The organism is Caenimonas sp. SL110 (genome assembly GCF_001044395.1).
GTDB lineage: Bacteria > Pseudomonadota > Gammaproteobacteria > Burkholderiales > Burkholderiaceae_C > Ramlibacter.
Window position 1 is genome coordinate 56,853 of sequence record NZ_JANU01000009.1, and the last position, 115,343, is coordinate 172,195.

A 115,343-nucleotide genomic window follows, 5' to 3' on the forward strand; every position below is an offset into this window, starting at 1 on the left:
CGCGGGTTGTCGGCGTTGGCGAACTGGTCGAGCACAACGCCCTTGCCTTCGCGCTGCATGTTTTCTGCGAGGTCGCGCGCGTATTCCATGCCGCCGCTCTTGGGCGTGAGCATGAGTTCGGCGCCGAACGCCTTCATGGTCTGCGCGCGCTCGATGGACAGGTCCTCCGGCATGATGAGCACCATGCGATAGCCCCTGATGGCTGCAGCCATCGCGAGCGCAATGCCGGTGTTGCCCGAGGTCGCCTCGATCAGCGTGTCACCGGGCTTGATCTCACCGCGCTCCTCGGCGCGCTTGATCATCGACAGCGCGGGCCTGTCCTTGACCGAACCTGCGGGGTTGTTGCCTTCGAGCTTGCCGAGAATCACGTTGCCACGCGCGCGGTTTGCGTCGGCTCCGAGTCGCTGCAAGGCGATGAGCGGTGTGTTGCCGATCGCGTCCTCGATCGTGGGGTAGTTGTGGGCCTCGTTCATGGGCACCACTGTGCCATAATTTCAGGCTTCGCTCTCGCGTCGCCGGAGTGGTGAAATTGGTAGACGCAGGGGACTCAAAATCCCCCGGGGTAAAACCCGTGCCGGTTCGATTCCGGCCTCCGGCACCAGCTTTGAAGCTATCAAAGCTGCAGCATTTTCCGCATCCCGCTATTCACGCCCCCGTGCGGCCCACGAACGCCTCGAACAGGACCCCGCGCACCCAGCGATGCGCCGGGTCGCTGTTCACGCTCTTGCTCCAGTGCAGGTGCGCGTCGAAGACCGGCGAGCGAATGGGAAGCGGCAGGCGGACAAGGCGGGCATTCCCGGTAAACGCATCGGCGATGGCATCAGGCACGGTCGCAATCAGGCTGGTGCTGGAAATAATCTCCGGCAAACTCATGAAGTGAGGCGTGGTCAGCGCCGCATTGCGGTGGATGCCGCGCTTTTGCAGATACGTTTCCAGCAGGCCATGCGTGCGTGTAGGCGCCTCCACGATCACGTGCCGCGCCTCTACATACCTCTTCAGGCTGAAGTCGCGGATCAGGTCGCGGTTGCCTGCGCTGCAGATGCACACGAAGCCGTGTTGCCCGATGCGCCTGCGCACAAACTCGGCTGACATCAGGTCAGGAAAATAACCCAGCGCCAGATCGACCAGGCCTTCTGACAGCGCGCGGTGCAGCTGCGGCTGCGCCGTTGCCATCACGCGAAGCCGCACCCGAGGTGCAGTCCGGGTCAGGACATCGAGCGCGCGTGGCATGTACATGGCTTCAGCCGTATCCGACGCGGCAACGCGAAACTCGCGCTCATCGACCGCCGGATCGAACGTCGCCTTCTTCATGATGCGCTGCTCGATGCACTGCACCGCCTCGCGCATGGGCACCGCCAGCTCCTTGGCACGGGTCGTCGGCTGCATGCCGGCAGCAGTGCCGATGAAAAGCGCATCCCCCAGGGTCTCGCGCAATCGGGCCAGCGCCGTGCTCACCCCGGACTGGCTCATGCCGAGCGCCGCGGCTGCCGTGCCGACCGCGCGGTGGTCGAACACCGCCAGGAATATCTTCATCGACTGCAGGTTTAAGTTGTCTGCCATGGGGGCGGTCCCTGAATGTTGCCGTGCAGCATCGCAAAGTGCGATTCTATTGATCTGGATCAAAGATTAGATCTCATCCTAGACTTGACGCAACGCTGAAAGACTGCCAGATGCTTAGCCACGAGAAAAATGCCCTCCTTACGCAATGCGGCCCCGGCACGCCCATGGGCAAGCTCATGCGGTCGTTCTGGATTCCCGCCATGACTGCGCCGGAGGTCCCTGCTGCCGACGAAGCACCGGTGCGCCTCACCCTGCTGGGCGAACGACTGGTCGTCTTTCGCGATTCCGAAGGCCGGGTGGGCGTGCTCGAAGAAAACTGCCCGCATCGCGGCGCGAGCCTGTTCTTCGGCCGCAATGAAGAAGGCGGCATTCGCTGCGTGTATCACGGCTGGAAGTTCGACGTGGCCGGCAACTGCATGCAGATGCCCACCGAGCCTGCGACCAGCCGCATGTGCCAGAACGTCAAGGCGCGCGCCTACCCCGCGCGCATCGCCGGCTCGGTGCTGTGGGTCTACATGGGCGATGCGCAGCCGGTGCCCGAGCTGCCGGCGTTCGGCTTCATCGGCATGCCCGATGACCACCTGTACGCCTCGCGCTGGCACCAGGAGTGCAACTATGCGCAGGCGATGGAAGGCGAGCTCGACAGCGCCCACGTGGGTTTTCTTCACCAGATGGTCAACAAGACGGACCCGGACCACCAGGCCCTGACCGGCAAGTACTTCCAGGAAGACACCGCGCCTGCCTGGAAAATCCTTGGCGGAGAAGCCGGGTTCATGGCCTGCAACGGCCGGCGTGTGGACGGCGACAAGCGCTACTGGCGGCTTAACCAGTTCCTGCTGCCGTTCTTCACCATGATCCCGCCGCGCCCTGGCGATGCGCAGCTCGTGCGCATGTGGGTTCCGATGACCGACGAACGTTGCTGGGTGATTTGCGTGAGCTGGCGCCCCGACGGCGCGCTGAACGAACAGGAGCTGCAGGCGTGGCGCAACGGCGAGAACTCGCACCGCAAGGTGATCGCGGGCACCACCACACCGGTGGAGCGACTGGACAACGACTACCTGATTGACCGGCAGGAGCAAAAGACCGTCTCGTTCACCGGCATCAAGGGCATCCGTGCGCAGGACGCAATGGTGACCGAGACCGCCGGCCCGATCGCGGATCGCTCGCGCGAGCACCTGGGCTCCAGCGACATGGCGGTAGTGGCGATGCGTCGCACGCTGATGGAAGGCGCGACCCAATGCGCCGCCACGGGCCAGCCGCATCCAGCCGCCGCCAACCCGTGGCTCTATTCTGTGCGTGCAGTGCAGGCGGTGCTGCCAGGAGACCAGGACCCGGCGACAGCCGACGAATTCCTGGCGCCCGCACGGGCCACGCCGCCGGTCGCCACCGCTTAAGGATCACGCCATGCTGTCTTCATTCGATGCGCACCCGGTGCTGGTGCACCCCCGCCCCTACCGCCACATCGACGTGCGCCCGCTCACCGGTGTGCTCGGCGCCGACATCCTCGGCGTGGACCTGCGCGAGCCGCTTTCGCAAGAGGTCTGGACCGAGATACGTGATGCGTTCGCCGACCACCAGGTGATCCTGTTCCCGGACCAGAAGCTATCGCACGAACAGCACGCGGCTTTCGCACGAGGCCTGGGCGAGGTGATCCGGCTGCCGCAGCTGCACAGCGTGGAGGGCCATCCCGATGTGCAGATCATCCGCCGCCTGGCCACCGACACCGGCCGCGTGGTCGGTGAAAACTGGCATGCAGACAGCACCTACCTCGACGAGCCGCCCGGGGCGGTCGTGATGCGTGCGGTGGACGTGCCGCCCTATGGCGGCGACACCGGTTTCCTGAGCATGTACGCGGCATACGAGGCGCTGTCGCCCGCCTACAAGGCGCTCATCGCGCCGCTGAACGTGGTGCACAGCGCCACCCGCATCTTCGGCTCGGCGTACCTCGCGCAGGGCCGGCGGTTCAACGACTCGTGCGCCCGGTCCGACCTCGACGTCGCGCTGGGAGACCGCGAAGTGGCGCATCCGCTGGTCTGCACCCATGAGGTCAGCGGGCGCAAGTTCCTGTACGTCAACAAGACCTACTCGCAGCGCATCGAGGGGCTCACCAACGAAGAGAGCGCCCCTATCCTTGCCTTCCTGTACGAGCACTGCTCGCGGTTCGACTTCACCTGCCGCGCGCGCTGGCGCAATGACCAGATCCTGGTCTGGGACAACCGCTGCACCATGCACCGGGCCATCCCCGACTACACGGGGCAAAACCGTTTCATGACCCGCGTCACGATCGCCGGCAAGCGGCCGGCGCGATGACAACTACAACCACTGGAGACAACGCAATGCAGCAGACCCGACGATCCACATGCCGCCAGCTCGCCCACGGGCTGATGGCCGGCCTGATCGCCACCTTCGCAGGCCTGCCGGCCTTCGCCGCCGATTTCCCGACCAAGCCGGTGACGCTGGTGGTGCCGTTCGCTGCAGGCGGCGGGCTCGACGTGACGGCCCGGATCATCGCCGAGCGGCTCAAGGACGAACTCGGCCAGCCCGTCGTCATCCTGAACCGGCCGGGCGCGGGCAGTTCGGTCGGTGCGCGTGTCGTTGCGTCTGCGCCGGCGGACGGCCACACGCTGTTCTTCACCTCGGGTTCGGCTTACGCCTTTGTGAACCAGCTGGTGCCCAACATGGAGCTGAAGCTGCAGGACTTCGCGCCCGTGGCCGCCGTCGCATCCAATCCGGCCGTGATCGTGGCCAGCACCAAGGTCCCGGTGAAGACGCTGGCCGAACTGGCTGGCTACGCCAACCCGGCGGACATCAGCTTTTGCAGTACCGGCGCAGGCGGCCTCAATCACCTGCAGCTGGAGATGTTCCGCAATGTCGTCAAGACCCGCACCGGCAAGAACTATGGCGTGGTCCATGTGCCGTACAACGGCCTGGCACCGGCCCTGACCGGCATCCGCGACGGCAGTGTGCAGGCCTGCATGCTGCCCTACACCGCACTCGTGAAGAACCTCAATGGCAAGGACCTGCGTGTGCTGGCGGTGCAGAGCAAGGCACGCCTGCCGTGGCTGCCCGATGTGCCCACCACAGGCCAGCAAGGCTACCCCGAGATGGACGGCAACGACTCGTTCATCAACATCGCCGCGCCCAAGGGCACGCCAGAAGCGGTGATCGCCAGGCTGGAAGGCGCGCTGCAAAAGACGATGGCGGACGCCACGGTTCGCAAGAAGCTGGAAGAGCTGGAAGTCCAGTCCCTGTTCATGGGCAGCCGCGAGACACAGAAGTGGCTGGAAGACGAGGTCCGCAAGTTCACCACCATCATCCGCGACGCCGGGCTGACGACGAAGTGAGCGTGGCGCCGACCCGGCAGGTTCGCATCCGTGCGATGCGATACGAGGCGCAGGGCGTCATCTCGGTCGAGCTTGCACCGCTGGGGCCTGATGCGCCGCTGGCACCGTTCACGGCCGGCGCCCACATCGATCTCCACCTACCCAACGGCCTGATCCGCAGTTACTCGCTGCTCAATCACCAGGGTGACGCATCGCGCTACCTGATCGGCGTTCACCTGCATCCGGCCAGCCGCGGTGGCTCCGGCCATGTGCACGCGGCGATGCGGCCGGGTGACGTGATCACCATCGCAGGACCGCGCAATCACTTCGAACTGGCAGAGGACGCGCAGCACTGCGTCTTCATCGCAGGCGGGATCGGCATCACGCCGCTGCTGTCGATGATGCGCAGGCTGAACGAATTGCAGCGGCCCTGGGAGCTGCACTATGCGGCGCGCACCCGCGCGCAGGCGGCGTTTCTGGACGAGGTGCGCGAACTGTCGGCGCAGGGCCGGGGCCAGGTGACGATTGCGCTGGATGGTGAACCCGGCGGCACCAGCCTGGACCTCGCGCAGATCGCATCCCGGGCACCGGCGCATGCACACCTTTACTGCTGCGGTCCGGTGGGCATGCTCGAAGCATTCGAGGCCGCCACGGCGGGTTTGCCGCCAGCGCATGTCCACACGGAATACTTTGCGCCACGACACAAACCGCAGACAAGCGGCGGCTTCGAGGTGCGCTGCGCCCGGTCTGCCAAAAGCGTGCAGGTGCGTGCCGGGCAGACCATCCTTCATGCCCTGCTGGACGAAGGCGTGCAAGTCCCCTATGCCTGCGAGGAAGGCATCTGCGGCACCTGCGAAGTCCCCGTGCTGCAAGGCAGCCCGGACCATCGCGATTCGGTGCTGACCCAGCAGGAGAAGGACGCCGGCAAGACCATGATGGTCTGCTGTTCCGGCGCAAAGTCAGAAGTACTCGTGCTCGATATCTGAACAGGGCGCAGTGACTCGATCGGCGCCCTAGATGATCCGCGAGAACCGCGCGCGATGCTTGTCCATCTGCAGGAAGCGGTCGAACACCATCGCAATGGCGCGAACGACGTACCAGCCGCTCGGCGTGACCTGCAGGCAGGTGTCGTCCATGGTCACCAGGCCCTGCGCCTGGAGATCTTCCAGCTGGGCCAGTTCGGCGGCGAAGTACTTGCGAAAGTCCAGCAGCCACGCGAGTTCAATCGACTCGAACACGACCTGCCCCTGGCACATGATGGCCATGATCACGGCGCGGCGCGCCAGGTCGTCCCGGCCCAACGCCAGTCCGCGGTTCACCGGCAGCCTGCCCTGGTCGAGGTGGTCGCAATATTCTTCCAGCGTCTTGGCGTTCTGGCTGTAGGTCGGCCCGATGCGTCCGATCGCGGACACGCCCAGGGCGATCAGGTCGCAATCGGGTTGCGTGCTGTAGCCCTGGAAGTTGCGGTGCAGTCGCCCCTGGCGTTTGGCCACCGCCAGCGAATCGTTGGGCAATGCGAAGTGGTCCATGCCGATGTAGTCGTAGCCTGCGCCAGTCAATGCATCCAGCGATTGCGTGAGCAGGCCCAGCTTCGCACTGCCGGTTGGCAGGTCGGCGGCGGCGATGCGCCGCTGCGGCTTGAAGCGCTCGGGCAAGTGCGCGTAGCCATAGAGCGCGATCCGGTCGGGCCGCAATTGGCAGACCTGCTCCAGCGTCCGTGCGAATGTGCTGGCGCTCTGTTTCGGCAGTCCGTAGATCAGGTCCACGTTGACCGATTCGAAACCGACGTCACGCGCATCGCGCATCAACCCGAACACCTGTTCTGCAGGCTGTACGCGGTGAACGGCTTTCTGCACGTCGGGGTCGAAGTCCTGCACGCCGAAGCTGAGCCGGTTGAAGCCAAGTTGTGCCAGCACCGCAAGGCGCCCACGATCGACCGTGCGCGGATCGATCTCGATGGAGAACTCGCCGCCCGGCGCGAGCGTGAAGCTTCGCCTGAGCATGGCCATGAGTTGCCGCAACTCGTCGTCCGACAGGAACGTGGGCGTGCCACCGCCCAGGTGCAGCTGGCTCACCGTCTGTCCCACGCCGATCTGCAGCGTGTGCAGTTCCACTTCGCGTGCCAGGTAACGCAGGTAGCTCGCCGATCGCTCGTGGTGCTTCGTCACGATCTTGTTGCATGCGCAGTAGTAGCAGACAGATTCGCAAAACGGGATATGGACGTACAGCGATAGCGGCGCCAATGCGCCGGGGCCCGATGTGCGCTGGCCCAGGGCCTGGCGGTAGTCGGCTTCGGTGAAGGCTTCGACGAAACGGTCGGCCGTGGGATAAGAGGTGTAACGCGGGCCGGGCACGTCGAAACGATGGAGCAATTCGGTGGCTTGCGCGGTCATGGGCTCGTGCTCGTTTGATTGAACACACACTGTGATGCCGCAGCCCGCAGCTTTCCATGACATAGATCAATCGTGCTGTCGCCAACATCACGACAATTTCCACAAGGCAAGGGCGCGGCATGAGCGCGCCCGGAAAGCACCGTGCACACAGAACGCTTCAACCGGATCAGGCAACCCATCCCCGGCGGGGATCACGAGGCCATGAAAGTGGCATGCTCGAAGTGCAACCTGCGCGAGCTGTGCATGCCCGTCGGCTTGAGCCCGGACGAACTCGACAAGATCGACGAGGTGGTGACGCTGCGGCGCAAGGTCAAGCGCGGCAGCGCGCTGTTTCGCACCGGCGATCCGTTCCAGGCGCTCTACGCCATCCGGTCTGGGTTTTTCAAGACCCGCATCGGCACCGAAGATGGCCGCGACCAGGTCACCGGCTTCCAGATGGCCGGCGAGATCATGGGGCTGGACGGCATCGTGAGCGACCACCACAGCTGCGACGCGATTGCGCTGGAAGACTCCGAGGTCTGCGTCATGCCGTACGAACGCATTTCAGAGCTGTCACGCGAGATCAGCGCATTGCAGCGCCACGTCCATCGCATCCTGAGCCGCGAGATCGTGCGCGAGCACGGCGTGATGCTTTTGCTGGGCAGCATGCGCGCAGAAGAAAGACTGGCAGCATGCCTGCTCAACCTGGTGCAGCGGCTGCACGCGCGCGGGTTCTCGGGCTCTGAGCTGCGCCTGCGCATGACGCGCGAAGAAATCGGCAGCTACCTGGGCATGAAGCTCGAAACCGTCAGCCGCACCTTCTCGAAATTCGCCGACGACGGCATCTTGCAGGTGCACCAGCGGCACCTGCGCATCCTGGACATCGACGCGCTGCAGCGGCTCATCAACCAGCAGCCCTAGACACCTTCAAACCGTACAAAGGAAATCCTGTGTACAAACGCATCCTGGTACCCATTGACGGAAGTACGACAGCCGACGGCGGCCTGCGAGAAGCGATCGGCCTGGCGGCCGCCATGAAGGCGCAACTCGTGCTCCTTCACGTGATCGATGACTTCTCGATGCTTGTCGAAGTCTCGTCCGTGACGAGCTATTCAAAGATGATGGATCGCCTGCGCCAGCGCGGCCAGGACATCCTGGAGAGCGCGCGTCTCCTGGCGGCAGACAGCGACGTCCAGGCACAGACCTGCCTGCGTGAGGTCGCGCAGGCCCGCATCGCAGGCGTCGTGGTGAACGAAGCGGTCAGGCAATCGTGCGACCTGATCGTGATGGGCACGCACGGCCGCCACGGTTTCAACCGGCTGACCATGGGAAGCAATGCGGAATCGGTGGTGCGCAGCAGCACCATTCCCGCCCTGCTGGTCAAGCGAGCCGAGGCGGCGTTCGTCTGACTGCCGGGTCAGACGACCACGCCAATCGTTGCTCAGATATACCCGACCGGCTGCGGTATGTGCCGCAAGTGCAGGGCAAGGCCCAACGCGGCCAGGTGGTTGTCGTTGCGCTCCAGGATCTGCTGGGCCAGCGGCAGGAAATGCTCTTCCTCGAATCGCGCGTGGGCCGTGTACAGCTGCACCAGTTCATGCACCTCGGCCGGTGAAAGATTCGCCTCGCGTCCGGCCGCAGCTGACTTGACCGAACCCTTCAGGTGGCGCCACCACTCTTCCACCGCCCGGTGTTCGGCTGTGAGCCGCTCGACCATGCGCAACACCCGGTCGCGCTCTTCGGTATCACGCGCGCTGGCAATCACGGCGGGAAACAAATCCTTTTCTTCTTCGGTGTGATGGTCCAGCACGCCGGGCTCGAACAAGGCAAGCGTGGTCCGCGCCACCTCACGGGCCTTCGCGGCCGCGTCCAGCAGTTCGGGCAGGTGCGAAAACGCATCGAGCCGCGAGAGGATTCCGCTGTGCGCATGTGAAAAGGTATCGACAGGCGACTGCGCGCCGGGCCTGTCGGCCTGGGTGTTTTTCTCCGTCATGGAACGCCTCACTTTTTCAGGTACCTGATCAATTTAGGTCTTCCACGGCCCCCGGCCTTGACGAATGTCAAGGGTGGGACTGATGCATGGCCCGCCTTGATCTTTATCAAGTCCCTACTGATAGCTCACCCATACATTGGCCTTGGCGCACCAAACCGGTTCGCGACGCACCTGGCAGGAGCATCGAAGTGGCGACACAACAAGCAACAACAAATTCCACCGGCAGCGTGCCAATCGACCGCAAGGCGTGGTCGGTGCTGATTGTCAGCACGATGGCATTCACCGTCTGCTTCATGGTCTGGATGATGTTCGGCGTGATCGGCATCCCGATCAAGAAGATGCTGAACCTCAATTCGACGCAGTTCGGCCTGCTCACTGCAGTGCCCGTGCTGACCGGTTCGCTGATCCGCGTGCCACTGGGCATCTGGACCGATCGCTACGGTGGCCGCATCGTCATGACGGTGCTGATGGCATCGACCGTGCCCGCCATCTTTCTCATGGGCTACGCCACCGAGTACTGGCACTTCCTGACCATCGGCCTGTTCGTCGGTCTTGCAGGCGGCTCTTTCTCGGTGGGCACGCCCTATGTCGCACGCTGGTTCCCACGCGCACGACAAGGCATGGCGATGGGTGTGTACGGCGCCGGTAATTCCGGTGCGGCCGTCAACAAGTTCGTCGCGCCGGTGCTGCTTGTCGCATTCGGCTGGGCAATGGTTCCGCAGGTGTACGCCGCCATCATGCTCGGCGCCGTGATCCTGTTCTGGCTCTTCAGCCACAGCGATCCGTCGCACCTGGTCACGGGCAGCACGAGTTTTTCAGAGCAGATGAAATGCCTGAAGGACCCCAAGGTGCTGCGCTACTGCCAGTACTACAGCATCGTGTTCGGCGGCTACGTGGCGCTGTCGCTTTGGATGGTGCAGTACTACGTCGGCGAGTTCGGCCTGGACATCCGCGTCGCCGCGCTGCTGGCTGCGTGCTTCTCCCTGCCCGGCGGTGTGCTGCGAGCCATCGGTGGTGTGCTGTCGGACAAGTATGGCGCGCACAGCGTGACCTGGTGGGTGATGTGGGTGAGCTGGATCTGCCTGTTCCTGCTGTCTTACCCGCAGACCGAGTTCACCATCCTGACGGCCAACGGACCACGCAGCTTTCACATCGGCCTGAACGTCTACGCATTCACCGCGCTCATGTTCATCCTCGGCATCGCATGGGCGTTCGGCAAGGCCAGCGTCTTCAAGTACATCAGCGACGACTACCCCACCAACATCGGCGCGATCTCGGGTGTGGTCGGCCTGGCCGGCGGCCTGGGCGGCTTCGTGCTCCCCATCCTGTTCGGCATGTTGATGGACCTCACAGGCATCCGCTCCAGCGCCTTCATGTTCATGTACGGCGTGGTGTGGGTGTCTCTCATCTGGATGTACTGGACCGAGGTGCGCCGCACACCGCTGATGGGTCAAGAAGGCACGCAATCACCACTGGCTGCCGCACGGTGATTTCACACCGATGCATTGAAGAAAAGAGAACAAAATGAATCCCACACTGGACCTGAAGACACCTGTCCGCGAGAGCGGCGCCACCATCACCGACTGGCGTCCCGAAGACCCGGTGTTCTGGGAAACGACCGGCAGCAAGATCGCCTATCGCAACCTCTGGATCTCGGTGCCGGCGCTGCTGTGCGGCTTCGCGGTATGGGGCATGTGGGGAATCATCACCGTGCAGATGATGAACCTGGGCTTTCCGTTCACGCAGGCCGAACTGTTCACGCTCACCGCCATCGCAGGCATCGCGGGCGCGACGATGCGAATCCCCGCTTCCTTCCTGATCCGGCTGGCGGGTGGGCGCAACACCATCTTTCTCACCACCGCGATGCTGCTCGCGCCTGCACTGGGCACCGGCATCGTACTGCAGCACCCCGAGTGGCCGCTGTGGACGTTCCAGTTGATGGCCCTTTGGTGCGGCGTGGGTGGCGGCAACTTCGCCAGTTCCATGTCCAACATCAGCACCTTCTTCCCCAAGCGCCTGCAGGGCACGGCGCTGGGCCTCAATGCAGGCCTGGGCAACTTCGGCGTGACGACGATGCAGATCGTCATCCCGCTGGTGATGACGCTGTCGATCTTCGGCTCGATGGGCGGCGCGTCCACCATCCTGATGAAAGACAGCGGCTGGATCTTCGGCAAGATCGCTGCGGGCACGCCCACATGGATCCAGAACGCGGGCTTTGCGTGGGTGCTGACGCTGGTTCCGCTGTCTGTCCTGTGCTGGTTCGGCATGAACAACCTCAAGACGGTGACGCCCGATTCGGGCAACCCGCTCGTCGCATTCGCCAAGATCACCTGGCTCTACACGCTGGCCTTCATTCCCTCCATCCTGGGCCTGTACCTGTACCTGCCCAAGCCCACCGGCCTGGGGCTCATCAGCATGTGGGTCGCAATTCCGCTGGACATCGTGAGCGCGCTCATCATCATGAAGCTCGCGGCCTTCGGCCCGATGAAGGAAAACGTCACCAAGCAGTTCGCGATCTTCAAGGACAAGCACACCTGGTCGCTCACGGCCCTGTACATCGTCACCTTCGGCTCGTTCATCGGCTTTTCGATGGCGCTGCCGCTGGCCATGAAGGTGATCTTCGGCATCAGCCACGTGCCCAACGCGGCCGGCGTGATGCAGCACACGCTCAACAATCCCAACGCGCCCACCATCCTGGCCTACGCCTGGATCGGCCCCTTCGTCGGCGCGGCCGTGCGCCCCATCGGCGGCTGGATCTCCGACAAGGTCGGCGGCTCCATCGTCACCCAGATCATCTCGGCCATCATGGTCGTGGCATCGGTTGCCGTGGGCTACGTGATGATGCAGGCCTACGCCTCGGCCACGCCTGAACAGCACTTCCCCGCATTCCTGGGCCTGTTCATCGTGCTGTTCGCAGCCAGCGGCATCGGCAACGGCTCGACCTTCCGCACCATCGGCGTGATCTTCGACCGCACGCAAGCCGGCCCCGTGCTGGGCTGGACATCGGCGGTCGCCGCTTACGGCGCCTTCGTCGCACCCATCGTCATCGGCGACCAGATCAAGGCCGGCACGCCGCAATACGCGATGTACGGATTCGCTGTGTTCTATGCCATCTGCCTGGTGCTGAACTGGTGGTTCTACCTGCGCAAGAACGCTTACGTCAAAAACCCCTGAAGTCCCTGAATCCCCCGGCCGCAGTCCAACCCAAGGAAGAAGAAAAAAACCATGAGCCACTTTCTCGATCGTCTCACCTACTTCCAGCAGCCACGCGAGCCCTTCTCGGGCGGCCACGGCCAGACCACCGGTGAAGACCGGACCTGGGAAGACGCCTACCGCAATCGATGGGCGCACGACAAGATCGTGCGCAGCACGCACGGCGTGAACTGCACCGGTTCGTGTTCCTGGAAGATCTACGTCAAGGGCGGCATCGTCACCTGGGAAACCCAGCAGACCGACTACCCTCGCACACGCTGGGACCTGCCCAATCACGAACCACGCGGCTGCGCACGCGGCGCGAGCTACAGCTGGTACCTCTACAGCGCCAATCGCGTGAAGTACCCGATGGTGCGCGGACGCCTGCTCAAGTACTGGCGCGAAGCCCGGCTCACGCTCGGCCCGGTCGAGGCCTGGGCCAGCATCGTGGCCGACGACGCCAAGCGGCGCGACTACCAGTCGATCCGGGGTCTGGGCGGCTTTGTGCGCTCCAGCTGGGACGAGGTCAACGAGATCGTCGCAGCCGCCAACGTGCACACCATCAAGCGCCACGGCCCGGACCGTGTGATCGGCTTTTCTCCCATCCCTGCGATGTCGATGGTGAGCTACGCCGCAGGTTCACGCTACCTGAGCCTGATCGGCGGGGTGTGCATGAGCTTCTACGACTGGTACTGCGACCTGCCGCCGGCCAGCCCGCAGATCTGGGGCGAACAGACCGACGTGCCTGAATCGGCCGACTGGTACAACTCCAGCTACATCATCGCCTGGGGCTCCAACGTGCCGCAGACGCGCACACCCGACGCGCACTTCTTCACCGAGGTCCGCTACAAGGGCACCAAGACCGTCGCCGTCACGCCCGACTATTCAGAAGTGGCCAAGCTCGCCGACATCTGGATGAACCCGAAACAGGGCACCGATGCGGCTGTCGCGATGGCGATGGGCCACGTGATCCTGAAGAACTTCTACTTCCCCGATGCAGGCGGCGAGCGCAGCGCGTACTTTGACGACTATGTGCGCCGCTACACCGACATGCCCATGCTGGTGATGCTGAAGGAACACACCCTGCCGTCCGGCGAAGTCATCACGGTGCCGGACCGCTATGTGCGCGCCAGCGACTTCAACGGCAAGCTGGGGCAGGACAACAACCCCGAGTGGAAGACCGTTGCCTTCGACGAATCCGGCAAGGTCGTGCTGCCCAATGGCGCGATTGGCTTCCGCTGGGGTCCTGACGGCCGCGCCGACCAGGGCAAGTGGAACCTCGAATCGAAAGAGGCGCGCAATGCCAATGAGGTGAAGCTCAAGCTGTCCGTCATGGAAGGCGAGCAAGCCGCTTACGAAACAGCGCAGGTCGGCTTCCCGTACTTCGGCGGCATCGTGAGCGAACACTTCCCGAACAACAAGCAGACCGATGTGCTCGTTCGCACCGTGCCGTGCCAGCGCATTTCGCTGGGCAAGGCCGGTGAAGAGCGCTCGGCACTCGTGGCCACGGTGTTCGATCTGCAGGTCGCCAACTACGGCATCGCACGCGGCTTGAAGGGCGAGTTCGCTGCATCGAGCTTCGACGACGACACGCCGTACACACCCGCATGGCAAGAGCGCATCACCGGCACGCCGCGCGCCCAACTCATCACCGTGGCACACCAGTTCGCCGAGAACGCGCACAAGACGCAGGGCCGCTCGATGGTCATCATCGGCGCCGCGATGAACCACTGGTACCACAGCGACATGAACTATCGCGGCGTCATCAACATGCTGATGATGTGCGGCTGTATCGGAAAGAGCGGTGGCGGCTGGGCCCACTACGTCGGCCAGGAAAAACTGCGGCCGCAGACCGGCTGGACCGCGCTGGCCTTTGCGCTCGACTGGATTCGCCCACCGCGCCAGATGAACAGCACCAGCTTCTTCTATGCCCACACCGACCAGTGGCGCTACGAGAAGCTCGGCATGGACGAAGTGGTCTCGCCGCTGGCCGACAAGAAGCTCTATGGCGGCAGCATGATCGACTACAACGTGCGCGCCGAGCGCATGGGCTGGTTGCCCAGCGCGCCGCAGTTGCAGACCAATCCGCTGCAGGTCGTTCGCGATGCGACGGCTGCGGGCGTGGACCCGAAAGACTACGCCGTGAGCGGCCTGAAGGACGGCTCGCTCAAGATGAGCTGCACCGACCCCGATCACCCGGACAACTGGCCGCGCAACATGTTCGTGTGGCGCTCCAACATCCTGGGTTCTTCCGGCAAGGGCCACGAGTACTTCCTCAAGCACCTGCTGGGCACCAGCAACGGCGTGCAGGGCAAGGACCTGGGTGCTGAAGAAGCTCGCCCCACCGAAGTGACATGGCACGACAAGGCGCCCGAAGGCAAGCTCGACCTGCTGGTCACGCTCGACTTCCGCATGAGCACCACCTGCCTCTACTCGGACATCGTGTTGCCCACTGCCACCTGGTATGAGAAGAACGACCTCAACACCAGCGACATGCACCCCTTCATCCACCCGCTGTCGACAGCGGTGGACCCGGCCTGGCAATCGCGCAGCGACTGGGACATCTACAAGGGCTTCGCCGAGAAATTCAGCGAAGTGTGCGTGGGACACCTGGGCGTCGAAAAAGAACTCGTGCTCACCCCGCTGATGCACGACAGCCCTGCCGAACTCGCGCAGCCATTCGACGTGAAAGAGTGGGCGCGCGGCGAATGCGAGCTGGTGCCCGGCAAGACCGCGCCCAACATGCAGGTGGTCGAGCGCAACTACCCCGACGTGTTCCGCCGCTTCACCGCACTCGGGCCGCTCATGGCCAAGGCGGGCAACGGCGGCAAGGGCATCGGCTGGAACACGCAGGATGAAGTGCGGCAGCTCGGCGAACTCAACGGCCTGGTCAAGAAAGACGGACCCACCAAGGGCATGCCGAAGATCGAGACCGACATCGACGCCTGCGAAGTCATTCTGCAGCTCGCGCCGGAAACCAACGGCCACGTTGCCGTGAAGGCATGGGAAGCGCTGAGCAAGCAGACCGGCCGCGAGCACGCTCACCTGGCCCTGCACCGCGAAGACGAGAAGATCCGCTTTCGCGATGTGCAGGCGCAACCGCGCAAGATCATCAGCTCGCCCACCTGGAGCGGCATCGAGAGCGAGACGGTTTCGTACAACGCCGGCTACACCAACGTGCATGAACTGATCCCATGGCGCACCCTCACCGGGCGCCAGCAGTTCTACATGGATCACCCGTGGATGATTGCTTTCGGTGAAGGCTTCACCTCCTACCGGCCGCCGGTGGACCTGAAGACAACCTCGGCCATGCAGGGCGTCAAGCCCAACGGCAATCCCGAGATTGCGCTGAACTTCATCACGCCGCACCAGAAGTGGGGCATTCACTCGACGTACACCGACAACCTGATGATGCTCACGCTCAGTCGCGGCGGCCCGTGCGTGTGGATCAGCGAAGACGACGCCAAGCTCGTCGGTATCGTGGACAACGACTGGATCGAACTGTTCAACGTCAACGGCGCGATTGCAGCGCGGGCGGTGGTCAGCCAGCGCGTTCCGGCAGGCATGGTGATGATGTATCACGCACAGGAAAAGATCATCAACACACCCGGCTCGGAAATCACCGGCGTACGCGGCGGCATCCACAACTCGGTGACGCGCATCGTGCTGAAACCGACACACATGATCGGCGGCTATGCGCAGTTCAGCTACGGCTTCAACTACTACGGAACCATTGGCACCAACCGCGACGAGTTCGTGCTGGTGCGCAAGATGAACCGCATCGACTGGCTGGATACGCCGGTGGCCGAACAGCTCATCAAGCCGACGCTCGAGCAAGGGGAAACAGCATGAAGATCCGCGCTCAAATCGGCATGGTCCTGAACCTGGACAAGTGCATCGGCTGCCACACCTGTTCCGTGACCTGCAAGAACGTCTGGACCAGCCGTCCCGGCATGGAGTACGCGTGGTTCAACAACGTGGAGACCAAGCCTGGTATCGGCTACCCCAAGGAGTGGGAGAACCAGGACAAGTGGAATGGCGGCTGGGTGCGCCGCGCAGACGGCTCCATACAGCCGCGCCAGGGCGCGAAGTGGAAGCTGCTGATGCGCATCTTCGCCAACCCCAACCTGCCCGAGATCGACGACTACTACGAGCCCTTCACCTTCGACTACGCGCACCTGCAATCCGCGCCGGAGATGAAGGCGTCGCCCACCGCACGTCCGCGCAGCCTGATCACCGGCAAGCAGATGGACAAGATCGTCTGGGGTCCCAACTGGGAAGAAATCCTGGGCGGCGAATTCGCAGGCCGCAGCAAGGACCGCAATTTCGACGACATCCAGAAGGAGATGTACGGGCAGTTCGAAAACACCTTCATGATGTACCTGCCACGGCTGTGCGAGCACTGCCTCAATCCCGCATGCGTTGCATCGTGCCCGTCGGGTTCGATCTACAAGCGCGAAGAAGACGGCATCGTGCTGATCGACCAGGACAAGTGCCGCGGCTGGCGCATGTGCGTCTCGGGTTGCCCCTACAAGAAGATCTACTACAACTGGAAAAGCGGCAAGGCCGAGAAATGCATCTTCTGCTATCCGCGCATCGAAGCCGGCCAGCCGACCGTGTGCTCGGAAACCTGCGTGGGCCGCATCCGCTACCTCGGCGTTCTGCTGTACGACGCAGACCGCATCCAGGAAGCCGCCAGCGTCGAGCGCGACCGCGATCTGTACCCCGCGCAGCTCAGCCTCTTTCTCGACCCGCATGACCCCAAGGTCATCGAGCAGGCGCGCATCGACGGCATCCCCGACAAGTGGATGGAAGCGGCTCGCAACAGCCCGGTCTACAAGATGGCCGTGCAATGGAAGGTGGCCCTGCCACTGCACCCCGAGTACCGCACCTTGCCGATGGTCTGGTATGTGCCGCCGCTCTCGCCCATCAGTGCCGCTGCGAACGCAGGACACCTGGGTGCGAACGGCGAAATCCCCGACGTGAACCAGTTGCGCATCCCGGTGAAGTACCTGGCCAACCTGCTCACCGCCGGTGACACCTTGCCGGTCATCCGTGCGCTCGAACGCATGCTGGCCATGCGTGCCTACCAGCGCGAAAAGCATGTGGACCAGCGCATCAACATGGCGGTGCTGGAGCAGGTCGGCATCACGCAGGACGAGGTCGAGGAGATGTACCACGTCATGGCCATCGCCAACTACGAAGACCGCTTCGTGATCCCGACCACCCATCGTGAATACGCGGAGAACACCTTCAACGTGCGCGGCGGTTGCGGCTTCACATTCGGCAACGGCTGCTCGGACGGAACAACCACCGCAAGCCTCTTCGGCGCGGAAAAGAAACGCACCATCCCTATCAAGGCGGAGATCTGACATGGCGGCCATCACCACCCCAGGCACTGCCTCAAAAGCGGTCCAGCGCGCACCCGGCGCAGTCACGCTGCGCGTCATCGCAGCCTTGCTCGGCTACCCCGACACATGGCAGCGCGACAACCTCACCGAGATGCGCAGCCTGCTGCGTCACGACGATGTGTTGAAGTCGTCCCGGCTGGCAGAGATCGAGGCATTGATCACGACCTTGCAGTCAGGCGACCCGCTGGTGATCGAGGCGGCTTACGTCGAGATGTTCGACCGGGGCCGCGCGACATCGCTGCACCTGTTCGAGCATGTGCACGGCGACTCGCGCGAACGCGGCCCGGCCATGATCGACCTGGGCCAGACCTACCAGAGCGCGGGCCTCGTGCTCAACGAAAACGAATTGCCCGACTACCTGCCGGCGCTGCTCGAATTCGTATCGACACAACCGGCGCGCGAAGCCAGGGCCTTCCTGTCGGAGATTGCGCACATCCTCAAGGCGATCTTCGGCGCGCTGCGTGAACGCGAAAGCGCGTACGCCAGCTTGCTGGGCGCGCTGCTTGAAATGGCGGGCCAGAAAGCCGAGGCCGTTGCAAGCGCCCCCGAGCAACCGCTGGACGAGAGCTGGGCCGAACCGGTCGTCTTTGACGGCTGCTCGACCGAGGGGCAAGCCAAACCCGGCCAGCCACAACCCATCCACATCGTTCGCAAGAACACCAACGCGCAAGGAGCGATGCGATGAAATCCGTGCACGACTTCCTGTTCCAGGTCTATCCCTACGTTTGCTTCACGGTCTTCATCGTGGGCAGCCTGATGCGGTTCGACCAGAACCAGTACAGCTGGAAAAGCGACTCGTCGCAGTTGCTGCGCGCAGGCCTGCTGAAATGGGGCAGCAACCTGTTCCATTTCGGTGTGCTGTTTCTCTTTTTCGGCCACATGGTGGGCCTGTTCACGCCGCATGCGGTGTACGGCATCTTCATGACCGCTGCGACCAAGCAGATGCTCGCCGTGACTGCTGGCGGCATCGCCGGTGCGGTGTGCTTCGTGGGTCTCACCATGCTGATCTGGCGACGGCTGTTCGATCCGCGCATCCGGCACACCAGCCGCGTGAGCGACATCATGGTGCTGGCCGTGTTGTGGGTGCAACTGGTGGTCGGCCTGATCACCCTGCCCTACTCGATCCAGCACACCGACGGCAGCGTGATGCTGATCCTGGCGGACTGGGCGCAACGCATCGTCACGCTCAGGCCGGTGGACGCCAGCGCGCTCGCTGCACTGCCGTGGCCTTACCTGTTCCATGTGGTGTTCGGCATGACGATCTTCCTGCTGTTCCCGTTCACGCGGCTGGTTCACATCTGGAGCGGCTTCGCGGCTATCACCTTCCTGTTTCGCCCCTACCAGGTGGTGCGCAGCCGCCGCCTGAACGTGCCTGCAGGCCGCAACCTGCCCGGCCAGCCCAGCGCGGTTCCCCCACGCGGCGCAGCTGCAGTGGCCCAACCTGGCGATCGCTAAGGAGACACCATGAGCGCAATCCTTCCCATCACTGCACCGGCCGTGGCCGTCGCCAAGGTCGCATCCGTCAACGGGCAGCCGTTGAACACCGCCGATGAAACCCTGACCGACGAGCAGCTTCGCCAACGCGCCTGCACCGAACTTCTACGGCAGGCAGCGATGCGAGCCGGACTGCTGGATGCTTCGGACCCGGTGCCTGTCAACGGCATCACCAGCGACGCGGCCTCGCAGGCGATTGAAGCGTGGCTGGAGCGTGAGCTGCAGATTCCGGAGCCATCCGACGAAGCATGCCGACGCCACTTCGATGCGCACCCCGAACGCTACCGCACGGGCGAACAGGCCCTCGTTCGCCATGTGCTGTTTGCCGTGACACCGGGGGTCGATGTGGTCGCGCTGCGCAATCGGGCCGAGGCTTGCCTGCTCGACGTGCGCTGCCATGACGGCACGGCTTCCGACGACTTCGGCCGCGCCGCGCGTGAGCTGTCGAACTGCCCCAGTGGCGAACACGGCGGCGAGCTCGGCTGGTTGAGTGCTGCCGATTGCGCACCCGAATTCGCGCGTGAAGTGCTGGGGCACGTAGAGATCGGTGTGCTGCCGCGCCTGGTACACAGCCGGTTCGGCCTGCATGTCGTGGAAGTGCTGCAGCGCGAGCCAGGTTCTGCGCAGGCTTTTGAAGATGTGCTGGGCTCCGTGCGCATGGCGCTGCGCCAGCAAAGCTGGGTGACTGCCATGCGCCAGTGCCTGCAAGTTCTGGCGGGCGAAGCGCAAATCGAAGGTGTGGAGCTGGACTCCGCCGACTCGCCGCTGGTGCAATGAACTCCCCCGAATCGGACGAACTGCTGCAGCGACTGCGGCAGTTTCGCTCCGACTATTTCCCGCGTCACCAGCAGCGCTTCCAGGACCTGGTTGCGCAGGGGCAGCACCCCACAACGTTGTTCATCGGTTGCTCCGATTCGCGGCTGGTTCCGTACCTGCTGACCGGCGCAGGACCGGGCGAACTGTTCATCGTGCGCAACGTCGGTGCGTTTGTTCCGCCCTACGACGGCTCGCATGGGCTGCACGGCACCATGGCGGCGATCGAGTTCGCGGTGCTGTCGCTGCATGTCAAGACCATCATCGTGTGCGGGCACAGCCATTGCGGTGCGATACGCGCGGCGTACGACGGCGTTCCCGACGAAGCGATTGCGCTGAAGGAGTGGCTCAAGCTCGCGAGCGAGGCGCTGCTGCCAGTCTCGGGACCCGAAGCCTTGCGTCGCACGGAGCAACGCGCCGTCGTGCTGCAGCTGGAGCGCCTGATGGGCTACCCGATGGTGCGCCGCCAGGTCGAGTGCGGCCAGCTCACCCTGCATGGATGGCACTACGTCATCGAAGACGGCGAGGTGCATGTCTTCGATGTGACAAAGGGTGACTTCGTTTCGGCGTCCAACTCAACACACAGCGGAACCGGACCCTACCAGCCGTATGTGGAACATGACGGCCAGGTGATCGACGCGGAGCCCGCGCCAAGCGATCAATCTGTCAGCTGATTTCCGGGCAAGTGTTGATCGGCGTCAACTTTTCTTGCCACGAGACGCGCACAGTGACAGCCTTGCAAAACTCCCAAGAAAAAGATGTACCAATCAATGAACGACGAGGCGATGGCCGCCCTGCTTGAAGACGCAGCGCGAAGCTCGGGCCTCGCACCCCTGCAGATCGCCGGACGCAGCTTGCTGCCGGTGGTGCAAGGCGGAATGGGAGTGGGCGTTTCTGCAGGCGGTCTTGCAGGCGCGGTTGCCGCATTGGGCGCAATCGGCACGATCTCATCCGTGGACTTGCGCCGTCATCACCCCGACCTGATGGAGCAGACCGCGCACCTGTCGAGTGAGCCCGGCACCCGCGAGCGGATCGACGCCGCCAACCTTGAAGCGCTCAAGCGCGAGATCGCCAGGGCCCGCGCCCTGAGTGGCGGCCGAGGACTCATCGCGGTCAACATCATGCGCGCGGTCAGTGCCTATGAAGCCTATGTGCGCCATTCGCTCGAATGCGGGATCGACGCGGTGATCGTCGGTGCGGGCCTGCCGCTGGACCTGCCCGATCTCGCACGCGATTTTCCGAAGACGGCCCTGATCCCCATCCTGTCCGATGCACGAGGCGTGCAACTGGTCGTTCGCAAGTGGGAGAAGAAGGGGCGCCTGCCCGATGCCATCGTGATCGAGCATCCGAAACTTGCGGGCGGTCACCTGGGCGCGGCGAAAGTGGCAGACCTGCATGACCGCCGCTTCGACTTCGATGTGGTGATACCCGAAGTGCTCGCCTTCTTTCGCGCGTCGGGCATCGAAGGCCGCATTCCACTCATTGCAGCAGGCGGTATTTCGAGCTTGCAAGACATCAAGCAGCTACAAGCGCTGGGCGCATCGGGTGCGCAACTGGGAACAGCTTTTGCTGTGACGAAAGAATGCGATGCGCATCCCGACTTCAAGCGCGTGCTCGCCAACGCCGGTCCCGAGGACATGGTGGAGTTCACCAGCGTCGCCGGGCTGCCGGCACGCGCCGTGCGAACGCCCTGGCTCGACAAATACCTGCGGCTGGAGCCACGCCTGCAGCAGCACGCGCACCAGAAGGCGCACTGCACCATGTGGTTCGACTGCCTGTCGCAATGCGGCCTGCGCGACGGCAAGGCAAGCTGGGGCCAGTTCTGCATCGACAAGTCCCTGGGCCACGCGCTGGAAGGCAGCACCGACAAGGGCCTGTTCTTTCGCGGTGCTGGCCGGCTGCCCTTCGGCTCCCAGATCCGCAGCGTGCGGGAATTGATGCAATGGATGGTGGCGGGCACCATGCCCGCTGACCTGATGACGCAGGGACAATCATGAAACGCGACATGAAGCCCACCGAGACCCTTCCGATGCTGCCCGTGCAACCCATCACACGCGACGTCCTGGCCGAGAAATATCTCAAGGACGACGAGACCAGCGCGCAGGACATCTTCGCCCGCGTCGCGAAAGCGCTCGCCTCGGTCGAGAACGAACCCGACAGGGCGCAGTGGGAGTCGCGCTTCTTTGGCAACCTCAGCGCCGGTGCCATCGGCGCGGGACGGATCATGAGCGCGGCGGGTACTTCGTTGCAGGCCACGCTGATCAACTGCTTCGTGCAGCCGGTGGGCGATTGCATACAGGGCGTGGACGCAGGCGGCTTTCCCGGCATCTATGAAGCGCTGCGCGAAGCGGCCGAAACCATGCGGCGTGGTGGAGGCGTGGGGTACGACTTCTCGCGCATTCGCCCACGCGGCGCCGAAGTGCGCGCGACTGCATCTTTGGCATCCGGCCCCTGCAGCTACATCGACGTGTTCGATCATTCATGCGCGACAGTCGAGAGCGCAGGCGCACGTCGTGGCGCGCAGATGGGCGTGCTGCGCATCGACCACCCGGACGTGCTGGAGTTCATCACCGCCAAGCGCAAACCCGGACGCTGGTCGAACTTCAATGTGTCGATTGCCGTCAGCGATGAATTCATGAAACGGCTTGCGAGCGGCGGCGACTGGGACCTGGTCCACACCGCGCGTCCCGGCGCGGCCATGATCGCGGCTGGCGCACACCAGCGTGATGACGGCATGTGGGTTTACCGCAGCCTCGCAGCCGGTGAGCTGTGGGACACGGTGATGAAGTCGGCATACGACTTCGCAGAGCCAGGCGTCATCTTTCTGGACACCATCAACCGCGACAACAACCTGCACTACTGCGAAGACATCGCTGCGACCAATCCATGCGGCGAGCAGCCATTGCCTTCTTACGGGTGCTGCAACCTGGGACCGGTGATCCTGCCGGGCTTCGTGCGCAATCCGTTCGGCTTTGCAGGCGAACCAGCATTCGACTTCGACGCGTTCGCAGCCGCTGTCGCACTGCAGGTGCGCGCGCTCGACAACGTCCTGGACCTGACCTTCTGGCCCTTGCCCCAGCAGAAGGCCGAAGCCCATGCCAAGCGGCGCATCGGCATCGGGTTCACCGGCATGGGCGACGCGCTCGCAATGCTGCGCCTTCGCTACGACAGCGACGCCGGACGCGAGACAGCCGTGCGAATCGCGCGGACCCTGCGCGACGCGGCCTATGGCGCATCGGTGGAACTCGCACGCGAAAAAGGTGCCTTCCCCGCATTCGATGCGCAGCGTTACCTGGAAGACGGCACCTTCTCGAGCCGCCTGCCCGACACGCTGAAAGACTCGATCCGCCGCTACGGCATCCGCAACAGCCACCTGCTGTCGATTGCGCCGACCGGCACGGTGAGCCTGGCCTTTGCGGACAACGCCTCCAATGGCATCGAGCCCGCGTTCTCGTGGACCTACACGCGCAAGAAGCGCGAGGCCGATGGCAGCACCTTGCAGTACGACGTCCAGGACCACGCGTGGCGCCTGTACCGCAGCCTGGGCGGCGACACCAGCCAGCTGCCCGACTACTTTGTTTCCGCGATGCAGCTGGCCGCTGCCGATCACATCGGCATGATGAAAGCGGTGCAACCCTACATCGACACTGCCATCTCCAAGACAGTGAACGTGCCGGTGGACTACCCGTACGAATCGTTCAAGGACCTGTACACCCAGGCATGGACAGCAGGACTGAAAGGTCTCGCGACCTACCGGCCCAACGACATCGTCGGTTCGGTGCTGCAGCTCGATGCGCCTGCAGCGGCAGCGGTTGCCGCGCCGGTGCCCGCAACCGTCGACCCGATGCGCGAAGTGATCTCGCGCAGGCCTAACGGTTCGCTGCCTGCGGTCGCACAAAAGATCGAATACTGGACGCAACAGGGCAAGCAGCACGTCTACCTGGTCGTGTCGTTCATCACCCTGCCCGACGGTCGCGAGCGGGCCATCGAGTTCTTCATGCCGGTGGGCCAGAGCGGGCAATCGCAGCAGTGGATCACCTCCAGCATGCGCATGTTGTCGCTCGCCGCACGCGGCGGCTTCCTGGAGCGGGCGCTGGCCGACATGCGCAAGGTGGCATGGGACCGTGGACCTGTGCGACTGGGCACTTACGTCAAGGCCGACGGCACGGCGATCCCGCTGTGGCACGACTCGGAGGTGGCGGCCATTGCCTATGCGTTGCAGGGCATCATCGCGGCCCGCAACGGCGTCTCGGCGCAATCGATGGACAGCAGCGAGTCGGCCGCCTCTCATGCAACCGCACCCATGTCGGGCAGCAAGTGCCCCGAGTGCGGCGCGCACGCGATGATCCGCAAGGACGGCTGCGACTTCTGCACCGAGTGCGGCCACATCGGGACATGCGGATGAACGCCCGCATAGACGCCACCCTTGAAGCTGCGGCCATCGCCGAGTTGATAGACCGGCGTCGCACGGTCCTGCCCAAGCATCTGGTGGAACCCGGGCCGGACATGGAGCAGCTCGAGACCATCCTGCGCGCTGCTGCGTCAGCGCCCGATCATGGCGAGTTGCTGCCGTGGCGTTTTGTCATCGTGCCTTTCGAAGCGCGTGAAAGGCTCGCGCAGGTGTTTGCCGACTCGTTGCTGCAACGCGATGCATCGGCCACCGCTGACCAGGTCGAACAGGCCAGGCAGAAGGCTTTCAGGGCGCCGGTGCTGATGCTCGCGATCGTCACCACCTCAGGCTCGGACACAGAGGTGCCGCCCCACGAGCGCCTGATCTCCGCCGGTTGCGCGATCCAGAACATCCTGCTCATGACCACCGCGCTGGGCTTCGCGTCGGCGCTGACCAGCGGCAAAGCGCTGGCCTTCGAGGGCCTTGCCCGATTGTTCTGCCTGTCGCCCGAAGAACGCCCGGTGTGCTTCATCAACATCGGCACCGCATCCCGTACGAAGGCACCGCGCATTCGCCCTGAGCCCGCGCAGTACGTGAGCTTTCTCGGCGAATGAGTGCCGCGGGCTGAATCGCAGTGGACTTCAATCACTCGCACCAAGCCATCGCGTTGCGCAACAGGCTCCAGGCCTTCATGGATCGTTTCGTGTTGCCGTACAACGCGGCGTGGCATCACTCGGTGCGCAGCGGAGTTTTTCCACCGCCTTTCATGGAAGACCTCAAGTCGCTGGCGCGCGAAGAAGGCCTGTGGAACCTGTTCCTGCCGGGCTTGCGCGAAAGTGAACCCGGCACGCGCGTGAGCAACCTCGACTACGCGCCACTGGCTGAAACCATGGGCCGCATTCCCTGGGCGGCCGAAGTCTTCAACTGCAGCGCGCCCGACACGGGCAACATCGAACTGCTGCATCGCTTCGCAACGCCGGACCAAGCTGAACGCTGGCTCACGCCGCTGCTGGAGGGCCGGATTCGATCGGCGTTCGCGATGTCCGAACCCGATGTGGCATCGTCTGACCCGACCAACCTGCAGACCACGGTGCGACGCGTCGATTCGCAACTGGTGCTCAATGGCCGCAAGTGGTTCATCACCGGCGCGGCGCATCCCGACTGCCGCCTGCTGGTGGTGATGGCGCGCAGCGATGACGACGAATTGCCGGACGCTGAATCACATGCGAAGCACAGCATGGTGCTGGTGCCGCTCGATACGCCCGGTGTCCAGGTCGTTCGCAATATCGCAATGCTCCATCACGAGTCGCCTGAGGGTCACTGCGAGATCGTGCTGCGCGATGTCAGGGTTCCCGCAGGCAACCTGCTGGGTGCTTGGGGCGAAGGCTTTCGCATGGCGCAGGCCCGGCTCGGACCAGGGCGCATGCACCACTGCATGCGCACCATCGGCCAGTGCGAACTGGCACTGGAGCTGGCCGGCGAGCGCGTGCTCGAACGCAAGGCCTTTGGCAAATACCTCTCGGACTTTTCCAACATCCAGGAATGGATTGCGCTGTCGCGCATCGAGATCGACCAGGCACGTCTGCTGGTGCTTCACGCCGCGTGGATGCTGGACCAGCCAAACCCTGACACATCACGATTGCGCTCGGAGGTCGCTGCCATCAAGGTGGTCGCGGCGCGGCTGCAGACGCGGGTGGTCGATCGGGCCATGCAGATCTTCGGCGCGATGGGTCTGTCACCCGATACGCCGCTGGCGTGGTTCTGGAGCTGGGGCCGGGCGCTGCAATTGATGGATGGCCCGGACGAGGTTCACCTGCGCACGGTGGCGCGGCACGAACTGGCGCGAGCACGCGAGCGGATGGGCACGGGCTCGGCCTACTTCACGACGCCCGAGCAGCTCGAAGCCGCGCCTCGCTTGCGCTGACCCCTTTCGGCCTGTGCCGATCTACTCGAAAGAGACCGGGTTGCCGTGCGGATCCAGCGCGAGCATTCCCTGCAATCGGCCCACGCGCACGCTCTCGACCATGCTGCCCAGCCCGGCGTCGACCTGCCCGTCCGACGGTCCCTGGTTGCCTGTTCCGCCCAGCGCGGCGATGAACACCACGCGCCACGGCGGGCAGGTCGCCCGCGACTCCTCGACCAGCGCCTCGAACTGCGAAAGCTCTTCGGGATGCTTGTCCACGCAGGCGAGCGGCTGCAGTGCGCCGCCCTCACCCGCCTCGAAACGCGCTCGCTGCGCGGCCGTCGCATCGTCGGGCAACTCGGCCCCCGCAAAAACAAAGAGCAGTCTCTGCGGGGACGGTTGAGCTGCAGCGGCCTGCAACAACTGGTGAAAGTGTGAATTCGAATTCATGTGGGCAAGGATCGCGTGACAGGTCTCGGTCGGGATTGACTCAGATCAAGGGCACGCGAAAGCCCTCAACCTACCATGAGCCATGACCTTGCAGCAGTTCCCCTATGAAGGTCCCCCGGAGTTACGCGGACCCATGACTGCGGCCCTGCGCCGCGTGGTGGACCCGGAACTCTCGATGAGCATCGTCGATGTCGGCCTGGTCTACGGCGTGGTGATCACGCAAGACCTTGCACGTGTCCAGGTGACGATGACATCGGCGGCGTGCCCCGTGGCCGACGTCATCATCGATGAGATAGAAACCGAACTCGATCGCGTGGTGCCGGCGGGCCTGCTGATCCAGGTGGAGCTGGTGTGGGAGCCCGAGTGGACGCCCGAGCGTATGAGCGAGAGCGCAAAGCGCTTCATGGGGTGGTGAGCACTGCGGCTGTTTCCCGGTTACTGCGACTGCTCCTGCTGGCAGCGATTGCCACGATTGTTTTTGGGGGCATCGCGGGTGGATTGCTTCGTGTGGGCATTGCACTGCCGGTCGATCTGGGCGCCGATTGGCCGCTGCATGCGGCGCAGGCCCACGCCGCGCTCATGATCGGCGGCTTCCTCGGCACGGTTATCGGCATCGAGCGGGCCGTCGCCCTGAAGCATCGCGCTGCATTCATTGCGCCTGTGTCGTCAGCGCTGGGTGGGCTGATGCTGCTCGTGGGCCGTCCCGGACTCGGCGCATCGCTGCTGGTCGCTGCGGCTATCTGCTTCATCGCCATCAACATCGAAATCGTGCGCAGGCAGTCGCAGCCGCACACCTGGCTGCTGCTTGCGTCCGCAGTCGCGTGGTTCATCGGCAACCTCATGTTTGCCTTCGGCCTTGATGGCCGCAGTGTCATGCCCTGGTGGTTTGCATTTCTCATCTGGACCATCGCCGCCGAGCGCCTGGAGATGACGCGGCTGATGCGCCGCAGGCCTGCAGCCGGCTGGCTGCTGCTCGCCATCGTTGTGCTGATGGTGCTGGGCTCGGCTACATCCGCACTTCAATCCGGCGTCGGTGGTATCGCCTACGGCATCGCCCTCGTGTGTCTCGGTGCATGGCTGTTCGTCTTTGACATCGCCCGCAGGACCGTGCTTGCCGACGGCCTGACGCGCTACATGGCCGTCTGCCTGCTCGGCGGCTATGCATGGCTTGTCGTTGCCGGTATGGCCTGGGTCGCCACCGCGATCGGTTTTGCAGCGCGCGACGTTGCGCTTCACGCGCTGGGCCTGGGGTTTGTCGTCAGCATGATCATGGGTCACGCCCCGGTCATCCTGCCGGCCGTCGCTCGCGTCAAGCTCCAGTTCGGCGTCTGGTTCTACCTGCCGCTGGCCGTGCTTCATCTCTCGCTGGCGCTTCGTCTGGGTCCCGGTTTTGCGGACCTGGTTCCACGCGCCAACGGAGCCCTTCTCAACGCATTCGCAATCGCGTTTTTTGCAGCGACCGTCGTGGGTTCGGCGCTGGCCTGGCGGTACACACACCGCGCGCCCATTGCACAACGAAAACTCCCATGAGCACCTTCATCCGCATCGAAGAACCGCGCGCACCGGCCCCTGTGCGAAAGTCATTCGCGCTGTGGGAGCTGGGGTTTCGCCCTTTCTACCTGCTGGCCAGCGTCTTCAGTGCCATCTCCATCGGCTTGTGGGCGATGCAGTTCGCAGGATGGTTGGGCCGGCCGTATCTGGAAGGGCCGATCTGGCATGCGCACGAGATGCTGTTCGGCTTCACGCTGGCGGTGGTGGTGGGCTTTCTCTTCACGGCGGGGCGCAACTGGGCCAACCGGCCCACGCCCACGGGTTGGTTGCTGGGGGCACTCGCGCTGTTGTGGGTGGCCGGCCGTGTTCTCGTGCTCACGCCCTGGGGATGGGCTGCGGCCATCGTCAACACCGCATTCCCCGCAGCCGCCGCGATTGCACTGGCGATCCCGTTTGTCGCTGCAGGTGTGCGCCGCAATTACTTTTTCGTGGCGGTGCTGCTGCTGATGTCCGGTGCATCGCTGGCCATCCACCTCCAGCATCTTGGCGTCATCGCACTGCCTGCCCGATTGGGCATCCAGATCGGGCTCGATGCTGTGCTGTTCATCGTGGCGGTGATGGGCGGACGCGTGATCCCGATGTTCACCAACAACGGCGTGCCGCAAGCCGGCGCCACTCGCGTTGCCTGGCTGGAGAAGGTGACGCTCGCGTTGACGCTCATCGTGCTGGCAGCGGATCTGATGGGACTGCAGGGAGCGCCGTTGGCCGTGGTGGCGACTGCATGCGCCGCTTCGCACGCCGCGCGCTGGACGCTATGGCGTCCGTGGAAGACCTTGCGTACGCCGCTGGTGTGGGTGCTGCACCTGGCCTACGCCTGGATTCCGGTTCATCTGGCGCTGCGCGCGCTGGCCGCAATGGGTCTGGTGACGCCATCTGTCGCAGTGCACGCGCTCACCGTCGGCGCCATCGGTGGACTGATCATCGGCATGATGACGCGCACCGCCAAGGGTCACACCGCGCGCCCCCTGCGTGCCGATCGCTGGGACGTGGCCGCCTACGCGCTGGTGAGCCTGGCCGCGCTCGTGCGGGTGGGGCTGCCCCTGGCCGCGCCGCAACTGCTGATCCCATCGATCATCGGCTCGTCTGTGCTCTGGTCGGCAGGGTTCGGGCTCTACGCAATCGTCTATTGGCCGGTGCTCACGCGACCCAGGCTGGACGGCAAGCCGGGCTAGGCCAGGTCACCACTGACCTACGCCACCGGCAATTCCAGCGTGAACGTGGCCCCATGTCCGGGCCCGTCACTGAACACGGTCAGCTTGCCGCCCATCTCCAGCGCGGCCACGGCACTGCTGTGCAGGCCGAAGCCGTGCCCATCCCGGCGTGTGGTGAAACCGTGGGCAAAGATGCGCGTCAGGTGTTCGTGCGCGATGCCGGCTCCGTGGTCTCGCACCGAAATGCACAACCGCCCGCTGCCCGCTTCTGTTTCGGACCGCACCATGCTCACGCCTAGCACCAGCCGGCGAAGCTCCGGCGGCACTTCCTCCATCGCCTGGGTTGCATTGGCGATCAGGTTCACCAGGATCTGCAGCACGCGCTGCCGGTCCAGTGCGATCACCGGCACGCTCTGGTAGTCGCGCGAAATGTTCACGCCGACACGTTCGAGCGCAGAGGCGCACATGTGGATCGCTTCTTCCAGCGGCTCCTCGGGTTGCGTCATCTCCAGCACGCTGGAAGGTCCGGCATGCGATTGCTGGGTGGCAACGACATAGATGATGTGCTCGACGCTGCGTGAGAGCCGATCCAGGTCGCCCAGCGCATCCTGCCGCTCCGTCCGAAGCGCGCTCACCAACTCGTTCAGGTAAGGCCACAGCGCCTTGCCGCGCGGGTCGGTTTCAATGAACTGGGCAAGGTCGTGCTGGTGCTGGTTGATGAGGTCGACCGCGCGCGTGAGCCCGCCTATCCTGGAGTTTGAAATGGTGCCGCGCACGACGCTTGCAGAAACGTTGATGCTGTTGAGGACATTGCCCACGTTGTGCAGCACGTTGTTGGCGATCTCGGCCATGCCGGCTCGTCGCGCGGTCGCCACGAGTTGCGCCTGCATGTCTTCCAGCTCGCGCGTGCGCGCAAGCACCCGCTGCTCCAGGCTTTCGTAGAGCTGCGCATTGCCCAGCGAGACGGCCAGCTGACCCGCAATGAGCATCACCGCGTCCAGGCGTTCGGGGTTGAAGGCGCCACGGCCCTGGCGATTTTCAAGAATGAGTACCGCACGCGCGGCTCCCTGGCCGGCAATGGGCACGACCAGCATCGAACAAAGCGCAACGCCTGCGAAATACGGATCGCGCGCGAAACGGTCGTCACCGGCGACGTCATCCACCACCAGCGTTTCGCCAGTGCGCTCTGCATAGGCAATAGCCGATAGCGGCACCAGGCCCTGCTGCGAAGCCTCGGCCATGGGTATCGACGGCTCGCCCGGCGCGGGCGCGAGCAGCCACCACTGCCCCTCGTTCCACGACAGCACCAGCACCTTGGTCGCCCCGCTCAGGGCGGCCAGCACTTCGGTCACGCGCGTGGTGAGGTGCTCCACGCTGGTCTCGGAACTCAGGGCCTGCGAAGCGCGCAGCAAGCCCACCAGGTCCAGCTCGTCCGACGAGACGCTGTCGCTCCCCCGATTCAACTTGCTGCCCTTGCCTTTGCTGCCTTTGCTGCTCCTGCCGGACTGGCTGGCGGTGACGCCGATTCGCGACTCCAGGTTCTGCGCGGGCGCGCGCAGGAACGCATGCTCGCGCTGCATCTGGTCCACCTTGGCGCTGGCACCCCAGGCCTCGTACCCGTCTCGCGCATCGGCCAGCAATGTGCGGCCCGTCCTCGTGAGTCCATGCGTCAGCTGGAACAATGCAGCGCGTTCGGTGATGAGCGCGCGATGCCAGGGACGCGCACGACTTTCGGCTTCCATCACTGCTGCGTCAAAGGTCACTGCCGCCGTCCACAGGTCACCAAGGGCCCACGCCTGTTCGGCTTGCACCAGTCGCAGCAGGTGCAGGAAATTGCACGGCTGGTCGGCAGCACGGCCCGCCAGCCATTGGCAGCTCGCTTGCAGTTGCGCAACAAGCCGCGCCCTGTCGCCGGGATCACCGCCTGCCTTCTGAAGCTGCCAGGCATCAGCCAGCGCGACGAATACATGGACATGCGAGACCCTGAAGAATCCGGCGGCAGCGCCCCGGGCACGCGACATCAACAAGCGCGCATACCGCTCCAGCGCAACCCCATCGCCCCACAGCACCGCCTGCAGCGCACGAAAGAAATCGAAGTCCACAAACGGCAGATGGCCCACGCTGGCCATGAATGCCTCTTCGGTGAAGTGCTCGTCGTCAAAACTTTCCGGGGCATGGGTCTGTCCGCGCAGCGCACGCAGGAATCGCTGCTCGCAGGTATGCAGCGCAGCAGCATGGATGTTGCCGGTACGCCGGCACAGCGCCAGCCCGCGCTCGATCTCTGCATCGTGAATGTCGATGGTGGGCGCGGTGTCCAGCAACAGGTTGTACGCAAAGATGTGCCCGTAGCACGCAAAGGAAAGATCACCCCTGGCCTGCAGGCCTTCAAAGGCGTGCATCGCGTGGTCGAACGCCGTTTCCAGCGGTTCGAACCAGGCGCACGCATGACCCGCGAACCGGTAGCGCGCCTCCAGTGTCTGGGCCTCGTAGCCCAGCGCCTCCCCCACGGCCAGGACGTGACGCGCAATGCTGTAACCACACCGATAGTCCTGTCGCAGGCCGATCAGCATGCCGTTCATGTGGCTCATGCACGCGACCAGTTCTGCGCAGGGTCCGTGCTCTTCCCACAGACGCTGCGCTTCCAGCAGCATGCAGGCAAACGCATCGAGGTTCGAACCCAGGTAAGCCGACCCCACGACGCGGCCAAGCAGCTTGGCGACGGCCAGCAGGCGCGGGTCCTGCAACTGCGCGCGCGTCGCCTGATCCAGCAGGCTGTCCTGCTGAACCCATTGTGCAAGCGCATCCAGGCGCTGATCCCGGTCGGCGGTGCGGAAGTCGTGCGGCACTTCGAGGCCCAGTTGTGCGAGCAGGTCCAGGCCCAGCGCCAGCGCGTCGTCCATTCGGCCGCGCATGTCCAGGCTTCGGATCTGCAGGCAGGTCGGCTCGACCAGGCTGAGTGGATCGGTCATGCGTTCGCGCATGGCGGCGTAAAGCGGGTCGGATTCGTCGAACCGGCCCAGGCTGTAGAGCGCGACATGGCGCGCGAGGTCGATGGCGTCGCGCCGCGTCCGGTCCGCAGGGTTGGCTATCGCGGCCAGCAGCCCTGCGGCAGCGCACAGATATCGCTCGGCCTGCGAATATTTTGACGCGCTCGCCAGCTTGCGCGCGAAGCGATGAAAGAGGTGGGCCGCGCGGCGCCGCTCTTCGTCAGTGCCGCTTGACTGCAGCACCTCCAGGCAGGCGAGATATTGCTGGGCGGCATCGCTTTCCATCGCCGGCTCGCCGGCCAGGCGGCGCGCCATCGTGAGTCGACGCTGGCTGCGCTGCGCATCGCTCATGGTGCTGATGACTGCATCCTGCACCCGGTCGTGCCTGAAGCTCACGCAGTGCCGGATCTCATTGCACTCACCGACCAGCAGACCGTCCTCGATCGGCGCAGCAAGCAAGGCGCGCAGTTCGTCCCTGCCCAGGCCGGTGGCCGAGGACAGCCGCGCGCATTCCACCGAGTTACCCAGGCAAGCCAGAAACTCCATGACCTCGCGCGAAGCCTGCGGGAGACTGTCAAGCCGCGAGACCAGCAAGTCCACCACATTGGTGCGACTGACAAAGTGGCGCACCGCATCAGCATCCCAGTGCCAGCCCTGTTCGCGCAGGCTCAGCACGCCTTCGCGGCGCAATGCATTGATCATCTCGACGGTGTCGAAGGGATTGCCCCTGGTCATCGGAAACACGGCCTGGCCCAGGTCATGGGCGGCCTGGGGTTCCAGGCGCAACATCCGCCGGGCCAGCTCGTCGGTGCAAGCCTGTGTCAGGCTGCCCAGCTCGATGAGCAGCGGCGGCTCGGACTGCTGCAGCCAGTGCGCGAGCATCGCTTGCAAAGCGGGGTTGCGATGCAGCTCCGGGCCCCTGTAGGCGCCCACGAAAAGCACATTGCGCAAGCGGGCATCGCCCATCAGCTGCCCGAAGACGCGAAACGATTGCTCGGCGGCCCACTGCAGGTCGTCCTGCACGATGACCAGCGGCCGCTGCGGTGATGCAATCGCGCCTAGCAGATCGACGATCGCTTGCTGCAACCGGGTTTCGGCTTGTCGCGGGTCGGCTTCGGGCATGCCGTCCTGTGGGCCGAGCAACAGGGCAAATTCGGGAAGCAACCTGGACACATGGGCCGCATTGCGTCCCAGGCTGTCCAGGATTCGCTGGCGCTGCGCCACCAGTTCGCTGCGCGGCAGCGCGAGCAGCAGCCGGCCGAGCGCACGCAAGGCCTGGGTCATCGCGCCGGCCGCTGCCCCGTCCTTGAGGTACTGGTCCACCTTGCCGTAGACCATCCAGCCGCCTGCGGCGGTCACCGTCGGCCGCAGCGTGTTGATCAGCGCGCCCTTGCCCACGCCTGCCGGGCCTTCGATCAACACCGTGTGGCGCGATGTGTGCATCGCGTCTGTCAACGCCGTGCGCAAAGCTGCAATCTCGGCGTCGCGGCCCACCAGGTCCTGCGGTGCGTCGAGCCGTGCCGGAAAGTCGCGCTCACCCAGCGCGAAGCTGCCACCGCTGTCACTGGCGAATTCCTGCGCCAGGCGCAGCAGGTCGTGAAGCAGGCCCTCAGCGCTCTGGAAGCGTTGCTCCGGCGACTTGGCCAGCAGCTGCAAAATGATGTTGGACAGCCCCGCAGGAACGCGTGCATTGACCTGCGACGGCACCCGCGGCTCACGCACGAGGTGATCGCGAACCAGCTGCAAGGTGTCCTGCTCCTCGAACGGCAATCGCCCGCAAGCCATCTCGTACAGCGTGACCCCGATCGCGTAGAGATCGGCGCGCTGGTCGACGGACCGGCCCGTGCGCCCGCTCTGCTCCGGTGCCAGGTAAGCCAGCGTGCCGACGATGCTCGCGTCCTGCGCGACGACCTGGCTGGGCTGCGCGAGCACGGCCAGGTCAAAGTCGATGAGCATGGGCTCGCCGCTTTCGGACAGCACGATGTTCGACGGGTTGATGTCGCGGTGAATCACGCCGGCGCGATGCATGGCCGCGACGATCTCGACCACGCGCACGGCAAGGGTCAGAAGCTGCGCCAGCTCCAGTGGACCACCACGCAGCAGCTGTGCGAGCGTCGATGAACCGCCATCGCACAGCGCGACAACTTCGCCATCGTGGGTGCCTTCCAGCCCGGCGGCCTCTACCAGCTGACCCACGCCGGCAACGCCAGCGAGCCGAGTCAGCATCTCGCGCTCATGGTTGGCGCGCTGGCTCGCCTGGGCACCCAGGAAGTGTTTGGAGACGACGCCCGCAGGGATGCGCCCGCCGCGGGAAACCCGCGACGTCGCACTTTCATGGATTACGTGCGCAGGCCCATCAAGCCGGGAACCTGCCTTTCCGTGTGTCGAGTCATCCATTGCCGAGACGCCCCCCAATCGGGCATTCTGCGGGGAAAACTTCGCGCGGTCCAATTCTTCAAGCGACGTTCAACAGCTTCCACCCCGTGAAGATCAGGATCGCCGCCAGCGCCCTGCGCAGCCACACCTGCGGCAGCTTGCTCGAAAGCAGGGCCCCCAAAATCACGCCGGGAATCGAGCCGACAAGCAAGTTGAAAAGCAGTGAGAAATTCACATTGCCGATCAGCAGATGGCCCGCACCAGCGAACATCGCCAGTGGGATCGCGTGAACGATGTCAGTCGCAATCAGGCGCGACGGGGTCAGGCGCAGCGGATAAAGATAGGCAAGTATCACGACGCCGATCGCGCCGGCGCCAATTGATGTCAGTGTCACCAGCACGCCGAGCACCGCACCGGCTGCGATGGTCAGCGGTGGCTGCATCGTCTTGAAGCCTGCGACATGCTCCACCCGGAAACGGCGGCCCAGCGCGTGCAGCTGCTTCTGGAACACCATGGCACTGGCCGTCATCAGCACGGCGCACGCAATCAGCACCTTGAGAAAGCTCGCGGTCTCGGGGCCGATGGGCATGAGCGTCATCCACACCAGGGTGAGCGCCGAGGCGGGAAGGCTTCCGGCCCACAGGCGCCGCACGACCTGCCAGTCGATCAGGTTGTTGCTGTGATGGATGCGCGATGCAGCAAGCTTGGTGATGGCAGCGAACCACAAGTCCGTGCCGACGGCGGCCATCGGGGCGATACCGAACACCAGCAGCAAGAGCGGCGTCATGACGGCGCCACCGCCGACGCCGGTCAGCCCGACCAGGAGGCCGGTGCCGGCACCTGCGGCAACCAGCATCCAGTCAAGACCGAACATCGAGCGCCACCGTTTCGGATTTCAGGACGCAGGCTGCGACGCTCTTTGCGTGCACGCGCAACTCGGGAACGGCAGTGGCCTCCCAGTGCTGCGCCTTGAGCAACGGCCCTACATAACGCACGCCCTGCAACGCGCGGCCGTCGCGCCTGAGCACGCGGTACTGGTCATCGACCGCCAGCCCGAGCGCGAGCGGGTCCACGCGCAGCGCGCCCGCATCGCGCAACTGCGCGATCAGCGGATCGCTCACGCGATGCAGGTCGCTCGATGGCCCGGTGCAGTTGATGACGACGCGGTAGTCGCCCGTGCGGTTGTCGGTCGCGCCGCGTGGTCGCCAGGTCACTCGCGCGCCCGGCGCGTCGGTAACGGTCACATCGACCAGCCGGCCCTGCAGCACCGACAGCTGGCCCGCATTCAGTGCGGCCTGGATGCGGCGATAGATGGCAGGCGCCGCGCGGTGCCGATGCGTGTCCCAGTGCGGTCCGAGATGGCGCACGAACTGAGCGCGGCTGCGCTCGCTGAGTTGCTGCCACAGGCGCGGCGTGTGCGCGCGAAGGCCGCCGATGACGTCGCGCCAGTCGTGCCCGGCTGCGGCGCTGTCGCGAATCATTCGGCGAACTTCGCGCATCTGCGCGCGCAGGCTGGTGACGCCTTTGAGTGCATCCGCTGGCACCAACCCGGCCGCTGGAGGCGTTTCCTGTTCGCGGTGCGGTTGCGGCAGCAGCGCGCGGCGCGAGAGCATCGTGATCGATCCACGATGCCCCTGGTCCAGCAGGCGAAGCACCGCGTCATAGGCCGTCAGACCCGTACCCACCAGCAGCACGCTCGCATCCGCGTCGAGCTGGTCCAGCACGCCATGCGACCAGACGTCGTTGACGAGCGGAGCGTGCATCCAGTTTGCAGGCGATTGCGTGGCGGGCGCTCTCGGCGTGAAATTGCCCAGCGCCAGAACGACCTGCGCGGCTTCTATCGTGCGTCCGGTGTTCAGATGCAGCACCGGCGAGCGGCCATCGGCATCCATGTCGATGCGAAGCACTTCGGCTTCGACCAGTTCCAGCTTGACGCCATCGGCTGCTGCGGACTGCGCGCGCAGGAGGCAGCGCTCCAGGTAGTCGCCATACAGGCTGCGCGGAACGAAATCACCGGCATGGAAGTTCAGGCCGCGGCTTCTCACGTAGTCGATGAAGCCGGACTCCTGCGCGGGGTCGATGCTCATTCGACCGGCAGGCACATTGAGCAGGTGGCTGGGCGAGTTGGTTCCATAGGCCATGCCGCGCCCGAAGCTCAGGCTGCGATTGATCAGGCAGACGCGCGCCGGACCTTCCAGGCGCTGCAACAGCTGTACCGCGACGGCCATGCCGGAAAAGCCGGCGCCGACGATGGCAAAGGTGAGGGGGGGCTGGGCGGACATGTTGAAGGGAAGGCCGGAACATTCCAAATATATCTTTTACATGAGCTTATAAATTAAGGTTTAATCCAACAAATTCTGCGAAACCCCAGTGAACGGCAACCAACTGAGCATCGACGACCTGAACGCCAGCCGGCGTCAGGCGGTGCTGCTCCGGTTGCAGGGTGAGAAGCTGTCGGTGGTGTCGGCTTCGACCGGGCTGAGCATCCCCACCATCATTTCAGCCGTCAAGGCGTATCGCGAAAACGGCTGGAACGCAGTGACGGTGAGCCCCCGGCGGGGCCGGCCGGCCAAAGACGACATCGGCGTTGCGCAGAGCGCGACGCAGGCGCTGGTTGCCGCCATGCTGGCCGGCCCGCCCGCCGCATCCGATCTTGCCGACCCCCACTGGACCCGTTCCGCGATGTCCGACTGGCTCAAGGCCAACGGCAGCTCCAAGCACAGTGCAGGTGCAGTGACACGGCTGTCGGCGGTGCTGGGCCTGGACTTCGACGCGCACGCCCTGCCGGAGCCGAACCGCTTGAGCCATTGCCTGCGCATGCACGTGATCGAACGGCAGTTCAGGCACTGGCCGCTCGGCTCGGGCGCAGCGCCCGATACACACATCAACGTGCTGTGCACTCGCGCGCCACGCGGGCAGCTGCGCTGGCTGGCGTTTGCCGGGCCGCTCCAGGCCCAGCACTACCTCGATTTCATCGAACGTCTCGTTCCCGAACGGGGTGTTGTCGAACTGTCCTGGCCCGGGGCAGCGCGGCTGCTTCGCATTGCACAGATCACCAGCCGGCTCGACCGGCACCACGAACACCTGCGCCTGATCGACCCGCAAGTCGGCTCGCCCAGCACCATCATTTCCAGACCGCCCCCCACGGCTGCGCCCCTGAAGGCCAGCCCTGAAAGGAACCCGATGACCCCCATGACATTGACCCACCTCCAGCGCCTCGAAGCCGAAAGCATCCACATCATGCGAGAGGTCGTGTCCGAAGCGGACAACCCCGTGATGCTCTATTCGGTGGGCAAGGACAGCGCCGTGATGCTGCACCTGGCGATGAAGGCGTTCTATCCTTCCAAGCCGCCCTTTCCGCTGATGCACGTGGACACCCGATGGAAGTTCCGCGAGATGTACACATTCCGCGACCGCATGGTCAAGGACCTGGGGATGCAGCTCATCACGCACATCAACCCCGATGGCATCGCCAAGAACATCAACCCGTTCACGCACGGCTCGGCGATCCACACCGACATCATGAAGACCGAGGGCCTGAAGCAGGCGCTGGACAAATACAACTTCGATGCGGCCTTCGGCGGTGCGCGCCGCGACGAAGAAAAATCGCGCGCCAAGGAGCGCATCTTTTCATTCCGTTCGGACCAGCACCGCTGGGACCCGAAGAACCAGCGTCCCGAACTCTGGAAGCTGTACAACACGCGCAAGCACAAGGGCGAGTCGCTGCGGGTGTTTCCGCTGTCGAACTGGACCGAGCTCGATATCTGGCAGTACATCTATTTGCAGAACATTCCCATCGTGCCGCTTTACTACGCCGCCGAGCGGCCGGTGGTCGAGCGCAACGGCACGCTCATCATGGTCGATGACGACCGCATGCCGCTCGCGCCCGGCGAGGTGCCGATGATGCGCAAGGTGCGCTTTCGCACGCTGGGCTGCTACCCGCTCACTGGCGCCATCGAGTCCGAAGCCGCAACCCTGCCGGAGATCATCCAGGAGATGCTGCTCACCAAGACATCCGAGCGACAGGGCCGCGTGATCGACCACGATTCCGCCGCATCCATGGAAAAGAAAAAACAAGAGGGGTACTTCTGATGAGCCACGTCAGCGACCTGATTGCCAGCGACATCGCCGGCTACCTCAAGGCTCACGAGAACAAGAGCCTGCTTCGATTCATCACCTGCGGCAGCGTGGACGACGGCAAGAGCACCCTCATCGGGCGGCTGCTCTACGACAGCAAGATGCTGTTCGAGGACACGCTCGCCACCATCGAAGCCGACTCGCGCAAGTGGGGCACGCAAGGCGACAGCATCGACTTCGCGCTGCTGGTCGACGGACTTGCGGCAGAGCGAGAACAGGGCATCACGATCGACGTGGCCTATCGCTTCTTCTCGACCGAGCGGCGCAAGTTCATCGTGGCCGACACCCCCGGTCATGAGCAGTACACCCGCAACATGGTGACGGGCGCATCGACGGCTGACGCTGCCGTGCTGATGGTCGATGCGCGCAAGGGCGTGCTCACGCAGACGCGCCGGCACAGCTATCTCGTGTCGCTGATCGGCATTCGTCATGTGGTGGTCGCCATCAACAAGATGGACCTGGTCGACTACAGCGAGAAGGTCTTCAACAAGATCGTCGAGGACTACAGCGCATTCGCCAGACAGGTCGGGCTGGAGAACATCACCTTCATTCCGGTGTCGGCCTTCAAGGGCGACAACATCACCGCGCCTAGCGACAAGACGCCCTGGTATCGCGGCACCACGCTCATGGGTTACCTGGAGACAGTAGAAGTGGACGAGGAGCGCATGCAGCGCGCGCCGTTTCGCTTGCCGGTGCAATGGGTCAATCGGCCCGATCTCGATTTCCGGGGCTTCTCGGGGACGATTGCCGGGGGTGTGGTGAAGCCCGGCGATCGCGTGCGTGTGCAGCCGTCCGGCAAGGAGAGCAAGGTCGCGCGCATCGTGACGTTCGATGGCGACCTCGATCAGGCGGTGGCGGGCCAGTCGGTCACGCTGACGCTGGCCGATGAAGTCGATATCTCGCGTGGCGACGTGATCTCCACTGCGGATGCGCCAGCCGGCGTGGCCGACCAGTTTGAAACCACCATCGTCTGGATGCATGAAGAGCCGCTGCTGCCGGGCCGGTTCTTCCTGCTGAAGATGGGCGCGCAGACGGTGACGGCATCGGTCATGGAAGTGAAGTACCAGGTCAACGTGAACACGCTTGAGCACACGGCTGCCAAGACCCTGGGGCTCAACGCGATCGGCGTTTGCACGCTCAACCTCGACAGGCCGCTGGGTTTTGATCCGTACACCGAGAACCGCGACACCGGCGGCTACATCCTGATTGATCGCCTGACCAATGCGACGGTTGGCGCCGGGCTGATTCACTTTGCGCTTCGGCGCAGCCAGAACATCCACGTTCAGCACGTCGATGTGAACAAGGCGGCGCGCAACGCGCTCAATGGGCAGAAATCGTGTGTCGTGTGGTTCACCGGCCTGTCGGGATCGGGCAAATCGACGATTGCGAATCTGCTGGAGAAGCGTCTGCACGCCATGGGTCACCGCACCTACCTGCTCGATGGCGACAACGTGCGCCATGGGCTGAACAAGGATCTGGGCTTTACCGACACCGATCGTGTCGAGAACATCCGCCGCGTTGCGGAGGTGGCCAAGCTGATGGTGGATGCAGGCCTGATCGTGATGACGGCCTTCATCTCGCCTTTCCAGGCCGAGCGTCGCATGGCGCGGTCGTTGATGGAGGAAGGTGAATTCTTCGAGATTCATGTGGACCTGCCGCTGGCGGTCGCGGAAGAGCGCGACGTGAAGGGCCTGTACAAGAAGGCACGCCGCGGCGAGTTGAAGAACTTCACCGGCATCGACTCGCGCTATGAAGCGCCCGAGGCACCCGAACTGCGCCTGGCCACCGAGAACCTGGCGCCCGATGAAGCGGTGGAACAGATCGTGAACCTGCTGCGCTCGCGGGGTTGTTTGCCGTGAAATAGGCTTGTGCAGTCGCGATTTCGGGTGCATTCTTTGCTTGGGGTTTGAGTGATGCCCAAAGGCAAAGGAGTCGATATGCGTGCTTGCACTTTCCTGCGTCATGTTGCTTGCGCGTTGGTGCTGGCGAGCGGCCTGGCCGTCGTCAGCACACTGCACGCTGCGGCACCTGCTGCGACACCGCCTGCGCAGGCCGTGATCGAAGCACTCACCCGCGCCAACGCAGCGGTCGTCGGTGTCAACGTGACTGCCGCAGAGGGCGCGAAATCCGCCTCGACCCTGGGCCGCAATCGCAGCGGCTCGGGCGTGGTGATCGGCCCCGACGGCCTGATCCTCACCATCGGCTATCTCATGCTGGAAGCCGACAACATCCAGATCGTGACGCAGGACGAACGCACCATACCCGCCACTGCTGTCGCCTATGACCTGGCCACGGGCTTTGGGCTCATTCGTCCGCTCTTGCCTTTGCGCGGTATCGCTGCCGTGCCGCTGGGAAGCTATCGCAACACAAACCCCGGCGACACGCTGATGGTGGCAACCGGCGGCGAAGACGGTGATGTCGGCATGACGCGCCTTGTGAGCAAGCGGCCGTTTTCCGGTTACTGGGAATATCACATCGAATCGGCCATCTTCACCAGCCCGCCCGTTGCCAATCACAGCGGCGCGCCGGTGTTCAACCAGCGCGGCGAGCTGCTGGGCATCGGCAGCCTGTTTGTGTCCGACGCGCTGGGCGAGGCACCGCGGATACCCGGCAACATGTTCGTGCCGGTCGACCTGCTCAAGCCCATCCTGGCCGAGCTGACCAGGACCGGCAGCACCACCAAAAGCCGTCGTCCGTGGCTCGGCCTCACGTCGTCTGAGCAATCGGGCCGCGTCCAGGTCGTGCGGGTCACTGCCGACAGTCCCGCTGCCACCAGCGGCATCGAGCCGGGAGACTTCATCCTTGCCGTCGATGGCGCCAAGGTCTCCTCGCTGGAAGAGTTCTACAAGAAGCTGTGGGCGCGTGCGAATCCGCAAGACGAGGTGAAGCTCACGGTGCTGCAAGGCGCGGAAGTCAAGGTCCTGACCGTGAAAGCAGTGGACCGCATGACCACCATGGTCAAGCCGTCAGGAATCTGACGCCAGTCCCTGCGCCACCGTCGGGTAGCGCAGCTTCAACCGCAGCTCGTCTTTCATGCGCGCGTTGCGCAGCCGCCTGGATTCCGACATGAAGCTGAGCAGCATGAGCGGCAGCTCGTCCTGCGCAGTGCTGCGCGGAATGCGTTTGGGCCGCGCAAGCCCGAAGTGATCGGCTGCGAGGTCGAAGTAGTCGCCCATCTTCAACTGCGTGTCATCGCTCACGTTGTAGATGCGCTGCGGACTGCCGCGCCAGATGGCGGCGATGACGGCACGCGCCAGATCGTCGGCATGGATGTGGTTGGTGTACACATCGTCTTTCGCTTCCAGCACCGGCGTGCCGCGCAGCAGGCGCTCGCGCGGTGTGCCACCTTCGCGGTCGAGTGCGTAGATACCGGGGATGCGAAGAATGCTCGCGCGCACCTGCGCCGCGCGGCCGAAGTGGCGCACCGCTGTCTCTGCATCGACACGCCGCTGGGCGCGCGGCGTGCGCGGACGCGCGGGGTTGTCTTCGCTCACCCAGTCGCCCTGGCAGTCGCCGTACACCCCACTGGTCGAGCCATAAACCATCGATGCTGGCGGCGACCGGAGCCGCAGCGCACGCAGCAGGGCCACCGTGCGCAAGTCGCGCCACCAGAGGTCGCCCGGTTCTGAAGACGGCGGGGCCAGATGAACGACGCGGGTCGCGATGCCGGCCAGCCGCGCGAGCGTGGTGCGGTCGTCCAGATTGCCCTGCAACGGTGTGACGCCCCGCGCGCGCAATTGCGCGACGCGATCTGCCGATGAGGTCAGCGCCATCACCCGCAAGCGACCACCCAGGTGTTTCACAACCCGCATTCCCACGTCGCCGCAGCCGACGATCAGCAGGCGCTCGCGGCGAAAGCGCGCTGGCAGCGCGCCGAGGGGGTTCTGGATTGAGGGCAAAATCAGTGGTTCGACTTCTACAGCAGTCCGAGGATAACCAAAACATGACGACCGCCCAGGCCCCCGTGGGGCCGTTCCAGGTAACGGTGCAGCCCAGCGGGCGCGCGTTCACAGTTGATGCCGGCGAGGCCATCCTGCCTGCAGCGATTCGCCAGGGCGTCGGCATGCCCTACGGCTGCAAGGACGGCGCTTGCGGCTCCTGCAAGTGCAAGAAGCTTCAAGGCACCGTCGTGCACGGCCCGCACCAGACCAAGGCCCTGAGCCCCGAAGAAGAAGCCGCTGGTTACATCCTCACCTGCTGCGGCGTGCCGCAAACCGACCTGCTGCTGGAGTCGCGCCAGGTCACCGACGAAAGCGCGTTCCCCATCCGCAAGATGCCGTCGCGGGTGCTCTCGCTGGAGCGCAAGTCGCACGACGTCATGCTGGTGCGATTGCAGCTGCCGGCCAACGACACGATGCGTTATCACGCCGGCCAGTACGTTGAATTCATCCTGCGCGACGGCGCGCGGCGCAGCTACTCGATGGCCAATGCGCCGCACACGATGGTCCGGGCCGATGCGGTTGCCGTGCTGGGCCAGCCCGCCGCCGCACCGTCCATCGAACTGCACATCCGCCACATGCCGGGCGGCAAGTTCACCGATCACGTTTTCAATGCGATGAAAGAAAAGGAAATCCTGCGCGTCGAAGGTCCGTACGGCAGTTTCTACCTGCGCGAAGATTCGGACAAGCCGATGATCCTGCTCGCATCGGGGACCGGCTTCGCGCCGATCAAGGCCGTGATCGAGCAGATGCAATTCAAGGGCGTGACACGGCCCGCCACGCTGTATTGGGGTGGACGCCGCCCTGCCGATCTGTACCTGGACGACTGGGTACAGGGCAAGCTGGCCGAAATGCCGAACCTGAAATACGTGCCGGTGATTTCCAACGCATTGCCCGAAGACAACTGGACCGGCCGCACCGGCTTCGTCCACCGCGCCGTGCTCGAAGATTTCCCGGACCTGTCCGGCCACCAGGTTTATGCCTGCGGAGCGCCCATCGTTGTGGATTCGGCGCGTGCCGAGTACAGCGCGCAGGCAGGCTTGCCATCCGACGAATTCCATGCCGACGCATTCACCACCGAAGCCGACAAGCACGTCGGTTGAATCCCTGTTCAAGGAACACCAGAGCCATGAAACGCAGACCCCTTCTCGCCGCCGGCCTGGCCGCGGCCGCCACGCTCGCATCGCCCTTTGCCGTTGCGCAGGCCCGCCCGATTCGCCTCGTGGTGCCCTATGCGCCCGGCGGCCCGATCGACGTCACGGCGCGGCTGCTGGCTGAGCGCGTGAAGGATTCGCTGGGCCCGGTCATCATCGACAACAAGCCCGGCGGCGGCGGCAACATCGGTGCGGACATCGTTGCCAAGGCGCCGCCCGACGGATTGACGATCGGCATCGCGGCGGTTGCCACGCACGCGATCAACCCCTGGCTCTTCGCGAAAATGCCGTACGACGCTGCGAAAGATTTCGCGCCCATCACCCAGATGGTTCGCGTGCCGAACGTGCTCGTGATGAACGCCGAGACCGCCGCGCGATTGAAGATCAACACGCTCGCCGACCTTGTCGCCTATGCCAAACGCAACCCCGCCAAGCTCAACTATGGCAGCGGCGGCAATGGCAGCGCGGGGCATCTGGCCGGTGAAATGTTCAAGCAGGGCGCAGGCATTTTTGTCGTCCACATTCCGTACAACGGTGGCAATCCGGCGCAGCTTGCATTGCTGTCGGGCCAGGTCGATTTCAACATCGACAACCTCGCCACCGCAGCGCCCAACATCCGCGCGGGCAAGCTCAAGGCGCTGGCGGTGACGACCGCGCAGCGCTCTGCGGCGCTGCCGGATGTGCCGCCCATCGCCGACACGATCAAGGGTTTTGCCATCGACACCTGGTGGGGGCTGGTCGCGCCCGCCGGCACGCCGCGCGACGTGGTCGCACGCCTGAACAGCGCATTCGTGGCCGCCCTGCAAACGCCCGAGGCAAAAACGCGCTTTGCATCCCTCATGGCAGAACCTGTGACGAACTCGCCCGAGGAGTTTGCAGGCTTCATGAAAAGCGAACTGTCCAAGTACGAAAAGGTCGTGAAACTGTCTGGCGCCAAGGTGGACTGAGCCCTTCGGCCTACAGACGAAACGGCCGGTTGCCGCCGCCAGATTCCGGGCGCATAGTGCGATTGATGTGTCTGACACCGCGTGTGCGGAATGTCCGACACCGAGGGCCAGTTACCTCTGGGTACATTGGCTCAACGGCAACCCCGCCCCAGGAGCCTTGGCCATGTATGCGCGAACTCTTTTGTGTATTGCCTCCGGTTTCGCCGCCGCGTTTGCGTTGCCCGCAAGCGCGCAGACTTCGACTTCCACCACAACGGTTGCTGCGCCCTATTCGTGGCTGCAAGGGCAGCGCCCTTATATCGGCTTGTCGCTGGGGCGGATCAGGGGTGGTGCTGAATGCGCAGTCACCTCCATCACCTGCGATGAAACCCGGCCTGCCCAGCTGTATGCGGGCACGATGGTCAACAGTTTCTGGGGCGCCGAAATCGGCTACCTGCAATCGGGACGTCTCTTGCAGGGCGGCACCGAAGGGCGTTCGCAGGGCCTGAACCTCAGCCTGGTGGGCAAGGCGCGCGTCAGCTCGGCTTGGGGCGTTTACGGCAAGCTTGGAACGACCTACAGCCGCACCGAATCGTCGCTGCCAGGCGCGGGCTTTGCGGGCGGCACGGCGCAAGGGTTCGGGCTTTCGTTCGGTGGCGGCGTGAGCTACGACTTCACGCCTCGCCTGTCCGCCCGGCTCGAATTTGAAAGCAATGACTTTCGCTTCGGCGGCGGCCGCGACCCGGTGAGATCGACCAGCCTGGGGTTGCAGTACCGCTACTGAAAGCGCCCGCCGCCAGGCCCGCGCGTTCGCTTTTTACTCGCCGAGATAGGCGGCGCGCACCTTGGGGTCGTTGAGCATCTGCTTGGCATCACCGCTCATGGTGATGAGGCCCGAATCCATGACATAGCCGCGATCGGCCAGCTCAAGCGCGCGACTCGCGTTCTGCTCGACCAGCAAGATCGTGACGCCCTGCGCATAGACCTCGCGCACGACGTCAAAGATCTTGTCCACCATGATGGGTGAAAGGCCCATCGAAGGCTCATCCATCAGCAGCACGCGCGGACGGCTCATGAGTGCACGACCCATCGCGAGCATCTGCTGCTCGCCGCCGGACATGGTGCCGGCCAGCTGGTCCTTGCGCTCGCGCAGGCGCGGGAAGATGGTGAAGACCTTTTCCATGTCCGCAGCGATAGCTGCCGTGTCGGTACGGATGTAGGCGCCCATCTGCAGGTTCTCTGTGATGGTCATTCGGGTGAAGACGCCGCGGCCTTCGGGCACCATTGCCAGCCCCTGCTTGACCAGGTCCCAGGCGCCCTTGCCCTTGATGCTCTGGCCCAGGTATTCGATGTCGCCGCCATTCATCGGCAGGCTGCCGGTGATGGCTTTCATGGTGGTCGTCTTGCCGGCGCCGTTGGAGCCGATGAGCGTCACCAACTCGCCTTCACGCACTTCAAAGTCCACACCCTTGACGGCCTGAATGCCGCCGTAGGCCACTTGCAGGCCCGTGACCTTCAGCAGGATGTCGCTCATTGCTCGTCTCCTGTCACCACGGCAGGCGCTTGCGCCGGTTTGTGGCTGTGACCGAGGTAGGCCTCGATCACTTTTTCGTTCTTCTGGACATCGGCTGGTGTGCCTTCGGCGATCTGCTTGCCGTAGTCGAGCACGGTGACGCGGTCGCAAAGACCCATCACCAGCTTCACGTCGTGCTCGATCAGCAAGATGGTTCGGTTGTCGTTGCGGATGCGGTCGATCAACTCGCGCAGCTGCACCTTCTCGGTCGAGTTCATGCCAGCTGCCGGTTCGTCGAGCGCGATCAGCTGCGGGTCGGTAGCGAGCGCGCGGGCGATTTCGAGCCTGCGCTGGTCGCCGTACGACAGGGTGCGTGCCTTGTAATCGGCCAGCCGGCCGATGCCCACGTAGTCGAGCAGCTCCTGCGATCGTTTTGCAATCGCGAGCTCTTCGGCCTTGAAACCGGGTGTGCGCAGCATCGCGCCCAGCAGGCCCGAATGCGTGCGGATGTGGCGGCCGACCATCACGTTTTCGAGCGCGGTCATCTCGGAGAAGAGCCGGATGTTCTGGAAGGTGCGTGCGATGCCGGCCTTGGCCACTTCATGCACCGCGGTGGGCTGGTAAGGCTTGCCAGCAAGCTCGAAGGTGCCGCTGTCGGGTGTGTACAGCCCGGTGATCACATTGAAGAACGTGGTCTTGCCTGCGCCGTTCGGACCGATCAGGCCATAGACCTGGCCGCGTTCAATGGTGATGCCTACATCGGACAAGGCCTGCAGGCCGCCGAAGCGCTTGGAAATGCCCGCGACGCGAAGAACGATATCTGCCATGGCGTCAGGCTCCCTTTGCGGCAGGCGCATTCTTCAGGGATTTGCCATGCTCGGGTGCCGGCAGCAGGCCGCGAGGACGCATCAGCATCACGACGATCATGGCCAGCGCAATCAGCAACTGTCGCAGGATGGCGGAATCGAGGCGGCCGTCGGTCATCGACTGCAGGGGACCTGCCACGTAGCGCAGCACTTCCGGCAAGGCCGACAGCAGCACTGCGCCCAGAATCACGCCAGGCAGGTAACCGATGCCGCCGAGCACCACCATCGCAACGATCATCACCGACTCCATGAGGCTGAAGGATTCGGGCGAGATGAAGCCCTGGAACGCCGCGAACATCGCGCCCGAGACACCGCCGAATGTCGCGCCCATGCCGAAGGCGAGCAGCTTCATGTTGCGGGTGTTAATGCCCATCGCCTTGGCGGCGATCTCGTCTTCGCGAATGGCCATCCAGGCGCGTCCGATGCGCGAGACTTCGAGGCGGTGGCAGATGATGATGCTGATCACGACCAGCGTCAGGAACAGGTAGTAGTAGAGCGTGACCGACGGAATGTCCATGCCGAACCAGTTCGTCGCCTTGCCCAGGCTGATGTCGAAGAAGTGGATCGAGTCGATCTGCCCCAGGCCCTTGGGCCCGTTGGTGATGTTCACCGGATGGTCCATGTTGTTCATGAACACGCGGATGATTTCGCCGAAACCCAGCGTCACGATGGCCAGGTAGTCTCCGCGCAGCTTGAGCGTGGGCGCACCCAGCAGGATGCCGAACAGGCCGGCCAACGCCGCCGCTGCCGGTATCACGACCCATAGCGGCATGTGCAGTCCGTTCGGGAACATCAGCGCAATCGCGGGAAACGTTTCGGTCAGGTGCGGCGACGCAAGCAGCGCGAACATGTACGCGCCCAGCGCATAGAAGGCAACGAAGCCCAGATCGAGCAGGCCCGCAAAGCCCACCACGATGTTCAGGCCCAGCGCCAGCAGCACATAGAGCAGCGCTGCATCGGCGATACGCACCCAGGCGTTGCCGCCCTGCTGCAGCAGCAGCGGCAGGATCAAAAGGCCGATCGCGGCAAACGCCAGGACGACGTTGCGGTTTTGCTTGTTGATGAAGTCCATCATGCTGGGTTCTCCTTCAGGCCCGATCTGCCACGCGCTCGCCCAGCAGCCCGGAAGGCCGCAGCGTCAACACGATGATCAGCACGATGAACGCAAAGATGTCGGAGTAGTGGCTGCCCAGAACACCGCCTGTGAGCGCCCCGATGTAGCCCGAGCCGATGGATTCGATCAGGCCCAGCAGGATGCCGCCAACCACCGCACCGGCGAGGTTGCCGATGCCTCCGAACACTGCGGCGGTGAATGCCTTGAGGCCGGGAAGAAAGCCCATGCCGTGCTGCACGGTGCCGTAGTTGGATGCGTACATCACGCCTGCAATCGTGGCGAGAATCGCGCCGATGATGAAGGTGGCCGAGATCACCATGTCGGGCTTGACGCCCATCAGCGCTGCGACGCGCGGGTTTTCTGCGGTGGCACGCATGGCCCGTCCGAGCTTGGTGAAGTTGACCAGGTACATCAGCACGGCCAGCGAGATGGCGGTGACGCCCAGGATCATGATCTGCGTCGGCGTGATCACTGCGCCCGCGACCTGGATCGGCGTTGCCGGCAGCAGCGTGGGGTACGGCTTGTAGTTCGGCTTGAAGATGATCATCGCCAGCGTCTGCAGCAGGATCGACATGCCGATGGCGGTGATCAGGGGCGCCAGCTTGGGGCTGTTGCGAAGCGGCCGGTACGCGATCTTCTCGATCGTGAAATTGAGCGCCGATGTCACGACGCACGAGATGACCAGGGCAATGAGCAATATCAGCCAGCCCGGCATCCAGGGCACCGATTCCTGCATGGTCACGATGATCGACCAGCTGGTGAGGGCACCGACCATGAGCACCTCGCCGTGCGCGAAGTTGATCAGGTTGATGATGCCGTACACCATGGTGTAGCCCAGGGCCACCAGGGCATACATGCTGCCCAGGACCAGACCGTTGATGATCTGCTGCAGCAGAATTTCCATATTGCTTTCTCCGTTTTTCCCAGCTATCCCCACCTAGCAAAAAACCCGCCAAGGTACGCATGGGCGGGTTTCTGGTGTGCGATTGTAGCCACGGGTTCTGTCACCCAAAATAGGTCATCGCCGGGGTTTACCCTTGGAAAGCACGCGCCATTCGTCTGGGTTGTTCACGGAGTCACTTCACGCCGTCATTCAACTTTCGCAGCTCCCTCAGGCGATCACCAATCCTGATCTCGAGCCCGCGTTCGACCGGCCGATAAAACTCTGGTGGAGCCATCCCTTCGGGCAGGTAGTTCTCACCTGCTGCAAACCCGCCCTGCTCGTCGTGCGCATACCGGTAATCCTTGCCGTAATCCAGCTCCTTCATCAGCCGGGTCGGCGCGTTGCGCAAGTGGAGCGGCACAGGCAATGTGCCCTGTTTCGCGATCGCTGCCTTGGCTTCATTGAACGCGACATAGACCGCATTCGACTTGGGTGCGATGGCCAGGTAGATCACGCACTGCGCCAGCGCGAGCTCGCCTTCGGGTGAGCCAAGACGCTCGTATACCTCGGCCGCATCCAGTGCCATGCGCAGCGCGCGCGGGTCGGCCAGGCCAACGTCTTCGGCGGCCATGCGAATCAGCCGGCGTGCCATGTAGAGCGGGTCAGCACCGCCATCGAGCATGCGCATGAACCAGTACAGCGACGCATCGGGGTCCGACCCACGCACCGATTTGTGCAGCGCGCTGATGGTGTCGTAGAACTGCTCGCCGCCCTTGTCATAGCGACGCATCCGTTCGCCGAGCACCCGAAGCAGCCAGTCGTCCGTGATCGAGGCGAGCTTTTCAGTCTTTGCCGCGACCGCAAGCGTCTCCAGCGTGTTGAGCAGGCGTCTCGCATCGCCGTCCGCATAGGACAGCAGGCGGTCTTCAGCGGGCTTGTCGATGGCTGGCACGGCATCGATCGCCTGCGCCTTTCGCACGATCTGGCGCAGGTCATCTTCCGTCAGCGGTTGCAGCACATAGACCGCTGCTCGCGACAGCAGCGCCGAGTTCACTTCGAATGAGGGGTTCTCGGTGGTTGCGCCGATGAAGGTGAAGAGCCCCGACTCGACATGCGGAAGGAATGCGTCCTGCTGGCTCTTGTTGAAGCGGTGCACCTCATCGACGAACACGATGGTGCGACGCCCGCCCGCACCCGATGCGGCCTCCAGCGCTGTGCCTTGCGCAATCTGCGCCTGCTCGACGGCTTCGCGAATGTCCTTCACGCCGCCCAGCACAGCGCTGATCGTGATGAACTGCGCGTCAAATGCGTCGGCCATCAAACGCGCGATGGTTGTCTTGCCGGTACCCGGCGGACCCCAGAGGATGCAGCTGTGCGGCTGCCCCGATTCGAACGCGATGCGAAGCGGCATGCCTTCGCCCAGCAGATGCTGCTGGCCTATGACCTCACCCAGCGTTTTGGGACGAAGGCGTTCGGCCAGGGGCTGGTGAGATTTGGGGACTGTCTTGGGCACTTGCGAAGTCTATAGGCCTGAGTGCCGGATTTGATCCGACATCCAGCGCGAAGCGGAAGCGGCGCCTGATCGGGGATGGATTGCGGGTCAAGCCCGCAATGACAGCCCACCCGGTTGTCATGCCGGACTCGATCCGGCATCCACCGCGAAGCGGCGACTGCGCTTGAGCACCGCCGTTACTGCTTGATGACGTCAGAGTTCTGCGGCGGCTTGAAGTTGAAAACCTCCGGGCCTACCGACGCATTCGTATCCATCTTGTTGAACGTCATCACCGACTTCTGGCCGAATCCATCCAGGATCTCCAGCGCCGCGAGCTCAGTGCCGCGAAAGCCGACCTTGATGTAGTTCAACTGGCCTTCCTTGACCCTGGGCGTGGCCTGCACCCATTGCATGCCATTGGCGTCCGGCGCGGCTTCGAGGTTGAAGTCCTTGCGCAGCGTGGCGAGGTCGGGAGCCGACGCGATCAACGCCGCAGGGGTCTGAGCCAGCACTTGCGCCTGCTTGCGCTGGGTGACCTGCCGCAAGTCAGCGTCATAGAGCCACAAGGTCTGGCCATCGGCCACGATGGTTTGCTCGAACGGCTTTTTGTAGTTGAAGCGGAAACGATTCGGGCGCACGAATTCGAAAGTGCCCGATGAGTTTTTGGTTCTCGCGGCCTGGCCTTCCTTGGCGGGTGCAGTGACGGCTTGCGTGAATTCGGCGCGGCCGCTTTTTGCGTTCTTCACAAACGATTCCAACGCGTCCAGGCCACTCGCGTGGGCCGCCCATGCACAGGCAGCAAGTCCCAGGGTCAACAGAGTCTTTTTCATGCGTACATTTTCAGGCAGCCGTGTGTGGAGCCGGTGTAGGCCATGCTCCCGTTTGGTTGCGTTCGTAACCAGACGTTCTTTCGCGCTTTGCTTATTCGCGCGTTCCTCATTCGCGATTGGGCACCAATATTTCGCGCTGGCCGCTTCCGCTCATGGCACTGACGAGCCCGGCCTTCTCCATGTCTTCCACCAGGCGAGCGGCGCGGTTGTAGCCGATCTTCAGGTGACGCTGCACGAGCGAAATGCTGGCTTTCTTGTTCTTGAGCACCACTTCCACCGCCTGGTCGTACATCGGGTCTTTCTCGCCGCCCGATGCCCCGTCGCCGCCTTCGCCGTCCTCATCGACCGTTCCGCCTTCGAGCACGCCCTCGATGTAGTTCGGCTCTCCGCCTTGCGCCTTGAGGTAGGCCACGACGCGGTGAACTTCTTCATCGGACACGAACGCACCGTGCACACGAATCGGAAACCCCGTGCCGCTGGGCATGTACAGCATGTCGCCCATGCCGAGCAGGGCCTCGGCGCCCATCTGGTCCAGGATGGTGCGGCTGTCGATCTTGCTGGAAACCTGGAATGAAATGCGGGTCGGAATGTTGGCCTTGATCAGGCCGGTGATCACGTCCACGCTGGGACGTTGAGTTGCAAGGATGAGGTGGATACCCGCAGCACGGGCCTTCTGTGCCAGCCGTGCGATCAGTTCCTCGATCTTCTTGCCCACCACCATCATCAGGTCAGCGAGCTCATCGATGATGACGACGATGTGCGGCAACCGCTCGAGTGGCTCGGGGCTGTCGGGCGTCAGGCTGAACGGGTTGTAGATGAACTGCTCTTTGGCCTTGGCTTCGTCGATCTTGACGTTGTAGCCCGCCAGGTTGCGAACGCCCATCTTGGACATCAGCTTGTAACGGCGCTCCATTTCGCCGACGCACCAGTTCAGCCCGTGCGCCGCCTGCCGCATGTCGGTCACCACGGGTGCGAGCAGGTGCGGAATGCCTTCGTACACCGACATTTCCAGCATCTTCGGGTCGATCATGAGCAAGCGAACGTCACGCGCTTCGGCCTTGTACAGCAGCGACAGGATCATCGAGTTGATACCCACCGATTTGCCTGAGCCGGTCGTGCCTGCCACCAGCACGTGCGGCATCTTGGCAAGGTCGGCCACGACCGGATTGCCGATGATGTCCTTGCCCAGGCCCATCGTCAGCATGGACTTGGCCTCGTTGTACACCTGTGAGCCGAGGATCTCCGACAGGCGAATCGACTGCCGCTTGGCGTTGGGCAACTCCAGCGCCATGAAGTTCTTGCCGGGAATCGTTTCGATCACGCGGATGGAAACCAGGCTGAGCGACCGCGCCAGGTCCTTCGCGAGATTCACAACCTGCGAACCCTTGACGCCGGTGGCCGGTTCGATCTCGTAGCGCGTGATGACAGGGCCCGGCTGTGCGAGCACCACCCGAACTTCGACGCCGAAATCCTTGAGCTTCTTCTCGATGAGGCGGCTGGTCATCTCCAGCGTTTCGTTGGACACGGTTTCCTGGCGGCCGGTCGGTCCATCCAGCAGATCGACCTGCGGCAGCTTGGAGTCGGGCAGTTCGGTGAACAGGGGCTTTTGCCTTTCCTTGGCAACCCGCTCGCTCTTGGGCAGTTCCAGGATCACAGGCTCGATGAGCACAGGCGTCGGGTGGTGCCCCTCGATCTCGATACGCTCTTCAATCAGCACTTCCTCGCGCTGGCGAGCGGCTTGCTGCCCCAGCGCAACGTCTTGCGCTACCTCACGCTTTTCGCGGCGCGATTCGAAAAACGCATAGACACGCGCGCCCAGTTGCTCGGCCACCTGGCTCCACGAGAAACGAAACACGATCGCTGCCCCCAGCACCACCAGCGCCACGAAGACAAGGCCGGAACCGGTAAAGCCCAGCCACTTCACGCCAACAGGGCCGATGAGCGATCCGAGCGCGCCGCCTGCATGGTCGGGCAGCCGGGCTTCAAAGCGATAGAGCCGCGACCACTCCAGCGCCGTGCTCGCGCAGAGCAGCACCGCCAGACCGATCCAGAAGGCAAGCCGCGTGCGGGTGAAGGGCTCGTGCGCCGGGTGGGTCGGCTCGCCACGCATCCAGTGCGCCAGTGTCGCAAGCCACGATCGCACGGCGGCGGCAAAGCACCACCAGGCCGAAAAACCCAGCACGAAGTAGCTGGCGTCCGCGAGCAACGCGCCCAGGCGTCCGCCCCAGTTGCGAATGGCCGCGCCCGACCCTGATGTCGAGAACGCCGCGTCCTGCGCCGAGTAGCTCACCAGGGCGAGCAGCCAGAAAACCAGGCCAAGAAGCCCCAGGACGAGGATGAATTCGTGCGCGAAGCGGCCCGCGCCCTGGCGCGGCGCAGGGGCTCCGGCCGATGTGTTGTTCAGTGTGTTGAGCGAATACGTCATTAAAAACCGTCGTTGTTCTGGCGGGCTTGACGCGCGATCCAGTGGACCCCGGACATCATCCGGGATGACAGCTTTTTACCCCAACGTGGTGAGGCGATCCTTGATCAGCATGGAGCCGTCTTCCCGGGTCTCGATGAAGCCGCGGTCTTCCAGGTCTTTCATCACGCGGCTGACCATCTCGCGCGACGCGCCGACCATCTTGGCGATGTCCTGGCGAGAGATGCGGTCCTTGATGGTCAGCAAGCCCTCGCGGTCGGGAATGGCAAATTCAAGCAGCGCACGCGCGACCCGGCCATAAACATCCATGAGCGCGAGCGACTCGATCTTGCGGTCGGCCTGCCGCAGCCGCTGGACCAGGCCTTTCATGATGGCGTAGGCCATCGAGCTGTTTTCGGGCAGGCAGCGGGCAAACTCCGCACGTCCGAGCGCCAGCATGTCGGTCTGCACCTCTGCACGCACGCTGGCCGAATGAGCCTCGTTGTCGATCAGGCTCATCTCGCCGATGTAGTCCCCGGGCTGCAAGGTTGCCAGGATGACCTCACGGCCGCGCTTGTCGGAGGTGACGACGCGGACACGGCCCGTCAGGATGATGAACAGCGTGTTGGACTTTTCGCCCTGCTCGACGATGACCTCACCGCGTTTGAACCGGCGCTTGGAGACGGCGTCCGCAACCGACTCGGCCTGGTTGGCTGTCAGCAACGCGAACAGCGGAACCCTGCGTATCAGTTCGAGGTTGGACAGCATCGACATTCTTCAATCCCTTTCGGCGGCAAGCCCAGGCGATGGGTTCTTACAATCGGCTTCATTGAATCCGGCCGGCGAGACGCAACGCGCAAAGGGTTGATACTTGCCGTACGGCCCCGAAATGTACACCCCGCTGTGGCATTTTCCACACAAGCTTTCATCATGCCCAATTCCAAACACGCCAAAGTCCTCATCCTCGGTTCCGGCCCCGCCGGCTACACCGCTGCCGTCTATGCGGCGCGCGCCAATCTCAATCCCGTCCTGGTGACCGGCATCGCGCAGGGCGGCCAGCTGATGACCACCACCGATGTCGATAACTGGCCGGCGGACGCGATGGGCGTGCAGGGACCTGAGCTGATGGAGCGATTCCAGAAGCACGCGGAACGCTTCAAGACCGAAATCATCTTCGACCACATCAACGCGGTCGATTTCAGCAAGCGTCCCTTCGTCCTGAAGGGCGACAGCAACGAATTCACCGCAGACGCCGTGATCCTGGCGACCGGCGCATCGGCCAAGTACCTGGGCCTGCCGTCCGAAAGCGCCTTCATGGGCCGTGGCGTGTCGGGTTGCGCAACTTGCGACGGATTTTTCTATCGCGGCCAGGTGACCTGCGTGGTGGGCGGCGGCAACACCGCTGTCGAAGAGGCCCTGTATCTGTCCAACATCGCGAGCAAGGTGTATCTGGTCCATCGCCGCGACAAGTTCAAGGCCGAGCCCATCCTCGTCGACAAGCTGATGGACAAGGTCGCGGCAGGCAAGATCGAGCTCAAGCTCTTCAAGACCCTTGATGAAGTCCTGGGCGACGCCAGCGGCGTGACCGGCATCCGCCTGAAAGACACCAAGTCGGGCGAAACCGAGGACCTGACGCTTCAGGGCTGCTTCATTGCCATCGGCCACCAGCCCAACACCGACATCTTCAAGGGCCAGCTGGAGATGAAAGACGGTTACATCGTGACCAAATCGGGACTGCAAGGCTTTGCCACGATGACCAGCGTGCCGGGTGTCTTTGCCGCAGGCGATGTGCAGGATCACGTGTACCGCCAGGCCATTACCAGCGCGGGAACAGGGTGCATGGCAGCACTGGACGCCCAGCGATTTCTGGAGCAAGACGCTTAAGCAACAAGGCGCATCAGGCGGGCTATAATTCGAGGCTTCGTCAAAAACCGCCTGGGAAGGTGTTTTTTGGCAATCTAGCCGTCAAGGCTACGGGTTACCGCCACCCTTTCTGGCGAGGTCAGGTGAGAGCGAGGACGGGGCGTCAATGCCTCAGCCGCCAGTGATCACCGTTTGAAGTGAATGGAGTGCTTATGGCACGCGTCTGCGACGTAACGGGCAAAGGCCCGATGGTCGGAAACAATGTTTCCCACGCCAACAACAAAACCAAGCGCCGGTTCCTGCCGAACCTGCAATATCGCCGTTTCTGGGTCGAGACTGAAAACCGTTGGGTTCGCCTGCGTGTTTCCGGCGCCGCTTTGCGCCTGATCGACAAGAATGGTATTGATGCCGTGCTCGCAGACCTGCGTGCCCGCGGCCAGGCTTAAGGAGCACTGACATGGCAAGCAAAGGCGGACGCGAAAAGATCAAGCTGGAATCCACTGCGGGTACCGGCCACTTCTACACCACCAGCAAGAACAAGAAGACGATGCCTGAAAAAATGGCCATCATGAAGTTCGATCCCAAGGCTCGCAAGCACGTCGAGTACAAGGAAATCAAGCTGAAGTGACCCCAGGCGCCGCACGGTGCCGGTCGTTTTTTCGGGCGGGAGCCTGAACCCAGAAAAGCCCTGCAATCAGTTGCAGGGCTTTTTTTATTTCCGAACCGGGATGTAACAGCTCGTTGCAACCGTCGTTAGCATGCTTAAATCCGGCTCGCGGAGGCTTGTACACGATCTGCGCGTGGTGACTCCGTGACTTCAACCAAACCGGAGCATCCATGATTGACAATTCCGCGCTTGCGTTTTCTACAAGCGTATCCAGTGGCATCGACTCGGCCCCCGTGTTCTCACTCGATGCGCCTGGCACCTGGACCAGCCACCAGTCAAACGCCGAAGACTACGGCTCCCGCGTGCTGGTCCAGCCGGACGGCAAGATCATCATCATCGGCAAGATCGGCGGCTCGCCGACCAGCCAGGTGCTGGTGCAGCGGTTCAATGCCGACGGCACGCTCGACCTCACCTTCAATGCAGGCGCGACCTCCATCGCGACACTTCCCGCCAACGCCTTCATTCAGGGTGCAGCCCTGGATGCGGACGGCAACATCCTGATTGCCGCATCGGCCATTCGCACGGCCAACTTCAACCAGTTCGTGCTCGTCCGGCTCACGCCTGAGGGCGCCCTGGACACCACTTTCGATTCCGACAGCATTGCGCTGACCCAGATCGGCACACGAAGCGATGTTCCGCGCACGATGCTGGTCCAGGCCGACGGGCAGATCATCCTGGCGGGCAGCACCCAAACGGACACATCGTCATTGACCCGCGACTTTGCCTTTGTCCGCTACAACGCGGACGGCAGCCTGGACACCACGTTCGACACCGATGGCATCCTGACGTCGGCCTCGCCCGGAAGCTCCGACGCTGTCACCGGCATGGTCGAGCTCGCTGATGGCGGCTTCATGGCTGTCGCCACTCGCGCCGTGACCGGGGTGTCGAACAGCGTGGTGCTCATCAAGTACAACAGCAATGCAGCGGTGGACACCACTTTCGGCACCGATGGAATGCAAACCGTCGCGATCAGCGCCACATCTTCGGCATTTGCAAGCAACGGACTCATCGCCCAGGACGACGGCAAGTTCGTCGTCACCGGGTCTGAGGATCGCGGCCTTGGCGACGGCTCCTCGACGGGCTTCGTCATGCGATTCAATGCCAACGGCACGCCCGATGCCTCCTTCGGGACCGACGGCAAAGTGGTGGTGCAACTGGGCACGCTCATCGACCAGGTCCTGGCCGTGGTCCAGCAGGACGACGGCAAGCTCGTGGTGAGCGGCCTGTCGTTCTACTCGGGCACGTCCAACCATGGCTTCATCGCGCGGTTCAACGAGAACGGCACCCTCGACACCACGTTCAGCACCGATGGGGTGGCCTGGTCGCCCTTCCCGTCGCCCGCCGACGACGCCTTCCAGAACCTCGCATTGCAGGCCGACGGCAAGATCGTGGTCACCGGTTTTCGCGCGCACACCGGTACCCCCTATCCGGAAGACTACGACAGGGTGCTGCTGCGCTACAACGCCGATGGCACGCTCGACACCACGTTCAACAATGCATACAGCCTTGGAGAAGCGGTCTCGTACACCGAGAACGCAGGCGCCATCGTTCTCGATGCGACGGCCCAGGTTTACGACGCTGAACTGACCGCTCAGGACAGCTATGGCGGATCGACACTTACGCTGTCCAGGCATGGCGGTGCGTCGGCAGACGACGTGTTCGGCTCCAGCGGCGAGATATCCCTCGCGGACGGCAACGTGCTGATCGGCGCGACGGTCGTCGGCACGTTCTCCAGTGGCAACGGATCGATTTCAATCCAGTTCGCCGCTGACACCACCCAGGCTCAAGTCAATTCCGTGATGTCGGGTCTCACCTACGCCAACACGTCCGACGCGCCGGGTACTTCGGTCACCATCGACTGGGTGTTCAGCGACGGTAACGTCGCGGGCGGCCAGGGCACAGGCGGCGTGATGTCGGCGACCGGGACCACGACGATAGCGATCAGTCAGACCAACGACCTCCTTCTGGGCGACGTGGGGATCTCGGGGGCCGCAGTGGTTGGCAAGCGACTCACCGTTGATTCGTCCTTGTCCGACGCCGACGGCCTGGGTGCCTTTAGCTATCAATGGCTACGCGGCGAAACGCCCATTCCCGACGCGAACGCTTCCACCTACACCGTGAAGGCGGCCGACATCGGCTTCCAGCTGCGCGTCACGGTGAGCTATGTTGACGGTGGCGGCACCAGCGAATCTGAAACCTCCAGCGCAACCGTCGCGGTCGGCATCGCGGTCACACCTCAACCCGGCACACATGAAGTGATCGGAACTTCAGGCAACGACCAACTGCTTTCCGGTCGCGGCCGGGACGACATGATCGGCGGCGCCGGAGACGACGTGTACTACGTGAACCAGGGCGGGGACACCATCTTTGAAGAAATGAACGGTGGATTCGATACCGTCATTGCCAAAACCAGCTACACGCTTGCCGACAACGTCGAGAACCTCACGCTCACGGGGGACGAGGACCTGCGTGCGACGGGCAATGAACTGGACAACACCATCACGGGCAACAATGGCGACAACCGGATCGTGGGCGGCCTGGGCGCTGACGTGCTGACAGGCGGCCAGGGCGAAGACAAGTTCATGTTCCTCAGCACTGCGGACAGCAGCGGATACAAATCGATCGACGTCATTACCGACTTTTCATCCGAGCAGGCGGACGTGATCCACCTGAAGACCATTGACGCCGATCCCTCGCGTCTTGGCAACCAGGCGTTCCGGTTCATCGGCAGTGATGACTTCAGCGCGACCAACGCCGCTGGGCAGGTCCGGTTCGATCCGGTAACCCAGACCATCTACGCGAGCACCGATGCGGATGCCGATGCGGAGTTGGCGATTCAGGTCGTGGGTGTCGAAACGCTCTCAAGCGAAGACTTCGTGCTCTAGGCAATCGCCGCGCAAACAGAAAAGCCCCGCATGCGGGGCTTTTTTCATGGGCTAGTGAAGCTCAGTGCGCGGCGCGCAACTTCATCGAGAACTGCTGCAGCGCAACGATGCCGCTTTCTTCTGCTCGCCGGCACCAGGCCTGCAGGTCCAGCGCCAGCTGCTCGCGCGATTGCGAGGTGTTCAGCCACATCTGGCGCAGCTCTTCGCGCATGGTGACCATCTTGTCCAGCACGGGATGCGCAGCGCGGGCTTGTGCCAGCTGCGGACGGGCCGCTTCAGGCACCTTGTCATCGTCTCGGTGCATCCAGCGCTTGGCGTTCTTGAGAATCGACACATCCGCATTCTTGGCTTTCATCGCAGCCAATTCATCCTGGCAGGCGCGACGCAGTTCGCGTGCATAGCCAGCCATGACTTCGTAGCGGTTGGCAATCAATGCCTCCAGCGTCTTTTCGTCGGCGACCGGCTTGATCGCGCCCAGTTGCAGCTTGGGCGGCACCTTCTTGACCGTGGCCCAGCCGATCTTGGTCATCATCGTGATGTACATCCAGCCGATGTCGAACTCGTACGGCTTGACCGAGAACTTGGCCGCCGTCGGATAGGTGTGGTGGTTGTTGTGCAGCTCTTCGCCGCCGATGATCACGCCCCAGGGCGAAACATTGGTGCTGGCGTCGGGCGCTTCAAAGTTGCGATAGCCCCAGTAGTGGCCGATGCCATTGATGATGCCGGCGGCGGTGATCGGAATCCAGATCATCTGGACAGCCCAGACGGTCAGGCCCAACATGCCAAACATGGCAACGTTCAGGATCAGCATCAGGCCGACGCCTTGCCAGCTGTAACGGGTGTACAGGTTGCGCTCGATCCAGTCGTCTGGCGTGCCCAGGCCGAACTTGGAAATGGTTTCCTTGTTCTTGGCTTCTGCGCGATACATCTCGGCGCCGCGCCAGAGCACGTTTTCGATGCCACGCGTCTGGGGGCTGTGCGGATCATCGACCGTCTCGCATTTGGCGTGGTGCTTGCGGTGGATGGCAACCCATTCCTTGGTGACCATCCCCGTACCCAGCCAGAGCCAGAAACGGAAGAAGTGTGACGGGATTGCGTGCAGGTCCATCGCCCGGTGGGCCTGGGCGCGGTGCAGGAAAATCGTGACGGCGGCAATGGTGATGTGGGTGGTCACCAGCGTGTACAGGAGCACCTGCCACCAGGTGAGGTTCCAGAGGCCGTGGCCAAGCCAATCCACAGCCGCGTTCAGCACGGCCCAGTCGGGAAGCATCATGTGAGGGAGTTCTCTCTCTTAAAAAAACAGTGTTGGACGAATCGCCCAAGCGATAGAGCGATTTTAAAGCGCAGGGTTCAATTACCTGCTGTGGTTATACCCAGCCAAGGGCAAATGACCTTGATCCAAGTCAATTTTTGACCCACAAAGCAGCGAAGAACCCGTCCGTAGCCTGCCGATGGGGCCATAAGCGCAGGAAATCAGCGCCGTTATCGCCGCCGCTGCAAAGCCTGTCGGCATCCTGAACCTTCAACTCCGACAGAACCTGACCGGCTGGAAGCGGCGTGAAGTCCTTGTTGGCCTCGGTGAAAGCGAGCGCGATCTGCTCGTTTTCCTGGGGCAGGACACTGCAGGTCGCATAGACCAGCCGTCCGCCAGACTTGAGCAACCTGGCGGCGCTTTGCAAGATGGCCGCCTGCTTGACCGTCATTTCCTCGACGGACTGCGGCGTCTGACGCCATTTCAGGTCGGGGTTGCGGCGCAAGGTGCCAAGTCCCGAACATGGCGCATCCACGAGCACACGATCGATCTTGCCGGCCAGCCGCTTGATGCGGTCGTCGCGCTCGTGGGCAATGGCGGCGGGATGCACATTGGAGAGCTTGCTGCGTGCCAGGCGCGGTTTGAGTGCGTCGAGGCGGTGAGCCGAGGTGTCAAATGCGTAGAGCCGCCCGGTGTTTCGCATCGATGCGCCAATGGCCAGCGTCTTGCCCCCCGCGCCGGCACAGAAATCGACAACCATTTCGCCCCGCTTGGCATCAAGCAGCAATGCCAGGAGCTGGGATCCTTCATCCTGAACTTCGATGGCGCCGCGCGCAAAGGCATCGACCTTCGTCAGCGCCGGCTTGGTGTCCAGCCGCAGGCCCCACGGCGAATACGGCGTCAGGCTGGACGGGATACCCGCCGCCTTCAGCTCCTTCTGGATTTCCGGCCGCTTGTCATTGAGCGTATTGACCCGCAGATCCAGCGGCGCTGGCTGGTTCAGGCTGTCCGCAAGTGCCCAGAACTCGCCGCCGAGCTGGTCCTTGAGTGGCTGCACGAGCCACTCCGGCAGGTTATGCCGATGCCGCTCGAGCAGGTCTTCGGTGCGGATCGAATCGCACTGGTCGAGCCACTTCTTTTCGGTTTCGGACAGCGCACTCTTCAGAAAATCACGCGGGCCGTGAAAACCCAGGATCGCCATCCGGCGCTCCTTGGGGCCGCTGCCTGAAGGCGACAGATGGTCGAACAGGAGCTTCTTGCGCAGCACCGTGAAAACGGTCTCCGCCAGCGTGGCGCGCTCGCGCGGCCCCAATGAACGGTTGTCACGAAAGTAGCGCGAAACGATCTGGTCGGCGGGGTGGTCAAAGCGCAGGACGAGCTTGACGAGTTCGGCGCAAGCGTCGAGAAGGGCTTTTGGATGCATGGCCCTATTGTCCCTGCAGGAGCGCCGCAATCGCGCGGGGATAAATCAGGTGCTCCTGCGTGAGCACGCGCGCGGCCAGGGAATCGGCCGTATCCCCGGGCAGCACCGGCACCACGGCCTGGTCCACGATGGGGCCGAAATCCAGCTCAGCCGTGACCTGGTGCACCGTAGCCCCCGCAAACCGGCAACCCGCATCAATCGCGCGCTGGTGGGTGTGCAAGCCGGGAAACGCGGGCAGCAGGGAAGGATGGATGTTCACCATGCGGCCCTGATAACGCTCGACAAACCCCGGCGTCAGGATGCGCATGAACCCCGCCAGCACCACCAGTGCAGGGTCATGCCGGTCGATCACCGTGGCAAGTTCGGCATCGAAAGCCTCGCGGCTGCCGAACTGCTTGTGGTCCACCACCTCGGTGGCAATCATCTGCTCACGTGCCAGCGCGAGGCCGCCGGCATCGGGGCGGTTGCTGATGACGGCGGCCACCTGGGCTCCCGGTGACTTGCGCCAACCGTCACGTTGGGAGGCCCGGACGATCGCCGCCATGTTGGAGCCGCCGCCAGAGATCAGAATCACGATGTTCTTCATTCACCCAATTATCCCAGCCATGCCCCTGCGCCCCCTGACTGACATCGAAGCCCGCGTTCTTGGCACCCTGATGGAGAAGGCGCGCACTGTGCCGGACAGCTATCCGCTCACGCTCAACTCACTGGTGGCCGGCTGCAACCAGAAATCCAGCCGCGACCCTGCGATGAACGTGACCGACGCACAGGCGCAGGAGGCGCTCGATTCGCTCAAGCTGCTGTCCCTCGTGTTCCAGTCCAGCGGCAGCCGGGTCGCCCGGTGGGAACACAACTTCCAGCGCGGCGTCGGCGTGCCGGAACAATCGGCGGTGCTGCTGGGCCTGCTGATGCTGCGGGGGCCGCAGACCGCAGGCGAACTGCGCATCAACACCGAGCGCTGGTACAAGTTTGCCGATATCTCCTCGGTCGAGGCGTTTCTGGATGAGCTGCAGGAGCGCCCCGAGGAAAAGGGCGGGCCATTGACGGTGAAACTGCCCCGCGCCCCCGGTGCCCGCGAACAACGCTGGGCCCACCTGCTGTGCGGGCCGGTGGACATGACGGCCGCGCAAGCCGACTCATCCGCGTCCCCAGCCGATGCAGGCTTGCAATCGCGCGTGGCGGCGCTGGAAGAAGAAGTCGCCACCCTGCGCTCGGCCCTGCAAAACGTGTACGACCAACTCGGCATGTCACAACCCGGACAGGACAAATAGCACGACCGTGCAGATAATGGGCGCGCATAGTCGACGCGCACAGTGAACGCGTGACGAACGGAGACAACTCATGGATTTGGCATTCACCCCCGAAGAACAGAAATTCCGCGAAGACGTACGCGCCTGGGTACGCAGCAATTTGCCGGAAGACATCTCCAAGAAGGTGCACAACGCCCTTCGCCTGTCGCGTGACGACATGCAGAAATGGGCGCGCATCCTGGGCAAGAAAGGCTGGCTCGGATACGGCTGGCCGGCGCAGTTTGGCGGCCCCGGCTGGAACTCGATCCAGAAGCACCTGTTCGAGGAAGAAACGGCGCTGGCCGGCGCGCCTCGCATCGTGCCCTTCGGCCCGGTGATGGTCGCTCCGGTCATCATGGCGTTCGGCAGCCCCGAGCAGCAACAGCGCTTTTTACCCGGCATCGCCAGCGGCGAAGTCTGGTGGAGCCAGGGTTACAGCGAGCCGGGCTCCGGCTCTGACCTGGCGTCCCTCAAGACCCGCGCCGAGCGCAAGGGCGACAAGTACATCGTCAACGGCCAGAAGACCTGGACCACCCTCGCCCAATACGGCGACTGGATCTTCTGCCTGGTTCGCACCAGCACCGAAGGCAAGCCGCAAACCGGCATTTCCTTCCTGCTGATCGACATGAAATCGCCCGGCGTCACGGTGCGCCCGATCATCATGCTCGACGGCGAGCACGAGGTGAATGAGGTGTTCTTCGACAACGTCGAAGTGCCCGCCGAAAACCTGATCGGCGAAGAGAACAAAGGCTGGACCTACGCCAAGCACCTGCTCTCGCATGAGCGCACCAACATCGCCGACGTCAACCGCGCCAAGCGCGAACTCGAGCGGGTCAAGCGCATCGCCAAGGCCGAAGGCGTCTATGAAGACAGGCGCTTTCGCGACGAAATCGCCAGGCTCGAAGTGGATGTGGTCGCGCTCGAAATGATGGTGCTGCGCGTGCTGGCCGCCGAGAAGTCGGGCAAGAATTCGCTGGACATCGCAGGCCTGCTCAAGATCAAGGGCAGTGAAATCCAGCAGCGCTACACCGAACTCATGATGCTGGCCGCCGGCCCCTACGCCGTGCCCTTCATCCAGGAAGCGATGGAAGCAGGCTGGCAAGGCGACTACGTCGGCGCTGCGCACGTGGCGCCGCTCGCATCGACCTACTTCAACATGCGCAAGACCACCATCTACGGCGGCTCGAACGAAGTGCAGCGAAACATCGTTGCGCAAGTCGTTCTCGGCTGAACCAACGCCACCTGGAGATCACACATGGACTTCGATTTTTCTGACGACCAGCAGCAACTGCGCGACGCAGTGCGCAAGTGGGTGGACAAGGCCTACAGCTTCGACCGCCGCAGGGCCATCGTGAAAAGCGGCGGCTTCGATCGCGGCATTTACGGCGAACTCGCTGAACTGGGTCTGGCAGGCCTCTACATCTCCGACGATCACGGCGGCATGGGCATGGGTCCGGTCGAAGGCATGGTCGTGATGGAAGAACTCGGGCGCGGCATCGTGCTGGAGCCGGTGGCCCAGACCCTGATTGCCGGCGGCATCCTGAGCGGCTATGCATCCGATGCGCTCAAGGCGCAGTGGCTGCCGAAGGTTGCCAGTGGCGAGTCGCTCGTCGTGCTCGCGCACCAGGAGCGCAAGGCGCGCTGGCGACTGGACCTGTGCGAGACGCAGGCCGCGCAAACCGCCGAGGGCTGGACGGTGACAGGTGCCAAGAGCATCGTCGCTGCGGGGGACCAGGCCGATGCGTATCTCGTGCCGGCCGATGCTGCGGGCAAGCTCGGTATGTTCCTCGTCGAGCGCACGGCCAGCGGCGTCACAACGCGGGGCTATCTCACGCAAGACGGCAGCCGCGCGGCGGAAGTGACGTTCAAGGCTGCGCCTGCGACCCTGATCACGCTCGACGGCCAGAATGCGCTGGAGCACGCTGTCGATATCGGCATCGCGGCACTGTGCGCAGAAGGGGTCGGCGTCATGGACAAGACGCTGGACCTCACCGTCGAATACATGAACACACGCAAGCAGTTCGGCGTCGCGCTCTCAACTTTCCAGGCACTGCGCCACCGCGTCGCCGACATGAAGATGCAGCTGGAGCTGGCTCGTTCGATGAGCTACTACGCATCCCTGAAGCTCAACGCACCGACCGAGGAACGGCGTGCAGCCATGGCGCGCGCCAAGTACCAGCTGGGCGTGTCGATGCGATTCATCGGCCAGGCCTCGGTGCAGTTGCACGGCGGCATCGGCGTGACCGATGAATACATCGGCAGCCATTACTTCAAGAAGCTCACGCAGATGGAGCTGACGTTTGGCGACACCTTGCATCACCTGGGCGAAGTATCAGAGCGCATGCAGGAAACGGCGGGCGTGTTCGCATGACCCCCTGCGCAGTGACAGCGAGACGGCTGTCATGGCGGACTTGATCCGCCATCCATCGCAAATCAGGCGCAGTCGCCGCTTTGCGGTGGATGCCGGATGAATTGCAGCCCCGAACTCGATGCGGGTCCGGCATGACAGCCGGAAACTTCAGCTGAACAGCCGAGACGTCCGGGGCAGGTGCGCCATCAGGAACTCCATCTGGTCGGCAAGAATGCGCCGGTTGCGCAGGATGAAGTCTTCCCAGAGGCTTGGGACATAAGGCGCGTAAAGCAGCGGCATGCGTGCCTGCTCGGGCGTGCGGCTGCTCTTGCGATGGTTGCAGGCGCGGCACGCGGTGACCACATTCATCCAGTGATCCTTGCCGTTTTGCGCAAACGGAATGATGTGTTCGCGCGTCAGTTCTTCTTCGTCGTGAAGGGCGCCGCAATACGCGCAGATGTTGCGATCGCGCGCAAAGAGTTTGGTGTTGGTCAGGCCTGGCTTGAGGTCGAAGGGATTGATGTTGGGCACGCCCTTGGTGCCGATGATGCTGCTGATGCTGATCTGCGATTGCAGACCCGTCATGGCGTTGTGTCCGCCGCGAAAGAGCGCGACCTGCGCGCCCACTTCCCAGCGAACTTCGTCGGCGGCGTAATGCAGCACAGCTTGCTCCAGCGAAATCCACGACTGGGGCAGCCCTTGGGCAGACAGCTTCAAAACCTTCAACACACGACTCCTTGATGAACGAGGAACACGCCTGAGGTCACAGCGAGGCACGCAGTGCGCGCCTTGCAGCACAATATACCCTGCTATCAAAAAGATACCTAACGGCGATGCAGATTTTCAGAGGCTTCAAGCACCCCGGCATCGCTCCTGCATCGGCGGTGACCATCGGCAATTTCGACGGCGTGCATCGCGGGCACCAGGCCATGCTCGCGCTGCTGAACAATGAAGCCCGTCATCGCAATGTCACCAGTTGTGTGCTCACGTTCGAGCCGCATCCGCGCGACTACTTCGCAGCCCTCGCGCGCAAGCCCGAACTCGCCCCCGCGCGCATCGCGACGCTGCGCGACAAGCTGTGTGAACTCGCAGCTTGCGGCGTGGGCCAATGCGTGGTTCTGCCGTTCGATGCCCGCCTGTCATCGCAAACGCCCGACGACTTCATCGACAACGTGCTGGTCGGCGGCCTGGGCGCCAGGTACGTGCTGGTTGGCGACGACTTCCGCTTCGGCGCCAAACGCGCCGGCGACTACGCGATGCTCGATGCTGCGGGCACCCAGCGCGGATTCGATGTCGCGCGCATGAACAGCTACGAAGTCAGGGGCTCACGCGTTTCCAGCTCGGCCGTCCGCGAGGCGCTGGCGCGCGGAGACATGGGCGCAGTCGCCGCCCTGCTGGGCCGGCCCTTCAGCATCAGCGGCCATGTGGTGCACGGCCGCAAGCTGGGGCGTGAACTCGGCTTCAAAACCCTGAACCTGCGATTCGCCCACTGGAAGCCTGCGGCAAGCGGCATCTTTGCCGTCGAAGTCCACGGGCTGCATTCGACGCCGCTGCAAGGCGTCGCCAACCTGGGAATTCGCCCTTCGCTCGACCCCGCCGATGTCAATGGTGGGCGGGTCCTGCTGGAGACGCACTGCCTCCAATGGCCCGAGGCGCTGGGGCCCGATGGAGCCTACGGTAAGATCATCCGCGTGGAACTTCTGCACAAACTGCACGACGAGCTCAAGTACGACGGTCTCGATGCCCTGACTCAAGGCATTCGCAAGGACTGTGACGAGGCCCGTGCGTTCTTTGCATCCACCCGCCGCCAGACGACGCGCGACCGAATTTGATCTGTCATTGCGGGCTGCTCCAGGCGCCGCAATTCACCTCCCTGCGCACCCAAATCCAGGATTTCCGGTCGAGCCCGGAATGACAACCTCAAGGCATTTCCCCATGACAGACAAGACCGCCCCCACCGACAAGTCAGACAAGACGGACTACCGCGCCACGCTCAACCTGCCCGACACACCCTTTCCCATGCGCGGCGACCTGCCCAGGCGCGAGCCAGGCTGGGTCAAGGAGTGGGAAGACAAGGGCCTCTACAAGAAGCTGCGCGCGGCCCGCTGCGGCCACGAGAAGTTCGTGCTGCACGACGGCCCGCCCTACGCCAACGGCCAGATCCACATGGGCCACGCGGTCAACAAGATCCTGAAAGACATGATCGTCAAGGCGCGCCAGCTCAAGGGGCTCGACGCTTCCTACATCCCCGGCTGGGATTGCCACGGCCTGCCGATCGAGAACGCGATCGAAAAGCTGCATGGGCGCAACATCCCGCGCGACGAGATGCAGGCCAAAAGCCGCGCCTATGCCACCGAACAGATCGCGTTGCAGATGGCCGACTTCAAGCGCCTGGGCGTGCTGGGCGATTGGGACCATCCCTACCGCACGATGGACTTCGTGAACGAGGCCGAGGAAATCCGTGCGTTCAAGCGCGTGATGGAGCGCGGCTTTGTCTATCGCGGCCTCAAGCCGGTGTACTGGTGTTTCGACTGCGGCTCGTCGCTGGCCGAGTTCGAGATCGAATACGCCGACAAGAAGTCCCAGACGCTGGACGTCGGCTTCCTGGCTGATGCGCCCTGGGAAGTGGTGAAGGCATTCGGCCTGACCGACCAGGCCCCACCCAAGCCTATCCTTGCCGTCATCTGGACCACCACCGCCTGGACCATTCCGGCCAACCAGGCGCTCAACCTCAACCCCGAACTAGAGTATTCGCTGGTCGATACGCAGCGGGGCTTGCTGATCCTTGCTTCCACACTCGTGGGCAAGTGCATGGAGCGCTACAAGCTCGAAGGCCATGTGCTCGCGACCGTGCCGGGCAAGGCCCTGGGCGGCCTGAACTTCCGCCATCCGCTGTACGACGCCGACCCTGGCTACAAGCGCCTGTCGCCCGTGTACCTGGCCGACTACGCCACTGCCGACGACGGCACCGGCATCGTCCATTCGTCACCCGCGTACGGCGTGGATGACTTCAACTCGTGTGTCTCGCACGGCATGGCGTACGACGACATCCTGAACCCGGTGCAGGGCAATGGCTCCTACGCGCCGGACTTCCCGCTCTTTGGCGGCCTGAACATCTGGAAGGCCGTGCCACGCATCATCGAAGTGCTGGGCCAGTCCGATCGCCTCTTCGCCACCGAAGGCATCACGCACAGCTACCCGCATTGCTGGCGTCACAAGACCCCGGTGATCTATCGCGCCGCCGCCCAGTGGTTCGTGCGGATGGATGAGGGCGAAGGCGTCTTCACCAAAGACAAGGCGCCCAAGACATTGCGCCAGATGGCGCTGGACGCGATCGAGGAAACCGGCTTCTATCCCGAAAACGGCAAGGCCCGCCTGCGCGACATGATCGCCGGCCGCCCCGACTGGTGCATCTCACGCCAGCGCAGCTGGGGTGTGCCCCTGCCCTTTTTCCTGCACAAGGATTCGGGCGAATTGCACCCGCGCACCATGGAAATCCTCGACATCGCCGCCGACATGGTCGAAAAGGGCGGCATCGAATCCTGGAGCAAGGTGACGGCCGAGGAAATCCTGGGCGCGCAAGACGCACCGAGCTACACCAAGAGCAGCGACATTCTCGAAGTCTGGTTCGACTCCGGCACCACCCACACCACGGTGCTCAAGCACTCGCACGAAGGCGCGGGCCATGAGAACGGCCCAGAAGCCGACCTGTACCTCGAAGGCCACGACCAGCACCGAGGCTGGTTCCATTCGTCGCTGCTGACCGCCTGCGCGATGTACGGCCGCGCGCCGTATCGCGGCCTGCTCACCCACGGCTTCACGGTGGACAGCCAGGGCCGCAAGATGAGCAAGTCGCTGGGCAACGGCATCGAGCCGCAAGAGGTCAACAAAAAGCTGGGCGCCGAAATCGTGCGTCTGTGGGTTGCCGCGTCCGATTACTCCGGCGACATCGCAGGCGACGACAAGATCCTCGCGCGTGTCGTCGATGCGTACCGCCGCATCCGCAACACGCTGCGATTCCTTTTGGCCAACGTGAGCGACTTCGATCCTGCAACGGACGCAGTGCCGCTGTCCGAGATGCTGGAGATCGACCGGTACGCCCTGTCGCGGGCTGCGCAATTCCAGGCCGAGTTGCTCGCGCACTTCGAGGTGTACGAGTTCCATCCGGTGGTGGCCAAGCTGCAGGTGTATTGCTCCGAGGACCTCGGCGCGTTCTACCTCGACATCCTCAAGGACCGCCTCTACACGACTGCTCCCAAGTCGCTGGCGCGCCGCAGCGCGCAAACCGCCCTGTGGTCCATCACGCACGCCATGCTGCGATGGATGGCGCCGTTCCTGAGCTTCACCGCCGAAGAAGCCTGGAAGATCTTCGGCAACTCCGAGTCGATCTTCTTCGAGACGTATTCCAGCCTGGGCGCTCCCGACGATGCACTGCTGGCAAAGTGGGCGCGTATCCGCGTGGCGCGCGAACTCGTGAACAAGGAAATCGAGGCGCTGCGCGAAGGCGGCAAGGTCGGCTCGTCGCTGCAGGCCAACGTCGAACTCTCGGTGCCCATGTCCACGCATGGCGATCTCTGGGAATCGCTGGCCAGCCTGGGCGACGACCTGAAGTTCGTCCTGATCACCTCCTCTGCCGCACTCAGCGCAGGTGATGGGATGGCCGTGAATGTCACGCCTTCCGAAGACACCAAGTGCGACCGCTGCTGGCACTGGCGCGCAGACGTCGGTGCGCACGACGCTCATCCCACGATTTGCGGTCGCTGCGTGAGCAACCTGTTTGGAGCCGGTGAAGACCGGAAGTTCGCGTAATGGCGTCGCGCAATGCACCCGGCAGCTGGCTGCCCTGGCTCGCGCTGTCGCTGGTCGTCTTCATTGCCGACCAGTTCACCAAGGTGCTGATCCTGGGGTACTACCAGCTGGGCGACTCCACCTACGTCACGAGCTTTTTCAACATCGTGCGGGCCCACAACACCGGCGCGGCCTTCTCGTTTCTGGCCTCGGCCTCGGGCTGGCAGCGCTGGTTCTTCACCGCCATCGGCGTGCTTGCCGCAATCTTCATCATCTGGATGCTGCGAACGCACGCGGGGCAAAAGCTCTTTTCCTTTGCGCTCGCGCTCATCCTGGGCGGGGCCATCGGCAATGTGGTGGACCGCCTGCTGCACGGCTACGTGGTCGACTTCATCCAGGTCCACGCGGGTGGCTGGTACTTTCCGGCATTCAATATTGCCGACAGTGCGATCACGGTCGGGGCGATCTGCCTGATCCTGGACGAACTGCTGCGCGTGCGGCGCTCGAAGTAGCAGGCAGGCAAGGCAGGCCGGCAGGCCGGTCGGGACCTGCAGCGGCGGCGGTTGGGGCCATCCCCAATCGCCGCGTCCCGCATCAGCGCGTATAGTTACCCGCACTACCAATGAAGCATTTGTTGAATCTTCTGGCGGCCGTTGCGCTGCTGGTGTGGGGAACGCATCTCGTTCGCACGGAAATCCTGAGGGTGTTTGGCGCCAACCTGCGCAACGTCCTCTCGCACAGTGTTGCCAACCGCGCCACCGCCGCCATCTCGGGCCTGGGCGTCACGGCCCTGGTCCAGTCCAGCACCGCCACCGCACTCATCATTTCATCGTTCGTCGGCCAGGGCCTGGTCGGACTGCCGATGGCGCTGGCCGTCATGCTGGGGGCCGATGTCGGCACCAGCCTGATGGCCGTCGTCTTCTCGTTCGACCTGTCGTGGCTGTCGCCGCTGTTCATCTTCGTGGGCGTGATCCTGTTCCTGGCGCGGCAGACGACGACCGTCGGCCACATCGGCCGCATTCTCGTGGGTCTGGGGCTCATGCTGCTCGCGCTGCGCATGGTGTCCGACTCGACCGAGATCATGACCACCTCACCGGCGATCAAGGCACTGCTCGGCTCCGCGACGTCCGAGCTGATGCTGGAAATCACGCTGGGCGCGTTCCTGGCTGTCATCTCGTACTCCAGCCTGGCGATCGTCCTGCTCACGGCAACGATGGCCGCCACGGGCATCATTCCGCTGGAGCCCGCGCTGGGCATCGTGCTGGGCGCCAACCTGGGCAGCGGACTGCTGGCGGTGCTCACCACCATGCGCTCATCCATCGAAGTGCGCCATGTCCCGGTGGGCAATTTCGTTTTTAAGGCAATGGGTGTCGTGGTGATCGCGCCCCTGGTGGGCCTGTGGCTGCGCTATGTGCGGCCCTATGTGCAGGACACGGCAACGCTGGTCGTGCTGTTTCACCTCAGCTTCAACATCATGGTGGCCGCCGTGTTCCTGGGCCTGACCGACATCGTTGCCCGATGGGTGCAGCAATGGATGCCCAAGCCTGAAAAATCGGTGGTGGGCGGACGGCCGCATCATCTCGATCCTTCGGCCCTGGCCACGCCGTCATTGGCGATCTCGTGCGCCGCGCGCGAAGCGCTGCATCAGGCCGACGTGGTCGAAACCATGATGGTCGGCATGCTCACCGTGATCAAGAACAACGACCTGCAGCTTGCCGAAGACCTGCGCAAGCTCGACGACGCGGTCGATGAACTCTATTCAGCGATCAAGTACTACCTGACCAAGATTTCGCGCGAAGCGCTGGCCGATGAAGAAGCCCGCCGCTGGACGGACATCATCAGCTTCACGATCAACATGGAGCAGATCGGCGACATCATCGAGCGAATCCTGATCGACGTGGAAGACAAGAAGATCCGCAAGTCGCGCAACTTCTCCGAAGCCGGCATGTCCGAAATCTGCGAGCTCCACGCACGCCTGATCGACAACCTGCGCCTGGGCATGAGCGTGTTTCTCAACGGCTCGGTGCGCGATGCGCAAAAGCTGCTTGAAGAAAAGGCGCGATTCCGTGACCTGGAGCGCGCTTACGCGTCCACGCACCTGACGCGCCTTTCCGGCAACACGCTCCAGAGCATCGAGACCAGCTCGCTGCACCTGGACCTGATCAGCGACCTCAAGCGCATCAATTCGCACATCTGCTCGATCGCCTATCCGATTCTTGATTCGGCAGGCGCCCTCGCGCCCAATCGGCTGCGCCAGGCCACGCTGTCGGACTGAGCCCCCAGGTCAGGCGGCGTTCGAGGCCACCGCGGTGCGGTGCCTGACGCAGTAATCGACCAGCTTCTCGATTTCAGTGGACTTGTCGAAGACGGCATCCGCGCCCAGCTGCGCACAGCGCCAGCGCACATCTTCAGTCGCATGGTTCGACAGCACGATGATCTTCTGGCCGGGCTTGCGCTTGCGGCAGGCTTCCAGGATGTTCAAGCCGCTGCCTTCCTTCAGAAAAAGGTCAACGATGGCCAGGTCCCAATATTCGTCGTTCTGGGCGAGCCACTTCTTGCCCTCATGCTCGGTTTCGGCAGTGCCGACGGCATCGACCAGCGCGAGCTCATTCAAGGTCTCGATCAGGTTCTCGCGGATGGTCTGGCTGTCTTCAACGATGTAGGCGCGGAATTTCATGGTGGTCTCCTGGGGCCCCGCGCCTTTGTGAATGCGCGGCACGGTGAGTCAATCGCATGAAAACAATGTATCGCCCGTGTAAACCGCGAAATGCCATCTGTAGGGCCTACCAGCTGTAGGAGACGTCGCTCATCCTTCGGTCAGTCCTGCGGCCACCAGGATGAGGGCCGCTTCCGTCGTGAACTCGCCCTGCTCCAGCCTGCCGCGCAGCTCATCCTTTGTCATCTGCGCAAACTGCTCGACTTCTCCATCGCGGTTGGACGGAACCACAGCGCCCGCAAGCGTGCATCGATACCAGTCAATCTGTTCGACGATGTAGCCTGCGCGGCCGTCTGCGCACGGACGGCGCGTTGCGATCCGCCCGCCATACGCGAGGCCCTCGAGCTGATCGAGCTTCAGGCCCGCCTCTTCCCATGTCTCGCGCTCCAGCGCCTGCTGCAAGGTGTCGCCTGCAGGCACCATCCCACCCATGAGGGTGTCCCACAGGCCCGGATCGTTGGGCTTGGTGAGGGAGCGCTGCTGAACCCAGTGCCTGCCGTCCGCAGACGTGGCAGCCAGGTGGACTGCGAAACTCGCAATGCCGAGTTGGCGCACGACGGCACGTTCCACCGTGCCCAGCACCCTGCCGCTCGCATCGGTGACCGCAAGCTGCTCGTCGCGCCAGGTGTGTGCAGCTCCGGCGTCCCGCAGCGCCAGGGCAATCTGCGCAAGCGTGGCAGTGAGTTCGCCGTTGACCAGCCAACCCTCGTCACCGTCTCGCGCGACCGGCTGGACCCAGCCGTTATCGCCGATCGCGCCCGCCGGAAGCACGGCATCGAAAAACGCCTTCTCGACCGAACCGATGATGGAGTCGCCCCACCACAGGGGCAAGCGCGCAATGACCGGCGCCAGGTCGGCGCGGCCTCGCAACGCGGCGACCCATTCGTTGTGGTTCACAGGGTCAGGATCGTGCAACCGGTGGTCTTGCGCGCCTCCAGGTCGCGATGGGCCTGCTCGACCTGCTCTAGCGGATAACGCTGGTCGATGCGGATCTTCACCTTGCCGGTGATCACGGCGTCGAACAGGTCATCGGCCATCTCCTGCGTGGCTTCGCGCGTTGCGATGTGCGAGAACAGGGTCTGTCGCGTCACGTAGATCGAGCCCTTGCCGGCAAGAATCGCGGGCGCGAACGGAGCCGGCGGGCCCGAAGATGCACCGAAGCTGGCCATCAGGCCGAACGGACGCAGGCAATCGAGCGACTTGTCCCAGGTGTCCTTGCCCACGGAGTCATAGACCACCTTCACGCCCTTGCCGCCGGTGATTTCCTTGACGCGGGCGACGAAATCTTCGGTGGCGTAATTGATGACATGGGCCGCGCCGTACTCCTTGGCGAGCGCGCACTTCGCGTCCGACCCTGCCGTGCCAATCAGCTGCAAGCCCATGGATCGCGCCCACTGGCAGGCGATCAGGCCCACGCCGCCGGCAGCGGCATGGAACAGCACGTGATCGCCCTCTTTCAGGCCGCCTTGCGGCTGGGTGCGCTTGAGCAGGTACTGCGCCGTCAGGCCCTTGAGCATCATCGCCGCGCCGGTATCGAAGTCGATCGCATCGGGCAGCTTGCACACGGTCTTGGCGGGCATCACGCGTGCTTCGCAATAGCTGCCGGGCGGCTGGCTGGCGTAAGCGGCCCGGTCACCGACCTTCAGGTGCGTGACGCCGGGGCCGACCGCCTCGACGATGCCGGAGGCTTCCATGCCGATTCCCGCTGGCAGCGGCAGCGGATACGCGCCCGTGCGGTGATACACATCGATGAAGTTCAGGCCCACCGCCTTGTGCCGGATCCGGATCTGGCCTTCGCCAGGTTCGCCGACTGCGACATCGGTGATCTTGAGTTGTTCCGGCCCGCCGGGCTGGTTGATCTGTACGGCTTTCATGATGTCTCGTTCCTTGCAAAGATTCGGCCGTCATCCTGCCATGAAACTGCAAGCCTTGCCGGGCATGCGGCTTGTGCCTCGCGCTACAGTGGCGGCACTTTCGCGCGGACCCATCGCGCTTGCAAAAAAATGACCCAGCGCCTGTCCTTTTCAACCGCGGTGATGCTCACCGTGCCGCCCCTGCTCTGGGCAGGCAACGCCGTCGTCGGTCGGGTGATGGCCGACAGCGTGCCGCCCATCACGCTCAACTTCCTGCGCTGGGCGCTCGCGTTTGTGTTTCTGCTGCCCCTGGCGTCCTGGGTGCTGGCGCGGGGCAGCGGCCTGTGGACCCACTGGAAGCGCTTCGCAGTGCTCGGCCTCCTGGGTGTGGGTTGCTACAACTCGCTGCAGTACCTCGCGCTCAAGACCTCGACCGCCGTCAACGTCACGCTGATCGCGGCGAGCATGCCGGTGTGGATGCTGGCGACGGGTGCCCTGTTTTTCGGCCAGCGTGTGACAGCGCGGCAGATCGCCGGTGCTGCGCTGTCGATCGTGGGCGTCCTGGTTGTGATCAGTCGTGGGAATTGGGATGCGCTGGCGCAGGTGCGTCTTGTGCCGGGCGACGTGTACGTGCTGATTGCGACGGCGGCATGGTCGGTGTACAGCTGGCTGCTCGCGCCGCGCGATGACGACCCGCCGGCCATTCGCGCTGACTGGGCCGCATTCCTGATGGCGCAGGTCGTGATGGGGACCGCGTGGTCCGGCCTGTTCACCGCAGCCGAGTGGTCGCTCGTTGATGTGCAGATCAAGTGGAGCTGGTCGGTTGCCGCGGCGCTTGTCTATGTGGCCGTCGGACCGGCGATTCTCGCGTATCGCTATTGGGGACTGGGCGTGCAGCGGGCGGGGGCCAACGTCGCCGCGTTCTTTTCGAATCTGACGCCGCTGTTCGCTGCGGTGCTATCAGCGGCATTCATCGGAGAAACACCTCATGTCTATCACGCGCTCGCGTTCGTGCTGATCGTGGGCGGGATTGTGGTGTCTTCGCGCAAGTAGAGGGCTGTCATGCCGGGCTCGACCCGGCATCCACCGCGCAGCGGCGACTGCGCTTGATCAACGATGGATTGCGGGTCAAGCCAGCAATGACAGAGATTAGACAGTCAGTAAGTCCCCGGATACGCCCCGCCATCCGTCAGCACATTCTGGCCTGTGATGTATCCCGCGTGAACGCTGCAAAGAAACGCACAGGTTGCGCCGAACTCCTGCGGGTTGCCAAAGCGCTGTGCCGGAATCGTCTTGCGACGCGCGTCCATCAGCTCCTCGATCGGCTTGCCGGTCTTTTGCGCTGCACCGGCCATCGTGCCCTTCAGGCGATCGGTGTCATAGGCACCCGGCAGCAGGTTGTTGATGGTGACGTTGGCCGATGCGAGCTTCGATGTGCGAGAAACACCAGCCACGAAACCGGTCAGTCCGCTGCGCGCGCCATTGGATAGTCCCAGGATGTCGATCGGTGCCTTGACCGCGCTGGAAGTGATGTTGATGATGCGACCGAAGCCGCGAGCCGCCATGCCGTCGACCGTGGCCTTGATCAGCTCGATCGGCGTGAGCATGTTGGCATCCACCGCCTTGATCCACGCATCGCGATCCCACTGACGGAAGTCCCCCGGCGGCGGACCACCGGCGTTGGTCACGACGATGTCGAATTCGCGCCGCTTCTCAAAGACCTTCTCGCGGCCCTCCACCGTCGTGATATCCGCCGCGACGTGTTGCACCACCGTGTCGGGCGGCCGCGCCGGGTCCGCCAGCAACTGCTCGACCGCCGACTCCAGCGCCTGTGCGCCGCGCGCGACGACCAGGACGTGAACTCCTTCACGCACGAGCGCTTGCGCACATCCAAAACCCAGTCCCTTGCTGGCGCCGCACACCAGCGCCCACTTGCCCGCTATACCCAAATCCATAACAATCCACCTTCCTTCAAGCTCTGCAGCAGTTTCCCGCGATGCGCACATCATCGGCCATTTTGCTTGCCTGTTGGGCCGTGGCGCTTTCAGCGCATGCCCAGGGCTTCAAGTTCTCCAATCCGCCCGAAGGCGCCGAAGCCGAAGCCGCGAAACAGGCCCAGCGCGAGGCAACAGTATCGGCGCAACTGGCCACCCCCTGCAGAGACCGGATTCGCAATCGCAAGATCATGGTCCTCATCGCCGAAGAAAAAAACGGCATGATGCAGGCCGAACAGGGCGGCTACAGCAGGCACGTCGATTCGATCAACCTGCGGCTCGAGGCCCTGGGACTCAAGACCTACTCGGCTGAAGAAGTCCGCAGGCAGGTTGCCCAGGAAGAGATTGACGCCTATTTCAAGAACGATCCCGATCGGGCGCTGAGCGCTTCGCGCAGGATGGCGGCTCAATATGTGCTGCGCGGCGTCATCGCCAGCAAGGCCACACGCAATGCGATGGTCAATGTCAACACCGTGAACATCGACATGCAGTTCACGCTCACCGATTCCGCCGGTCGACCGGTATCGACTGCCGCCGCGAGCAACGCGAGCTATTCGGGCAGCGATACGTCGGCCATGGCGCTCACGCTGATCGAAGAACGCGCCGACGAAGTCGTCGCCCGCCTGTACAGCGACTACTGCCAGGACGCCAGGGGCCGATAGCTGCGACCTCTACCTCAATTTCCAGGAGAAGAACCCATGACCCACAAGACCTACCTGTTTGCAGCCGTTGCCGCGCTTGCAAGCGCCTGCGCAATTGCACAGCCCAGCTTCGGCAATCCGTCACCCAATGCGGGCAGCAGCACATCGCAGGCTGCCAATGCAGCTGCCGACCAGGCCGCCTACCAGGAGGTGTCGTACGCCAACAAGGACAGAAAGGGTCCGGCGCTGGTCGTGATTCCGGGCGACATCAAGAGCAACAACGCGAGCTTCATGCAGAAGTTCACCGCCAACAACATCGCCGACTTCGGCGAGCTTGAACTGTCGTCGGCCAACTTCGTGGTGCTGGAGCGCTCCAATCTCGGCCCGCTGCTCAATGAAGTCTCGCTGGCCTACAACCTGGGCGACGTGAGCGCAGCGCGCAAGACCATGCAGGTCGGCCGCCTGAAGACAACCCAATGGGTCGTCAAGTTCGACATCTTGAAGGCCGAACAGATTGCCGAGAACAAGAAGGGCTTCGACGGACGCGCCGTGGGCGGCCTGGTGTCGATGTTCGCGGGCGGCATGGGCGGCTTCGCTGCCGGGCAGGCGGTGAGCACGGTCAAGACCGAAGAGTCCACCGGCGTGTGGCTGATCGGCATGCGCTACAAGATCATGGACGCCAACACCACCGAGCAGGTCGCGCAGGGCTACAAGGAGCTCAAGATGGAAGTGGGCACGGCCGCCACCAGCGTGATGGGCGTCTCGCAAAGCGCCAAGGGCGGCGTCGGCCTGGACACGATGGTGCAGCGTCTGGTGCAGACCGCCGTCTGGGAAATCGACAACAAGCACAAATAATCCGGCGGCCCGCAGCCTGTACCACCGCGCTGGATTTCGTGGCGAAGAAGGCTCTGGCCAGGTCGCATGACCAGGGGTTCCAGAGCGGCCATGAGTTCGCGCAGGCCTTGTCCGATGCGATTACCAGCGAAAGCCGGTACGGCAGGCACGGTTTAACGACTGCGACTGCGACCCGACTGCGACGCAGCGATCATTGGCTGTCATTGTCGGCGCAACGATTACCGGCTGTCATTGCGGACTCGATCCGCAATCCATCTCTGATCAAGCGCACTCGCCGCTTCGCGGTGGATGCCGGGTCGAGCCCGGCATGACAGCCAGTTGTTAGCCAAACGCCTCCAGCACGTTGCAAGCATTCACACCGAGTTCCGCCGCCGCATACCCGCCCTCCAGCACCAGCACAGTCGGCAGACCCAACCCCTGCAAGCGCTCGCCAAGCCTCAGGTAATCGCTGCTCGCCAGCGTGAACTTCGATATCGGATCGCCTTCAAACGTATCCAGCCCGAGCGAGACCACCAGCGCATCCGCGCGATGCGCCTGCACCCGGGCGCACCCCACTTCCAGCGCTTCGAACCATCGCCTCGCATCGGTCCCGGCCGCAAGCGGCAGGTTCAGGTTGAAGCCCGCGCCCTGCCCCGCCCCGGTTTCATCCGCGTGCCCCAGATAGAACGGGTACTCCGTCATCGGATCGCCGTGCAGGTTGACGACCAGCACGTCGCTGCGCTCGTAAAAAATGCTTTGCGTGCCGTTGCCGTGGTGATAGTCCACATCGAGAACGGCGACTCGCTTGCATCCGCTGTCCAGCAGCGATTGCGCCGCCACCGCCGCATTGTTCAGGAAGCAATAGCCACCCATGAAATCGGCGCCAGCATGGTGACCGGGCGGGCGCGTCGCGCAGAACGCGCTGCGAGCGCCATTTGCAATCAACTGCGCCGCGCTCGCTGCAGAATCAGCGCCGCCCTTGGCCGCAGCCCAGGAACCCGCCGACAGTGGCGTGCCGTTGTCCATGGAATACAAGCCCAGACGGGCGATGAAATTCACAGGCTCGACATCATCGCGTAGCGTGCGCACCGGCCAGACCGACGGAAACGGCTGCACATCGCCATTGCCGGCGCCCAATGCAATCCACTGCGACCAGGCCGACTCCAGGAATGCAAGATAGCGCGGTGAATGAACCCGGGCCAGCACGCCGCTGCTATCGACAACCGGCTCGCGAATGTCATGGCCCCGCGCCTTGAGTTCGTCCAGCACGTACTGCGCCCGCGCGGGCTTCTCGAAGCACGGCACGAGCTCGCCGCGAAAGTACTCACTAGCGGGCGCATGACCTTCATGTGCCCCTGAGTGAAAAGTGATCATCGCCAGGTCAGTCCTTGAACACACGCAAATGCAGGCGGCGCAGCGACCACCACACGCCCAATGCCACGACCGGAATCGCAGCCGCAGCACTGCTCTCCGCACTCCACGGCCAGCCCAGTGCGTGCGCGCCTTTCGCCAGATAACTCACCAGTCCGACGATGTAATAGGTGATGGCCGCGACCGAAAGGCCCTCGACCGTTGCCTGCAATTTCAGCTGCAGTCCCTGCCGGGTGTTCATCGTCGCCAGCAAGGCCTGGCTGCTTTGCTGCTGTTCGATTTCCACCCGAGTTCGCAGCAAGTTGCTGATGCGCGAAACGCGCTGTGACAGCGCATCTTGCCGGCGGGTTGCCCATTCGCAGGTCGCGCGTGCAGGCGAGACGCGACGCTCCATGAATTCACCAATCGTCTGCAGGCCCGGCAAGCGCGACTCGGCAATGTCTGCAATGCGGCGATCGACCAGCTCGAAATAGGCCGAGCTTGCGGAAAAGCGTGAATGCGTGGCCGCATACTGGCTCTCGACCTCGCCCGCCAGCTTGGTGAGCCTGTCGAGCAGCTGCGGCTCTTCATGTCGCCCCGCTTCGCGGATGGAGCCGGCCAGCTCGGCCAGTTCGCGCTCGGCAAATGCCAGCACCGCTGCGGCTTCGCGCGCTGCCGGCAGACCCAGCAAGGCAGCCATGCGATAGGTGTCGATTTCAAGCAGTTGTTGCACCAGCCGTCCGAGACGCCGCGGTGTCAGCCCCGATGACAACAGCACGATCCGGGAAAAACCGTCGGCGTGCACCGCGAAGTCGGTGTAAACCTCGCCGTGTCCGTCGGCCACCTTCGAGCCGACCAGCGTGTCCTCATTGAGCACTTGCCTGAGCACGGCAACGTCGGCCAGGCGCTCGGTCGGCAGGGCCCACAGGTGCACGCTTGCCAGGCACTGCCCCGGCAGGGCTGCGAGCCATTCCTGCGGCACGGCGTCGATCGCGGCAGGAGGTTCACGTCCACCAAAGCCCGCAGCATCGACAGTGCGTGAAAAACTCCAGGTCACGAACTCGGTGTGCAATTCCCAGCGGATGCGAAACGCGCCCAGGTCCATGCGCATGTGGGTGGACTGCGCGTCAGGCTGCGGCAGATGGTGGTCGCGTGCCAGTGCGGCGATGTGCTCGCGGCTCGCATCGCGCTCGCGTGCGTCAGCCAGCATCACGATGTGCGACAGCGCCAGCGGCGAGCCCATCGCTTCCGGCGGGCGCGCATGAATCTCGTTGTGCAGCGCCAGGCGCTGCGGATGGTTCTTGATCGGCGGCATTGTGGCCATTCTTTGCTTGGCCTGCATTGTCGCAAAGCGCTGCAGCGCCATTGAAAACGGCGCCCGAAGGTGCCGTCGTCTGCATGAATTGGCCTAAGGCATCAATCCTCGACGAAAGCTTCTTCGCGCTTGTTCTTCACCGCCGGCAAGGCCACGATGATGACCAGCAGCAATGCGGCTGCCAACAGGCCTGCCGACAGGGGACGCGTCACGAACACGCTCCAGTCGCCGCGCGACAGCAGCAACGCGCGCCGCAGGTTTTCTTCCATCATGGGGCCCAGGATGAAGCCCAGGAGCAGCGGCGCCGGTTCGGCACCCAGCTTGATGAACATGTAGCCGATCACGCCGAAGATCGCGACCATCCAGATGTCCCACGTGTTGTTGTTCGTGGAGTACACGCCGATGGCGCAGAACAGCACGATGGCCGGGAACAACCAGCGATACGGCACGGTGAGCAGCTTGATCCAGATGCCGATCAGCGGCAGGTTCAGGATGATCAGCATCGCGTTGCCGATCCACATCGAGGCGATCAGGCCCCAGAACAGCTGCGGGTTGCTGGTCATGACCTGCGGACCCGGCTGGATGTTGTGGATGGTCATCGCACCGACCATCAGCGCCATCACCGCGTTAGGCGGAATGCCCAGCGTGAGCAGCGGAATGAACGATGTCTGGGAGCCTGCGTTGTTGGCCGACTCGGGCGCCGCAACACCGCGGATGTTGCCCTTGCCAAACGGTACTTCACCGGGACGCAGCTTGGTCTTCTTCTCGACCGTGTAGGCAGCAAAGGCCGCGAGCAATGCACCACCGCCAGGCAAGATGCCAAGGGACGATCCCAGCGCGGTGCCGCGCAGGATGGCCGGGATCATGTTCCTGAAATCTTCCTTGGTCGGGAACAGGCCCGTCACCTTGGCGGTGAACACGGCGCGGTCGTCGGCGTGCTTGCCCAGGTTGCTGATGATCTCGCCGTAGCCGAAAACACCCATCGCGATCACGATGAAGCCGATGCCGTCAGTCAGTTCCGGGATGTCGAAGGAATAGCGAGCGACGCCCGAGTTCACGTCGGTTCCGATCAAGCCCAGCAGCAGGCCCAGCACGATCATGCCGATTGCCTTGATGAGGGAGCCAGAGGCCAGCACCACCGCGCCGATCAGGCCGAGCACCATCAGCGAGAAGTATTCTGCGGGGCCGAACTTGAACGCGACTTCAGTCAGGGGCGCCGCAAACGACGCCAGGATCAGGGTGCCGACGCAACCGGCAAAGAACGAACCCAGACCTGCAGCGGCGAGCGCCGGGCCTGCTCGCCCCTGCCTTGCCATCTGGTAGCCGTCGATCACCGTCACCACCGAGGAAGACTCCCCTGGCAGGTTCACCAGAATGGCGGTGGTTGACCCGCCGTACTGCGCTCCGTAGTAAATGCCTGCGAGCATGATGAGGGCGGAAACTGGCGGCAGCGCGTAGGTGGCCGGCAGCAGCATGGCGATGGTGGCAACCGGGCCGATGCCGGGGAGCACACCGATCAGCGTGCCCAGCAGGCAGCCGATGAAGCAGTACAGCAGGTTGATCGGCGTGAAAGCAACGCCGAAACCGATCGAGAGGTTGGTAAACAGGTCCATTTTGTTATGCCTTTTTTAACCCACGATGAAACTGGGCCAGACCGGGAACTGGAGCTTGAGCAGCACGATGAATGCGAGGTAGCTGCCGATGGCAAGGATCGTGGCGAGCACGATCACTTCCTTCCAGTTGAATTCGTCACCGGCCTGCGCGGCGATGAACACCAGCGCATAGATCGCGATGATCAGGCCGAAGGACGGGATGCCGATCTTGGGCAGGCCGCCCAGCAGGATGCCGAACACGATGTTGGAGCCGATGATGAAGCCAAGGGGACGCCAGGCAAACTTGCCGATGGGTTCGCCGTCTTCGGTCTCGACGACCATGGCCTCGAAGATGGTGAAGGCGCCGATGCCCGCGAGCAGCACCCCCAGCACGAGCGGGAAGTAGCCAGGACCCATTCGGGCACCGGTACCGACGTTGTATGTGGTGGCGCCCCATGCGAAGGCGATGCCTACGACCAGGAACATGAGGCCGGAGAAGAAATCCTTCTGGCTCTTGATTTTCACGACGTGTCTCCTCGAAACTGATTCGATGGCGGATTGTGGGTGGAATAGTCCGACCCGTCGTTGTGGGTTTCACCTACCCCGCAGCCTGTCATGCCCTCATTCGAGCGGAGGCGTCGCGGTCAGAACTTCCTCCAGCGTCGTGAGGCCTTCGGCAATTTTCAGGCCGCCAGCCAGTCGCAGGGGCCGCATGCCATCGACCACGGCCTGTCGCCGCAGTGCGTCAATGGCCGGCTCCTTGCTCACCTTGTCCTTGAAAGCCTCGCTGATGGTCATGAGTTCATACAGACCCATGCGGCCCAGAAAGCCGGTCATCCGGCAATCGACACAGCCCACGGCCCGGTACGGCTTGAACGCACCGGTGATCTGCCAGGGCCGGACGATGGCATCCAGCGATTCGCGCGACATCGAGGTATCGGGCTCCCGGCATTGCTTGCACAAGGTGCGCACCAGGCGCTGCGCCAGCACGCCGAGCATGGTCGCATTGATGAGGTAGGGCGCAATGCCCAGCTCCATCAGGCGCGAAATGGCAGAAGGCGCATCGTTGGTGTGCAGCGTCGAGAAAACCAGGTGCCCGGTGAGCGCCGCCTGCACCGCCATTTCGGCGGTTGCGAGGTCACGGATTTCGCCCACCATGATGATGTCCGGGTCCTGCCGCATCAGCGCGCGAAGTCCCTCGGCAAAACCGAAATCGAGTTGCGGCTGCACCTGCGTCTGGTTGAACGAAGGCTCGATCATTTCGATCGGGTCTTCCACCGTGCTGACGTTGACTTCTTCGGTGGCGATGCGCTTGAGCGTGGAGTAAAGCGTCGTGGTCTTGCCCGAACCGGTAGGCCCGGTCACAAGGATGATGCCGTAGGGCCGCTTGACGAGCGTCTCCCAGCGCTGCGCATCGTGCGGCGAAAAGCCGAGCGCGTCCAGGTCCTTCACCGCGGTGTCGGGGTCGAAGATGCGCATCACCATCTTTTCGCCGAACGCGGTGGGCAGCGTGGACAGGCGCATCTCGACCTCGTCGCCGCGCGGATTGCGGGTCTTGATGCGGCCATCTTGCGGCCGGCGCTTTTCGACCACGTCCATGCGCCCCAGCAGCTTGATGCGCGCGGTCATCGCATTGAGAACGCCCATGGGCATCTGGTAGACCGGATGCAGCACACCGTCGATGCGAAACCGGATCACGCCCTGCTCGCGCCTGGGCTCCAGGTGGATGTCGCTGGCGCGCTGGTCGAATGCGTAGGTCCAGAGCCAGTCGACAACCTGCACCACGCCCTGGTCGTTGGCATCGAGCTGCTTCCTGTTTCCCAGTTCAACCAGCTGCTCGAAACTGGCCGCACCCGCATTGCCGCCCGATCGCTGCGCTGCACGCACCGACTTGGCCAGCGCGAAAAATTCTGCTGTGTACCGGTGAATGTCCAGCGGGCTCGCAACCACGCGGCGCACCGAGCGCCTGGACTGGCGCTCGACCTCGGCGACCCAGTCCTGCAGGAACGGTTCGGCCGTCGCAACCACCACTTCGCTGGGCGTCACCTGCACGGGCAGCACGCGATGCCGCTCGGCATAGGCTGCGCTCATGGTGTCGGCGACCTTGCCCACATCGACCTTGAGCGGATCGATGCGCAGATACGCCAGGTCCGCGCGCACCGCGAGCCACTGCGTGAGCGACTCTATATCCAGCGGCTTGCCGTCGCTTTGCCGGGACATCGCCACAGCCGCCAGTCGCACCAGCGGGTGCTGGGCGCTTTCGGCCTGGGCGCACCGCGCGATGGTTCGGCGCGCTTCGTCATCCGAGATGACGCCGTCCTGGTTCAGCCATTCGACGATGCGGCGCCAGTCGAGCGGACCGTGGAATGGCAACCGGGAAATCGTGCGGGGGCGAGCGGCTGCGGTCATGTGGGATCAACAGGTTTGAACACCCGCAACCATTTGCGGGCAGGCAATCCCCAACGAGTTTCAATCGTTTCCGCGCGAGCGGCAAGCGCCTCGCGGGTGGGATGCTGCGCCGTCCTGAGCGCCAGCACAATGGTGTTGCCCTCGCGCGTGGGCCGAAACGACCACATCGCATCGTCTCCGAACGCGGCTGCGATGCGCTTGACGCTTTCTTCGTAGCTAGACGAACGGCCAAAGAGATTGACGGTCATGCAGCCGTCTTCGGTCAGGAGCTTGCGGCAATCGGCATAGAACTCAGGCGAGTCGAGCACCGGACCTGCGGCTTCCTGGTCGTACAAATCCACCTGAAGCGCATCGACCTGCCCATGCCAGTGCTCATGGTGCGCAACTTCGGCCGCGTCACCGAGCACGACCGACAGCCGCGCATCATCGGCCGGCAGCTTGAACCAGAGGCGGCATGCAGCAACAACTTGCGGATTGAGCTCGATGGCGGTTGTCTTCATGCGCAGCTTGCGCCAGCAGAATTTCGTGAGCGATGCAGCGCCAAGCCCGAGCTGCATGGCATGGCGCTTTGGCACGGACGCGGCATCGACGAACAGCAGCCACGCCATCATGCGCTGCACGTACTCCAGCTCCAGCTCGAACGGCTTGTCCAGAAACATGGAGCCCTGGACCCACTCGGTTCCCAGGTGAAGATAGCGCACGTCGCCGTGGTCGGAGAAATTCACTTCGGCGTGCATGGGGGTTTGGTCTTTCACAGCCGCAGATTATGACCACGCGCTTCATGCAAAATCGCCGCGTCAGTCAAACGCAGCACCGGAGCAGGCATGTTGGATACGAATGTTTTGATGGGATTTCTCGGCACCCGTGGCGTGGACTTCGGCGTCAAGGTGCTGGGCGCGCTGGCCGTCTGGATCGTCGGACGCTGGGTGATCGGCTGGATCAAGCGGCTGGCGTTTGCGGGTCTCGAACGCGGCAAGCGCATCGACGTCACGCTGTCGCGCTATCTCGCGCAGGCCATCTCGGTTGCCCTCAACGTCCTGTTGATCCTGGCGGTGCTCGACATCTTCGGCGTCAAGACGACTTCGTTTGCCGCGCTGCTCGCGGGTGTCGGCCTGGCCATCGGCACCGCATGGGGCGGTTTGCTCACGCACTTTGCCGCCGGCGTGTTCCTGCAAGTGCTGCGGCCCTACAAGGTAGGCGACCAGGTGATCATTGCAGGCGTCAATGGCAGGGTCCGGGAACTCGGGCTGTTCGGCACAACGCTTGTCACCGGCGACAACATCACCGCACTGATCGGCAACAACAAGGTACTGTCGGACACCATCCAGAATCTCAGCACCCTGCCGACACGGCGGGTCGACACCACCGCGAAGATCGCCAACAGTGTGAATCCGCATGAGGCGATCGAAAAACTCAAGGCAGCCGTTGCGAAAATTCCAAATGTCGCAACCGAGCCAGCGCCAGAGATCCAGATCCTGCAATTCACGCCGGAAGGGCCGCTGCTGGCCGTGAGGCCCTATACCCACAACGACAACTACATGCAGGTGTATTTCGACACGCACAAGGCGATCGTGGATACCTTTGGTGCAGCGGGCTATCCGGTGCCGGAGACGCCGACGGTTCAGCGTTCGGCTGCCTGATCTTTCAGCAGAACCGAAAGCTTGGGCAAGGCGTCCTCGCTGTTACGAGCTGCCATGTCCTTGAGCTCATCCGTACCGATTCCGCGAAGCAACGCCAGCATCGAGGCAATTCGTGGCAATTCAGCCGGCTCGTTACGCCCCTGGGCTGAACCGTCCGCACGCTCCTGGGCCGTACGGTAGAGCCAGTGGGGCGGAATGTCGGGTGAATCGGTCTCCATCACGATCGCCGACAGGGGCAAGGCAGCGGCAAGGCGCTGTATCTGCTGCGCCCGGTCATACGTGACGTTGCCCCCAAAGCCGAGCTTGAAACCCAGTTCGACGAATGCGCTGGCCTGCTGTTCGCTGCCATTGAAGGCGTGCGCGATTCCCTTGACCGGCAGCCGGCGCAAATGCTTGAGCAACTGGTCCGCAGACTTGCGAACATGCACGATGACCGGCAGTCCGTGCTTGAGCGCAAGGCGCAGCTGCTCCCTGTAAAAAAACTCCTGCCGATCGAAATCCAGACCGGGCACGAACAGGTCCAGGCCGATCTCGCCGACCGCCACCAGGCGCGGGTCATCGCCAAACTCAGCCAGTGCTTCATCGAGCGCCTGCAGGTCGCCCTCGCTGGCACCGGCCGTGCACAGAGGATGTATGCCCAGCGCGTAACTGTCGCCATGTTGGTGCGCCAGCTCACGCACCGCCTGGAAATTGCCCACCTCAACAGCAGGCAGGACGCAGTGGCCGACACCGGCAGCTTTGGCGCGCTCGCGAACCGCCGTGCGATCGCGCGCGAACTCCGGCGCATCGAGGTGGCAATGGGTGTCGATCCAGGTTGACATTGCCCCATCATGCCGCACGGTTTGTGCATCGCGCAGCAAACCGTGATACCGTGTGTTTGCCCCGTTTATCCCCGGTTCTCCCGCTGTTTTCATAGGTGAACGAATGCGCAGGCCAGCCCTTTACAGTTCGAGCCGGACCGCCCGGCCGCAGCCCGTCCAATCCCCGTCCGATGGTGCGGTGGCTGCGTCCGATGCACAGGCAACTGCCGGCGTGCGCAAGGCCCGGTTCTCGCTGTCCAGTCCCGCCCTGCTCTGGAGCGCCATCCTGCTTCTGGCCATCGCGCTTGCAGCCAGCGTGGCGCTCGGCCTGAAGACAGGCCAGCGCAAACTCACCCAGGAAGACATCAACGCCGCCGTCATGAAGACGATGGAAACGCAGGTCATGCCTTCGGAGTACGCCCGCGCGTACGAGAACATCCGCCCGTCCGTCGTCCGTGTGATGAGCTACGTCAAAAAAAGCCGCTTGAAAGATGACAAGCAGCTCGCCGCCAAAAGCGCGAAGCCCAAGCCTCTCGGGCCTGCCACACCAACCGAAAACCTCGGGCCATCCGGCGCCGAGGACGAAGAAGTCGAACACGGCGTGGGCACTGGCGTGGTGATCATCGACAAGGGCGTGATCCTCACCAACCTGCACGTCGTCGCGGGCGCTGACCGCATCAAGGTGGTGTTCTCCGATGGCCTCGAAGCCACCGCCACGATCACCGGTGTGCAGTCCGAAAACGACCTCGCGGTGCTGCAAGCCAGCAAGATTCCCGACGACATGATCGCCGCCACCATGCGGTCCACCAACGATCTTGCGCCCGGCGACAAGGTGCTGGCGGTCGGCTTTCCGTTTGGCATCGGCCCGTCGGCATCGGGCGGTGTCATCTCGGGCCTGAAACGCGTGTTCCGCTCACCCGAAGGCAAGCAGGACATGAAGAACCTGATCCAGTTCGATGCAGCAGCCAACCCCGGCAATTCGGGCGGCCCGCTGGTCACGATGGATGGCGAGGTTGTCGGCATCGTCACTGCCATCCTCAACCCGACATCGGCTCGCACCTTCATCGGTATCGGCTTTGCCGTGCCCATCGAGAATGCCGCCACCGCCGCAGGCCTGCCGCCCTTCTAGAAACCTCCAAGCTTCCAGGACACACAAGCCCATGAATCCAGACACCCGCCAGGACACCGACACCGCGCAACTCATGGAGCAGATCCTCTACGAGGTCAAGCGCGTGGTCGTCGGCCAGGACAGGTTCCTCGAACGCGTGATGGTCGCCATGCTCGCGCAAGGTCACCTGCTGGTCGAAGGCGTGCCGGGCCTTGCAAAAACGCTCACGGTGAAGACGCTCGCCAACACCATGCGCGGCCAGTTCAAGCGCATCCAGTTCACACCCGACCTCGTGCCTGCAGACCTGGTGGGCACGCGTGTCTACAACCAGAAGAACAGCGAGTTCAGCACCTCGCTGGGCCCCGTGTTCACCAACTTGCTGCTGGCCGACGAAATCAACCGCGCGCCTGCCAAGGTACAGAGTGCCTTGCTCGAAGTGATGCAGGAACGTCAGGTCACCATCGCCGGCGAAACGCACAAGGTGCCCAATCCGTTCCTGGTGATGGCCACGCAGAACCCGATCGAAACCGAAGGCACTTATCCGCTGCCCGAGGCGCAGGTCGATCGTTTCATGATGAAGGTGCTGGTCGACTACCCCACCGACGAGGAAGAGTTCGTCATCGTCGAGCGTGTCACCGGTCCTGCGGTCACGGTGAGCGAGGTCGCGACGACCGAGCAGCTCGCAGCCCTCCAGCAGGAATGCCGGCGCGTCTATGTCGACCCATCGCTCACGCAATACGCGGTGCGGCTGGTGTCGGCCACCCGCACACCCGAAAAGCACGGCCTGAAAGACCTGCGGCCGTTCATCACGTATGGCGCCAGCCCGCGCGCGACCATCAATCTGGTTGAAGGCGCCAGAGCGCTTGCGATGTTGCGTGGACGAACCTACGCGCTGCCCGAAGACATGACGGACCTGGTGCCCGATGTTCTGCGCCATCGGCTGGTGCTGTCGTACGAAGCCTTGTCTGAAGGCCTCACGGCCGATGCGATCGTCGGAAAAATCATGGCGAAAATTCCTTCGCCGCCCAAGCCGCTGGAACATGAAAAACTGGCTGCTTAAGTTCAGGAGCCCTTCGACAGGCTCAGGGCGAACGGCCACCAAACCCGTTCAGGCAGAGCCTGTCCCAGCGCCTGTCGCCTCATCGGCTGCCTCGGCCGAACACATCCTGCGCCGCCTCGAATGGTCGGTCATTCGCCGCCTCGACGGCCTGCTGCAAGGCGACTACCGCACGCTCATGCGCGGCTCGGGCCTGGACCTGGCCGACCTGCGCGAATACCAGCACCAGGACGACGTGCGCCACATCGACTGGAACGTGACTGCGCGCCTGCAAGTGCCCCATGTGCGCGTGTTCACCGAAGACCGCGAGATGGCGGCCTGGTTCCTGGTGGACCTGAGCCCGTCCGTCGATTTCGGCTCGGGTGAAACACGCAAGCGCACCGTGTCGGCCAACTTCGTCGGCGTGCTTGCGCGCCTGCTCACGCGGCACGGCAATCGCGTCGGTGCGATGCTGTACGGAACAGGCGTGGACACCATCATTCCCACGCGTGGTGGCCGGCCCCATGTGCTGCACATCCTGCACAGTATCCAGAAGCGCCCGGAAATCAAGGACGGCGACATCACGCGCCTGCAGGACTTGCTGCAGTCGGCAGCAGGCCTCATCAAGCGCCGCTCCACGGTGTTCGTCATCTCCGACTTCATCAGCGAACCCGGCTGGGAGCGCCCGCTGGCACTGCTTGCTCAAAGACACGAAGTGGTGGCGGTTCGCGTCGTCGATCCGCTCGAACTCGACATACCCGACCTGGGCCTTCTCACCATTCGTGACAGCGAAACCGGCGAGCAGTTGCTGGTCGATACGCACGACGCCGGTTTCCGCAAACGCTTCGCCCGCATCGCCGCGCAGCGCGAGGCCGACCTGCGCCAGGGCTTCGTCAAGGCCGGCGTCGATGCGCTCGAACTATCGACCGACGGCGACATGGTCGAGGCCGTGGTGCGCTTCGTCGATATGCGCAAGCGCCGCACCCGGCTATCGGGCGGCGGCGGATTGCCCGCGCACTTGAGGCGCGCGGCCTGACAGGACTGCAATCATGAACTTTCTCTGGGCACAAAACCTCTGGATGCTGCTGGCCTTGCCGCTGCTCGTCGTGCTGTATGTGTGGCTGATGCGCCGCAAGAAAAAAGTCGCGTTGCGCTATGCAACGCTGTCCATCGTGAAGGAAGCGATGGGCGCGGGGCAAAGCTTCAAGCGGCACATTCCACCGCTGCTGTTCCTGCTGGCCATGGCGGCACTGCTGCTCGCGGCGGCGCGGCCGGTTGCGGTCGTCACGCTGCCATCCAACCAGCAGACCATCATCCTGGCGATGGATGTGTCGGGCAGCATGCGCGCGACCGACGTGCAACCCAACCGCCTGGTTGCCGCGCAGAACGCGGCCAAGGCCTTCATCACCGAATTGCCGCGCCATGTGAAGGTCGGCATCGTCGCATTCGCCGGGTCTGCGCAGGTGGCGCAATTGCCGACTGTCAATCGCGAAGACCTGGTCACCGCCATCGACCGCTTCCAGTTGCAACGCGCCACCGCCACTGGCAATGCCATCGTGATCTCGCTCGCCACACTGTTCCCCGATGCGGGCATCGACATCGCTTCGATGCAGGGCGGGCGTGATCGCCAGCGCGGCTTGTCGCTCGATACCGAGAAAAAGGAAAAGAAAGAGTTCACGCCGGTGGCACCTGGGTCGTACTCTTCCGCCGCGATCATCATGCTGACCGATGGTCAACGCACCACCGGCGTCGATCCGCTCGAAGCCGCCAAGATCGCCGCCGACCGCGGTGTGCGTGTGTACACCGTGGGCATCGGCACGGTGGACGGCGAAACGATCGGATTCGAAGGTTGGTCGATGCGCGTGCGGCTCGATGAAGAAACGCTCAAGGCCATCGCCAACAAGACCAGTGCGGAGTACTACTACGCAGGGACCGCTGGCGATCTGAAGAAGGTCTACGAGACGCTCAGCTCGCGGCTGACGGTCGAGAAGAAGGAAACCGAAGTGTCGGCGCTGTTCGCGCTGGTGGCCGGGGTGCTGGCCCTGTTCTCGGCTGGACTGTCACTGCTGTGGTTCAACCGGATTCTTTAATTGGGGTCAGATTCCAATTAATCGGATTCCAATTAATCGCCAACGAGAGGCTGTCATTGCGGACTTGATCCGCAATCCATGTATTCGACGGCCGTAACCGCTTCGCGGTGGATGCCGGATCGAGTCCGGCATGACAGCCCCCGCCCCCCCACACACACATACCTGCGGGACATCAGTCCGTCAGGACAAATGCCCTTCAACCAGCCTCAGCTGACGATGGCACCTCGCAGCCAGCGTCTCATCGTGCGTCACCAGGATGAACGCCGTCCCGCGATCGCGGGCGAGTTGCAGCATCATCTCGAACACCACATCCGCCGTGCTTCGATCGAGGTTGCCGGTCGGCTCATCGGCCATCACGCAGGCCGGGTTCGTCACCAGGGCACGCGCGATGGCTACACGTTGACGCTCGCCTCCGGACAGTTCTGCCGGCCGGTGGTGCACACGGTCGCGCAAGCCCACCGACTCCAATGTCTTCGCCGCCGCAGCCGCGCACTCCTCCAACGGCAAGCGCCGGATACGCAGCGGCATCCCGACGTTGTCGAGTGCGCTGAACTCCGGCAACAGGTGATGAAACTGGTACACGAAACCCAGGTGCTCGTTGCGCAAGCGCCCTTGCGCCGCGGCATTGAGACGCGTGAAGTCATGGCCCATCAACTCGATGTGTCCTGAGGTCGGCGCATCGAGACCCCCGAGCAAATGCAGCAGCGTGCTCTTGCCTGAACCCGAGGCGCCCACGATGGCAATCGTCTCGCCCTTGCGCACTTCCAGGTCGATACCCTTGAGCACCTGCACGTCGAGCGTGCCGTCGTGGAATCGCTTGGTGATGCCCTGTGCCTTGAGTACGAGGTCACTCATAGCGCAGCGCCTCCGCAGGATTGACGCGACTCGCGCGCCAGCTCGGATAGATCGTGGCCACGAAAGCCAGCGCCAGCGAGATGAGTGCAATGGGCATGATGTCTGACTGCTGCGGATCGCTGGGCATGCGGCTGATCAGGTAGATATCGCGCGGCAGGAAGCTCGCGCCGAGCGCGCTTTCCAGCGCAGGCACGATCACGTCGATGTTGAACGCGATGCCCAGCCCCAGCAGCAACCCGGCGAGCGTGCCGATCACGCCCACCATCGCGCCCTGCACCACAAAGATGCCCATGATGCTGCCCGGACTCGCGCCCAGTGTCCGCAAGATGGCGATGTCGGCGCGCTTGTCGGTCACGGTCATCACCAGCGTGCTGACCAGGTTGAATGCGGCCACCGCCACGATCAACGTGAGGATGATGAACATCATTCGCTTTTCAAGCTGCACCGCGGCGAACCAGGTGCGGTTCTGGCGCGTCCAGTCGCGCACCAGGACCTGGCCGCTGAGCGTGCTCGCGAGTTCCGCGCCGACTTCACGTGCCTTGTGCAGATCCTTGAGCTTGAGCCGAATGCCGGTCGGTCCCTCCAGGCGGAAGATGCGCGCAGCGTCGTCCTGGTGCAGCAACACCAGGCCGCTGTCGTATTCAAAATGGCCCGAGTCGAAGGTGCCGACCACGGTGAGCTGCTTCAGGCGCGGCACCACACCCGCAGGCGTCACCTGCCCGCCCGGCGCGATCATCGTGACCGGGTCGCCCTCTTTCACGCCCAGCGCGCGTGCGAGTTCAGCACCGAGCACAGCGCCGAATTCACCGGGCTTGAGTTTGTCGAGCACCGGTTTCATCGAAGCCGCCAGATCGGTGACCTCGGGCTCCTTGGCCGGGTCGATGCCGCGAACGATGGCGCCGCGCATGTCTTCGCCGCGCGCCATCAACGACTGCGCCGAAATGAAAGGCGCTGCGCCCATCACCTCCGGGTTGCGCCTGGCTTCGGCCATCGTGCGGTTCGCGTCTTCGAGCATGCCGCCGCCGGGGCCGAAGACTTCGATATGCGAAACAACGCCCAGCATCCGGTCGCGCACCTCTTTCTGGAAGCCGTTCATCACCGACAGCACGATGATGAGCGCGGCCACGCCCAGGGCAATGCCCAACATGGACACGCCGGAGATAAAGGAGATGAAGCCGTTGCGACGTGTCGCTCGACCGGCCCTGGTGTAACGCCAGCCCAGGACCATTTCATAGGGCAATTGCATGGATGACTTCGCTTGAGTGGCGCGATTGTGGCATCCCCGACAATACGGCTGTGTCAGACGGTGCCCCTTCCTTGAAATCAGTCATCCCATTCGCCTCGGCTTTGCACGAGGGCTGCCGCCAGGCCATGGCGCGGCTCGAACTGCCCCATCTAGAACGGCTCCTGGCAAGGCTTTCCCCCTCATCCATGGTGTGCGGCGATGAAAACTCGCTCTCGATGCCCCACGAGCGGGCGATCGCGCGTGCGCATGGCATCGAAGCCCCGGATGGCTGCATCCCACTGGCCGCGCTGGATGCCGGCCGTGGCAATGAACACGAAGCCTTCGGCTGGATCACCCCCTGTCACTGGCATGTGGCGATGGACCACATCAGCATGTCGCATTCGTCGCAGCTGCAACTGACAGTGCAGGACGCCCAGGCCGTATTCGAGGCGGTCAGCCCTTACTTCGAGCAGGACGGCATCGTGGTGGAAATGCAATCGCCGCAGCGATGGCTCGCGCGCGGTGAGGTGTTCCGCGATCTGCCCACTGCATCGCTGGACCGCGTGGATGGCGGCAACATCGACCGCTGGATTCCGCGCATCAAGGCCGCCTCGGCGCTGCGGCGCCTGCAGCAAGAAACGCAGATGCTGCTCTACACGCACCAAGTCAACGACAGGCGTCAGTCTGCGGGCCTGTTGCCCATCAATTCGTTCTGGATCAGCGGCACCGGCGCGCTGCCAGTGTCGGCCCAGGGCACTGCGCCAGCCGCAATGGAAGTCTCAGGCAAATTGCGTGACCCGGCGCTCGCCCAGGACTGGGCCGCCTGGTCCGCCGCCTGGCGCGAGCTGGATTCCACGCACCTCGCATCACTTGGCTCGGCCCTGGACAAGGGCGAGTCCATTTCACTCACACTCTGCGGCGAACGCAGCTCACGGACGTGGACCTCGCCGTCAGGTCGCAGCTATTGGCGCGGCCTTGGCGCGCGCATGGCCGGCGTCTTTTCGGGCAAACGCGTTCCCCAGGTACTTGAAGCTTTATGAAGATCATCACCAGAGACATTCCGCCACGCGCCGCATGGGCGCTTGAGCAAGGCGGCGTGCACCCCCTGCTGGCGCGGCTTTTTGCCGCCAGGGGCGTGCAGGGCATGGACGAGCTGGACGACGGGCTTGCCCGGCTGCTGCCTCCATCGGGCATGAAAGGGCTGCACGAAGCAGCCATCCTGTTGGCCGACACCATCGCCGCCGACCAGCGCATCTGCATCGTCGCCGACTACGACTGCGACGGCGCAACCGCATGTGCGGTTGGCATACGCGGCTTGCGCCTGCTGGGCGCAAAGCATGTGAACTACATCGTCCCGGATCGGGTGGTTGACGGCTACGGCCTCACCGCCCCGATCTCTCGCCGCGTGAAAGAGCAAGGCGCCGACCTGCTGGTCACGGTGGACAACGGCATCGCGAGCGTCGAAGGCGTGGCAGCAGCCAACGCGGCCGGACTGAAAGTGCTGGTGACCGACCACCACCTGCCCGGTGCAGAGCTTCCCGACGCGGCCGTCATCGTCAACCCCAACCAGCCGGGCTGCAACTTCGAGAGCAAGGCGATCGCCGGCGTCGGCGTGATGTTCTATGTGCTGATGGCGCTGCGCGCCGAGCTGCGCGCGCGCGGCGCATTCGAAGGCCGCGCCGAGCCCAAGCTCGACTCCTTGCTGCCACTGGTTGCGCTGGGCACCGTGGCCGATGTGGTCAAGCTCGATGCCAACAACCGGCGGCTGGTTGCCCAGGGCTTGAAGCGCATCCGCGCAGGCACATTGCCGTGCGGCCTGGCCAGTCTCTTCGTGGCTGCGGCGCGCCATCCTTCGATGGCCACCACCTTCGATTTCGGTTTTGCGCTGGGTCCGCGCATCAATGCGGCAGGACGGCTGTCGGACATGACCATTGGCATCGAGTGCCTGCTGACCGACGACAAGGCGCGCGGCGACGAACTGGCGCGCTCGCTGGACGCCATCAACCGCGAGCGCCGGGACATTGAAGGCGGCATGCGCGAGCAGGCCATGGAGCTGGTGGACGGCATGTTCGACGAAAGCGACGAACCGCCGCCTGCCGTCTGCGTGTTCGACCCGGATTTTCATGAGGGCGTGGTCGGCATCGTGGCCTCACGCATCAAGGACCGGCTGCACCGCCCGACCTTTGTGTTCGCCGCCAGCCAGGCGCAGGGCAAGGAGCACGAACTCAAGGGATCAGGACGATCGATTCCCGGATTCCATCTGCGCGACGCGCTGGACCTGCTGGCCAAGCGGCATCCGGGCGTGCTGCTGAGGTTTGGCGGACATGCCATGGCAGCGGGCTGCACCATCGAGGAAGAACACCTCGATGTGTTTGAAAACGCGCTGGCGCAGATCGCGCACGAATGGCTGGATGCACCCACGCTTTTGCGGCGGCTCGACACCGACGGCCCGCTCGCGCCCGAGTACCTGCGGCCCGACCTGGTGGACACCTTGCATCGCGCTGTCTGGGGCCAGGGGTTTGCGCCCCCGGTGTTCAGTGAAGAAGTTGAAATCGTGTCGCAGCGCCTGGTCGGCGAAAAGCACCTGCAGCTCAAGATGAAGCACCAGGGCCAGCCGGTGGACGGCATCTGGTTCGGCCGGACAGAGCCGCTGCCTTCACGTGTGAAGCTTGCGTTTCGCCTCGACGCCGATGAATGGCAAGGCGTGCGGCGGGTGCGGTTCCTGGTCGAAGGCGCGGACTATTAGCGTACGGCGTGCGCGTCAGTGCGCAGTGCGCGCGGCCTGGTTGAGATCGTCGAAGTAGGCGAAGAGCCTGACGGCCACGGCGCGCAGTTCGCTGTTGCCCATCGCATGCGCCCGGGCCAGCTGCCACATCGCGTATTCGCGATCACCGAGCATGGATGTGTTGCTGATGGCGCGGCCATGTTCAGCCATCAATTCCACGAAAGTTGCCAGCAGGCCCATGGGGCAGTACGGTGCCTCGCCCGGCATTTCGAATTCATCAGACGAATCGATCGAAGCCGGATGGGTGCTGGCCCAGCCGGTGGTTTCAAAAGCTGCTGCGTGGCTCATGGCGCACTCCCTGTTGGTGTGATTCCAATGTAGGAGAGCGCTGCGGGCGCCGGAGTCAGCCATTGCGGGCAGCTCGCGTGGGAATTGCAGCAGGGGCCCTTGTAGTCGGGCAACTCGCCATCGTGGACTGAGGCAAGTACCGAGGTCAAATGGCGGCCGCGTTGCGCGGGCGGCTACAGTGAACACCGTGTACTGATGCAGGACGACCAGAAGTGACCCAGATACTCAACGCGCGCGAGACCGCAGCGCAGCTTGCGTGGCCCGCGCTGGTGGCGCAGATCCGAGCAGTGCTGGCAGACCCCTCGGTGCATGTGCCCGAACGCCTTGTGCAGCCCTTGCCAGGCGGTGGGAGCCTGTTCGTGATGCCTGCCCACGACAACGAATTCGCCATCACGAAGCTGATCACGTTCACACCGGCCAATGCCGGCACCACGCGCCCGACGATACAGGGCGATGTGGTGGTCTTTTCGATCGCGAGCGGCGAGCGTTGCCTGGTGATGGACGGCCCCACCGTCACCGCCAGAAGAACCGCAGCGGTGTCGTTGCTCGCGGCGCAGGAGCTCGCGCCGAACAAGAACGGCCCGCTGCTGGTGGTCGGAGCCGGCGCGCAGGGTCGGGCGCATCTGGATGCATTCGTGCAGGGTCTGTCGATTGGCGAAGTGGTCATCGCTTCGCGCACCGAAGGCAGCGCGCAGGCGCTGGCTGTTTACGCGCGATCGATCGGACTGAAGGCCAGCGTCACGACCGACGCAGACGGCGCACTCCAGGATTGCCCGCTGGTCGTCACCTGCACGCCCGCCAGCGGCATCGTGCTGCAGGCCCTGCCGCGCAGCGATACGTTCATCGCCGCCGTGGGTTCGTTCACGCCGCAGATGGTGGAACTGGCACCGGATCTGTGCCGGTACTTTGCCGGACACGGCAGCATCGTCGTGGACACCGCCGACGCAGTGCATGAGGCAGGCGACCTGCTGCAGGCGGGGCTGGACGTTGCGTCATTTCCTGCATTGAAAGACGTGATCGGCAGGAGCTTGCCGCGCCAGGGCCCGGTGCTGTTCAAGAGCTGCGGCTGGGCTGGCTGGGACCTCGCGGCGGCGCGCACCGCCAACTGATGGCTCAGTGTGGCGAATACCCGGCTTCTCGCTGGTGACGAAGCGCCAGAATGACAGCGATGTCTGCATTGGCATCGAATCGGTAGAGCGCTACATATCCAGTCGCGCCGCGCGAAATCACCAGCTCTCTCAGGTTCTTTTGCACGGGACGCCCCACCGCAGGATGCGTGGCGAGTATCTCCAGGCCGTTCGCAATCAGGCCCGCTGTTCTGGATGACTCAACCGCCAGCGCCGGAGCAAGGAAATCGACAAGTCGCTCAATGTCCGCCAGCGCGTTTCTGGTAACGACGATCCGGGTCATCGAGGTTTGAGCAATGACTTCAGTGACTTCAGTCGCGGCTTGCCTGCCTTCGTGCCTTTTGACTTCGCCTGCAGCCATGAGATGACTTCTGACCCGTCATACGCTTTTGCGCTTGACACCATCTCGTCATAAGAGCGCAGTGCGTCATCCACAAATTCATCATGCGCCTCCTGGCCGCCGAGCTGCTCCTCAATGGCCCTGACCATCAGCGCGTGCGCCGTCGTCCCCTGTTTTTCGGCAAGCAGGTCGATCCGATGCTTGGTGAATGTATCGATTTTTACAGATAGCGTGGGCATGATGCTGTGCCTCCATCAGTCGCGGTATTACCATGGTAACACCTGGCAAAACCGAATGCACCGGCTCCAGCAGCGGTGCTAGCATTGCACGTACTTTCATCACACCGCCCCATCCCATGCCCCCCAACCATGCTGTCGCCCCCAGCGCCCTGATCGGCTGGCATTCCATGTTCATGGGCGTCGCACTCCTGGCGTCCGCGCGCTCCAAGGATCACCGCACGCGCAACGGCGCCTGCATCGTGACGCCGGACCACCGGATCATCGGCGTGGGCTACAACGGGTTGCCGCGTGGCTGCGATGACCAGGACCCGATCTACTGGGCCGACGACGACAACGATCCCTTCCATTCGCGCCACAGCTACGTGGTGCACGCCGAGATCAACGCAACGCTCAATTGCGTCGTTCTTCCGCTGACCAATGCCACCATCTACACCACCCAGTTTCCGTGCCCCCGATGCGCCCAGGCCATCATCCAGGCCGGTATCCGGCGCGTGGTGTACCTGCGCGAGAAGCAGCACCACGCAAGCGCCAATGCGGCGGCCATGAAGATGTTCGGAGCCAGTGGTGTGGACTGCGAGGCGCTGGAAACGGTGGACGCGAAGGCCAACGACTGGTCGACGCGGCTGGGTTCGTACATCGCCAACGACCGGCCGAGCGAAGACGACGTCTGACACCACAGCCTTGACGGCAGGCCAGGCCGCAGAGCCCCCATCCCGGCCTTCCCCCAGAGGGGGAAGGAGGAAGGCAGCTACATGGAGCCCGCGATGTGCGCGCGGGTCACGACCCTGTCATCACCCAGCACGATCAGCGAGAACAGCAGTTCGTCCAGGCTACCGGCCTGCGAGGTCTTGCGCGCGAGAAGCGGCGTCGCCTTGGGGTCGAGCACGATGAAGTCTGCTTCGCATCCCGGCTGCAGGTTGCCGATCACGCCCTCCAGGCCCAGCGCCTGCGCCGCGCCTGCGGTGTGCTGCCACCAGAGGTTCTGCGGCGAGAGCGACACGCCCGGCTTGGTCTGACCCTCGCGGCCGACGTAGTACGCGGCCAGCATCGTGTGAAACGGGCTGAAGCTGGTGCCGCCGCCAACATCACTGGCCAGGCCGTGCTTGAAGCCGATGCGCTGCGCGCCTTCATAGTCAAAAAAGCCACTGCCCAGAAACAGGTTGCTGGTCGGGCTCACGGCTGCTGCTGCGCCAGTGGACCGCATCAGGGCCCTGTCGTCATCATCGAAGTGGATGCAATGCGCGTAGATCGCGCGGCCCCGCATCAGGCCGAAGTCTTCATACACCGACAGGTAGCTGCGCGACTGCGGAAACAACTCGCGCACCCACCGCACTTCATCCAGGTTCTCGGCAACATGCGACTGGATCCAGACGTCAGGGTACTTGGCGGCGAGCGCGCCTGCGCCTTGCAACTGGGCATGCGTGCTGCTCGGCGCAAAACGGGGCGTGATCGCATAGCCCAGCCGGTCCTGGCCGTGCCAGCGCTGGATCAGCGACTCGGTGTCGATGAGCGACTGCTGCGTCTCGTCGCGAACACCATCGGGAGAATGACGGTCTTGCAAGACCTTGCCGGCGATGAGCCGCATGCCGCGCTGCTGCGCCTGCCCCATCAGCGCATTGACCGACGCCGGATGCGACGTCGCAAAGGCCAGCACACTCGTGACCCCGTGGCGCAGCAATTCGTCGATGAAGAACACCGCCAGTTCATTCGAATAGGCATCATCCGAAAAACGCGATTCGTGCGGAAAGGTGTAGTTCTCCAGCCAGGGCAACAGCCCTGCAGCGGGCGAGCCGATCACATCGATCTGCGGAAAATGAATGTGCAGGTCGATGAAGCCCGGCGCGATGATGTGGCCCGGCAGGTGCTCCACCGCCACGCCTTCGTAGTTGCGCGCCAGCGCCTGGTACGGCCCCACGGCGCGTACGACCTGCCGGCCGTGGGCATCCGGCCCGACGACCAGCAGGCCGTCAGCGTCATAGACCGCATGGCCGTCGTCGGCAAACCTCAGGATCGCTGCGCGCCAGGCTCTCATCGGGCTATTTTGCAATCTTTCCCTGCACGCCAGATACGAGATAGTTCATGCCGAGTATCTGCTCGTCCGATAGTGACTGTCCCCGCGCAATCACGGCCTTGCCTTCGTTGTCGGCGATGGGTCCGGCAAACGGCAGGAGCTTGCCGGCCGCGATGTCTTTTTGCCGCGCCAGCGCTTCCTTCTGCACCGATGCCGGAACGCGCGAACCGAAGTCGCCGACGCGGATCATTCCCTGTTTCACGCCACCCCATACCGTGCCGGGCTTCCAGGTGCCATCGAGCACCGCGCGGGTGCGCCGCGTGTAGTAGTCGCCCCATTGGTGCGTCACGGCCGCAATCTGTGCATCGGGGCCTGATTTGCGCATGTCCGAGTGATAGGCCACGGCCATCTTGCCGCGCTCCTGCGCCGCGACCATGACGGCGTTCGAGCCGGTATGGAAAGCCATCACGTCCGCATCCTGGTTCATGAGCGTCATCGCCGCGTCGCGCTCTTTCGGCGGATCGAACCAGGCGTTCAGCCACACCACCCTGACCTGAGCCTTCGGGTTGACCGAGCGCATGCCGAGCGTGAATGCGTTGATGCCCTGCAGCACTTCGGGGATGGGAAAGCCCGCGACATAGCCGGCCACGTGGGTCTTTGTCATGCGCCCGGCCACGATGCCAGCGAGGTAGCGGCCCTCGTAGTAGCGGGCGTTGGCCGCCGCCACGTTGGGCGCGGTCTTGTAGCCGGTGATCGACTCGAAGCGGACGTCCGGAAAGTCCTTTGCCACCTTGAGCGTGGGCTCCATGTAGCCAAAGCTCGGCGTGAAGATCAGCTTGTGGCCTGTCTGCGCGAGGTCGCGGATCACGCGTTCTGCGTCGGCGCCTTCGGCCACGTTTTCGACGAACGTGGTCTTGACCTTGTCGCCCAGCGCGGCTTCAACGGCCTTGCGCCCGTCGTCGTGCTGGCGTATCCAGCCCGCATCTGTCACGGGGGCGACATACACGAAGCCCACCTTGAGTGGCTCGGACGCCACGGCAGGTGCGCCATAAAAAGGGAGCGTGAGAAAACAGGCGGCCGCGAATGCGGCTGCGAGGTTTTTGTGCATGGTGGTCCTCTACATGGCCCCGGGGGTTGAAAAATGAAATCGCCACTGGGGGCACAGTGGCGATGCGCCGATTTTAAGGGGGGCCTGCCGCCGCTTTGCGGTTCCCCACTGGTATTTCCCTTTAATCCCCATTGGTACGCTGCGGTCCACTGGGGGAAACGATATGACTCAGATCCGTTGACGACGAAGGGTTTCTGTGTAGGAATGGCGACTGCGGAATGCCGTTGGCATGCCGCATGCTTCGCGAAAATCAACACAAACACGGTCCCGGTGCGCGCCAAAAGCGCGTTACGGCCCGGCACCAGGAGTATTCCCAGATGAATCCGATTGAGAGAACCATGCGACTGACGCTAGCGTCAGTCGCAGCAGCGGCCCTGCTGGCCGCCTGCGGTGGTGGTGGAGGAGAGGTCGCATCGTCATCTTCCGCACCGCTGGCAGCTGCAAAAAGCAGCACCGAAACTGCGGCAGCCACCACATCTGCAGCTGCGGCCCAAGGGCCGCTCGCGGCGGCAAAGGCCGGCACGAGCCGGGTGTACCTGATCCAGATGGCCGACGCGCCAGCGGTTGCCTATGACGGCGGCGTGCAGGGTCTGGCGCCGACCAAGGTCCGCGGCCTGAAGAAGCTCAATCCGGAATCTCCTGAAGTCGTGGCCTACATGGCCTACCTCAAGGGCAAGCAAGATAGCCTGCTGGCCAAGGTCGGCGGCACCAAGGTCTACAACTACGGCTACACCTTCAGCGGCTTTGCTGCATCGCTCACGCAAGCGCAGGCAGACAAGCTGGCCGTCACGAAGGGCGTGCTGGCGGTAACCACCGACGAAGTCCGCAAGCTCGATACCGCCTCGACTCCTGCTTTCCTGGAGCTGTCCGGCTCCACCGGCTTCTGGAACACCGCCGGTGCCAAGGGCGAGAACGTCGTCATCGGCATCGTGGACTCCGGCATCTGGCCCGAGAGCCTGAGTTTTTCCGACCGCGTGGAAGCCGATGGCATTACCCCGGCCAAGACCGGCACCCAGGTCTACAGTGACCTGGCCGGATTTCACGGCCGATGCGCCAGGGGCGAAGAGTGGAGAGGCGGCAATTGCAACCGCAAGCTGGTCTCGGCTCGTTACTACAACGCCGGCTTCGGCGGTGATGCAGCCATCAGCGAACGCTGGCCCTACGAATACAACTCGCCGCGCGACTACGGCGGCCACGGCACTCACACCGCCAGCACCGCAGGCGGCAATGCCAATGTGAAAGTCTCGGGCCCGGCAGCTGCCATGGGCAGGACTTCCGGCATCGCTCCGCGTGCACGCATCTCGGTCTACAAGGTCTGCTGGTCGGTCGAAGCCGATGACGGCGGATGCGCTACTTCCGACAGCGTGGCTGCCATCGAGCAGGCCGTCGCCGACGGCGTCGATGTCATCAACTACTCGATCAGCGGCAGCAAGACCAACTTCCGTGACCCGGTCGAGATCGCATTCCTGTACGCAGCAGATGCAGGCGTTTTTGTTGCAGCTTCGGCCGGCAACAGCGGCCCGACGGCAGCCACGGTCGCGCACCCCAGCCCCTGGATCACGACGGTTGCCGCTGCATCGCACAACCGCAGTTCGACAGCCACGGCCACACTGGGCAACGCCGCCGCGTACACCGGCGCTGCGCTCAATGGCAAGCTGATTTCGGGCAAGCCCCTGATCCATGCGGTTAACGCCGGCCTTCCTGGCGTCGATGCAACCGCGCTGCGCCTGTGCTTCTCGGCATCCTGGAACGGATCAGCAGTGCTCGACCCCGCCAAGGTGGTAGGCAAGATCGTGATCTGCGATCGCGGCACCAGTGACCGGATCGACAAGAGTCGCGCCGTTGCTGAAGCCGGCGGCCTGGGCATGATCCTGACCAACACCAGCAGCAACACGCTCAACGCCGACTACCACTCGGTGCCGACGGTTCACGTCTCGCACATCGATGGCCCTGCTATCAAGGCCTACTCGGTCACCCTGGGCGCCAAAGCCACCCTCGGCGTGTCGTCGCTTCAGTTCAACACACCCGCCCCGCTCACAGCGTCGTTCTCCTCCAGGGGTCCGCTGTCGGCTGGTGAAGGCAACCTGCTCAAGCCCGACATCACTGCGCCGGGCGTGGACATCCTTGCTTCCGTCGCTCCTCCCGGCAACCTGGGCCGCAAGTTCGACTTGTACCAAGGCACCTCGATGTCGAGCCCGCACATCGCAGGTATCGCCGCGCTGTTCAAGCAGAAGTTCCCGACCTGGTCGCCCATGGCGATCAAGTCGGCGCTGATGACGACGGCCGGTGACACCCTCGACTCGGGCGGCCCGACCAGCGCAAACGTGATCTTCAACCAGGGTGCCGGCCACGTTCGTCCAAAGAACGCGCTGAACCCTGGCCTGGTATTCGATGCGGGCTGGAACGACTGGCTGGGCTTTCTCTGCGGCACGCAACTGCCTGCATCGAACTGCACGGGTGCCGGTGTCCCGGTGCTCAACCCGAGCGACTACAACAACCCGTCGATCGCCTTCGGCGCGCTGGCCGGCACCCAGACTGTGACGCGCAAGGTGCGCAATGTGGGCGGCAATTCGGCCACCTACACACCGGCGTTCACCGGCCTGACGGGCTTTACCGCCACGATGAATCCGCCGACGCTGGTGATCGGACCGGGTGCTGAAGCCACGTTCACCGTGACGCTGACTCGCACAAGCGCGGCCATTGGGGCCTACACCGGCGGACAGCTCACGCTGACCGACGGCGCGTCGCACGTCGTGCGTGTTCCGATCGTCGCCAGGCCCGTCGCCTTCGCAGCGCCGCTGGAAGCCAGCGGCAGCTACCCGGTCACGTTCGGTTTCGACGGCGCGTTCACAGCCACTCCCCGTGGCCTGATCGAATCGACCCGCGCGAACGGCTCGGTCGGCACGGACGGTCATGTCGATTTCCCGATCGTCATCCCGTCGGGCACCACCTACCTGCGCGTCGCGCTGTTCGATGCAGACACCGGCGTTCCGAGCGATCTGGACCTGGAGATCTATTTGGGATCGACCTACGTTGGCGGCAGCGGTGGCGGCACGTCACAGGAAGAATGGAATACCGTCGGCCCGCCGCCTGTCACGCTCACCGCGCGCGTCGTGGGCTGGTCCGTTCCAACGACGACGACCAGCTTCGTGCTGCACTACTGGACGCTCGGTTCGACCGACGCCGGAAACATGACCGTCACGGCGCCAAGCCCGGTCACCATGGGCACCACGGGCACCATCACGGTGACGCCAGGCATGCTGGCGGCTGGCAAGCGCTGGCTCGGATCGGTTGTGTACGGCGGCGCCTCCGGCCTGCCCAACCCGACCATCATCCGGATCGATACGCCAGCACTTCCTCCGAGCTGATGATGGCGAGGCCGCACAAGCGGCCTCGCCATCCACAAACAAACGCCCGGCTGTGCCGGGCGTTTTTCATTGGGGAGGTCCGACGTGTGCCTAGGTTCTTGAACTGGGTAGCGGATCCTTCGCTACACCCGCTGGACACAGCACCAGCGTGCCGCGCCGGTTTGCGTGGTAGTCCCACACTTCACCGTTGACCGAGAGCTGGACCCGATAGCCGTCGACCAGCGCCTGCGTGTATTGACGGTCGGGCCGGGGGCATCCCAGGCTGGCGTCGCTCCACGTCACCGCCTGCGCGCTGACCAGCGTGAAATCGCCTTGTCCCTTGCCAGCGGCCGAAGCGCCCAGCCGTGCAGCCGCGTCGGCGCGAGCAAGTTTCACGACAGCGTCCAGCGACATCGGTTGCGGCGGACCCGAAGGGCCGGCCCTTGCTGCCGGTTCATGCGCGTGACTGCACCCCGAAAGCGCCACCAGCGCGGTGGTGGCCATCAACATTGCCGATTGCTTCATTGCAGTTTGCTTCATTGCGGCTCCAGCGTGGATTGATGCGCCCACTTCGGCGGGTTCAAGCGCAGCGGCCGGTATTCCACCTGCGCCCACTGATCCTTCATGTCGCGGTAGCGGCTGCTGAACACCAGGCCGCTTTGCCCCGTTTGGTAGATGAACTGCGAACGCTCCGGATCGGCCAGGTCAAAAACAGTGCGCATGCTGGCGGCGTGCCGGTTGGCAAACGGTGTCTTCGTGTCATTGGCCCAGTACTGCCCGACGTTCACCGTCCACGGATCGCCCGCAGTAGGCACCGACACGTCAAAGTAAGTGGCAAGCGACGGCACGTTGCCGAACGGCCTGTGCGCCGACAGCGCCGGGTGCGCCCGGCCCCAGCGCCATGCGGCCACATCCTTGCCCTGCTCGGCTGCAATGCGATCGAGCGCGCGGCCCAGCGCGCGCGATGACTGCTCGGCGCAGCCCACGGGCGCGCACCAGAACTTGCCGACTTCGGCGTCGAGCAGCATCAGTTCCAGCGCGGCGCGAAACGTGCGCTTGCCATACAGCGCCTTGAACTTCGCCTCGCCGATGCGCGGGATGACCAGGCCCCGCGTGAGTTCGTCGGCCCAGTAGGCAAAGATCAGCGGCGCCGCGATCTCGGCGCGCATGTTGCCGTCGAACACCCTGAACTGGTCCATCGCAGCAGGTGCCAGTGCATGGCTGCTGGCGGTCGCCTTGAAGAACGGCAACAGCTTGAGCGTGGCGGTCGACAGCGTGTCGGCATGCACATCGCGCATGGTCTGCGCGGTGTGCTTGTTCTGCGCGCCGAGCAGGGCCTCGATCCGGTCGAAGCGCTCGGGCGTGTTCCAGTCTGCGCCGATGAACCTGGGGAAATCGGCAGGGTGAATCCGCTGGTTGGCTGTGGCGTGCCAGCCCTTGGCCTCGATGGCCGCGTGATCCACGCGCGGGTTGTCGCTGGCCGCGATCCAGCCCGTCCAGTCGTACTTCGCGTCCCATCCGGGGGCCGGCGCGATACCGCGCAGGTCGTTGCCCTCGCCGCGCACCGGCACGCGGCCCACCGCCTGGTAAGCGGTCTTGCCACCGGTGTCAGCCGCGACCATGTTCTGCATGGGCGAGTGATAGTTGGCATAGGCCGCAAGCAGCTCGTCCACCGTCTGCGCGGTGTTGCCATCGATGCCGGCCGCCAGCGTCTGGTTGTCGGCGTCCAGTGCAGACCATCGCAAAGCGAGCGCGAACTTGCGCGTATCCAGCACGTTGGCATAGCCCGCATTGGCATCGCTCATCACCGGGCCATGCCGGGTGGTGCGCACCACCAGCTTTTCGTCGGGCTGGCCCTTGATGCGTATCGTTTCCTCGCGCGAGGCGAACTCGGCCCAACCGGTGGGCGTGCGGTACTGCTTCGGGTTGTCGGGGTTGATCTGCTCCAGGTACAGGTCCTGCACATCGGGGCCGGTATTGGTCACGCCCCACGAAACACCTGCAGTGCGGCCCAGCACGACCGAGGGCAGTCCGGGAAACGTCGCGCCGATCACATCGACCGGCTTGCCGCCCGGCTTCATGGCGGGTGCTTTCAGGCGCGCGAAATACCAGATCGCCGGTGCCGACAGGCCCAGGTGCGGATCGTTGGCCAGCAGCGGCTTGCCTGTCTGCGTGCGCGAGCCGTGCACCACCCAGTTGTTGGAACCAATGCCTTCCAGATGTCCCAGGCCTTGCGTCCACCGGTCCAGGTCCGGCATGGATGCGACAAGCGATGTGGAAGTGATTTCAGCCGGTGCTATCGCCGTCTTCGCATCGGCCGGACGGTACACGCCCAGCCCCTTGTACAAGGCCGCCAGGTCCACGGAGGTGGCCGGTGCTTCGCCGGGATAAGGCGGCATCAGCTGCCACAGCTGCGCCGTGTCAAGCCGCTGCAGCGCAGAGAAGCGCGCGAACTCGGTGCCCCAGTTGCCGCCCAGGTCCAGCGCCATCATGATCGCCCAGCCCAGGCTGTCCTGAGGCGTCCACTCGCCAGGTTGGGTGCGAAGGATGTGGAACTCGGGCGGCAAGGCCTGCGAGCTCGTCGCATGAAAACTGTTGATGCCGCCCACATAGGCCTTCACCAGCGCCTGTGTCTCGGGCGCCATGCGCGCCCACTGGCCCTGCGCGGCCCGCAAGATGCCGAGCTTGCGCATGGTGCGATCGGTGTCCAGCGTCGGTTGCCCGAAGAGTTCGCTGAGCTGGCCGTGCATCACGCGCCGGTTGAATTCGAGTTGCCAGCCGCGCTCCTGCGCGTGCACATAGCCCAGGGCAAAGTAGGCATCGGCCAGGCTTTGTGCCTCGATATGCGTCACGTCGGCCTCGTCGCGCCGCACCTCAACCGGCGACTTCAGGCCCTGCGCCCTGATCTGCCCGTCGAGCGTGGGAAAAGCGCGCCAGACATAGCCTGCCACCATGAGCGCTGCCAGCAGGGCAAGCGCCACGATTCCAAGCAACGTGAACTTCAACACGCGCATGGCTGTCTCCTTGAATTTGAATCGCAGCAACTGCTTCCATGTGCACTGCTTCCATGTGCACGGCTTCGATGTGTACGACCTCGTACCACCGGTTTGCGAATGCTATTCGAAAGCGGCGAACGTTGCGTCGAGCAAATCGGCGTAACGGCGCTTTTGCGCAGCATCGATGAAGCTGGCATCAAAGCTGTTGCGCGCCAGCTGCCAGGCGTGTTGCGCGCCAAGCCCGGTGGCCGCGAAGGTCTGCAGGAAGTTTTCGTTCATGTAGCCGCCGAAATACGCCGGGTCGTCCGAGTTCACCGTCGCGACCAGGCCCGCATCGAGCAGCTCGCGCAGGTTGTGCTGCGCCAGCTGCGGGAAGACGCACAGCTTCAGGTTGGACAGGGGACAAACCGTGAGCGGAATCCGGTCTTGCGCCAGGCGCTTCATCAGCGCCGTGTCTTTCGTCGATTGCACGCCATGGTCGATGCGCTCGACCTTGAGCACATCCAGCGCCGCCCACACATAAGCGGGCGGGCCCTCTTCGCCCGCATGGGCGACCAGATGCAGGCCCAGTTCGCGGCATCGCGCAAACACCTTCGCAAACTTCTCGGGCGGATGGCCCAGCTCACTTGAATCGAGCCCCACACCGATGAACTTGCCCAGGTAAGGCATCGCCGCTTCCAGCGTTTCAAACGCCTCCTGCTCGCTGAGGTGGCGCAAAAAGCACAGGATCAGGGAGGCATCGACACCGAGCGCATCCCTGGCCTCGGTGCAGGCGCGATGCAGCCCGTTGATGACGATGCCCATGTCGACACCGCGCACTGTGTGCGTCTGCGGGTCGAAAAAGATCTCGGCATGCACAACGTTGTCGGCCGCCGCGCGTTCCAGATAGGCCCAGGCCATGTCGCGGAAATCTGCCTCGGTCTGCAGGACGCTCGCGCCGGCGTAGTAAATATCCAGGAAGCTCTGCAGGTTGCTGAACGCGTAAGCGCTACGCAGCTCCTCGACGCTTGAATAGGGGATGGCCACGCGGTTGCGCGCGGCCATTGCAAAGATCAGCTCGGGCTCCAGCGAGCCCTCGATGTGGATGTGAAGTTCCGCCTTGGGCATGCGGCGCAAAAGCTCCGGCAGCCGTTCGGCAGCAACATTCCAGTCCTTGGTCTTCGCCATCGCCACGACCTATTGCAGGTCGCGATCGCGAATCAGGCTGAGCCCGTTGCCGTTGTTGGCGTTGCCGAAGAACACGTTGTCGCCGAAGCTGGAAAAACCGCCGCCGCTCTTGGTGATGCCCTGGGTGTTGAACAGCACCGAAGAAGCCTTGAGCGCCACATCGCCGCGCTCGGTCAGGATACCCGTGCCATTGCTGCGAAACACGCTCTTGTCGACCATCACCATCGAGGTGGGCGACTGGTTGTGAAGCCCGGTTGTTGCGCCCGTGATCGTCACATTGCGCAGGTCGGCACGTCCGTTGTCGGCCGTGGTCGCCAGGTGAACACCCGTGCCGCAGCGGTGGATGTCGACGTTTTCCACAACCAGCCAGCCGCCATTGAGGTAGTTGACCCCGAACGTGCAGGTGCCGGAGCCTTCGATCGACACATTGCGAATCACGACCCTGTCGTTGGTACCGGCATTGACGACGATGCCGCTCGTCTGCGCCGAAAGGATGCTGGCCATGCTGCCCGTACCGTCGATGGTCATCGCCTTGGTAATGGTCACGCCGCCAAAGCCGCCCGGGTCGAGGATGCTGATCACGCCGCCGGCAGCCGTCTTGCTGATCGCCCCTGCAAAGGTCTTGCAAGGCGCCGTGCGCGAGCATGGATTGGCGTCGTCACCCACGCCCGATACCCAGGTGCGGGTGGCCTGCGCATGCGCCCCCGATGCAGCAGCAGCGACGAGCGCAAAGCCGACGATGGAAAACAGCTGTCTGATCGAATGGCGCATGTTGTCTCTCTTTTTCTCTGTTGTGATGGTGACTGGCGAACTTACTTCTTGGCGCCGGGGACCTTGCCCTCTACGCCCTTGACGTACACACTCAGGCCGCCCAGGAACTTGTCGTCGGCCACTGCATCCTTGGCGATCAGTTCCTTGCCGGTGTTGTCCATGATCGGGCCCTTCCAGATCTGGAAAGTGCCGTCTTTCAGGCCTGCCTTGATCTCGTCGATGCGCTTTTTGGTGTCGTCCGGCACGTCAGCTGCAATGGAGACCATGTCGATCGCGCCTTCCTTGACGCCCCACCAGACCTGGCCCGTCGTCCACTTGCCTTCCAGCGCATCACGCGTGGCCTTCACGTAGTAAGGCGTCCAGTTGATGATGGCCGAGCCCAGGTGAGCCTTGGGGCCATAGGAGGTCATGTCGCTGTCCCAGCCGAACGCGCGCTTGCCCATCTTCTCGGCAGTCTGCAGCACGGCCGACGAATCGGTGTTCTGGAACAGCACGTCGGCGCCGCCGTTGATCAGGGCGGTGGCCGCTTCGGTTTCCTTGGACAGGTTGAACCACTCGTTGACCCACACCACCTTGGTCTTGACCTTGGGGTTGACCGACTGCGCGCCCAGCGTGAAGCTGTTGATGTTGCGCACCACCTCGGGGATAGGCACCGAGCCGACCACGCCCAGCGTGCCGTTCTTGGTCATCTTGCCGGCGATCACGCCAGCCATGTACGCGCCCTCATAGGTGCGGCTGTCGTAGGTGCGCAGGTTCTCGGCCGTCTTGTAGCCGGTGGCGTGCTCGAACTTGACGCCCTTGGAATCGGCAGCGACCTTGAGCATGGGCTCCATGTAGCCGAAGGTGGTGCCGAAGATCAGCTTGTTGCCCTGGCCGACCATGTCGCGGATCACGCGCTCGGCGTCGGCCGACTCGGGAACCTTCTCGACGAAGCTCGTCACGACCTTGTCGCCGAATTCCTTTTCGATGGCCTTGCGTCCGTTGTCGTGCGCGAAGGTCCAGCCGCCGTCGCCGACCGGGCCGACATAAGCGAATGCGATCTTCAGGGGCTCTGGCTTGGGCGCGGGCGCCGATGCAACCGGTGCGGGGGCTGGCGCAGGAGGCGGTGGCGGCTCGGTCTTGCTGCAGGCCGCCAGGCCGGTCACCAGCGCCGTGAGGGCAGCAACCTTGAACATCGAACGCTTCTTCAGGTCAGTCATCTTGAGTCCTTCTCCGCAGAGGTGTGGCAGTAACAATCGGCGCAAAAACGGTGATTATGAGCCGGGATAAAACGGTTTTCCAAGGGACGCGGGCATGTTCGCCCGAATCCACGCAGGGTTACGCGAAATCAGTGCCAGCACCACGATGGTGGCCAGGTAAGGCAGCATCGTTAGGAACTGGCTGGGTATGTCCACACCCGAGGCCTGGAAGTGAAACTGCAGCATCGTCACGCCACCAAACAGGTAGGCGCCCAGCAGCACACGCGCAGGCCGCCAGGTGGCAAAGGTGGTCAACGCGAGCGCGATCCAGCCCTTGCCCGCAGCGATGCCTTCGACCCACAGCGGCGTGTAGATGATGACCAGATACGAGCCCGCCAGGCCGCACAGCGCGCCGCCTGCGATCACGGCAAGCAGGCGGATGCGCCGCACCGGATAGCCAAGGGCATGCGCCGACTCAGGGGACTCGCCCACCGAGCGCAGCACCAGGCCCGTGCGCGACTTGTACAGAAACCAGATCAGCCACGCGACCAGTGCAATGGCCAGGTACACCATGGGGTGCTGCCTGAAGAGCGCAGGGCCGATGAGCGGAATGTCGCCCAGCACCGGGATTGAAAAGTGCGCACGCTCAGGCAACTTCTCCTGCACGTACTTGATGCCGGCGAATGCAGAGAACCCCGCGCCGAACAGGCTGAGCGCAAGACCCGTCGCGTACTGGTTTGTGTTGAGCCAGATCACCAGCACGCCAAAGATGGCTGCGAGCAACGCGCCCGCACCCATGCCTGCCGCGAAGCCCAGCCAGTCGCTGCCGGTATGCACCACCGTCACGAAGCCCGCGAGCGCGGCGCACAGCAGCATGCCCTCGGCGCCAAGATTGACGATGCCCGCCTTCTCGTTGATGAGGAGCCCCAGCGCCGCGATGGCCAGCACGGTGCCGGCATTGAGCATGGCCGCAAACAGCAGCGAATACGCTTCCATCAGCGCGCCTCCTTCGTGATGGGCGCCGCGCGAAACCGCACCCGGTAGGCGATCAGCGTGTCGCAGGCCAGCAGCGTGAACAGCAGCAGTCCCTGGAAAACGCCAGTCAGCGATTTGGGCAGGCCCAGCCGCGACTGCGCGAGTTCACCGCCGATATAGAACATGCTCATGAGAATTGCAGAGAACACCATGCCCACCGGATGCAGGCGCCCGACAAAGGCCACGATGATGGCGGCGAATCCATAACCCGCCGGAACATAGGGCGTGAGCTGGCCGATCGGGCCTGCGACTTCGAGCGCGCCTGCAAGACCTGCCGCGCCGCCCGAGGTCAGCAGCGCGACCCACAGCGCCTTGCGCGACGAAAAACCCGCATACCTCGCAGCCGCGGGTGCAAGGCCGCCCACCTGCTGTGCGAAACCCGCTCGCGTCCTGAAAAGATAAATCCACAACAGGGCCGCACCCAGCACCGCAATGAGGAGACCGATGCTCACGCGCGAGCCCTGCATGAGCCTTGGAATCTGCGTCACGGAAGCGAAGGTCGCCGTCTGCGGAAAGTTGTAGCCTGCCGGGTCTTTCCAGGGGCCGAAGACCAGGTAAGCCAGCACCTGGTCGGCCACGTAGACAAGCATCAGGCTGACCAGGATTTCATTGGCGTTGAACCGGTCGCGCAAGAGTGCAGTGATCGCAGCCCACGCCATGCCGCCTGCAACGCCGGCAAAAATGATGGCGATGACAATCCAGCGGCCGGTGTCCTTGTCGGCGAGCAGCGCAACGCCGCCTGCGACCACTGCGCCGATGACGAACTGCCCTTCGGCGCCGATGTTCCAGACGTTGGAGCGAAAGCACACGGCAAGGCCCAGTGCAATGATGAGCAGCGGCGTCGCCTTGACCATCAGTTCGCCCAGGGCATAGGGCGTCCTGATCGGTTCCCAGAAGAACACCTGCAGCCCGCGCACCGGATCCTTTCCGAGTGCGGCAAACAGGATGACGCCGATGACCACCGTGATCACCAGCGCCAGCAGAGGCGAGCCGATGCTCCAGAAGCGCGAGGGTTCGGGACGGGGTTCGAGCCTAAGCATGCTGCGACTCCCTTTGCGCATGCTGCGACTCCCGTTGCGCATGCTGCGACTCCCACAGTCCGCTCATCCACTCCCCGATCTGCGGCACCGTGGCCTGCGCGCGGGCGATCGAAGGCGACAGCTTGCCTTTGGCAATCACATGCAGCCGGTCACTGATCTCAAAGAGTTCTTCAAGCTCTTCGCTCACCACCAGCACCGCGCAGCCCGCATCACGCAGCGCCAGAATCTCGCCGCGAATCTGCGCCGCAGCCCCCACGTCCACACCCCAGGTCGGCTGCGACACGATGAGCAACTTCGGGTTGGCATCGATCTCGCGGCCCACGATGAACTTTTGCAGGTTGCCGCCCGAGAGCGACTTGGCAGCCGCATTCGGACCACCAGTCTTCACGTTGAAACGCCCGATCACATCCAGTGCCTGCTGCTGCAGCGCCTTCATGTTGATCCAGCCCGACCGAGAGACAGCCTCGGTGCGGGTGAGCATGAGGTTCTGCGCGAGACCCAGCGTCGGCACAGCCCCCCGGCCCAATCGTTCTTCAGGCACGAAATGAACGCCCAGCGCACGGCGCTTCGCAGGGCCCAGGCGTCCGGCGGGCTTGCCGAAAACCTGCACCGCATCAGCCCGGGCGCGCACGTCCTCGCCCGAGAGCGCGTAGAGCAGCTCCTTCTGGCCGTTGCCCGAAACGCCTGCGATGCCGACGACTTCTCCGGCACGCACATCCAGATTCACGCCGGCCAGGTCGACACCGAACGGGTCATCGCGCGGCAGGTCGAGTGCGTTCACGCGCAGCACCACATCGCCCGCCGCGCGCTCATGGTGTTCGAGCGCCGGCGGCTCTGCGCCGATCATCAGGCGGCTGAGCGACGCATTGCTTTCTTCCTGCGGATTGCACACGCCCGTGACCTTGCCGCCGCGCAGCACCGTGCAGGCATTGCACAGCTCGCGAATCTCGTGGAGCTTGTGGCTGATGTACAGGATGCTGCAGCCTTCACTGGCCAGTTGCTTGAGCACGACGAAGAGCTTCTCGACCGCCTGCGGTGTCAGCACCGAAGTCGGCTCGTCCAGGATCAGCAGCCTGGGGTTGGTCAGCAGCGCGCGAATGATTTCGACACGCTGCATCTCACCGACCGAGAGCGTATGGACCGGACGGCCCGGGTCGATATCGAGGCCGTACTCGGCCGCCTTGGCCGTGATGCTGCGCGCGACTTCAGCGAGCGTCAGGCGCTTGTCCAGCCCCAGCCAGACGTTCTGCGCGACGGTGAGCGTGTCGAACAGGCTGAAGTGCTGGAACACCATGCTGATGCCCAGGGCGCGCGCTTCCTGCGGGTTGCGGATGTGGACCGGCTGGCCGTTCCACAGCACCGCGCCCTCGTCGGGCTTGACCGAGCCATAGATGATCTTCATCAACGTGGATTTGCCCGCGCCGTTTTCGCCCAGCACTGCGTGCGTTTCGCCGGGCTGCACGGTGAGCGACACGTCGCTGTTGGCGATCACCGCGGGGTAGCGCTTGGTGATGTGGGTGAGTTGCAGGCGGGGCGCCACTGGAGATTGGGCTGTCATTGCGGGCCGGGTCCGAAGGATCCTTCGAATCTGCCGCAATCCAGGCTGTTCCGGCTAGCGACCTTCATCCCACCTTCCCCATCGCCCCAGCCGCGGCCTTCACCTGCCCGCGCAACCACTGCGCCGACGCCGAAGCGTGGCTGCGTTCGTGCCACAGC

At 63.8% G+C, this 115,343-nt stretch carries 99 protein-coding genes and 1 tRNA gene (2 of these 100 cut by a window edge); 52 read left to right on the plus strand and 48 right to left on the minus strand.

Annotation, left to right across the window (positions count from 1 at the left end):
* On the minus strand, positions 1 to 473 hold the 5' portion of the coding sequence (gene cysM / locus AQ12_RS06395) for a cysteine synthase CysM (RefSeq protein ID WP_048439051.1). Its footprint begins 442 nt before the window's first position; the window shows 473 of its 915 coding nt (coding positions 1–473); its start codon is at positions 471 to 473; its stop codon lies beyond the left edge, outside the window.
* Between the two features lie 41 nt (positions 474 to 514).
* Here cysM and AQ12_RS06400 point away from each other — a divergent pair.
* Positions 515 to 601: transfer RNA gene (locus AQ12_RS06400), tRNA-Leu, on the plus strand.
* A 44-nt stretch (positions 602 to 645) separates the two neighbouring features.
* Here the strand turns inward: AQ12_RS06400 and AQ12_RS06405 are convergent.
* Positions 646 to 1,560, minus strand: a complete 915-nt coding sequence (locus tag AQ12_RS06405) for a LysR family transcriptional regulator (RefSeq protein WP_048439052.1) — start codon at positions 1,558 to 1,560, stop codon at positions 646 to 648.
* A gap of 164 nt (positions 1,561 to 1,724) precedes the next feature.
* On the opposite strand from AQ12_RS06405, the gene AQ12_RS06410 reads away from it, so the two are divergent.
* From AQ12_RS06410 to AQ12_RS06425, 4 genes are read left to right on the plus strand one after another with little or no spacing between them, the layout of a single operon-like run.
* Entirely contained in the window at positions 1,725 to 2,954 is a 1,230-nt protein-coding gene (locus AQ12_RS06410; RefSeq protein WP_053076581.1) for a Rieske 2Fe-2S domain-containing protein, read from the plus strand.
* Between the two features lie 10 nt (positions 2,955 to 2,964).
* Positions 2,965 to 3,870 carry a TauD/TfdA family dioxygenase gene (locus tag AQ12_RS06415; RefSeq protein ID WP_048439053.1) on the plus strand — a complete coding sequence of 302 codons (906 nt, stop codon included), beginning with the start codon at positions 2,965 to 2,967 and terminating at the stop codon, positions 3,868 to 3,870.
* Between the two features lie 26 nt (positions 3,871 to 3,896).
* Positions 3,897 to 4,904, plus strand: a complete 1,008-nt coding sequence (locus AQ12_RS06420) for a tripartite tricarboxylate transporter substrate binding protein (protein ID WP_161798986.1) — start codon at positions 3,897 to 3,899, stop codon at positions 4,902 to 4,904.
* The gene (locus AQ12_RS06425; protein ID WP_053076583.1) at positions 4,901 to 5,869 is read left to right on the plus strand and encodes a PDR/VanB family oxidoreductase; all 969 of its coding nucleotides are present in this window, start codon (positions 4,901 to 4,903) and stop codon (positions 5,867 to 5,869) included. Before AQ12_RS06420 ends, AQ12_RS06425 begins: the two co-directional genes overlap by 4 nt.
* Positions 5,870 to 5,896: 27 nt before the next feature.
* Here the strand turns inward: AQ12_RS06425 and hemN are convergent, their stop codons facing one another.
* Complete coding sequence (hemN, locus tag AQ12_RS06430; RefSeq protein ID WP_048439054.1) at positions 5,897 to 7,276, minus strand: oxygen-independent coproporphyrinogen III oxidase; 1,380 nt, start codon at positions 7,274 to 7,276, stop codon at positions 5,897 to 5,899.
* 201 nt (positions 7,277 to 7,477) lie between these two features.
* Between hemN and fnr the strand changes: the two genes are divergently transcribed.
* Both fnr and AQ12_RS06440 read left to right on the plus strand, forming a co-directional pair.
* Positions 7,478 to 8,176, plus strand: coding sequence for a fumarate/nitrate reduction transcriptional regulator Fnr (gene fnr, locus AQ12_RS06435; RefSeq protein ID WP_048439055.1), 699 nt, complete (start codon positions 7,478 to 7,480; stop codon positions 8,174 to 8,176).
* 29 nt (positions 8,177 to 8,205) lie between these two features.
* Positions 8,206 to 8,664, plus strand: coding sequence for a universal stress protein (locus tag AQ12_RS06440; protein WP_048439056.1), 459 nt, complete (start codon positions 8,206 to 8,208; stop codon positions 8,662 to 8,664).
* A 32-nt stretch (positions 8,665 to 8,696) separates the two neighbouring features.
* Here AQ12_RS06440 and AQ12_RS06445 read toward each other — a convergent pair whose 3' ends face one another.
* Positions 8,697 to 9,248, minus strand: a complete 552-nt coding sequence (locus tag AQ12_RS06445; RefSeq protein ID WP_048439057.1) for a hemerythrin domain-containing protein — start codon at positions 9,246 to 9,248, stop codon at positions 8,697 to 8,699.
* Between the two features lie 272 nt (positions 9,249 to 9,520).
* On the opposite strand from AQ12_RS06445, the gene AQ12_RS06450 reads away from it, so the two are divergent.
* From AQ12_RS06450 to AQ12_RS06505, 12 genes are all read left to right on the plus strand, one after another.
* Positions 9,521 to 10,738: a nitrate/nitrite transporter gene (locus tag AQ12_RS06450; protein ID WP_152682703.1), complete on the plus strand. Its 1,218-nt coding sequence runs from the start codon at positions 9,521 to 9,523 to the stop codon at positions 10,736 to 10,738.
* Between the two features lie 34 nt (positions 10,739 to 10,772).
* Complete coding sequence (locus tag AQ12_RS06455; RefSeq protein ID WP_048439059.1) at positions 10,773 to 12,422, plus strand: MFS transporter; 1,650 nt, start codon at positions 10,773 to 10,775, stop codon at positions 12,420 to 12,422.
* A 51-nt stretch (positions 12,423 to 12,473) separates the two neighbouring features.
* Positions 12,474 to 16,292 (plus strand): nitrate reductase subunit alpha, encoded by a 3,819-nt coding sequence (locus tag AQ12_RS06460; protein WP_048439060.1) that lies wholly within the window; start codon positions 12,474 to 12,476, stop codon positions 16,290 to 16,292.
* Positions 16,289 to 17,812: a nitrate reductase subunit beta gene (narH, locus tag AQ12_RS06465; protein WP_048439061.1), complete on the plus strand. Its 1,524-nt coding sequence runs from the start codon at positions 16,289 to 16,291 to the stop codon at positions 17,810 to 17,812. Before AQ12_RS06460 ends, narH begins: the two co-directional genes overlap by 4 nt.
* A gap of 1 nt (position 17,813) precedes the next feature.
* The gene (gene narJ, locus AQ12_RS06470) at positions 17,814 to 18,536 is read left to right on the plus strand and encodes a nitrate reductase molybdenum cofactor assembly chaperone (RefSeq protein ID WP_048439062.1); all 723 of its coding nucleotides are present in this window, start codon (positions 17,814 to 17,816) and stop codon (positions 18,534 to 18,536) included.
* Complete coding sequence (gene narI, locus AQ12_RS06475; protein WP_048439063.1) at positions 18,533 to 19,306, plus strand: respiratory nitrate reductase subunit gamma; 774 nt, start codon at positions 18,533 to 18,535, stop codon at positions 19,304 to 19,306. Before narJ ends, narI begins: the two co-directional genes overlap by 4 nt.
* Before the next feature lie 9 nt (positions 19,307 to 19,315).
* Positions 19,316 to 20,122 (plus strand): peptidylprolyl isomerase, encoded by an 807-nt coding sequence (locus AQ12_RS06480; protein WP_048439064.1) that lies wholly within the window; start codon positions 19,316 to 19,318, stop codon positions 20,120 to 20,122.
* Positions 20,119 to 20,832 (plus strand): carbonic anhydrase, encoded by a 714-nt coding sequence (locus AQ12_RS06485; RefSeq protein WP_048439065.1) that lies wholly within the window; start codon positions 20,119 to 20,121, stop codon positions 20,830 to 20,832. Before AQ12_RS06480 ends, AQ12_RS06485 begins: the two co-directional genes overlap by 4 nt.
* A gap of 111 nt (positions 20,833 to 20,943) precedes the next feature.
* A complete protein-coding gene (locus AQ12_RS06490; protein ID WP_238587668.1) occupies positions 20,944 to 22,155 on the plus strand; it encodes a nitronate monooxygenase family protein in 1,212 nt (403 codons plus the stop codon).
* Positions 22,152 to 24,563: an adenosylcobalamin-dependent ribonucleoside-diphosphate reductase gene (locus AQ12_RS06495; RefSeq protein WP_048439067.1), complete on the plus strand. Its 2,412-nt coding sequence runs from the start codon at positions 22,152 to 22,154 to the stop codon at positions 24,561 to 24,563. Before AQ12_RS06490 ends, AQ12_RS06495 begins: the two co-directional genes overlap by 4 nt.
* Positions 24,560 to 25,162: a nitroreductase gene (locus AQ12_RS06500; RefSeq protein ID WP_048439068.1), complete on the plus strand. Its 603-nt coding sequence runs from the start codon at positions 24,560 to 24,562 to the stop codon at positions 25,160 to 25,162. The genes AQ12_RS06495 and AQ12_RS06500 overlap by 4 nt, the downstream gene beginning before the upstream one ends.
* A 20-nt stretch (positions 25,163 to 25,182) precedes the next feature.
* The gene (locus AQ12_RS06505) at positions 25,183 to 26,472 is read left to right on the plus strand and encodes an acyl-CoA dehydrogenase family protein (RefSeq protein ID WP_048439069.1); all 1,290 of its coding nucleotides are present in this window, start codon (positions 25,183 to 25,185) and stop codon (positions 26,470 to 26,472) included.
* A gap of 21 nt (positions 26,473 to 26,493) precedes the next feature.
* Here AQ12_RS06505 and AQ12_RS06510 read toward each other — a convergent pair whose 3' ends face one another.
* Positions 26,494 to 26,901, minus strand: coding sequence for a hypothetical protein (locus AQ12_RS06510; protein WP_048439070.1), 408 nt, complete (start codon positions 26,899 to 26,901; stop codon positions 26,494 to 26,496).
* A gap of 133 nt (positions 26,902 to 27,034) precedes the next feature.
* Here AQ12_RS06510 and AQ12_RS06515 point away from each other — a divergent pair, with 133 nt between their 5' ends.
* Genes AQ12_RS06515 through AQ12_RS06525 form a run of 3 tightly spaced genes read left to right on the plus strand, consistent with a single transcriptional unit; the run spans position 27,035 to position 29,624 of the window.
* Complete coding sequence (locus AQ12_RS06515; protein ID WP_238587666.1) at positions 27,035 to 27,316, plus strand: metal-sulfur cluster assembly factor; 282 nt, start codon at positions 27,035 to 27,037, stop codon at positions 27,314 to 27,316.
* Entirely contained in the window at positions 27,313 to 28,431 is a 1,119-nt protein-coding gene (locus AQ12_RS06520) for a hypothetical protein (RefSeq protein ID WP_048439142.1), read from the plus strand. The genes AQ12_RS06515 and AQ12_RS06520 overlap by 4 nt, the downstream gene beginning before the upstream one ends.
* Positions 28,428 to 29,624: an NnrS family protein gene (locus AQ12_RS06525; RefSeq protein WP_048439072.1), complete on the plus strand. Its 1,197-nt coding sequence runs from the start codon at positions 28,428 to 28,430 to the stop codon at positions 29,622 to 29,624. The genes AQ12_RS06520 and AQ12_RS06525 overlap by 4 nt, the downstream gene beginning before the upstream one ends.
* A 17-nt stretch (positions 29,625 to 29,641) precedes the next feature.
* Here AQ12_RS06525 and AQ12_RS06530 read toward each other — a convergent pair whose 3' ends face one another.
* The 3 genes from AQ12_RS06530 to AQ12_RS06540 all read right to left on the minus strand — a co-directional run bounded on the left by AQ12_RS06530 (position 29,642) and on the right by AQ12_RS06540 (position 37,248).
* Entirely contained in the window at positions 29,642 to 34,816 is a 5,175-nt protein-coding gene (locus tag AQ12_RS06530) for an AAA family ATPase (RefSeq protein ID WP_161798987.1), read from the minus strand.
* Between the two features lie 229 nt (positions 34,817 to 35,045).
* Positions 35,046 to 35,840 carry a sulfite exporter TauE/SafE family protein gene (locus tag AQ12_RS06535; RefSeq protein WP_048439074.1) on the minus strand — a complete coding sequence of 265 codons (795 nt, stop codon included), beginning with the start codon at positions 35,838 to 35,840 and terminating at the stop codon, positions 35,046 to 35,048.
* Positions 35,827 to 37,248, minus strand: a complete 1,422-nt coding sequence (locus AQ12_RS06540; RefSeq protein ID WP_048439075.1) for an FAD/NAD(P)-binding protein — start codon at positions 37,246 to 37,248, stop codon at positions 35,827 to 35,829. The genes AQ12_RS06535 and AQ12_RS06540 overlap by 14 nt, the downstream gene beginning before the upstream one ends.
* Before the next feature lie 910 nt (positions 37,249 to 38,158).
* On the opposite strand from AQ12_RS06540, the gene cysD reads away from it, so the two are divergent.
* The 3 genes from cysD (at position 38,159) to AQ12_RS06555 (ending at position 42,081) form a co-directional block, all read left to right on the plus strand.
* Entirely contained in the window at positions 38,159 to 39,058 is a 900-nt protein-coding gene (gene cysD / locus AQ12_RS06545; protein WP_048439143.1) for a sulfate adenylyltransferase subunit CysD, read from the plus strand.
* Positions 39,058 to 40,962 carry a sulfate adenylyltransferase subunit CysN gene (cysN, locus tag AQ12_RS06550; RefSeq protein WP_048439076.1) on the plus strand — a complete coding sequence of 635 codons (1,905 nt, stop codon included), beginning with the start codon at positions 39,058 to 39,060 and terminating at the stop codon, positions 40,960 to 40,962. Before cysD ends, cysN begins: the two co-directional genes overlap by 1 nt.
* Positions 40,963 to 41,040: 78 nt before the next feature.
* Positions 41,041 to 42,081 carry a S1C family serine protease gene (locus AQ12_RS06555; RefSeq protein WP_048439144.1) on the plus strand — a complete coding sequence of 347 codons (1,041 nt, stop codon included), beginning with the start codon at positions 41,041 to 41,043 and terminating at the stop codon, positions 42,079 to 42,081.
* Here AQ12_RS06555 and AQ12_RS06560 read toward each other — a convergent pair.
* Positions 42,070 to 43,002, minus strand: a complete 933-nt coding sequence (locus tag AQ12_RS06560; RefSeq protein ID WP_048439077.1) for an SDR family oxidoreductase — start codon at positions 43,000 to 43,002, stop codon at positions 42,070 to 42,072. The two genes, AQ12_RS06555 and AQ12_RS06560, sit on opposite strands and share 12 nt — an antisense overlap.
* A 44-nt stretch (positions 43,003 to 43,046) precedes the next feature.
* Between AQ12_RS06560 and AQ12_RS06565 the strand changes: the two genes are divergently transcribed.
* From AQ12_RS06565 to AQ12_RS06575, 3 genes are all read left to right on the plus strand, one after another.
* Positions 43,047 to 44,144 carry a CDP-6-deoxy-delta-3,4-glucoseen reductase gene (locus AQ12_RS06565; RefSeq protein WP_048439078.1) on the plus strand — a complete coding sequence of 366 codons (1,098 nt, stop codon included), beginning with the start codon at positions 43,047 to 43,049 and terminating at the stop codon, positions 44,142 to 44,144.
* 26 nt (positions 44,145 to 44,170) lie between these two features.
* Positions 44,171 to 45,142 (plus strand): tripartite tricarboxylate transporter substrate binding protein, encoded by a 972-nt coding sequence (locus AQ12_RS06570; RefSeq protein ID WP_048439079.1) that lies wholly within the window; start codon positions 44,171 to 44,173, stop codon positions 45,140 to 45,142.
* Positions 45,143 to 45,305: 163 nt separating this feature from the next.
* Positions 45,306 to 45,905, plus strand: coding sequence for an outer membrane beta-barrel protein (locus AQ12_RS06575; protein WP_082151436.1), 600 nt, complete (start codon positions 45,306 to 45,308; stop codon positions 45,903 to 45,905).
* 33 nt (positions 45,906 to 45,938) lie between these two features.
* Here AQ12_RS06575 and AQ12_RS06580 read toward each other — a convergent pair whose 3' ends face one another.
* From AQ12_RS06580 to AQ12_RS06615, 8 genes are all read right to left on the minus strand, one after another.
* Entirely contained in the window at positions 45,939 to 46,655 is a 717-nt protein-coding gene (locus AQ12_RS06580) for an ABC transporter ATP-binding protein (RefSeq protein WP_048439080.1), read from the minus strand.
* Entirely contained in the window at positions 46,652 to 47,461 is an 810-nt protein-coding gene (locus AQ12_RS06585; RefSeq protein WP_048439146.1) for an ABC transporter ATP-binding protein, read from the minus strand. Before AQ12_RS06585 ends, AQ12_RS06580 begins: the two co-directional genes overlap by 4 nt.
* Positions 47,462 to 47,465: 4 nt before the next feature.
* On the minus strand, positions 47,466 to 48,572 hold the full coding sequence (locus AQ12_RS06590; protein ID WP_048439147.1) for a branched-chain amino acid ABC transporter permease: 1,107 nt from the start codon (positions 48,570 to 48,572) through the stop codon (positions 47,466 to 47,468).
* Positions 48,573 to 48,588: 16 nt separating this feature from the next.
* Complete coding sequence (locus AQ12_RS06595) at positions 48,589 to 49,518, minus strand: branched-chain amino acid ABC transporter permease (protein ID WP_048439081.1); 930 nt, start codon at positions 49,516 to 49,518, stop codon at positions 48,589 to 48,591.
* 172 nt (positions 49,519 to 49,690) lie between these two features.
* On the minus strand, positions 49,691 to 51,010 hold the full coding sequence (locus AQ12_RS06600; RefSeq protein ID WP_048439082.1) for a replication-associated recombination protein A: 1,320 nt from the start codon (positions 51,008 to 51,010) through the stop codon (positions 49,691 to 49,693).
* Between the two features lie 176 nt (positions 51,011 to 51,186).
* Positions 51,187 to 51,819 (minus strand): outer membrane lipoprotein chaperone LolA, encoded by a 633-nt coding sequence (lolA, locus tag AQ12_RS06605; protein WP_048439083.1) that lies wholly within the window; start codon positions 51,817 to 51,819, stop codon positions 51,187 to 51,189.
* A gap of 106 nt (positions 51,820 to 51,925) precedes the next feature.
* Positions 51,926 to 54,244 carry a DNA translocase FtsK gene (locus tag AQ12_RS06610; RefSeq protein ID WP_048439084.1) on the minus strand — a complete coding sequence of 773 codons (2,319 nt, stop codon included), beginning with the start codon at positions 54,242 to 54,244 and terminating at the stop codon, positions 51,926 to 51,928.
* 75 nt (positions 54,245 to 54,319) lie between these two features.
* Positions 54,320 to 54,994: a Crp/Fnr family transcriptional regulator gene (locus AQ12_RS06615; protein ID WP_048439085.1), complete on the minus strand. Its 675-nt coding sequence runs from the start codon at positions 54,992 to 54,994 to the stop codon at positions 54,320 to 54,322.
* Between the two features lie 156 nt (positions 54,995 to 55,150).
* On the opposite strand from AQ12_RS06615, the gene trxB reads away from it, so the two are divergent.
* The 4 genes from trxB to AQ12_RS21970 all read left to right on the plus strand — a co-directional run bounded on the left by trxB (position 55,151) and on the right by AQ12_RS21970 (position 59,635).
* Positions 55,151 to 56,104: a thioredoxin-disulfide reductase gene (gene trxB, locus AQ12_RS06620; protein WP_048439148.1), complete on the plus strand. Its 954-nt coding sequence runs from the start codon at positions 55,151 to 55,153 to the stop codon at positions 56,102 to 56,104.
* A gap of 191 nt (positions 56,105 to 56,295) precedes the next feature.
* A complete protein-coding gene (rpmB, locus tag AQ12_RS06625; RefSeq protein WP_048439086.1) occupies positions 56,296 to 56,529 on the plus strand; it encodes a 50S ribosomal protein L28 in 234 nt (77 codons plus the stop codon).
* Positions 56,530 to 56,540: 11 nt separating this feature from the next.
* Positions 56,541 to 56,711 (plus strand): 50S ribosomal protein L33, encoded by a 171-nt coding sequence (rpmG, locus tag AQ12_RS06630; RefSeq protein WP_048439087.1) that lies wholly within the window; start codon positions 56,541 to 56,543, stop codon positions 56,709 to 56,711.
* Positions 56,712 to 56,920: 209 nt separating this feature from the next.
* On the plus strand, positions 56,921 to 59,635 hold the full coding sequence (locus AQ12_RS21970; protein ID WP_053076586.1) for a hypothetical protein: 2,715 nt from the start codon (positions 56,921 to 56,923) through the stop codon (positions 59,633 to 59,635).
* A gap of 61 nt (positions 59,636 to 59,696) precedes the next feature.
* Here the strand turns inward: AQ12_RS21970 and AQ12_RS06640 are convergent, their stop codons facing one another.
* The 3 genes from AQ12_RS06640 to purN form a co-directional block, all read right to left on the minus strand.
* The gene (locus AQ12_RS06640) at positions 59,697 to 60,908 is read right to left on the minus strand and encodes a fatty acid desaturase (protein WP_048439088.1); all 1,212 of its coding nucleotides are present in this window, start codon (positions 60,906 to 60,908) and stop codon (positions 59,697 to 59,699) included.
* Positions 60,909 to 61,038: 130 nt separating this feature from the next.
* Complete coding sequence (locus tag AQ12_RS06645; RefSeq protein ID WP_048439089.1) at positions 61,039 to 62,310, minus strand: RsmB/NOP family class I SAM-dependent RNA methyltransferase; 1,272 nt, start codon at positions 62,308 to 62,310, stop codon at positions 61,039 to 61,041.
* 4 nt (positions 62,311 to 62,314) lie between these two features.
* The gene (purN, locus tag AQ12_RS06650; RefSeq protein ID WP_048439090.1) at positions 62,315 to 62,896 is read right to left on the minus strand and encodes a phosphoribosylglycinamide formyltransferase; all 582 of its coding nucleotides are present in this window, start codon (positions 62,894 to 62,896) and stop codon (positions 62,315 to 62,317) included.
* Between the two features lie 19 nt (positions 62,897 to 62,915).
* Here purN and AQ12_RS06655 point away from each other — a divergent pair, with 19 nt between their 5' ends.
* The 3 genes from AQ12_RS06655 (at position 62,916) to AQ12_RS06665 (ending at position 65,970) form a co-directional block, all read left to right on the plus strand.
* On the plus strand, positions 62,916 to 63,581 hold the full coding sequence (locus tag AQ12_RS06655; RefSeq protein WP_048439091.1) for a YceH family protein: 666 nt from the start codon (positions 62,916 to 62,918) through the stop codon (positions 63,579 to 63,581).
* Positions 63,582 to 63,651: 70 nt separating this feature from the next.
* Positions 63,652 to 64,830: an acyl-CoA dehydrogenase family protein gene (locus AQ12_RS06660; RefSeq protein ID WP_048439092.1), complete on the plus strand. Its 1,179-nt coding sequence runs from the start codon at positions 63,652 to 63,654 to the stop codon at positions 64,828 to 64,830.
* 24 nt (positions 64,831 to 64,854) lie between these two features.
* Positions 64,855 to 65,970 carry an acyl-CoA dehydrogenase family protein gene (locus tag AQ12_RS06665; RefSeq protein WP_048439093.1) on the plus strand — a complete coding sequence of 372 codons (1,116 nt, stop codon included), beginning with the start codon at positions 64,855 to 64,857 and terminating at the stop codon, positions 65,968 to 65,970.
* A gap of 147 nt (positions 65,971 to 66,117) precedes the next feature.
* On the opposite strand, the gene AQ12_RS06670 is transcribed toward AQ12_RS06665, so the two are convergent.
* Positions 66,118 to 66,675 carry an HNH endonuclease gene (locus tag AQ12_RS06670; protein ID WP_048439094.1) on the minus strand — a complete coding sequence of 186 codons (558 nt, stop codon included), beginning with the start codon at positions 66,673 to 66,675 and terminating at the stop codon, positions 66,118 to 66,120.
* Between the two features lie 107 nt (positions 66,676 to 66,782).
* On the opposite strand from AQ12_RS06670, the gene AQ12_RS06675 reads away from it, so the two are divergent.
* From AQ12_RS06675 to AQ12_RS06690, 4 genes are all read left to right on the plus strand, one after another.
* Positions 66,783 to 67,781 (plus strand): bifunctional riboflavin kinase/FAD synthetase, encoded by a 999-nt coding sequence (locus AQ12_RS06675; protein ID WP_048439095.1) that lies wholly within the window; start codon positions 66,783 to 66,785, stop codon positions 67,779 to 67,781.
* A gap of 103 nt (positions 67,782 to 67,884) precedes the next feature.
* On the plus strand, positions 67,885 to 70,758 hold the full coding sequence (gene ileS, locus AQ12_RS06680) for an isoleucine--tRNA ligase (protein WP_048439096.1): 2,874 nt from the start codon (positions 67,885 to 67,887) through the stop codon (positions 70,756 to 70,758).
* On the plus strand, positions 70,758 to 71,249 hold the full coding sequence (gene lspA, locus AQ12_RS06685) for a signal peptidase II (protein WP_048439097.1): 492 nt from the start codon (positions 70,758 to 70,760) through the stop codon (positions 71,247 to 71,249). Before ileS ends, lspA begins: the two co-directional genes overlap by 1 nt.
* Positions 71,250 to 71,359: 110 nt before the next feature.
* A complete protein-coding gene (locus tag AQ12_RS06690) occupies positions 71,360 to 73,012 on the plus strand; it encodes a Na/Pi cotransporter family protein (RefSeq protein ID WP_048439098.1) in 1,653 nt (550 codons plus the stop codon).
* A gap of 9 nt (positions 73,013 to 73,021) precedes the next feature.
* Here the strand turns inward: AQ12_RS06690 and AQ12_RS06695 are convergent, their stop codons facing one another.
* The 3 genes from AQ12_RS06695 to AQ12_RS06705 all read right to left on the minus strand — a co-directional run bounded on the left by AQ12_RS06695 (position 73,022) and on the right by AQ12_RS06705 (position 75,330).
* A complete protein-coding gene (locus AQ12_RS06695) occupies positions 73,022 to 73,414 on the minus strand; it encodes a response regulator (RefSeq protein WP_048439099.1) in 393 nt (130 codons plus the stop codon).
* Between the two features lie 129 nt (positions 73,415 to 73,543).
* Positions 73,544 to 74,350 carry an NUDIX domain-containing protein gene (locus AQ12_RS06700; RefSeq protein ID WP_048439100.1) on the minus strand — a complete coding sequence of 269 codons (807 nt, stop codon included), beginning with the start codon at positions 74,348 to 74,350 and terminating at the stop codon, positions 73,544 to 73,546.
* On the minus strand, positions 74,347 to 75,330 hold the full coding sequence (locus AQ12_RS06705; protein WP_152682699.1) for a quinone oxidoreductase: 984 nt from the start codon (positions 75,328 to 75,330) through the stop codon (positions 74,347 to 74,349). Before AQ12_RS06705 ends, AQ12_RS06700 begins: the two co-directional genes overlap by 4 nt.
* A gap of 126 nt (positions 75,331 to 75,456) precedes the next feature.
* Between AQ12_RS06705 and AQ12_RS06710 the strand changes: the two genes are divergently transcribed.
* Positions 75,457 to 76,359, plus strand: coding sequence for a DMT family transporter (locus AQ12_RS06710; protein ID WP_048439102.1), 903 nt, complete (start codon positions 75,457 to 75,459; stop codon positions 76,357 to 76,359).
* Between the two features lie 104 nt (positions 76,360 to 76,463).
* Here AQ12_RS06710 and AQ12_RS06715 read toward each other — a convergent pair whose 3' ends face one another.
* Positions 76,464 to 77,261, minus strand: a complete 798-nt coding sequence (locus tag AQ12_RS06715) for an SDR family oxidoreductase (RefSeq protein ID WP_048439103.1) — start codon at positions 77,259 to 77,261, stop codon at positions 76,464 to 76,466.
* Between the two features lie 80 nt (positions 77,262 to 77,341).
* On the opposite strand from AQ12_RS06715, the gene AQ12_RS06720 reads away from it, so the two are divergent.
* Together AQ12_RS06720 and AQ12_RS06725 are read left to right on the plus strand one after the other, a co-directional pair.
* Positions 77,342 to 77,962 (plus strand): hypothetical protein, encoded by a 621-nt coding sequence (locus AQ12_RS06720; RefSeq protein WP_152682700.1) that lies wholly within the window; start codon positions 77,342 to 77,344, stop codon positions 77,960 to 77,962.
* 36 nt (positions 77,963 to 77,998) lie between these two features.
* The gene (locus tag AQ12_RS06725) at positions 77,999 to 78,796 is read left to right on the plus strand and encodes a hypothetical protein (protein ID WP_053076587.1); all 798 of its coding nucleotides are present in this window, start codon (positions 77,999 to 78,001) and stop codon (positions 78,794 to 78,796) included.
* A 321-nt stretch (positions 78,797 to 79,117) separates the two neighbouring features.
* Here AQ12_RS06725 and AQ12_RS06730 read toward each other — a convergent pair whose 3' ends face one another.
* The 6 genes from AQ12_RS06730 to AQ12_RS06755 all read right to left on the minus strand — a co-directional run bounded on the left by AQ12_RS06730 (position 79,118) and on the right by AQ12_RS06755 (position 86,178).
* On the minus strand, positions 79,118 to 80,149 hold the full coding sequence (locus AQ12_RS06730) for a histone deacetylase family protein (protein WP_048439105.1): 1,032 nt from the start codon (positions 80,147 to 80,149) through the stop codon (positions 79,118 to 79,120).
* 7 nt (positions 80,150 to 80,156) lie between these two features.
* On the minus strand, positions 80,157 to 81,440 hold the full coding sequence (locus AQ12_RS06735) for a DUF3422 family protein (protein ID WP_048439151.1): 1,284 nt from the start codon (positions 81,438 to 81,440) through the stop codon (positions 80,157 to 80,159).
* 101 nt (positions 81,441 to 81,541) lie between these two features.
* Positions 81,542 to 83,053, minus strand: coding sequence for a tripartite tricarboxylate transporter permease (locus AQ12_RS06740; RefSeq protein ID WP_048439106.1), 1,512 nt, complete (start codon positions 83,051 to 83,053; stop codon positions 81,542 to 81,544).
* A 15-nt stretch (positions 83,054 to 83,068) separates the two neighbouring features.
* Positions 83,069 to 83,557: a tripartite tricarboxylate transporter TctB family protein gene (locus AQ12_RS06745; protein WP_048439107.1), complete on the minus strand. Its 489-nt coding sequence runs from the start codon at positions 83,555 to 83,557 to the stop codon at positions 83,069 to 83,071.
* 96 nt (positions 83,558 to 83,653) lie between these two features.
* Positions 83,654 to 85,441 carry a GspE/PulE family protein gene (locus AQ12_RS06750; protein WP_048439108.1) on the minus strand — a complete coding sequence of 596 codons (1,788 nt, stop codon included), beginning with the start codon at positions 85,439 to 85,441 and terminating at the stop codon, positions 83,654 to 83,656.
* On the minus strand, positions 85,438 to 86,178 hold the full coding sequence (locus AQ12_RS06755) for a spermidine synthase (RefSeq protein WP_048439152.1): 741 nt from the start codon (positions 86,176 to 86,178) through the stop codon (positions 85,438 to 85,440). The genes AQ12_RS06750 and AQ12_RS06755 overlap by 4 nt, the downstream gene beginning before the upstream one ends.
* An 87-nt stretch (positions 86,179 to 86,265) precedes the next feature.
* Here AQ12_RS06755 and AQ12_RS06760 point away from each other — a divergent pair, with 87 nt between their 5' ends.
* The gene (locus AQ12_RS06760) at positions 86,266 to 87,081 is read left to right on the plus strand and encodes a mechanosensitive ion channel family protein (protein ID WP_193387966.1); all 816 of its coding nucleotides are present in this window, start codon (positions 86,266 to 86,268) and stop codon (positions 87,079 to 87,081) included.
* Here the strand turns inward: AQ12_RS06760 and AQ12_RS06765 are convergent.
* Positions 87,063 to 87,902, minus strand: a complete 840-nt coding sequence (locus AQ12_RS06765; protein ID WP_048439109.1) for a TatD family hydrolase — start codon at positions 87,900 to 87,902, stop codon at positions 87,063 to 87,065. The genes AQ12_RS06760 and AQ12_RS06765 overlap by 19 nt on opposite strands.
* Before the next feature lie 103 nt (positions 87,903 to 88,005).
* On the opposite strand from AQ12_RS06765, the gene AQ12_RS06770 reads away from it, so the two are divergent.
* The 4 genes from AQ12_RS06770 to AQ12_RS06785 are packed head-to-tail and all read left to right on the plus strand — an operon-like array spanning position 88,006 to position 92,115.
* Entirely contained in the window at positions 88,006 to 89,010 is a 1,005-nt protein-coding gene (locus tag AQ12_RS06770) for a S1C family serine protease (RefSeq protein ID WP_048439110.1), read from the plus strand.
* Positions 89,011 to 89,041: 31 nt separating this feature from the next.
* Positions 89,042 to 90,049, plus strand: a complete 1,008-nt coding sequence (locus AQ12_RS06775; RefSeq protein WP_048439111.1) for a MoxR family ATPase — start codon at positions 89,042 to 89,044, stop codon at positions 90,047 to 90,049.
* Positions 90,030 to 91,061: a DUF58 domain-containing protein gene (locus tag AQ12_RS06780; RefSeq protein WP_082151437.1), complete on the plus strand. Its 1,032-nt coding sequence runs from the start codon at positions 90,030 to 90,032 to the stop codon at positions 91,059 to 91,061. Before AQ12_RS06775 ends, AQ12_RS06780 begins: the two co-directional genes overlap by 20 nt.
* Before the next feature lie 13 nt (positions 91,062 to 91,074).
* Positions 91,075 to 92,115 carry a VWA domain-containing protein gene (locus AQ12_RS06785; RefSeq protein WP_048439112.1) on the plus strand — a complete coding sequence of 347 codons (1,041 nt, stop codon included), beginning with the start codon at positions 91,075 to 91,077 and terminating at the stop codon, positions 92,113 to 92,115.
* A 180-nt stretch (positions 92,116 to 92,295) separates the two neighbouring features.
* On the opposite strand, the gene lolD is transcribed toward AQ12_RS06785, so the two are convergent.
* Both lolD and AQ12_RS06795 read right to left on the minus strand, forming a co-directional pair.
* Positions 92,296 to 92,970: a lipoprotein-releasing ABC transporter ATP-binding protein LolD gene (gene lolD / locus AQ12_RS06790; RefSeq protein ID WP_048439113.1), complete on the minus strand. Its 675-nt coding sequence runs from the start codon at positions 92,968 to 92,970 to the stop codon at positions 92,296 to 92,298.
* Entirely contained in the window at positions 92,963 to 94,216 is a 1,254-nt protein-coding gene (locus tag AQ12_RS06795) for a lipoprotein-releasing ABC transporter permease subunit (RefSeq protein ID WP_048439114.1), read from the minus strand. The genes lolD and AQ12_RS06795 overlap by 8 nt, the downstream gene beginning before the upstream one ends.
* 71 nt (positions 94,217 to 94,287) lie before the next feature.
* On the opposite strand from AQ12_RS06795, the gene AQ12_RS06800 reads away from it, so the two are divergent.
* Positions 94,288 to 95,235, plus strand: coding sequence for a hypothetical protein (locus AQ12_RS06800; protein ID WP_152682701.1), 948 nt, complete (start codon positions 94,288 to 94,290; stop codon positions 95,233 to 95,235).
* A complete protein-coding gene (gene recJ / locus AQ12_RS06805) occupies positions 95,232 to 96,941 on the plus strand; it encodes a single-stranded-DNA-specific exonuclease RecJ (protein ID WP_048439116.1) in 1,710 nt (569 codons plus the stop codon). The genes AQ12_RS06800 and recJ overlap by 4 nt, the downstream gene beginning before the upstream one ends.
* A gap of 15 nt (positions 96,942 to 96,956) precedes the next feature.
* Here the strand turns inward: recJ and AQ12_RS21975 are convergent, their stop codons facing one another.
* The gene (locus tag AQ12_RS21975; protein ID WP_053076589.1) at positions 96,957 to 97,268 is read right to left on the minus strand and encodes a hypothetical protein; all 312 of its coding nucleotides are present in this window, start codon (positions 97,266 to 97,268) and stop codon (positions 96,957 to 96,959) included.
* 212 nt (positions 97,269 to 97,480) lie between these two features.
* Between AQ12_RS21975 and AQ12_RS06815 the strand changes: the two genes are divergently transcribed.
* Positions 97,481 to 98,377, plus strand: a complete 897-nt coding sequence (locus AQ12_RS06815) for a delta(1)-pyrroline-2-carboxylate reductase family protein (RefSeq protein ID WP_048439117.1) — start codon at positions 97,481 to 97,483, stop codon at positions 98,375 to 98,377.
* Between the two features lie 4 nt (positions 98,378 to 98,381).
* On the opposite strand, the gene AQ12_RS06820 is transcribed toward AQ12_RS06815, so the two are convergent.
* Complete coding sequence (locus AQ12_RS06820) at positions 98,382 to 98,756, minus strand: type II toxin-antitoxin system RelE/ParE family toxin (RefSeq protein ID WP_238587667.1); 375 nt, start codon at positions 98,754 to 98,756, stop codon at positions 98,382 to 98,384.
* On the minus strand, positions 98,675 to 98,974 hold the full coding sequence (locus AQ12_RS06825) for a CopG family ribbon-helix-helix protein (protein ID WP_048439119.1): 300 nt from the start codon (positions 98,972 to 98,974) through the stop codon (positions 98,675 to 98,677). Before AQ12_RS06825 ends, AQ12_RS06820 begins: the two co-directional genes overlap by 82 nt.
* Before the next feature lie 116 nt (positions 98,975 to 99,090).
* Here AQ12_RS06825 and AQ12_RS06830 point away from each other — a divergent pair, with 116 nt between their 5' ends.
* Complete coding sequence (locus AQ12_RS06830; protein WP_048439120.1) at positions 99,091 to 99,645, plus strand: dCMP deaminase family protein; 555 nt, start codon at positions 99,091 to 99,093, stop codon at positions 99,643 to 99,645.
* 77 nt (positions 99,646 to 99,722) lie between these two features.
* Here AQ12_RS06830 and guaD read toward each other — a convergent pair whose 3' ends face one another.
* Complete coding sequence (gene guaD / locus AQ12_RS06835) at positions 99,723 to 101,006, minus strand: guanine deaminase (protein ID WP_048439121.1); 1,284 nt, start codon at positions 101,004 to 101,006, stop codon at positions 99,723 to 99,725.
* A gap of 4 nt (positions 101,007 to 101,010) precedes the next feature.
* Positions 101,011 to 102,093: a BMP family ABC transporter substrate-binding protein gene (locus tag AQ12_RS06840; protein WP_048439122.1), complete on the minus strand. Its 1,083-nt coding sequence runs from the start codon at positions 102,091 to 102,093 to the stop codon at positions 101,011 to 101,013.
* Positions 102,094 to 102,431: 338 nt separating this feature from the next.
* On the opposite strand from AQ12_RS06840, the gene AQ12_RS06845 reads away from it, so the two are divergent.
* On the plus strand, positions 102,432 to 105,461 hold the full coding sequence (locus AQ12_RS06845; protein WP_161798988.1) for a S8 family peptidase: 3,030 nt from the start codon (positions 102,432 to 102,434) through the stop codon (positions 105,459 to 105,461).
* A gap of 90 nt (positions 105,462 to 105,551) precedes the next feature.
* Here the strand turns inward: AQ12_RS06845 and AQ12_RS21980 are convergent, their stop codons facing one another.
* The 9 genes from AQ12_RS21980 to AQ12_RS06890 all read right to left on the minus strand — a co-directional run.
* Entirely contained in the window at positions 105,552 to 105,980 is a 429-nt protein-coding gene (locus AQ12_RS21980) for a hypothetical protein (RefSeq protein WP_053076591.1), read from the minus strand.
* On the minus strand, positions 105,977 to 108,454 hold the full coding sequence (locus AQ12_RS06855; RefSeq protein ID WP_048439158.1) for a penicillin acylase family protein: 2,478 nt from the start codon (positions 108,452 to 108,454) through the stop codon (positions 105,977 to 105,979). The genes AQ12_RS21980 and AQ12_RS06855 overlap by 4 nt, the downstream gene beginning before the upstream one ends.
* Positions 108,455 to 108,556: 102 nt before the next feature.
* On the minus strand, positions 108,557 to 109,603 hold the full coding sequence (locus AQ12_RS06860; RefSeq protein ID WP_048439123.1) for an adenosine deaminase: 1,047 nt from the start codon (positions 109,601 to 109,603) through the stop codon (positions 108,557 to 108,559).
* A 9-nt stretch (positions 109,604 to 109,612) separates the two neighbouring features.
* Positions 109,613 to 110,374, minus strand: coding sequence for a hypothetical protein (locus AQ12_RS23120; RefSeq protein ID WP_053076592.1), 762 nt, complete (start codon positions 110,372 to 110,374; stop codon positions 109,613 to 109,615).
* Between the two features lie 41 nt (positions 110,375 to 110,415).
* Positions 110,416 to 111,573 carry a BMP family ABC transporter substrate-binding protein gene (locus tag AQ12_RS06870; RefSeq protein WP_048439124.1) on the minus strand — a complete coding sequence of 386 codons (1,158 nt, stop codon included), beginning with the start codon at positions 111,571 to 111,573 and terminating at the stop codon, positions 110,416 to 110,418.
* Between the two features lie 54 nt (positions 111,574 to 111,627).
* Complete coding sequence (locus AQ12_RS06875) at positions 111,628 to 112,548, minus strand: ABC transporter permease (RefSeq protein ID WP_048439125.1); 921 nt, start codon at positions 112,546 to 112,548, stop codon at positions 111,628 to 111,630.
* Positions 112,548 to 113,627: an ABC transporter permease gene (locus tag AQ12_RS06880; protein WP_048439126.1), complete on the minus strand. Its 1,080-nt coding sequence runs from the start codon at positions 113,625 to 113,627 to the stop codon at positions 112,548 to 112,550. Before AQ12_RS06880 ends, AQ12_RS06875 begins: the two co-directional genes overlap by 1 nt.
* Positions 113,620 to 115,185, minus strand: a complete 1,566-nt coding sequence (locus AQ12_RS06885) for an ABC transporter ATP-binding protein (RefSeq protein ID WP_048439127.1) — start codon at positions 115,183 to 115,185, stop codon at positions 113,620 to 113,622. Before AQ12_RS06885 ends, AQ12_RS06880 begins: the two co-directional genes overlap by 8 nt.
* 64 nt (positions 115,186 to 115,249) lie before the next feature.
* Positions 115,250 to 115,343 carry the 3' end of a LysR family transcriptional regulator gene (locus AQ12_RS06890; RefSeq protein ID WP_048439128.1) on the minus strand. The gene runs 842 nt beyond the window's last position, so only the last 94 of its 936 coding nucleotides appear in the window; its start codon lies beyond the right edge, outside the window — the gene reads right to left on this strand; its stop codon occupies positions 115,250 to 115,252.

Bases quoted from the DNA above. Each gene is read 5' to 3' on its own strand.
- AQ12_RS06690 (WP_048439098.1), top strand. From the start codon at position 71,360: ATGAAGCATTTGTTGAATCTTCTGGCGGCCGTTGCGCTGCTGGTGTGG.
- AQ12_RS06855 (WP_048439158.1), bottom strand. From the start codon at position 108,454: ATGCGCGTGTTGAAGTTCACGTTGCTTGGAATCGTGGCGCTTGCCCTG.
- AQ12_RS06410 (WP_053076581.1), top strand. From the start codon at position 1,725: ATGGGCAAGCTCATGCGGTCGTTCTGGATTCCCGCCATGACTGCGCCG.
- AQ12_RS06610 (WP_048439084.1), bottom strand. From the start codon at position 54,244: ATGACGTATTCGCTCAACACACTGAACAACACATCGGCCGGAGCCCCT.
- AQ12_RS06875 (WP_048439125.1), bottom strand. From the start codon at position 112,548: ATGGAAGCGTATTCGCTGCTGTTTGCGGCCATGCTCAATGCCGGCACC.
- AQ12_RS06460 (WP_048439060.1), top strand. From the start codon at position 12,474: ATGAGCCACTTTCTCGATCGTCTCACCTACTTCCAGCAGCCACGCGAG.
- AQ12_RS06570 (WP_048439079.1), top strand. From the start codon at position 44,171: ATGAAACGCAGACCCCTTCTCGCCGCCGGCCTGGCCGCGGCCGCCACG.
- AQ12_RS06530 (WP_161798987.1), bottom strand. From the start codon at position 34,816: ATGCTGACTCGGCTCGCTGGCGTTGCCGGCGTGGGTCAGCTGGTAGAG.
- AQ12_RS06845 (WP_161798988.1), top strand. From the start codon at position 102,432: ATGCGACTGACGCTAGCGTCAGTCGCAGCAGCGGCCCTGCTGGCCGCC.
- AQ12_RS06450 (WP_152682703.1), top strand. From the start codon at position 9,521: ATGGCATTCACCGTCTGCTTCATGGTCTGGATGATGTTCGGCGTGATC.
- AQ12_RS06510 (WP_048439070.1), bottom strand. From the start codon at position 26,901: ATGAATTCGAATTCACACTTTCACCAGTTGTTGCAGGCCGCTGCAGCT.
- AQ12_RS06825 (WP_048439119.1), bottom strand. From the start codon at position 98,974: ATGCCCACGCTATCTGTAAAAATCGATACATTCACCAAGCATCGGATC.
- AQ12_RS06730 (WP_048439105.1), bottom strand. From the start codon at position 80,149: ATGATCACTTTTCACTCAGGGGCACATGAAGGTCATGCGCCCGCTAGT.
- AQ12_RS06665 (WP_048439093.1), top strand. From the start codon at position 64,855: ATGGACTTCGATTTTTCTGACGACCAGCAGCAACTGCGCGACGCAGTG.
- AQ12_RS06500 (WP_048439068.1), top strand. From the start codon at position 24,560: ATGAACGCCCGCATAGACGCCACCCTTGAAGCTGCGGCCATCGCCGAG.
- lolD (WP_048439113.1), bottom strand. From the start codon at position 92,970: ATGAGTGACCTCGTACTCAAGGCACAGGGCATCACCAAGCGATTCCAC.
- cysD (WP_048439143.1), top strand. From the start codon at position 38,159: ATGACATTGACCCACCTCCAGCGCCTCGAAGCCGAAAGCATCCACATC.
- AQ12_RS06715 (WP_048439103.1), bottom strand. From the start codon at position 77,261: ATGGATTTGGGTATAGCGGGCAAGTGGGCGCTGGTGTGCGGCGCCAGC.
- AQ12_RS06675 (WP_048439095.1), top strand. From the start codon at position 66,783: ATGCAGATTTTCAGAGGCTTCAAGCACCCCGGCATCGCTCCTGCATCG.
- AQ12_RS06775 (WP_048439111.1), top strand. From the start codon at position 89,042: ATGAATCCAGACACCCGCCAGGACACCGACACCGCGCAACTCATGGAG.
- rpmG (WP_048439087.1), top strand. From the start codon at position 56,541: ATGGCAAGCAAAGGCGGACGCGAAAAGATCAAGCTGGAATCCACTGCG.
- AQ12_RS06420 (WP_161798986.1), top strand. From the start codon at position 3,897: ATGCAGCAGACCCGACGATCCACATGCCGCCAGCTCGCCCACGGGCTG.
- AQ12_RS06820 (WP_238587667.1), bottom strand. From the start codon at position 98,756: ATGGCTGCAGGCGAAGTCAAAAGGCACGAAGGCAGGCAAGCCGCGACT.
- AQ12_RS06565 (WP_048439078.1), top strand. From the start codon at position 43,047: ATGACGACCGCCCAGGCCCCCGTGGGGCCGTTCCAGGTAACGGTGCAG.
- AQ12_RS06525 (WP_048439072.1), top strand. From the start codon at position 28,428: ATGAGCACCTTCATCCGCATCGAAGAACCGCGCGCACCGGCCCCTGTG.
- AQ12_RS06575 (WP_082151436.1), top strand. From the start codon at position 45,306: ATGTATGCGCGAACTCTTTTGTGTATTGCCTCCGGTTTCGCCGCCGCG.
- recJ (WP_048439116.1), top strand. From the start codon at position 95,232: ATGAAGATCATCACCAGAGACATTCCGCCACGCGCCGCATGGGCGCTT.
- AQ12_RS21970 (WP_053076586.1), top strand. From the start codon at position 56,921: ATGATTGACAATTCCGCGCTTGCGTTTTCTACAAGCGTATCCAGTGGC.
- fnr (WP_048439055.1), top strand. From the start codon at position 7,478: ATGAAAGTGGCATGCTCGAAGTGCAACCTGCGCGAGCTGTGCATGCCC.
- purN (WP_048439090.1), bottom strand. From the start codon at position 62,896: ATGAAGAACATCGTGATTCTGATCTCTGGCGGCGGCTCCAACATGGCG.
- AQ12_RS06495 (WP_048439067.1), top strand. From the start codon at position 22,152: ATGAAACGCGACATGAAGCCCACCGAGACCCTTCCGATGCTGCCCGTG.
- AQ12_RS21980 (WP_053076591.1), bottom strand. From the start codon at position 105,980: ATGAAGCAAACTGCAATGAAGCAATCGGCAATGTTGATGGCCACCACC.
- guaD (WP_048439121.1), bottom strand. From the start codon at position 101,006: ATGAGAGCCTGGCGCGCAGCGATCCTGAGGTTTGCCGACGACGGCCAT.
- AQ12_RS06695 (WP_048439099.1), bottom strand. From the start codon at position 73,414: ATGAAATTCCGCGCCTACATCGTTGAAGACAGCCAGACCATCCGCGAG.
- AQ12_RS06830 (WP_048439120.1), top strand. From the start codon at position 99,091: ATGCCCCCCAACCATGCTGTCGCCCCCAGCGCCCTGATCGGCTGGCAT.
- AQ12_RS06595 (WP_048439081.1), bottom strand. From the start codon at position 49,518: ATGGAAATTCTGCTGCAGCAGATCATCAACGGTCTGGTCCTGGGCAGC.
- AQ12_RS06735 (WP_048439151.1), bottom strand. From the start codon at position 81,440: ATGCCGCCGATCAAGAACCATCCGCAGCGCCTGGCGCTGCACAACGAG.
- narH (WP_048439061.1), top strand. From the start codon at position 16,289: ATGAAGATCCGCGCTCAAATCGGCATGGTCCTGAACCTGGACAAGTGC.
- AQ12_RS06455 (WP_048439059.1), top strand. From the start codon at position 10,773: ATGAATCCCACACTGGACCTGAAGACACCTGTCCGCGAGAGCGGCGCC.
- cysN (WP_048439076.1), top strand. From the start codon at position 39,058: ATGAGCCACGTCAGCGACCTGATTGCCAGCGACATCGCCGGCTACCTC.
- AQ12_RS06615 (WP_048439085.1), bottom strand. From the start codon at position 54,994: ATGTCGATGCTGTCCAACCTCGAACTGATACGCAGGGTTCCGCTGTTC.
- AQ12_RS06645 (WP_048439089.1), bottom strand. From the start codon at position 62,310: ATGCATCCAAAAGCCCTTCTCGACGCTTGCGCCGAACTCGTCAAGCTC.
- AQ12_RS06640 (WP_048439088.1), bottom strand. From the start codon at position 60,908: ATGATGCTTCCCGACTGGGCCGTGCTGAACGCGGCTGTGGATTGGCTT.
- AQ12_RS06755 (WP_048439152.1), bottom strand. From the start codon at position 86,178: ATGCACGCCGAAGTGAATTTCTCCGACCACGGCGACGTGCGCTATCTT.
- AQ12_RS06555 (WP_048439144.1), top strand. From the start codon at position 41,041: ATGCGTGCTTGCACTTTCCTGCGTCATGTTGCTTGCGCGTTGGTGCTG.
- AQ12_RS06655 (WP_048439091.1), top strand. From the start codon at position 62,916: ATGCCCCTGCGCCCCCTGACTGACATCGAAGCCCGCGTTCTTGGCACC.
- lolA (WP_048439083.1), bottom strand. From the start codon at position 51,819: ATGAAAAAGACTCTGTTGACCCTGGGACTTGCTGCCTGTGCATGGGCG.
- AQ12_RS06485 (WP_048439065.1), top strand. From the start codon at position 20,119: ATGAACTCCCCCGAATCGGACGAACTGCTGCAGCGACTGCGGCAGTTT.
- AQ12_RS06540 (WP_048439075.1), bottom strand. From the start codon at position 37,248: ATGTCCGCCCAGCCCCCCCTCACCTTTGCCATCGTCGGCGCCGGCTTT.
- ileS (WP_048439096.1), top strand. From the start codon at position 67,885: ATGACAGACAAGACCGCCCCCACCGACAAGTCAGACAAGACGGACTAC.
- AQ12_RS06870 (WP_048439124.1), bottom strand. From the start codon at position 111,573: ATGACTGACCTGAAGAAGCGTTCGATGTTCAAGGTTGCTGCCCTCACG.
- AQ12_RS06760 (WP_193387966.1), top strand. From the start codon at position 86,266: ATGTTGGATACGAATGTTTTGATGGGATTTCTCGGCACCCGTGGCGTG.
- lspA (WP_048439097.1), top strand. From the start codon at position 70,758: ATGGCGTCGCGCAATGCACCCGGCAGCTGGCTGCCCTGGCTCGCGCTG.
- AQ12_RS06580 (WP_048439080.1), bottom strand. From the start codon at position 46,655: ATGAGCGACATCCTGCTGAAGGTCACGGGCCTGCAAGTGGCCTACGGC.
- narJ (WP_048439062.1), top strand. From the start codon at position 17,814: ATGGCGGCCATCACCACCCCAGGCACTGCCTCAAAAGCGGTCCAGCGC.
- AQ12_RS06885 (WP_048439127.1), bottom strand. From the start codon at position 115,185: ATGACAGCCCAATCTCCAGTGGCGCCCCGCCTGCAACTCACCCACATC.
- AQ12_RS21975 (WP_053076589.1), bottom strand. From the start codon at position 97,268: ATGAGCCACGCAGCAGCTTTTGAAACCACCGGCTGGGCCAGCACCCAT.
- AQ12_RS06405 (WP_048439052.1), bottom strand. From the start codon at position 1,560: ATGGCAGACAACTTAAACCTGCAGTCGATGAAGATATTCCTGGCGGTG.
- AQ12_RS06795 (WP_048439114.1), bottom strand. From the start codon at position 94,216: ATGCAATTGCCCTATGAAATGGTCCTGGGCTGGCGTTACACCAGGGCC.
- AQ12_RS06765 (WP_048439109.1), bottom strand. From the start codon at position 87,902: ATGTCAACCTGGATCGACACCCATTGCCACCTCGATGCGCCGGAGTTC.
- AQ12_RS06490 (WP_238587668.1), top strand. From the start codon at position 20,944: ATGGCCGCCCTGCTTGAAGACGCAGCGCGAAGCTCGGGCCTCGCACCC.
- AQ12_RS06750 (WP_048439108.1), bottom strand. From the start codon at position 85,441: ATGACCGCAGCCGCTCGCCCCCGCACGATTTCCCGGTTGCCATTCCAC.
- AQ12_RS06840 (WP_048439122.1), bottom strand. From the start codon at position 102,093: ATGCACAAAAACCTCGCAGCCGCATTCGCGGCCGCCTGTTTTCTCACG.
- hemN (WP_048439054.1), bottom strand. From the start codon at position 7,276: ATGACCGCGCAAGCCACCGAATTGCTCCATCGTTTCGACGTGCCCGGC.
- AQ12_RS06770 (WP_048439110.1), top strand. From the start codon at position 88,006: ATGCGCAGGCCAGCCCTTTACAGTTCGAGCCGGACCGCCCGGCCGCAG.
- AQ12_RS06445 (WP_048439057.1), bottom strand. From the start codon at position 9,248: ATGACGGAGAAAAACACCCAGGCCGACAGGCCCGGCGCGCAGTCGCCT.
- AQ12_RS06710 (WP_048439102.1), top strand. From the start codon at position 75,457: ATGACCCAGCGCCTGTCCTTTTCAACCGCGGTGATGCTCACCGTGCCG.
- narI (WP_048439063.1), top strand. From the start codon at position 18,533: ATGAAATCCGTGCACGACTTCCTGTTCCAGGTCTATCCCTACGTTTGC.
- AQ12_RS06740 (WP_048439106.1), bottom strand. From the start codon at position 83,053: ATGGACCTGTTTACCAACCTCTCGATCGGTTTCGGCGTTGCTTTCACG.
- AQ12_RS06725 (WP_053076587.1), top strand. From the start codon at position 77,999: ATGACCCACAAGACCTACCTGTTTGCAGCCGTTGCCGCGCTTGCAAGC.
- AQ12_RS06535 (WP_048439074.1), bottom strand. From the start codon at position 35,840: ATGTTCGGTCTTGACTGGATGCTGGTTGCCGCAGGTGCCGGCACCGGC.
- AQ12_RS06480 (WP_048439064.1), top strand. From the start codon at position 19,316: ATGAGCGCAATCCTTCCCATCACTGCACCGGCCGTGGCCGTCGCCAAG.
- rpmB (WP_048439086.1), top strand. From the start codon at position 56,296: ATGGCACGCGTCTGCGACGTAACGGGCAAAGGCCCGATGGTCGGAAAC.
- AQ12_RS06515 (WP_238587666.1), top strand. From the start codon at position 27,035: ATGACTGCGGCCCTGCGCCGCGTGGTGGACCCGGAACTCTCGATGAGC.
- AQ12_RS06660 (WP_048439092.1), top strand. From the start codon at position 63,652: ATGGATTTGGCATTCACCCCCGAAGAACAGAAATTCCGCGAAGACGTA.
- AQ12_RS06780 (WP_082151437.1), top strand. From the start codon at position 90,030: ATGAAAAACTGGCTGCTTAAGTTCAGGAGCCCTTCGACAGGCTCAGGG.
- AQ12_RS06415 (WP_048439053.1), top strand. From the start codon at position 2,965: ATGCTGTCTTCATTCGATGCGCACCCGGTGCTGGTGCACCCCCGCCCC.
- AQ12_RS06585 (WP_048439146.1), bottom strand. From the start codon at position 47,461: ATGGCAGATATCGTTCTTCGCGTCGCGGGCATTTCCAAGCGCTTCGGC.
- trxB (WP_048439148.1), top strand. From the start codon at position 55,151: ATGCCCAATTCCAAACACGCCAAAGTCCTCATCCTCGGTTCCGGCCCC.
- AQ12_RS06880 (WP_048439126.1), bottom strand. From the start codon at position 113,627: ATGCTTAGGCTCGAACCCCGTCCCGAACCCTCGCGCTTCTGGAGCATC.
- AQ12_RS06590 (WP_048439147.1), bottom strand. From the start codon at position 48,572: ATGGACTTCATCAACAAGCAAAACCGCAACGTCGTCCTGGCGTTTGCC.
- AQ12_RS23120 (WP_053076592.1), bottom strand. From the start codon at position 110,374: ATGCGCCATTCGATCAGACAGCTGTTTTCCATCGTCGGCTTTGCGCTC.
- AQ12_RS06785 (WP_048439112.1), top strand. From the start codon at position 91,075: ATGAACTTTCTCTGGGCACAAAACCTCTGGATGCTGCTGGCCTTGCCG.
- AQ12_RS06860 (WP_048439123.1), bottom strand. From the start codon at position 109,603: ATGGCGAAGACCAAGGACTGGAATGTTGCTGCCGAACGGCTGCCGGAG.